At 66.0% G+C, this 114,029-nt stretch carries 106 protein-coding genes, 1 tRNA gene, 1 pseudogene and 1 riboswitch (2 of these 109 running past the window's edge); of the genes and pseudogenes, 46 read left to right on the top strand and 62 right to left on the bottom strand.

Going from position 1 to position 114,029, the window contains the following annotated elements:
• The 5 genes in view from F466_RS0103230 to F466_RS0103210 are tightly spaced (at most 31 nt apart) and all read left to right on the top strand, a layout consistent with a single transcriptional unit that may run on beyond the window.
• Positions 1-38, top strand: partial view of a PilW family protein gene (locus F466_RS0103230; RefSeq protein ID WP_018862866.1) — the final stretch only. Its footprint begins 997 nt before the window's first position; 38 of the gene's 1,035 nt are visible here — the last part of the coding sequence; its start codon lies off the left edge, out of view; its stop codon occupies positions 36-38.
• Positions 39-40: 2 nt separating this feature from the next.
• Entirely contained in the window at positions 41-538 is a 498-nt protein-coding gene (locus tag F466_RS0103225; protein ID WP_018649173.1) for a PilX N-terminal domain-containing pilus assembly protein, read from the top strand.
• Positions 539-569: 31 nt separating this feature from the next.
• Positions 570-4,094 carry a pilus assembly protein gene (locus F466_RS0103220; protein ID WP_231363209.1) on the top strand — a complete coding sequence of 1,175 codons (3,525 nt, stop codon included), beginning with the start codon at positions 570-572 and terminating at the stop codon, positions 4,092-4,094.
• A gap of 13 nt (positions 4,095-4,107) precedes the next feature.
• Positions 4,108-4,419, top strand: a complete 312-nt coding sequence (locus F466_RS0103215; RefSeq protein ID WP_018649171.1) for a hypothetical protein — start codon at positions 4,108-4,110, stop codon at positions 4,417-4,419.
• Positions 4,416-4,829, top strand: a complete 414-nt coding sequence (locus F466_RS0103210) for a type IV pilin protein (RefSeq protein ID WP_018649170.1) — start codon at positions 4,416-4,418, stop codon at positions 4,827-4,829. Before F466_RS0103215 ends, F466_RS0103210 begins: the two co-directional genes overlap by 4 nt.
• Positions 4,830-4,952: 123 nt before the next feature.
• Here F466_RS0103210 and typA read toward each other — a convergent pair whose 3' ends face one another.
• The 3 genes from typA to speA all read right to left on the bottom strand — a co-directional run bounded on the left by typA (position 4,953) and on the right by speA (position 9,348).
• Positions 4,953-6,773 carry a translational GTPase TypA gene (gene typA, locus F466_RS0103205; RefSeq protein WP_018175170.1) on the bottom strand — a complete coding sequence of 607 codons (1,821 nt, stop codon included), beginning with the start codon at positions 6,771-6,773 and terminating at the stop codon, positions 4,953-4,955.
• Positions 6,774-7,190: 417 nt separating this feature from the next.
• On the bottom strand, positions 7,191-7,439 hold the full coding sequence (locus F466_RS0103200; protein ID WP_018138978.1) for a YcgL domain-containing protein: 249 nt from the start codon (positions 7,437-7,439) through the stop codon (positions 7,191-7,193).
• A gap of 4 nt (positions 7,440-7,443) precedes the next feature.
• Complete coding sequence (gene speA, locus F466_RS0103195) at positions 7,444-9,348, bottom strand: biosynthetic arginine decarboxylase (protein WP_018175169.1); 1,905 nt, start codon at positions 9,346-9,348, stop codon at positions 7,444-7,446.
• 314 nt (positions 9,349-9,662) lie between these two features.
• Here speA and speE point away from each other — a divergent pair, with 314 nt between their 5' ends.
• From speE to F466_RS0103180, 3 genes are all read left to right on the top strand, one after another.
• Positions 9,663-10,514 carry a polyamine aminopropyltransferase gene (gene speE, locus F466_RS0103190; protein ID WP_018175168.1) on the top strand — a complete coding sequence of 284 codons (852 nt, stop codon included), beginning with the start codon at positions 9,663-9,665 and terminating at the stop codon, positions 10,512-10,514.
• A 318-nt stretch (positions 10,515-10,832) separates the two neighbouring features.
• Positions 10,833-11,060 (top strand): ParD-like family protein, encoded by a 228-nt coding sequence (locus F466_RS0103185; protein WP_012981615.1) that lies wholly within the window; start codon positions 10,833-10,835, stop codon positions 11,058-11,060.
• Complete coding sequence (locus tag F466_RS0103180; RefSeq protein WP_018175167.1) at positions 11,060-11,344, top strand: type II toxin-antitoxin system RelE/ParE family toxin; 285 nt, start codon at positions 11,060-11,062, stop codon at positions 11,342-11,344. Before F466_RS0103185 ends, F466_RS0103180 begins: the two co-directional genes overlap by 1 nt.
• Positions 11,345-11,632: 288 nt before the next feature.
• On the opposite strand, the gene fetB is transcribed toward F466_RS0103180, so the two are convergent.
• From fetB to folB, 6 genes are all read right to left on the bottom strand, one after another.
• A complete protein-coding gene (fetB, locus tag F466_RS0103175; protein WP_012981613.1) occupies positions 11,633-12,439 on the bottom strand; it encodes an iron export ABC transporter permease subunit FetB in 807 nt (268 codons plus the stop codon).
• Complete coding sequence (locus F466_RS0103170; protein WP_018175166.1) at positions 12,430-13,050, bottom strand: ATP-binding cassette domain-containing protein; 621 nt, start codon at positions 13,048-13,050, stop codon at positions 12,430-12,432. The genes fetB and F466_RS0103170 overlap by 10 nt, the downstream gene beginning before the upstream one ends.
• A gap of 202 nt (positions 13,051-13,252) precedes the next feature.
• Positions 13,253-14,506, bottom strand: coding sequence for an ammonium transporter (locus F466_RS0103165; protein WP_018138249.1), 1,254 nt, complete (start codon positions 14,504-14,506; stop codon positions 13,253-13,255).
• A gap of 37 nt (positions 14,507-14,543) precedes the next feature.
• A complete protein-coding gene (locus F466_RS0103160; protein WP_012981610.1) occupies positions 14,544-14,882 on the bottom strand; it encodes a P-II family nitrogen regulator in 339 nt (112 codons plus the stop codon).
• A 65-nt stretch (positions 14,883-14,947) separates the two neighbouring features.
• The gene (locus F466_RS0103155; RefSeq protein ID WP_018175165.1) at positions 14,948-15,661 is read right to left on the bottom strand and encodes a TorF family putative porin; all 714 of its coding nucleotides are present in this window, start codon (positions 15,659-15,661) and stop codon (positions 14,948-14,950) included.
• Positions 15,662-15,915: 254 nt separating this feature from the next.
• Positions 15,916-16,281: a dihydroneopterin aldolase gene (gene folB / locus F466_RS0103150; RefSeq protein ID WP_018138247.1), complete on the bottom strand. Its 366-nt coding sequence runs from the start codon at positions 16,279-16,281 to the stop codon at positions 15,916-15,918.
• Positions 16,282-16,392: 111 nt separating this feature from the next.
• Here folB and F466_RS0103145 point away from each other — a divergent pair, with 111 nt between their 5' ends.
• Both F466_RS0103145 and F466_RS0103140 read left to right on the top strand, forming a co-directional pair.
• Positions 16,393-17,385, top strand: a complete 993-nt coding sequence (locus F466_RS0103145) for an amidoligase family protein (RefSeq protein WP_018138246.1) — start codon at positions 16,393-16,395, stop codon at positions 17,383-17,385.
• A 10-nt stretch (positions 17,386-17,395) separates the two neighbouring features.
• Positions 17,396-18,205, top strand: coding sequence for a gamma-glutamyl-gamma-aminobutyrate hydrolase family protein (locus F466_RS0103140; protein WP_018175163.1), 810 nt, complete (start codon positions 17,396-17,398; stop codon positions 18,203-18,205).
• Here the strand turns inward: F466_RS0103140 and F466_RS0103135 are convergent.
• The 4 genes from F466_RS0103135 to F466_RS0103120 are packed head-to-tail and all read right to left on the bottom strand — an operon-like array spanning position 18,145 to position 21,369.
• Positions 18,145-18,792: a hypothetical protein gene (locus F466_RS0103135; protein ID WP_018993426.1), complete on the bottom strand. Its 648-nt coding sequence runs from the start codon at positions 18,790-18,792 to the stop codon at positions 18,145-18,147. The two genes, F466_RS0103140 and F466_RS0103135, sit on opposite strands and share 61 nt — an antisense overlap.
• Positions 18,792-19,403, bottom strand: coding sequence for an SCO family protein (locus F466_RS0103130; protein ID WP_018175161.1), 612 nt, complete (start codon positions 19,401-19,403; stop codon positions 18,792-18,794). The genes F466_RS0103135 and F466_RS0103130 overlap by 1 nt, the downstream gene beginning before the upstream one ends.
• Positions 19,393-20,844 carry a cbb3-type cytochrome c oxidase subunit I gene (locus F466_RS0103125; RefSeq protein WP_018175160.1) on the bottom strand — a complete coding sequence of 484 codons (1,452 nt, stop codon included), beginning with the start codon at positions 20,842-20,844 and terminating at the stop codon, positions 19,393-19,395. Before F466_RS0103125 ends, F466_RS0103130 begins: the two co-directional genes overlap by 11 nt.
• 6 nt (positions 20,845-20,850) lie before the next feature.
• Positions 20,851-21,369: a hypothetical protein gene (locus F466_RS0103120; RefSeq protein WP_018175159.1), complete on the bottom strand. Its 519-nt coding sequence runs from the start codon at positions 21,367-21,369 to the stop codon at positions 20,851-20,853.
• Positions 21,370-21,529: 160 nt separating this feature from the next.
• On the opposite strand from F466_RS0103120, the gene argB reads away from it, so the two are divergent.
• Entirely contained in the window at positions 21,530-22,408 is an 879-nt protein-coding gene (gene argB, locus F466_RS0103115; protein WP_018175158.1) for an acetylglutamate kinase, read from the top strand.
• A gap of 24 nt (positions 22,409-22,432) precedes the next feature.
• On the opposite strand, the gene F466_RS0103110 is transcribed toward argB, so the two are convergent.
• Positions 22,433-23,089 carry a DUF4124 domain-containing protein gene (locus F466_RS0103110; protein ID WP_038038475.1) on the bottom strand — a complete coding sequence of 219 codons (657 nt, stop codon included), beginning with the start codon at positions 23,087-23,089 and terminating at the stop codon, positions 22,433-22,435.
• On the opposite strand from F466_RS0103110, the gene F466_RS0103105 reads away from it, so the two are divergent.
• Complete coding sequence (locus F466_RS0103105; RefSeq protein WP_018138241.1) at positions 23,082-23,843, top strand: sulfite exporter TauE/SafE family protein; 762 nt, start codon at positions 23,082-23,084, stop codon at positions 23,841-23,843. The genes F466_RS0103110 and F466_RS0103105 overlap by 8 nt on opposite strands.
• 75 nt (positions 23,844-23,918) lie before the next feature.
• Here F466_RS0103105 and metH read toward each other — a convergent pair whose 3' ends face one another.
• Positions 23,919-27,710, bottom strand: a complete 3,792-nt coding sequence (gene metH / locus F466_RS0103100) for a methionine synthase (RefSeq protein ID WP_018993425.1) — start codon at positions 27,708-27,710, stop codon at positions 23,919-23,921.
• A gap of 151 nt (positions 27,711-27,861) precedes the next feature.
• Between metH and F466_RS0103095 the strand changes: the two genes are divergently transcribed.
• Positions 27,862-28,602: an arginyltransferase gene (locus F466_RS0103095; RefSeq protein WP_018175155.1), complete on the top strand. Its 741-nt coding sequence runs from the start codon at positions 27,862-27,864 to the stop codon at positions 28,600-28,602.
• Positions 28,603-28,627: 25 nt separating this feature from the next.
• Here F466_RS0103095 and F466_RS0103090 read toward each other — a convergent pair whose 3' ends face one another.
• Complete coding sequence (locus tag F466_RS0103090; RefSeq protein ID WP_018175154.1) at positions 28,628-29,476, bottom strand: methyltransferase domain-containing protein; 849 nt, start codon at positions 29,474-29,476, stop codon at positions 28,628-28,630.
• The gene (locus tag F466_RS0103085; RefSeq protein ID WP_018175153.1) at positions 29,473-30,291 is read right to left on the bottom strand and encodes a class I SAM-dependent methyltransferase; all 819 of its coding nucleotides are present in this window, start codon (positions 30,289-30,291) and stop codon (positions 29,473-29,475) included. Before F466_RS0103085 ends, F466_RS0103090 begins: the two co-directional genes overlap by 4 nt.
• Positions 30,292-30,787: 496 nt before the next feature.
• Between F466_RS0103085 and purH the strand changes: the two genes are divergently transcribed.
• From purH to F466_RS0103070, 3 genes are all read left to right on the top strand, one after another.
• A complete protein-coding gene (gene purH / locus F466_RS0103080; RefSeq protein ID WP_018993424.1) occupies positions 30,788-32,353 on the top strand; it encodes a bifunctional phosphoribosylaminoimidazolecarboxamide formyltransferase/IMP cyclohydrolase in 1,566 nt (521 codons plus the stop codon).
• An 8-nt stretch (positions 32,354-32,361) separates the two neighbouring features.
• A complete protein-coding gene (gene purD / locus F466_RS0103075; protein ID WP_018993423.1) occupies positions 32,362-33,651 on the top strand; it encodes a phosphoribosylamine--glycine ligase in 1,290 nt (429 codons plus the stop codon).
• 326 nt (positions 33,652-33,977) lie between these two features.
• Entirely contained in the window at positions 33,978-36,464 is a 2,487-nt protein-coding gene (locus tag F466_RS0103070) for a glycogen/starch/alpha-glucan phosphorylase (RefSeq protein ID WP_018649169.1), read from the top strand.
• Positions 36,465-36,468: 4 nt separating this feature from the next.
• Here the strand turns inward: F466_RS0103070 and F466_RS0103065 are convergent, their stop codons facing one another.
• From F466_RS0103065 to F466_RS0103045, 5 genes are all read right to left on the bottom strand, one after another.
• Positions 36,469-37,350 (bottom strand): NAD(P)-dependent oxidoreductase, encoded by an 882-nt coding sequence (locus F466_RS0103065; protein WP_018993422.1) that lies wholly within the window; start codon positions 37,348-37,350, stop codon positions 36,469-36,471.
• Positions 37,351-37,359: 9 nt separating this feature from the next.
• Complete coding sequence (locus tag F466_RS0103060; protein WP_018138232.1) at positions 37,360-38,985, bottom strand: BCCT family transporter; 1,626 nt, start codon at positions 38,983-38,985, stop codon at positions 37,360-37,362.
• 183 nt (positions 38,986-39,168) lie between these two features.
• On the bottom strand, positions 39,169-39,735 hold the full coding sequence (gene rsmD / locus F466_RS0103055; RefSeq protein ID WP_255349442.1) for a 16S rRNA (guanine(966)-N(2))-methyltransferase RsmD: 567 nt from the start codon (positions 39,733-39,735) through the stop codon (positions 39,169-39,171).
• Positions 39,736-39,763: 28 nt separating this feature from the next.
• Positions 39,764-41,098 carry a pitrilysin family protein gene (locus F466_RS0103050; protein ID WP_018993420.1) on the bottom strand — a complete coding sequence of 445 codons (1,335 nt, stop codon included), beginning with the start codon at positions 41,096-41,098 and terminating at the stop codon, positions 39,764-39,766.
• Entirely contained in the window at positions 41,098-42,486 is a 1,389-nt protein-coding gene (locus F466_RS0103045; protein ID WP_018993419.1) for a pitrilysin family protein, read from the bottom strand. Before F466_RS0103045 ends, F466_RS0103050 begins: the two co-directional genes overlap by 1 nt.
• A gap of 89 nt (positions 42,487-42,575) precedes the next feature.
• On the opposite strand from F466_RS0103045, the gene ftsY reads away from it, so the two are divergent.
• The 4 genes from ftsY to rpoH all read left to right on the top strand — a co-directional run bounded on the left by ftsY (position 42,576) and on the right by rpoH (position 46,195).
• The gene (gene ftsY, locus F466_RS0103040; RefSeq protein ID WP_018993418.1) at positions 42,576-43,619 is read left to right on the top strand and encodes a signal recognition particle-docking protein FtsY; all 1,044 of its coding nucleotides are present in this window, start codon (positions 42,576-42,578) and stop codon (positions 43,617-43,619) included.
• Between the two features lie 5 nt (positions 43,620-43,624).
• Complete coding sequence (gene ftsE, locus F466_RS0103035) at positions 43,625-44,296, top strand: cell division ATP-binding protein FtsE (protein ID WP_018138227.1); 672 nt, start codon at positions 43,625-43,627, stop codon at positions 44,294-44,296.
• On the top strand, positions 44,293-45,222 hold the full coding sequence (locus F466_RS0103030) for an ABC transporter permease (RefSeq protein ID WP_018993417.1): 930 nt from the start codon (positions 44,293-44,295) through the stop codon (positions 45,220-45,222). Before ftsE ends, F466_RS0103030 begins: the two co-directional genes overlap by 4 nt.
• A 103-nt stretch (positions 45,223-45,325) precedes the next feature.
• Positions 45,326-46,195 (top strand): RNA polymerase sigma factor RpoH, encoded by an 870-nt coding sequence (gene rpoH / locus F466_RS0103025; RefSeq protein ID WP_018993416.1) that lies wholly within the window; start codon positions 45,326-45,328, stop codon positions 46,193-46,195.
• 291 nt (positions 46,196-46,486) lie between these two features.
• Here rpoH and ccoS read toward each other — a convergent pair whose 3' ends face one another.
• From ccoS to F466_RS0102970, 10 genes are all read right to left on the bottom strand, one after another.
• Positions 46,487-46,708, bottom strand: coding sequence for a cbb3-type cytochrome oxidase assembly protein CcoS (ccoS, locus tag F466_RS0103015; protein WP_018138224.1), 222 nt, complete (start codon positions 46,706-46,708; stop codon positions 46,487-46,489).
• Between the two features lie 31 nt (positions 46,709-46,739).
• The gene (locus F466_RS0103010; RefSeq protein ID WP_018993415.1) at positions 46,740-49,301 is read right to left on the bottom strand and encodes a heavy metal translocating P-type ATPase; all 2,562 of its coding nucleotides are present in this window, start codon (positions 49,299-49,301) and stop codon (positions 46,740-46,742) included.
• 15 nt (positions 49,302-49,316) lie between these two features.
• Entirely contained in the window at positions 49,317-50,144 is an 828-nt protein-coding gene (locus F466_RS0103005; protein ID WP_018138222.1) for a FixH family protein, read from the bottom strand.
• A gap of 276 nt (positions 50,145-50,420) precedes the next feature.
• A complete protein-coding gene (ccoG, locus tag F466_RS0103000; protein WP_018993414.1) occupies positions 50,421-51,821 on the bottom strand; it encodes a cytochrome c oxidase accessory protein CcoG in 1,401 nt (466 codons plus the stop codon).
• Positions 51,822-51,981: 160 nt separating this feature from the next.
• A complete protein-coding gene (gene ccoP / locus F466_RS0102995; RefSeq protein WP_018138220.1) occupies positions 51,982-52,905 on the bottom strand; it encodes a cytochrome-c oxidase, cbb3-type subunit III in 924 nt (307 codons plus the stop codon).
• Positions 52,902-53,120 carry a cbb3-type cytochrome c oxidase subunit 3 gene (locus F466_RS0102990; RefSeq protein WP_018138219.1) on the bottom strand — a complete coding sequence of 73 codons (219 nt, stop codon included), beginning with the start codon at positions 53,118-53,120 and terminating at the stop codon, positions 52,902-52,904. Before F466_RS0102990 ends, ccoP begins: the two co-directional genes overlap by 4 nt.
• Positions 53,121-53,149: 29 nt before the next feature.
• The gene (ccoO, locus tag F466_RS0102985; protein ID WP_018138218.1) at positions 53,150-53,884 is read right to left on the bottom strand and encodes a cytochrome-c oxidase, cbb3-type subunit II; all 735 of its coding nucleotides are present in this window, start codon (positions 53,882-53,884) and stop codon (positions 53,150-53,152) included.
• An 18-nt stretch (positions 53,885-53,902) separates the two neighbouring features.
• A complete protein-coding gene (ccoN, locus tag F466_RS0102980) occupies positions 53,903-55,390 on the bottom strand; it encodes a cytochrome-c oxidase, cbb3-type subunit I (protein WP_018138217.1) in 1,488 nt (495 codons plus the stop codon).
• Positions 55,391-55,596: 206 nt separating this feature from the next.
• A complete protein-coding gene (bioC, locus tag F466_RS0102975) occupies positions 55,597-56,469 on the bottom strand; it encodes a malonyl-ACP O-methyltransferase BioC (RefSeq protein ID WP_018993413.1) in 873 nt (290 codons plus the stop codon).
• 10 nt (positions 56,470-56,479) lie between these two features.
• Entirely contained in the window at positions 56,480-57,226 is a 747-nt protein-coding gene (locus F466_RS0102970; RefSeq protein ID WP_018993412.1) for an alpha/beta fold hydrolase, read from the bottom strand.
• Positions 57,227-57,331: 105 nt separating this feature from the next.
• Here F466_RS0102970 and plsY point away from each other — a divergent pair, with 105 nt between their 5' ends.
• Positions 57,332-57,952, top strand: coding sequence for a glycerol-3-phosphate 1-O-acyltransferase PlsY (gene plsY, locus F466_RS0102965; protein WP_018993411.1), 621 nt, complete (start codon positions 57,332-57,334; stop codon positions 57,950-57,952).
• Between the two features lie 9 nt (positions 57,953-57,961).
• Here plsY and tsaD read toward each other — a convergent pair whose 3' ends face one another.
• Positions 57,962-58,972: a tRNA (adenosine(37)-N6)-threonylcarbamoyltransferase complex transferase subunit TsaD gene (gene tsaD / locus F466_RS0102960; protein ID WP_018138213.1), complete on the bottom strand. Its 1,011-nt coding sequence runs from the start codon at positions 58,970-58,972 to the stop codon at positions 57,962-57,964.
• Between the two features lie 70 nt (positions 58,973-59,042).
• A complete protein-coding gene (locus F466_RS0102955) occupies positions 59,043-60,176 on the bottom strand; it encodes a class I SAM-dependent methyltransferase (RefSeq protein ID WP_018993410.1) in 1,134 nt (377 codons plus the stop codon).
• A gap of 133 nt (positions 60,177-60,309) precedes the next feature.
• On the opposite strand from F466_RS0102955, the gene F466_RS0102950 reads away from it, so the two are divergent.
• From F466_RS0102950 to F466_RS0102940, 3 genes are read left to right on the top strand one after another with little or no spacing between them, the layout of a single operon-like run.
• Positions 60,310-61,032 (top strand): pteridine reductase, encoded by a 723-nt coding sequence (locus F466_RS0102950; RefSeq protein ID WP_018138211.1) that lies wholly within the window; start codon positions 60,310-60,312, stop codon positions 61,030-61,032.
• 58 nt (positions 61,033-61,090) lie between these two features.
• The gene (locus tag F466_RS0102945) at positions 61,091-61,345 is read left to right on the top strand and encodes an accessory factor UbiK family protein (protein ID WP_012981566.1); all 255 of its coding nucleotides are present in this window, start codon (positions 61,091-61,093) and stop codon (positions 61,343-61,345) included.
• 59 nt (positions 61,346-61,404) lie between these two features.
• Entirely contained in the window at positions 61,405-62,910 is a 1,506-nt protein-coding gene (locus F466_RS0102940) for a YifB family Mg chelatase-like AAA ATPase (RefSeq protein WP_012981565.1), read from the top strand.
• A 64-nt stretch (positions 62,911-62,974) separates the two neighbouring features.
• Here F466_RS0102940 and F466_RS0102935 read toward each other — a convergent pair whose 3' ends face one another.
• Complete coding sequence (locus F466_RS0102935) at positions 62,975-63,838, bottom strand: c-type cytochrome (RefSeq protein ID WP_018993409.1); 864 nt, start codon at positions 63,836-63,838, stop codon at positions 62,975-62,977.
• Positions 63,839-64,028: 190 nt separating this feature from the next.
• Between F466_RS0102935 and F466_RS0102930 the strand changes: the two genes are divergently transcribed.
• Together F466_RS0102930 and F466_RS13825 are read left to right on the top strand one after the other, a co-directional pair.
• A tRNA-Arg gene (locus F466_RS0102930) sits at positions 64,029-64,105 on the top strand.
• Between the two features lie 487 nt (positions 64,106-64,592).
• On the top strand, positions 64,593-64,727 hold the full coding sequence (locus tag F466_RS13825; protein WP_012981562.1) for a hypothetical protein: 135 nt from the start codon (positions 64,593-64,595) through the stop codon (positions 64,725-64,727).
• A 133-nt stretch (positions 64,728-64,860) separates the two neighbouring features.
• Here F466_RS13825 and F466_RS0102920 read toward each other — a convergent pair whose 3' ends face one another.
• The 3 genes from F466_RS0102920 to F466_RS0102910 all read right to left on the bottom strand — a co-directional run bounded on the left by F466_RS0102920 (position 64,861) and on the right by F466_RS0102910 (position 69,605).
• Entirely contained in the window at positions 64,861-65,910 is a 1,050-nt protein-coding gene (locus F466_RS0102920) for a DmsC/YnfH family molybdoenzyme membrane anchor subunit (protein WP_012981561.1), read from the bottom strand.
• A gap of 25 nt (positions 65,911-65,935) precedes the next feature.
• A complete protein-coding gene (locus tag F466_RS0102915) occupies positions 65,936-66,631 on the bottom strand; it encodes a 4Fe-4S dicluster domain-containing protein (protein ID WP_018175142.1) in 696 nt (231 codons plus the stop codon).
• Between the two features lie 67 nt (positions 66,632-66,698).
• Positions 66,699-69,605, bottom strand: coding sequence for a molybdopterin oxidoreductase family protein (locus F466_RS0102910; RefSeq protein WP_012981559.1), 2,907 nt, complete (start codon positions 69,603-69,605; stop codon positions 66,699-66,701).
• Between the two features lie 229 nt (positions 69,606-69,834).
• On the opposite strand from F466_RS0102910, the gene moaA reads away from it, so the two are divergent.
• The gene (gene moaA / locus F466_RS0102905; protein ID WP_012981558.1) at positions 69,835-70,839 is read left to right on the top strand and encodes a GTP 3',8-cyclase MoaA; all 1,005 of its coding nucleotides are present in this window, start codon (positions 69,835-69,837) and stop codon (positions 70,837-70,839) included.
• Between the two features lie 102 nt (positions 70,840-70,941).
• Here moaA and F466_RS0102900 read toward each other — a convergent pair whose 3' ends face one another.
• Positions 70,942-72,198, bottom strand: coding sequence for an inorganic phosphate transporter (locus tag F466_RS0102900; RefSeq protein WP_012981557.1), 1,257 nt, complete (start codon positions 72,196-72,198; stop codon positions 70,942-70,944).
• Between the two features lie 27 nt (positions 72,199-72,225).
• Positions 72,226-72,906, bottom strand: a complete 681-nt coding sequence (locus tag F466_RS0102895; protein WP_012981556.1) for a TIGR00153 family protein — start codon at positions 72,904-72,906, stop codon at positions 72,226-72,228.
• A gap of 100 nt (positions 72,907-73,006) precedes the next feature.
• Positions 73,007-73,105: riboswitch (TPP riboswitch) on the top strand.
• 77 nt (positions 73,106-73,182) lie between these two features.
• On the opposite strand from F466_RS0102895, the gene thiC reads away from it, so the two are divergent.
• Together thiC and F466_RS0102880 are read left to right on the top strand one after the other, a co-directional pair.
• Positions 73,183-75,072: a phosphomethylpyrimidine synthase ThiC gene (gene thiC, locus F466_RS0102890; RefSeq protein WP_018993408.1), complete on the top strand. Its 1,890-nt coding sequence runs from the start codon at positions 73,183-73,185 to the stop codon at positions 75,070-75,072.
• Positions 75,073-75,225: 153 nt separating this feature from the next.
• Complete coding sequence (locus tag F466_RS0102880) at positions 75,226-75,885, top strand: hypothetical protein (RefSeq protein ID WP_018993407.1); 660 nt, start codon at positions 75,226-75,228, stop codon at positions 75,883-75,885.
• 59 nt (positions 75,886-75,944) lie between these two features.
• Here F466_RS0102880 and F466_RS0102875 read toward each other — a convergent pair whose 3' ends face one another.
• Both F466_RS0102875 and F466_RS13765 read right to left on the bottom strand, forming a co-directional pair.
• Entirely contained in the window at positions 75,945-77,012 is a 1,068-nt protein-coding gene (locus tag F466_RS0102875) for a diguanylate cyclase (RefSeq protein ID WP_012981553.1), read from the bottom strand.
• Positions 77,013-77,123: 111 nt separating this feature from the next.
• Positions 77,124-77,411 (bottom strand): annotated as a pseudogene (locus tag F466_RS13765) (DUF5362 family protein); the annotation flags it as partial.
• A 268-nt stretch (positions 77,412-77,679) separates the two neighbouring features.
• On the opposite strand from F466_RS13765, the gene F466_RS0102860 reads away from it, so the two are divergent.
• Positions 77,680-81,729, top strand: coding sequence for an autotransporter outer membrane beta-barrel domain-containing protein (locus tag F466_RS0102860; protein WP_026296401.1), 4,050 nt, complete (start codon positions 77,680-77,682; stop codon positions 81,727-81,729).
• A 34-nt stretch (positions 81,730-81,763) separates the two neighbouring features.
• Here F466_RS0102860 and F466_RS0102855 read toward each other — a convergent pair whose 3' ends face one another.
• The gene (locus tag F466_RS0102855) at positions 81,764-82,141 is read right to left on the bottom strand and encodes a DUF5362 family protein (protein ID WP_018139869.1); all 378 of its coding nucleotides are present in this window, start codon (positions 82,139-82,141) and stop codon (positions 81,764-81,766) included.
• 131 nt (positions 82,142-82,272) lie between these two features.
• Here F466_RS0102855 and F466_RS0102850 point away from each other — a divergent pair, with 131 nt between their 5' ends.
• Entirely contained in the window at positions 82,273-82,806 is a 534-nt protein-coding gene (locus tag F466_RS0102850; RefSeq protein WP_012981551.1) for an FHA domain-containing protein, read from the top strand.
• 14 nt (positions 82,807-82,820) lie between these two features.
• Entirely contained in the window at positions 82,821-84,509 is a 1,689-nt protein-coding gene (locus tag F466_RS0102845) for a serine/threonine-protein kinase (RefSeq protein WP_012981550.1), read from the top strand.
• 16 nt (positions 84,510-84,525) lie between these two features.
• Here F466_RS0102845 and F466_RS0102840 read toward each other — a convergent pair whose 3' ends face one another.
• From F466_RS0102840 to soxY, 12 genes are all read right to left on the bottom strand, one after another.
• Complete coding sequence (locus F466_RS0102840) at positions 84,526-84,882, bottom strand: cupin domain-containing protein (RefSeq protein ID WP_012981549.1); 357 nt, start codon at positions 84,880-84,882, stop codon at positions 84,526-84,528.
• Between the two features lie 8 nt (positions 84,883-84,890).
• The gene (gene gpmI, locus F466_RS0102835; RefSeq protein WP_018993405.1) at positions 84,891-86,441 is read right to left on the bottom strand and encodes a 2,3-bisphosphoglycerate-independent phosphoglycerate mutase; all 1,551 of its coding nucleotides are present in this window, start codon (positions 86,439-86,441) and stop codon (positions 84,891-84,893) included.
• A gap of 138 nt (positions 86,442-86,579) precedes the next feature.
• On the bottom strand, positions 86,580-87,776 hold the full coding sequence (tatC, locus tag F466_RS0102830; RefSeq protein WP_012981547.1) for a twin-arginine translocase subunit TatC: 1,197 nt from the start codon (positions 87,774-87,776) through the stop codon (positions 86,580-86,582).
• A complete protein-coding gene (gene tatB, locus F466_RS0102825) occupies positions 87,773-88,477 on the bottom strand; it encodes a Sec-independent protein translocase protein TatB (RefSeq protein WP_018993404.1) in 705 nt (234 codons plus the stop codon). Before tatB ends, tatC begins: the two co-directional genes overlap by 4 nt.
• A 44-nt stretch (positions 88,478-88,521) precedes the next feature.
• The gene (tatA, locus tag F466_RS0102820) at positions 88,522-88,824 is read right to left on the bottom strand and encodes a twin-arginine translocase TatA/TatE family subunit (protein ID WP_012981545.1); all 303 of its coding nucleotides are present in this window, start codon (positions 88,822-88,824) and stop codon (positions 88,522-88,524) included.
• A 73-nt stretch (positions 88,825-88,897) separates the two neighbouring features.
• Positions 88,898-89,275: a phosphoribosyl-ATP diphosphatase gene (locus F466_RS0102815; protein WP_012981544.1), complete on the bottom strand. Its 378-nt coding sequence runs from the start codon at positions 89,273-89,275 to the stop codon at positions 88,898-88,900.
• A complete protein-coding gene (hisF, locus tag F466_RS0102810) occupies positions 89,275-90,066 on the bottom strand; it encodes an imidazole glycerol phosphate synthase subunit HisF (RefSeq protein ID WP_012981543.1) in 792 nt (263 codons plus the stop codon). Before hisF ends, F466_RS0102815 begins: the two co-directional genes overlap by 1 nt.
• 1 nt (position 90,067) lies before the next feature.
• Positions 90,068-90,799 carry a 1-(5-phosphoribosyl)-5-[(5-phosphoribosylamino)methylideneamino]imidazole-4-carboxamide isomerase gene (gene hisA / locus F466_RS0102805; RefSeq protein ID WP_012981542.1) on the bottom strand — a complete coding sequence of 244 codons (732 nt, stop codon included), beginning with the start codon at positions 90,797-90,799 and terminating at the stop codon, positions 90,068-90,070.
• Positions 90,800-90,809: 10 nt separating this feature from the next.
• Positions 90,810-91,466 (bottom strand): imidazole glycerol phosphate synthase subunit HisH, encoded by a 657-nt coding sequence (gene hisH, locus F466_RS0102800; RefSeq protein ID WP_018993403.1) that lies wholly within the window; start codon positions 91,464-91,466, stop codon positions 90,810-90,812.
• Positions 91,467-91,481: 15 nt separating this feature from the next.
• Positions 91,482-92,075 carry an imidazoleglycerol-phosphate dehydratase HisB gene (gene hisB / locus F466_RS0102795; RefSeq protein WP_018139861.1) on the bottom strand — a complete coding sequence of 198 codons (594 nt, stop codon included), beginning with the start codon at positions 92,073-92,075 and terminating at the stop codon, positions 91,482-91,484.
• A 150-nt stretch (positions 92,076-92,225) separates the two neighbouring features.
• On the bottom strand, positions 92,226-92,510 hold the full coding sequence (gene soxZ / locus F466_RS13095) for a thiosulfate oxidation carrier complex protein SoxZ (RefSeq protein ID WP_012981539.1): 285 nt from the start codon (positions 92,508-92,510) through the stop codon (positions 92,226-92,228).
• A gap of 46 nt (positions 92,511-92,556) precedes the next feature.
• The gene (soxY, locus tag F466_RS0102785) at positions 92,557-93,030 is read right to left on the bottom strand and encodes a thiosulfate oxidation carrier protein SoxY (protein ID WP_012981538.1); all 474 of its coding nucleotides are present in this window, start codon (positions 93,028-93,030) and stop codon (positions 92,557-92,559) included.
• Positions 93,031-93,342: 312 nt separating this feature from the next.
• Between soxY and F466_RS13280 the strand changes: the two genes are divergently transcribed.
• From F466_RS13280 to hslU, 8 genes are all read left to right on the top strand, one after another.
• Positions 93,343-93,477 (top strand): lipoprotein, encoded by a 135-nt coding sequence (locus F466_RS13280; RefSeq protein WP_012981537.1) that lies wholly within the window; start codon positions 93,343-93,345, stop codon positions 93,475-93,477.
• Positions 93,478-94,767, top strand: a complete 1,290-nt coding sequence (lysA, locus tag F466_RS0102775; protein ID WP_018993401.1) for a diaminopimelate decarboxylase — start codon at positions 93,478-93,480, stop codon at positions 94,765-94,767.
• Entirely contained in the window at positions 94,764-95,438 is a 675-nt protein-coding gene (locus F466_RS0102770) for a trans-aconitate 2-methyltransferase (protein WP_018175130.1), read from the top strand. The genes lysA and F466_RS0102770 overlap by 4 nt, the downstream gene beginning before the upstream one ends.
• Positions 95,438-96,274 (top strand): diaminopimelate epimerase, encoded by an 837-nt coding sequence (dapF, locus tag F466_RS0102765; protein ID WP_018175129.1) that lies wholly within the window; start codon positions 95,438-95,440, stop codon positions 96,272-96,274. The genes F466_RS0102770 and dapF overlap by 1 nt, the downstream gene beginning before the upstream one ends.
• On the top strand, positions 96,271-97,008 hold the full coding sequence (locus F466_RS0102760; protein ID WP_018139856.1) for a DUF484 family protein: 738 nt from the start codon (positions 96,271-96,273) through the stop codon (positions 97,006-97,008). The genes dapF and F466_RS0102760 overlap by 4 nt, the downstream gene beginning before the upstream one ends.
• A complete protein-coding gene (gene xerC, locus F466_RS0102755; protein WP_018993400.1) occupies positions 96,980-97,933 on the top strand; it encodes a tyrosine recombinase XerC in 954 nt (317 codons plus the stop codon). Before F466_RS0102760 ends, xerC begins: the two co-directional genes overlap by 29 nt.
• Positions 97,934-98,113: 180 nt before the next feature.
• A complete protein-coding gene (gene hslV, locus F466_RS0102750; protein ID WP_018139854.1) occupies positions 98,114-98,656 on the top strand; it encodes an ATP-dependent protease subunit HslV in 543 nt (180 codons plus the stop codon).
• Positions 98,657-98,701: 45 nt separating this feature from the next.
• Positions 98,702-100,036: an ATP-dependent protease ATPase subunit HslU gene (hslU, locus tag F466_RS0102745; protein WP_018993399.1), complete on the top strand. Its 1,335-nt coding sequence runs from the start codon at positions 98,702-98,704 to the stop codon at positions 100,034-100,036.
• Between the two features lie 103 nt (positions 100,037-100,139).
• Here the strand turns inward: hslU and F466_RS13820 are convergent, their stop codons facing one another.
• Positions 100,140-100,274 carry a hypothetical protein gene (locus tag F466_RS13820; protein ID WP_019592270.1) on the bottom strand — a complete coding sequence of 45 codons (135 nt, stop codon included), beginning with the start codon at positions 100,272-100,274 and terminating at the stop codon, positions 100,140-100,142.
• A 397-nt stretch (positions 100,275-100,671) separates the two neighbouring features.
• Between F466_RS13820 and F466_RS0102735 the strand changes: the two genes are divergently transcribed.
• Genes F466_RS0102735 through ubiB form a run of 4 tightly spaced genes read left to right on the top strand, consistent with a single transcriptional unit; the run spans position 100,672 to position 104,116 of the window.
• Complete coding sequence (locus tag F466_RS0102735) at positions 100,672-101,037, top strand: gamma-butyrobetaine hydroxylase-like domain-containing protein (protein WP_018139842.1); 366 nt, start codon at positions 100,672-100,674, stop codon at positions 101,035-101,037.
• A 2-nt stretch (positions 101,038-101,039) separates the two neighbouring features.
• Positions 101,040-101,789: a bifunctional demethylmenaquinone methyltransferase/2-methoxy-6-polyprenyl-1,4-benzoquinol methylase UbiE gene (gene ubiE / locus F466_RS0102730; protein ID WP_018139841.1), complete on the top strand. Its 750-nt coding sequence runs from the start codon at positions 101,040-101,042 to the stop codon at positions 101,787-101,789.
• A gap of 18 nt (positions 101,790-101,807) precedes the next feature.
• Positions 101,808-102,431 carry an SCP2 domain-containing protein gene (locus F466_RS0102725; RefSeq protein WP_018993397.1) on the top strand — a complete coding sequence of 208 codons (624 nt, stop codon included), beginning with the start codon at positions 101,808-101,810 and terminating at the stop codon, positions 102,429-102,431.
• Positions 102,431-104,116 (top strand): ubiquinone biosynthesis regulatory protein kinase UbiB, encoded by a 1,686-nt coding sequence (ubiB, locus tag F466_RS0102720; RefSeq protein WP_018139839.1) that lies wholly within the window; start codon positions 102,431-102,433, stop codon positions 104,114-104,116. Before F466_RS0102725 ends, ubiB begins: the two co-directional genes overlap by 1 nt.
• Positions 104,117-104,266: 150 nt before the next feature.
• Here the strand turns inward: ubiB and odhB are convergent, their stop codons facing one another.
• Together odhB and F466_RS0102710 are read right to left on the bottom strand one after the other, a co-directional pair.
• A complete protein-coding gene (gene odhB / locus F466_RS0102715; RefSeq protein ID WP_018993396.1) occupies positions 104,267-105,586 on the bottom strand; it encodes a 2-oxoglutarate dehydrogenase complex dihydrolipoyllysine-residue succinyltransferase in 1,320 nt (439 codons plus the stop codon).
• A gap of 28 nt (positions 105,587-105,614) precedes the next feature.
• Entirely contained in the window at positions 105,615-108,413 is a 2,799-nt protein-coding gene (locus tag F466_RS0102710) for a 2-oxoglutarate dehydrogenase E1 component (RefSeq protein ID WP_018139837.1), read from the bottom strand.
• Positions 108,414-108,590: 177 nt separating this feature from the next.
• Between F466_RS0102710 and uvrD the strand changes: the two genes are divergently transcribed.
• Positions 108,591-110,804 (top strand): DNA helicase II, encoded by a 2,214-nt coding sequence (uvrD, locus tag F466_RS0102705; protein WP_018139836.1) that lies wholly within the window; start codon positions 108,591-108,593, stop codon positions 110,802-110,804.
• 46 nt (positions 110,805-110,850) lie between these two features.
• On the opposite strand, the gene F466_RS0102700 is transcribed toward uvrD, so the two are convergent.
• Positions 110,851-111,381: a DsrE family protein gene (locus F466_RS0102700; protein WP_038048854.1), complete on the bottom strand. Its 531-nt coding sequence runs from the start codon at positions 111,379-111,381 to the stop codon at positions 110,851-110,853.
• A 160-nt stretch (positions 111,382-111,541) separates the two neighbouring features.
• Between F466_RS0102700 and rpsT the strand changes: the two genes are divergently transcribed.
• Positions 111,542-111,811 carry a 30S ribosomal protein S20 gene (gene rpsT / locus F466_RS0102695; protein ID WP_018863226.1) on the top strand — a complete coding sequence of 90 codons (270 nt, stop codon included), beginning with the start codon at positions 111,542-111,544 and terminating at the stop codon, positions 111,809-111,811.
• A 141-nt stretch (positions 111,812-111,952) separates the two neighbouring features.
• On the opposite strand, the gene ggt is transcribed toward rpsT, so the two are convergent.
• The 3 genes in view from ggt to coaD are tightly spaced (at most 33 nt apart) and all read right to left on the bottom strand, a layout consistent with a single transcriptional unit that may run on beyond the window.
• Complete coding sequence (gene ggt / locus F466_RS0102690) at positions 111,953-113,656, bottom strand: gamma-glutamyltransferase (protein WP_018993395.1); 1,704 nt, start codon at positions 113,654-113,656, stop codon at positions 111,953-111,955.
• A gap of 2 nt (positions 113,657-113,658) precedes the next feature.
• Positions 113,659-113,907 carry a YfhL family 4Fe-4S dicluster ferredoxin gene (locus F466_RS0102685; protein ID WP_012981508.1) on the bottom strand — a complete coding sequence of 83 codons (249 nt, stop codon included), beginning with the start codon at positions 113,905-113,907 and terminating at the stop codon, positions 113,659-113,661.
• Between the two features lie 33 nt (positions 113,908-113,940).
• A protein-coding gene (gene coaD / locus F466_RS0102680; protein WP_018139832.1) for a pantetheine-phosphate adenylyltransferase crosses the window boundary here: on the bottom strand, positions 113,941-114,029 show its end. 403 nt of this gene lie beyond the right edge of the window; the window shows 89 of its 492 coding nt (coding positions 404-492); the start codon falls outside the window, past its right edge — the gene reads right to left on this strand; it ends in the stop codon at positions 113,941-113,943.

Here is a 114,029-nt window from a genome sequence, read left to right as displayed (position 1 = left end):
TCACTACCACCGTCGCCACGCGCAACCGGCTGGAATGACCATGAACGTGACACCTCGAAGCGCTTCCCGTCGGCATCGGCAGCAGGGCTCGGCCCTGATCGTCGGTCTGGTACTGCTGCTGGTGATCACGCTGGTCGCCGTCACCGGCATGCGCAACACCATTCTGCAGGAGCGGATGACCGGCAACATGCTGGACCGCAACCTGGCGTTTCAGGCCGCCGAGGCTGCCCTGCGGCATGGCCAGATGAATCTTGATCCGGGTGCAGCGGCGGAGCCCGTGGACGCACCAGCCGATCCTCTCGCCTGGGAAGAACGACTCGCCAACGGCGGCGGAACAGCCTATGCCCCGCCGGACGCAGAGGGCTTCGGGCTGTACGCGATGCCGCGCTACTACATCGAGGCCGTGCCAGTTCCCCCGGTGGATGCACTCGCCGCAGACGAAGCCCTGCCCAACCAGGATCTCTACCGGATCACGGTGCGCGCGCAGGGCGGATCACCCGAGGCTGTCGTGATCCTGCAGGCCACCTTCCGCCACTAACCCTCGGCCACCGCATGACGCAAGGATGCCCATGACGCCAGGAATCTCCACGCCGCGAGCCGCGACCCGCCACACCCTGGTTACAGCTGCGCTGGGCGTCGCGCTAGCCAGTATGCCGGCGATCGTGACGGCACAGGTCGCCAACAAGCCGCTGTTCCTCACCGGGCCAGGCCTGCCGCCCAACGTACTGCTGATTCTCGACAACTCGGACAGCATGCAGGAGGGCCTGAGCCAGGGCCGGGTCGCGATGGACTGGGATCAGTGTGCCCCGGGCGAGGACCTGGAACCCGACACGTGCCCGGCCGGTGCCCGCTACGAAGACAGCAAGGGCAGCATCGTCAAACGTGTAGGACAAAACCTGATCAACGAGTATCGAGGGCGCATCAACCTGGGACTGATGGCCTATCAGCAACATCCGCCCAGCAACGCCCGCAACGACGTCTTCATCAGCGCGGTAGACGACCCAGCCGATCTGGGCACCGTGCTCTGGCGTCTGGTCCACCGCCCGCATGACGTGCGCTACGCCCCCACGCCGAATCCCGATTTCTACGATCCGGACCACGAGGGCCCATGGGATTCGGATACCAAGCGCTTCCGCGAGCCCCACCCCACGCGCGACGATGTCTGGGTCTTTTATAACGTGGCCGTGCCCGGCTATCAGTGGATCACGGCGGAGGATGGGGCGACCGGCTTTCCCGAACACGACGAGACCTGGTTCTGCGAATACACCGGAAACTTCGCCGAGGACGACCTATTTCCGTTCGACTGCTACCGCGATGTCGCCACGGGTTTCGGCGGGCAGCCCGTTTATTCGAACCAGATCCCGCTGAACCTGCTCGGCACCCTGACCGACAGCATGCGCCAGCGCGGTGTTACGCACTGGGGCGAACACATGATCTTTTCCCAGCTCAATCAACCGGAATGGCGCGCCAACCATTCACCGGGCCTCGGCTATCTGCATGTACCCATCGGCGGGTTCGACGCCGACGGCAACGTGGACCCCGACCACTGGGAAGCGATCGAGCGCAAGCTGGAGCCTCAACGCCACGACTGGTCACCCGGCGATGGCAATGTGCTGGTGGACCCGGACTGGCCACTGATTGCCGCCGGGCTCACGCCACTCGAGGGGACGATGCGCACCGCGCGTGACTACTTCCTCGGACAAACCGAGCACTTCGGCAGTGATCAGGGGAATCTCGATACGCCCGAGATCCCGCGCAGTTGCGATGTCAACGCCGCGGTCTGGGTCACCGACGGCCTCCCTTCGGTGCAGGCCGACGGTACCGAACTGGGCGACGACCCGGCCACCGCAATCCGCCAGGCGTCCGACGCGATCGAGGACTTCCACGCCACAACCGACGTGGACACCTACATCGTGGGCTTCGCGCTGCCGCCCGGAATCGAGGAACTGGACGACGACATGCCGGAGAACCCGCTGAACCTTCTGGCCGAATCCGGGGGCACCGGCTCCGCCTTTGACGCGGCCAGCGAGGACGGCCTGCAGGACGCCATGTCGCGGATCTTCGAGGGCGTAATCGCGGAGGCGACCGGCAGCTCCGCTGCCGTGGCGGCCAACTCCACCAGCCTGCAGGCCGGGTCCGCGATCTTCCAGGCCGGTTTTGACTCCAGCGACTGGTCGGGAGAGTTGCGGGCCTTTCGGCTGACCAGCCCCGCCCTGGATGGCGGCGAACTGATCGAATCGAGCCCAGCCTGGGATGGCGAGGCCCAGCTGCCATCACCTGCGGGGCGCGACCTGCTGACCTGGGCACCCAGCGAAGAACCGGATGATTTCTCGCCGACCTGGAGCCAGGGCGAAACCGTCGCCTTCGAATTCTCGGCACTCACTGATACCCAGCAGGAAGCCCTGGGCGGAGACGGGACCGGCCCGCAGCTTCTCGACTGGCTGCGTGGCGTGTCAGATAACGAGGGTTTTGGCGCAGACCAGTTCCGCCCCCGGCAGCGCCTTCTGGGCGATATCGTGAACTCACGCCCGCTGTTTGTGCATGCGCAGGACTTCGGGTATGGGCACCTTGAGGGCATCGGCGAATCCTACAGTGACGCGCTCGATTCCTGGAGGGCCCAGGCCCCGCTGGTGGCCGTCAACGCGAACGACGGCAAGTTCCATGCGTTCGACGGCCGACTCCCCTGTCAGGACAACCTCCCCGAACCCATTGGTGGCTGCTCCTCGGAAGGCGGACACGAGGTCTTCGCGCTCGTCCCCAACGCCGTCTATGGCGACTTCCAGGACCTCTCCAGACCCGATTACGACCGGCGCTATGTGCTGGATGGCTCACCCCGGCTCGGTCACGTGCATGACGGAACCGGCTGGCGGCGCATCGTGGTGGCCTCGCAGGGGGCGGGTGGAACCGCCGTGTTCGCGCTGGATATCGACCGGCAGGAAGTTCTGTGGGAGATCGACCACCGTCACGAGGCATTCGAGTCCTCTCTCGGCCGGGTCATCGGCGACCCCGTGCTCGGGCGCGCCGCCAGCGGGCAATGGATCACCGCGATTCCGAACGGCTACGGCAGCGAGAACGGCCAGGCTTCAATCCTGATTCTCGACACCCTGAGCGGCGAACAGCTGTCCGAATGGATACCGAACCACCCGGACAACACCGCAGACAACGGCATGTTCAGCCCCGTACCCGTCGACACCAGCGGCGACCGCAAGATCGACCGCATCTACGCCGGGGATCTGAATGGCAACCTCTGGCGTCTGGATCTGGGTGGAAACGGTCCCGCGCAGTGGGGTGCCCCGGGGTTCCTCACTACCGGCAACCAGACTACACCGCTATTCCAGGCCCGTGATGCGAGCGGCACCCGTCAACCGATCACGGCGCGTCCAGCGGTCGCGCGCGACGACAGTGGGCACGTGAACCTGTTCTTTGGCACCGGCCAGTATTTCGAGGTCGACGACAACAACCCCGACAACAGCTCCACGCAGAGCCTGTACGGGGTACGAGATCGCGACGAGGGCATCGTCGAGCGCGCCGATCTGCTGGTCCAGGCGATCCGGCACGAGGTCCAGGCATTCGGCTTTGATCTGCGCGTTACCAGCGATCACACCATGGAGGACAGCCACGCCGGCTGGGTGATGGATCTTGTCTCGCCGCTGTTCGGTTTTCAGGGCGAACGGGTGGTGGAAGATGCCCTGATCCGGCACGGCGACCGCGTCGTCTTTGCCACCCTGATCCCCGAGCCCAGCAGCGATCCCTGCGACCCCGGTGGCGGGACCGGCTGGATCATGGAGTTCGATGCCTTCAGCGGCGGCCGGCTGGAGCGATCGCCCTGGGACCTCAGCGGCGAAGGCTTTGGCGAAGAAAGCTTCGTGGAAGTCCCGGTCGAGAACGAGGATGGCACCGTGGAATCGATCGCCCTGCCCGCCCACGGAATCCGCTCGCCAGTCGGCATTCCCTCGCGGCCAACGGTGGTCGAGGACCAGCAACGGCGGGATCGCGAATACAAACTGCCCGTCGGCTCCGGAGGAGAGGTCTGGCAGATGCCGGACGAGGAACGCCCGGGCTTCACCTGGCGCAGCTGGCGTCAGCTCCGCTAACAGGAGATACAGGATGAACAAACCGGGAACAACCTTCCCCGCGATGGGCCGCCGACGGGCGATCGGCGTGCTGGTTGCGTTGGGTCTGACCCCGACCTTCGCGATGGCCTACGTCGAGCAGGAACGCACGGTTGAAGGCGTGCTGGAACGCAGCCTTCCGGAACAGAAGCAGGTCGTCATCAATGGCGAACGACTGCGCCTGCATTCGCGTCTACCGCATCCGAAGCATCGTCGCACTCATGGCGACACGAGTCCGGCGGTCGGCGACCGGGTACGGGCCACAATCGCTAACGGCCGAGTCGTGCAGCTGGAGCGAAAGCCATGACCCCCAAAGTACCTCGGGGCGGTCTCGGGTTCACCCTCATCGAGGTAATGGTGGTGGTCGCCGTCGTGGGCATCCTCGCAGCGATTGCCTACCCCTCCTACCAGAACCATGTGACCAACACCTGGCGGGGCAATGCCGCCGGCTGCCTGACCGAGGCCGCACAGTCGATGGAGCGGCGCTACACCCGTGAAATGAGCTACGAGGGCGACCTGCCCAGTCGCGGCTGCATGACCGAAAGCGGCATGCCGGATCGGTACAGTTTCCGTCTGGCCGAGGTCGACCGGGCCTCGTTCCGGCTCGAGGCCGTACCCCAGGGGGTCCAGGCCAGCCGTGACACCCGGTGCGGCACCCTTACCCTGAACGAGCGCGGCGAACGCGGTGCCAACGGTACCGCGTCCGATTGCTGGTGAAATCGACGGGCCAGCCCGAACAAGCCCCGGCGATCCGATGCCCAAACAAAAGCGCCCGGCGGGTAAACCCGGCCGGGCGCCTGTTATTGCCTTGCCCCTTGTAGGAGGCGCTGGCGTTGACCGTTACGCCGAGGCGGCGCGGGCGGCCTTCTTGCGTTCGTGCTCGAGCAGGAACTTCTTGCGGATGCGGATGTTTTCCGGCGTGACCTCGACGAGTTCGTCGTCGTCGATGAACTCGATGGCCTGCTCCAGCGTCATGCGGATCGGCGGGGTCAGCTGGATGTTCTCGTCCGTGCCGGCAGCGCGGATGTTGGTCAGCTGCTTGGCCTTGAGCGCATTCACGACCAGGTCGTTCTCGCGCGAGTGCAGGCCGATCACCATGCCCTCGTAGACCTCGTCGCCGGGGCCGATGAACAGCTTGCCGCGATCCTGCAGGTTGAACAGGGCAAAGCCGAGCGCCTTGCCGGCGGCGTTGGCGATCAGCACGCCGTTCTGGCGCGAGGCGACCGCACCCGGCTGATAGGGGCCGTAGTGGTCAAAGATGTGGTGCAGGATGCCAGTGCCGGAGGTCGCGGTCATGAACTCGGTCTGGAAGCCGATCAGCCCGCGCGACGGGATGATGAAGTCCAGGCGCACGCGGCCCTTGCCGTCGGGCACCATGTTGGTCATGTCGCCGCGGCGTTCGCCGAGCTTTTCCATGATCGTGCCCTGGTGCTGCTCCTCGACGTCAACGGTGACGGCCTCGTAGGGCTCCTGCTTCACGCCGTCCACTTCCTTGATGACCACTTCCGGGCGCGAGACGCCCAGCTCGTAGCCCTCGCGGCGCATGTTCTCGATCAGGATGCCCAGGTGCAGTTCGCCGCGCCCGGAGACCTTGAACTTGTCGGCGTCGTCAGTCTCTTCCACGCGCAGGGCAACGTTGTGCTTGAGCTCTTCCAGCAGGCGGTCGCGCAGCACGCGCGAGGTCACGTACTTGCCTTCGCGCCCGGCGAACGGCGAGGTGTTGACCTGGAAGGTCATGGTCACCGTCGGCTCGTCCACGGTCAGCGGTTCCATCGCCTCGACGTTATTCGGATCGCACAGGGTGTCGGAGATGTACAGCTCGTCCATGCCGGTGAAGGTGATGATGTCACCGGCGCGGGCCTCCGCGACCTCGACACGCTCCAGGCCATGGAAGCCCATGATCTGCAACATGCGGCCGTTACGTACCTTGCCCTCGCGGTCCACCACCTTGACCGGGGTGTTCGGCTTGATGCGCCCGCGCTTCACGCGACCGATGCCGATCAGGCCCTGGTAGGAGTTGTAGTCCAGCGAGGAGACCTGCATCTGGAAGGGGCCGTCGGCGTCGACGTTCGGCGGGGACACATGCTCGACGATCGTCTCCAGCAGGCAGGTCATGTCGCCTTCGGTGACACTGGAATCCATGCCGGCGAAGCCGTTCAGGGCGGAGGCGAACACGATGGGGAAGTCCAACTGTTCGTCGGTCGCGCCGAGGCGATCGAACAGGTCGAACACCTGGTCCACGGCCCAGTCCGGGCGCGCGCCGGGGCGGTCGACCTTGTTGACCACCACGATCGGCTTGAAGCCCATCGCGAAGGCCTTCTGGGTCACGAAGCGGGTCTGCGGCATCGGGCCGTCGACCGCGTCCACCAGCAGCAGCACGGAGTCGACCATGGACAACACCCGCTCGACCTCGCCACCGAAATCGGCGTGTCCGGGGGTGTCGACGATGTTGATGCGGTAGTCCTGCCATTCGATGGCCGTGTTCTTGGCCAGGATGGTGATCCCGCGTTCTTTCTCGATCGCGTTCGAATCCATGATCCGCTCGCCGTGGTCGCCGCGCGCATCAAGCGTGCCGGACTGGCGCAGGAGCTGGTCGACCAGCGTGGTCTTGCCATGATCAACGTGGGCGATGATGGCGATGTTGCGAAGCTTCTCGGTCATGGAATACGAACTCTGGATACTGGCAAAAGGGCCGACACTATACAGACTTATTCGTGACCGCGCTGCGACTTCCCTGTTTTGTGCGCAGGCTCCTTCGCCTTCACGCGCCGCCAGCGCAGCACATCGACCACCTGCCCTGCATCGGTAACCGGCGCCCTCGGCCGCAACCGATTCACCTCGTTACCCCGCCCACAGTCACCCTGCCCTGGTCATCCCGGCCGCAGCGCAGCGAAGAGCCGGGATCTCCCGCGCCGGATCGGCCTCAAGGGTTGGGAATACCCCGACGCATGAGATCCCGGATAACCGCTTGGCGGTTTCCGGGATGACCGTGTGGAGGCTTCGAGGGTCCGGGATAGCCCGAGCAAGGGTCGGTTCGAGGGGGTTGGCGGCGCCATGTGCGGGCGACCGCGCGGGAGATCAGGTGCTGGGTTCGTCTTCCGGGGGCGGGAGCTGGAGGTGAAAGCCCTGCTCCTTGAGGTTGGCCAGGACCTTTTGCGGGTCTTCCTGGGCCAGGCTGCGCTCCGGGGTCAGTTCGAACTCCAGGGCGAACTCGAGGCGCCCGAGTGCACGGGTCAGGCCATCGGGGAGTTCGGAGAAGTCGTCTTTCTGCGGCAGGTAGACGTAGGTATCGGCGCGCCGGGTCGCGCGGTAGACATAGCACTGCATGGGTTCAGTCCTCGAGATAGGTGTAGCCGGTCAGGCCCTGTTCCAGCTCCGCCAGCAGCCGGCCCGCGGCCTCGCCACGCAGGCCGGCGGCGTCGATCTTGGCGCGGAAGGTGCGGCGCAGGTCATCCGGGGCAAAGTGCACATAGGAGAGCAGTTCGTCGACGGTGTCGCCCCGTTCCGGGTCGACCAGACGGTAGCCGCCCTCCGGCAGCAGCTCCACGTTTACGGTGTCGGTGTCCCCGAACAGGTTGTGCAGATCGCCCAGGATCTCCTGGTAGGCACCGACCAGGAAGATGCCGAGGTAGTACGGCTCGCGGTCGTTCCACGGGTGCAGGGCGAGCGTGGTGTGCGTGCCCTCGCGCTCCACATAGTGCTCGATGTGGCCGTCGGAGTCGCAGGTCAGGTCCTGCAGCACCGCGCGCCGGGTGGGCCGCTCGGCCAGCCGGTGCAGCGGCATGATCGGGAAGATCTGGTTGATCGCCCAGGTGTCCGGAATCGACTGGAACACGGAGAAGTTGCAGAAGACCTTGTCCGCCAGCTTGTCGGTCAGTTCCGCGTGGATCTCCGCCGGCAGGGCCTCGGGCCGCGCCAGCAGGCGCTGGCACAGGGCGAAGTAGATCGCCTCGGCGCGGGCACGGTCCGCCAGCGACAGCATCCCGCGGGCAAAGCGTGCCTGCACCTCGGACAGGCCGTAGGCGGCATCGTGGTAGATCTCGGAGGCCGGGCGCTCGCCGTCCTCCAGCAGGGCGCGCATGGCGGCGATCTCGGGCAGCTCGCCATTCTCGGCGGGCGGGACGTCGCCATCACCCGGGGCCGGCTCGCAGTCGATCACGTTGGTGATCAGCACCGCGTGGTGCGCGGTCAGGGCGCGGCCGGACTCGCTGAAGACCTCGGGCATGACCAGGCCCTGCTCCTCGCAGATGCGCTTGAGCGGGCGCAGGATGTTCAGCGCGTACTCCTCCACCGAATAGTTGATGGAGCACTCGTTGCGCGAACGCGAGCCCTCGTAGTCGATTCCGAGACCGCCGCCGACATCCACCACCCGCAGGGCCGCACCGGCCTCGGTCAGCGCGGCGAAGTAGCTGGCCGCCTCGCCCATGCCATTCTGGATGTCGCGGATGTTCGCGATCTGCGAGCCCATGTGGAAGTGCAGCAGTTGCAGCCGGTCCAGCCGGCCAAGACCCCGCAGGCGCTCCAGGATGCCCAGCACATCCGCCGCGGACAGGCCGAACTTGGCCTTCTCGCCACCGGTGTTCTGCCACTTGCCCTTGCCGATTGAGGCCAGGCGCACGCGCAGGCCCAGCAGCGGCTCGACCTGCATGGCCTCGGCCTGGCGGATCACCTCCTCCAGCTCGGAGGGCTTTTCGATCACGATATACACGCGATGCCCGAGCTGCCGGCCGATCAGCGCCAGGCGCACGTATTCGCGGTCCTTGTAGCCATTGCAGATGATCGCCGCACCCGGGCGCGACTGCGCCAGCACGGCCATCAGCTCCGGCTTGCTGCCGGCCTCCAGCCCCACGCGTGGGGTCAGCCCCTCGGCATCCGGCTGATCGCCGGCCGCCAGGATCTGATCCACCACGCTGCGCTGCTGGTTGACCTTGATCGGGTAGATGGCGGTGAACGTACCTTCGTACTCCAGCTCGCGCGCGGCGGTGTCGAAGGCCCGCGCCAGGCGGCGCACCCGGCCGTCCAGCACATCCTGGAATCGCACCAGCACCGGCGGACCCACATGCTCCTCGCGCAGACGACCCGCCAGCTCGTACAGATCCACGCCGGGGTGATCCGGCCAGTCCGCACGGCGCATCGCCACGTGGCCCGCGGCGTTCACCTCGAAGAAGCCACCGTTCCAGTGATCGATACCGTAGGTGGCGCGGGCCTCATCCAGATTCCAGGGCGTGACGGTCATGGTATTCCCGGATTTTAAAAGCTAGGAAAGCCCCGTCATTGCGAGGAGCGAAGCGACGTGGCAATCGCCTTCATCATCCACCCGAACACCAGGGGCGATCAGGGCAACCAAGCGCACTGCCCTCATTCAGGAGATTACTCGCTACGCTCGCCCTTCGGGCCGGCCGGCGGCCGTTCAACGCAGCTTCGCTGCTTTTGTACGTCGTCGCCTACGGTTCCTCGCAATGACGAGAAGAGCGGAGTTGCCCGCAGGATACAGGGCACTATCATAGCGGCGCATCATACCGTCCACCGCACCGGCAAGGGGAGCCGCCAATGGCACTCGACAACAACTGGTTCAGCGAACCGCACGAAGACATGGCGCTGTCCCTGCGCATCAAGCAGAAGCTGCACGAGGAACAGACCCCGTACCAGAAGATCGAGATCTACGAGACCGAGGCCTTCGGCAACCTGATGGTGATCGACGACTGCGTGATGCTCACCGGCCGCGACAACTTTATCTACCACGAGATGATGTCGCACCCGGTGCTGTACTCGCACAGCGCCCCGAAGAACGTGGTCATCATCGGCGGCGGCGACTGCGGCACCCTGCGCGAGGTGCTCAAGCACGACGAGGTCGAGCGCGCCGTGCAGGTGGATATCGACGAGCGCGTCACCCGCCTGTCCGAACAGTACTTCCCGGAGCTGTGCGACGCCAACGACGACCCGCGCGCCGAGCTGCTGTTCGATGACGGTGTGCAGTACCTGAAGGACGCCGCCCCCGGCTCCATCGACGTGATCATTGTCGACTCCACCGACCCGGTCGGCCCGGCCGAAGGCCTGTTCTCCACCGCGTTCTACAAGGACTGCGTGAAGGCCCTGGGCGCGGATGGCCTGCTGGTGCAGCAGAGCGAATCGCCGCTGCTGCACACCGACAGCATCATCCGCCCGATGCACGACAGCCTGCGCGCGGCGAATTTCATCGACGCCCTGACGATGCACTTCCCGCAGGCCACCTACCCCTCCGGCTGGTGGACCTGCACCATCGCCGCGAAGGACTGCCCGGTGTCATTCCTGCGCGAAGAGGCGGCCGAGGAACTGCCGTTTGTCACGCACTACTACAACGCCGCGATCCACCGCGCCGCCGGTGCTACTCCGGAGTTCTTCCGTCGCAAGCTGTTCGCCTGATCGCGCGCCAGGCCCCTGGCGGGGCCCTTCAATAACCCGTCATTGCGAGGCCCCGCAGGGGCCGTGGCACAAAAGCGCGAAGCGCGTTGAACGGCCGCAGGCCGGCCCGAAGGGCGAGCGCAGCGAGTAATCTCCCAACGAACCCCCCGACGCCTTCCCCGGCCGGCGTCAGGGCCGCCCACGGAGATCGCCACGGCGCTGCGCGCCTCGCGATGACGGGCACCACAAACGCCGCAGGGTGCACCAATCCGGGCGTTTTCTTGCTGGCAATTCGGGCGCGCGCTACCATTGCTACATTTGTAGCAAAAGGAGCAGGCCATGAGTTTGCCCGTCCGCATTGATGAAACGCTCTACCAGCAGGCCCGCGCCCACGCGAAGGCCGAGCACCGGACCATCGCCGGCCAGATCGAGTTCTGGGCCGAGGTCGGGCGTACCGCCATGGACAATCCCGACCTGCCCATCGACTTCATCTGTGAACTCCTGATCGCCCGTGCCGAGGGCCGGGAACTGGCCACGCCGTTCACCCCCGAAGGCCAGCGCGACTGATGACCACGGACCTGGAGGTGCTGCAAAGCACCCGATTCCGACGGGCTTACAAGCGCCTGCACCCTGCCCAGAAGGCGGACGTGGACGACGCGGTCGCCGACATCATCCGCGACCCCGAGCTGGGTACCAGCAAGAAAGGGGATCTGGCGGGGGTCATGGTTTACAAGTTCAAATCACGCGGGCAACTGATGCTGCTCGCCTATGAGTACGATCCTCGCACGCGCCACCTGCTCCTGCTGGGGACACACGAGAACTTCTACCGGGACCTGAAACGCGATTCTTAATGCCGCCCGGACGTGTATCTGACCGATGCGGTTCGCTGCGCTCAGCGCATCCTACGGGGCTTCAATAACCCGTCATTGCGAGGCCCCGCAGGGGCCGTGGCACAAAAGCGCGAAGCGCGTTGAACGGCCGCCGGCCGGCCCGAAGGGCGAGCGCAGCGAGTAATCTCCCAACGAACCCCCCGACGCCTTCCCCGGCCGGCGTCAGGGCCGCCCACGGAGATCGCCACGGCGCTGCGCGCCTCGCGATGACGGGCACCACAAACGCCGCAGGGTGCATTGAGCTCGTGACTAGGCGTGGCGGCCGGCCTTGAGGCGGTCGAGGCGCAGGCGCTCGCGGGTGTCGAACAGGCGGCGGGAGGCGAACCAGACAGCGCCCAGGGTGCCGAAGCCGGTACCGGCGGTGATCAGGAACATGATCAGGATCTGGTACTTCACGGCCTCCACTGGCGGGGCGCCGGCCAGGATCTGGCCGGTCATCATGCCCGGCAGGCTGACGATGCCGGCGGCGGCCATGGCGTTGATGGTCGGCATCAGGCCGGAGCGCGCGGCCTCGCGGCGCATGGTCGTGACCGCCTCGCTCCAGGAGGCCCCCATCGCTAGCCGGCCCTCGATGGTGCGGCGCTCGCGCCAGACGGTCTGGGTTAGTCGGTCCAGCCCCAGCGCGATGCCGGTCATGGTGTTGCCGAGCAGCATGCCCAGTAGCGGGATCGCGTACTGCGGCTCCCACCAGGGGGTCGGGCCGACCATGGTGGTCAGCGCCAGCACCGTGACCGCGAACGCCGAGATGAACATGGTCACGGTGCCGATCCCGTAGCCCCACAGCCCGGCGAAGCGGCGCTGCTGGCGCGCCATCACCTCGTAGCCGGCCACCGCCAGCATGACCACGGCCATCAGCGCCACCCAGCCAAGCTGGGCGTGGTCGAACAGCGTCTGCAGGATCAGCCCGACCAGCAGCAGCTGGATCACGGTGCGCGCTCCGGCGATCAACAGGCTGCGCCCCAGCCCCATACGCGCCCAGACGGTCACCCCGGCCAGCGCGACGACCAGCAGCGCCGCCAGACTCAGATCGAATGGGGAAAGCGAGATCAGCTCCATGCGGGGGCCTCCAGCTTGCCGTTGCTGATGGTCAGGATGCGTCCACCGAGGCGCTGGCGTTGCAGCGTGTCATGGCTGACCCAAAGGGCCGCCGCCTCTTCCTCCGCTAGATATGTGCGTACCGCGCGTTCGATGCGCCTAGTGTTTTCCAGATCAAGGTTGGCGGTGGGCTCGTCCAGCAGGAGGACACGCGGCTGGTTCAGCAATGCGCGCAACAGGCCCAGGCGCTGCTTCTCGCCGCTGGAGAGGCGTTCGACCTCCCAGTGCAGGGACTCTTCCGGAAGGGCAACCTGCTCCAGCAGGTGCAGCGCCGTCTCGCGCGAGAAATCGGCGGGTAGGTGCTCGTCCACGCGCTCGCTCCACCAGGCGGTCTCGGCCGGCACATAGGCGACCTGCCGGCGCCACTGCACCGGGGGCATCGAGTCGCGGGGTGCACCAGCCAGACGGACCTCGCCAGTGTTCGGGTCCAGATCGGCCAGCGCGCGCAACAGCAGGGACTTGCCGGAGCCCGAGTCACCGGTAAGTTGCACCAGTTCGCCGGGCTGGAGTTGCAGTTCCAGCGGGCCCAAGTGGGCCGTTTTCAGCTCGTGTGCTTCGAACAGGCGATCCATGCTGGCGGTTCCGGTCAGGCGAAAGCGGAATCGTAACCGAACCCGCGGGGCTTCGCGGGGGCAAAAAAAGAGGGCGCCGGGGAGGCGCCCTGAAAGCCAACATCCTTGAGTCCTGGGAGACTGTTGTTGTCGGCGTCGGAGGAGACACTTTTGGGGTTCGGCCCGGCCCTCCGGGCCGAACCCCTACGCGCGTTTCGAGTGTTTACTGCTTCCCGGTGAATTCCGGGTAGGCCTCGAGGCCACACTCGGTGATGTCGGCACCGATGTCCTCGTCCTCTTCGCTCAGGCGAATGCCCATCACCGCCTTCAGGATGGCCCAGACGATCAGGGAAGCCGTGAAGACGAAGGCGAAGATGGCGAGCAGGCCCGCGATCTGGCCGAAGAACGTCGCGTCCGGGTTGGACAGCAGCACTGCCATCACACCCCAGATACCGGCGGTACCGTGCGCGGAGATCGCCCCGACCGGGTCGTCGATCTTCAGCTTGTCCAGCGCGACGATCGAGAAGACCACGATCACGCCACCAATGGCACCGATGATCATCGCCAGGAACGGGCTGGGCATCAGCGGCTCGGCGGTGATGGACACCAGGCCCGCGACCGCGCCGTTCAGCGCCATGGTCAGATCGGCCTTGCCGAACACCAGACGAGTGGTGATCAGGGCAGCGATCACACCCCCGGCCGCGGCCAGGTTGGTGTTGGCGAACACGGCGGCCACGGCGTTGGCGGATTCGATGTCCGAGACCTTCAGCTCGGAGCCGCCATTGAAGCCGAACCAGCCCAACCACAGGATCAGCACGCCCAGAGTGGCCAACGGCATGTTGGAGCCCGGGATCGCGTTGATCTGGCCGTCCTTGCCGTACTTGCCCTTGCGCGCCCCAAGGAGCAGCACACCGGCCAGCGCCGCAGCGGCACCCGTGAAGTGGACGATGCCGGAACCGGCGTAGTCGAGGTAGCCGATCTGATCGAGGAAGCCTTCGCCCCAGCTCCAGAAGCCCTGGATCGGGTAGATGAAGCCGGTCAGCACGACCGCAAAGGCGAGGAAGGCCCACAGCTTCATCCGTTCGGCTACGGCACCCGAGACGATGGACATCGCGGTCGCCACGAACACGACCTGGAAGAAGAAGTCGGCACGATCGGAGTAGTAGATGTCGCCATCACTACCCAGCACGTCACCCACGGCGTTGTCGCCCGTGATCAGGAAGCCCAGGCTCGGGATCACGGAGCTCAGGCCATCGCCGTACATAATGTTGTAGCCGATCAGCATGTACATGATGCTGGCGATCGAATACAGGGCGATATTCTTGGTCGCGATTTCGGCGACACTCTTGGTGCGCACCATCCCGGCCTCGAGCATGGTAAAGCCCGCGGCCATCCACATCACCAGTGCACCGGCCACCAGAAAATAAAAGGTGTCCATCGCATAGGCGAGTTCGACAACTTGTTGTTCAATTTCCATGATTGAAATTCCTCATTCGATGGAAGAGGGAAAACCCTTAAAGGGCTTCCGGGCCGGTCTCGCCCGTGCGAATACGCACGACCTGCTCCACCGGGGTGATAAAGATCTTGCCGTCGCCGATCTTGCCCGTACTGGCAGACTTGGAAATGGCCTCGACCACCTGATCGACCAGGTTTTCGTCGACAGCCACTTCCAGTTTCACCTTGGGCAGAAAATCGACCACGTACTCGGCGCCGCGATAGAGCTCGGTATGGCCGCGCTGACGACCAAAACCCTTTACTTCGGTCATGGTCATTCCTTGCACGCCGATCTCCGAGATCGCCTCGCGGACATCATCAAGCTTGAACGGCTTGATCACGGCGGTAATCATCTTCATGTCGGACTCCTTGAGCGGGGCCGCCTGAGGGCGGACCCGCAGTTACTTGAGTGGAAAAGCCGGGTTTAGAACGTCTTGGTCCAGCCCACCCAGGCGCCAACGTCCTCGTCGGACTCGTCGACGTATTCAAGGTTGAAGCTGAACTCGCCCCAGTCGCCCGCATCGCGGGTGAGGCTCGCGGTGTAGTGGGTGTAGTTGTCGAGATCGGAGTCATCGAAGTTGGTGCGGCCCACGAGGAAGCCAGCGCTATAGACATCCATGAACGGGATATCCAAGCCGGCGTAGTAGTACATATCCTTTTTCTCGAGCGCGGAATCACTGCTGTCGTTCACGACATAGGCCATACCGGCGTACAAACCAACGGGCCCGGTATCGAACGAAACTTCACCGTAGACTTCGCCGAAGTCGGCGCTCAGGGAACCGCTGTCATCGCGCGCATCGGGGTAGGCGTAATACAGATACCCAACATCGTAGCCAAAGCCATTGTCGAACTCGTCGGCAAAGCCGAGATAAAGATCCATTTCGTAGCTGGTGTCGTCGCCAAAGTCGACGTTGGAGAGCCAGGTGCCGACGTAGAAGCCGGATTCGTGCTCATAGTCGATACCGCCCTGAATTGCGGCGCCATCATCGGTTTCGGAAAAGCCGCGGAAGTAGTAGTTGGAAACCGCCCCAATGTTCACGGAAAGCTCCGCGGTGGCAGCAGAGGTAAAGGCCACACCACCGGTGGAGCCGACAGTGACGATGGCGGCGGCCAGCGCGGAACGAGTGAACTTCTTCATATTGTGTTCTCCCAGTTGTGCAATCGAGTGTCGCGTAGTCGACACCCGGTCCTTGCACAGGCCGTGCCATATCGGGAAAACGGAGCCAGATCGGCTTTTCACAACACCTGTTGCAGGTGAACGACGCCAGCACGCACAAAAGCGGTGCGCACTAAAAGTGCACACGCACCATATTGGGTCAAGGAATGATAAATCTGTGACCGGCCGCACGGCCGGGGTCGAGGCGAACTAGGACAGGAACCGACGCAAAGGGATCAGGTGGAGGCTGGCAGGGTGCCGCGTTCGACCACGATGCCGACCTCGGCCACACCGGCGACCGCGCCGGGCTTGCCCAGCTCGATGCGCACCCACGGGGTGCGAAACTCGGCCATCAGGGCCTCCGCGATCTCCTCGGCCAGGGATTCCAGCAGCGCGTGGGGTTCGCGCGTGACGATCGCGCGCACGGCATTGGCCACCGCCTCGTAATCGACCGTGTCCGTGATCTCGCCCGAGTGCGCGGCGATGCGCGTGTCGGTAGCTAGCTGGATATCAAAGCGCAGGGGGCGCTGGATGCGCTGCTCCCAATCATAGACGCCGACGACGGCATCAATGCGCAGATCCTTGAGGTAGATTCGATCCATCCCGTACCTTTGCGGTCCGGCCCTGGCGGCCGGCGCCTATCGTACTGGCTTGCCCACAGCAGGTACACCGAACCGGTATCATGGCGCGGCAGCTTCCCAAGGACATTCCTGATGCCCGAGCGCTTTCACGATCTGCCCTGGCCAGACAATCCGGAAGGGTCACCCCGAAAGGTCGGCGTGGAGATCGAGATGGCCGGCGTCTCGCTCGAACGCATGGCCGAGGCCATCCGCGCCGAGTTCGGCGGGCAGGTCCGCTGTGAAAGCCCGTTCGTCGCCCGGGTCTGCGATACGGACCAGGGTGATTTCCAGGTGGAGCTGGATGCCCGGGTACTGAAGGACCGGGCGTATCGCAGCCACCTGCGGCGGCTGGGCATAGAGCTCGACGACACCGACGAGGCGGCGCTCGACCGCTGGCTGGCCGATGCCGCCGGGCGCCTGGTACCGCACGAGATCGTCGCACCACCGATACCGGCCTCGGCGCTTCCCCGGCTGGATCGCGTTCGGGCCGCACTGCAGGAAGACGGTGCCCTTGGGACCGAGCGTTCGCTGCTCTACGCGTTCGGGCTGCAGCTCAATATCGAGGTCCACAGCACCGATGCCGCCTGGATCCTCGATGTCCTGCGGGCCTTCCTGCTGCTGTACGAGATGCTGACGAACGCGGGCGAGATCGACCTGGCCAGACGCCTGTCGCCCTACATCCGCGCATTCCCCGGCACCTTCGTCCGCGAGACCCTGAACCCGGACTTCCAGCCGGACCAGGGGGAACTGATCGACCATTACCTCGCGCACAACACCACGCGTAATCGGCCGCTGGACATGCTGCCGCTGTTTGCCGAACTGGATCAGGAGCGGATCGACGCGGCCCCGGTCGAACATGAGCTGGTCAAGGCCCGGCCCGCGTTCCACTATCGTCTGCCCAACTGCGAGATCGACGATCCCGAATGGAGCCTGGCCCACCCCTTTAACGGCTGGGTCGAAGTGGAACGGCTCGCCGCGGACCGGGAACGCCTGCAGCGGATGAGCCGTGAATACCTGGAACGCCCCACCCAGGCACTGGGTCGCTGGGCCGACGACTGGGCCAGGAAGCTGCGTGGCTGGTTCTGAGTACGACACCATGAGCAACGCCGGACCGGCGCGGCGTCCGGTGGTCGCGATCACCGGACCCGACCAGGGCGGAGGCCCCGCCTGGCTGTTCACCGCGCTGGCCGTCTGGCGCGCCGGCGGTCGACCCCTGCGCGTACGCCCCGGCAAGCCGCGCCCCCATCAATCGTTCGACGCACTGGTGGTCGGGGGCGGTGCGGATGTCGATCCCGAACTGTACGGGGAGTCGCTGCCTCAGGGCCCGAACCCCGAGGCCATTCGCGGCGCGGAACGGCGCCTGTCGCAGCGGCTGATCGGGTACCTTTTCTATCCCGCGCTCTGGCTGCTGCGGCGGCTGTTCCAGTCGCATGGCGGCGTGCTGGATGTGGAACGTGACCGGCTGGAGAAGGCGCTGATCCATCGCGCGCTGGACGAGCACCGTCCTGTACTGGGGATCTGTCGCGGGATGCAGCTGGTCAACGTGGTGCGCGGCGGGACGCTACAGCAGGATCTGGCCGAGTTCTATGTCGAGACCCCGCAAGCGCGCAGTCTGCTGCCGGTCAAGCCGGTCTTGCTCGATGGCCGCAGCCATCTGGCCGAGATACTGGGCGCGGGCACGATCCATGTGAACGCGCTGCACAATCAGGCGGTGGACCAACTGGGCCAGGGGATGCGCATCGTCGGACGCGAGGAGACAGGTGTCGTCCAGGCGATCGAGGCCGAACACGGCTGGTGTATCGGCGTACAGTGGCACCCCGAATACCTGCCGCAAAAACGCCGCCATCAGCGCCTGTTCCGGGCGCTGGTGGCGGCAGCGAAGGAAATCGCCACCTCGCGACGCTGACCGACACCCTCAGCGGCCACCCGCCGGTGCCGCTCTGGCGGCCCCAGCAACAGCAGCGCCAGGATCGCGATGAGGCTGATCGCCCCCAGCCCCAGCATGATGTTGCCCAGCATCAACTGCTCGCCCAGGAGATACGCATTGCACAGCCTGTCCGGGGCCTCGCGGTAGAGCCAGCCCATCACGAAGAACATGGCCGTACCCTTGACCCACAGCACGCCCCGCACCAGTAATGGGAGCCGGTGTGCCGTCAACCCCAGCGGTATCCCGGCCAGCAGCACGAGTGTCACGATCTTCATCCAGCCCGCCCCGGCCTCGAGTACGGCCGCATCCAGGTTGCGGGGCAACAGCCAGTAGACAACAACGAAGAGCGCCAGAAGCAGTCCCAGCACCCCGTACGCATCCAGGCGCGCAGCCCGGATGCGCCAGGCCTCCGGCAGCGACCGGGCGATCAGCGCACCCGCCAGCACCAGCAGCGGGATCTGCACCAGCATGTGTCCGATCAGGCTGGCCTCCAGCCAGGGCCGCAGCGGCGTCAGGACGAGTACTGCCAGGAATGCCGGCCCCGCCCAGACGGTGGACGGCCGCATCACCAACGCGGCTCCAGGTAGGCCAGCACGTCGTCCACCGCATCGATGTCGTGAATCCCGGCCACGCGTGCGTCTGGCTCCACCACGTAAATGGCACCGTTGTGCACGAAGTCCTCGCCGTCCGGGATCACCACCACCTGGAAGTGGCGCAGTAGGCGATCCAGGTCCTCTCGGGTTTTCGGGCGTGCGAGATGCCAGGCCTCGGGGTTAGCCGAGAAGCGCTCGCCATACTCGAGCAGGCGCGCGGCATCGTCGTTCTCGAGATCGAAGGTGATGCTGAGCAAGGCTACGCGCTCGCCCAACACATCCTCCGGCAGCGCCTCCTGGATGCGGTGGAAGCTTGCCCCCAGCGTGGTGCAGGCGTGGTGGCAGCCGGTGTAGATGAAGTCCAGTACCACATACCGATCGCCCAGCTCGGCCAGGTCCAACTCCCCACCCCGCGCATCCTCCAGCGTCATCGCAGGCACCGGCGCCGGATTCTCGCGGGCGGCGAGGCGGCGCGCCTCCTCCGCAGTAAAGGCACGAAAGCCGTCGGTGGCCAGGGACAGGGTGGTAAAACCACCCAGCCCGAGGGCGATGATGGTCAGCCCGTAGATCGCATTACGCCACATTCTTCGCCACCCGCTTCAGTCCGAGGAAGAAACGCAACGCCAGCAACAGCGTTCCAAGGATCACCAGAGCCGCGGCAACCGAACCCAGCTGGGCATAGGCCGCCCATTCGGGCAGGTGCTCGGCGAAACGTCGCGGCACACTGGACGCGCCGCTGTAGAGGAACACGGCCACCAGGGCCAGGCCGCCACCGGTAAAGGTCCAGAACCCCAACCGGTCGAAGAAGCCATCGCCCTCCGCCTGCGAACGGGTCAGCCACGCCATGAAGCCGAACATCATCGCGACCACACCCAGCAGCAGATAGAAGTGGAAGTGGCCCGGGACCCAGAGGGTGTTGTGCATCACCGTGTTGACCACGATGGTCGCGTCGATGATGGCCGGGATCACGCCGGCCGCCCAGCCGAACACACCGAGGAAGACGAAGCCGGAGGCGATATCCCAGCGGATGCCCGAGCGGTAGACGTTGGTCAGCGCGCCCCAGGCCGTCACCAGCAGTACCGGCAGACCACTCGTGTAGGAGATCACCTGCCCCAGCACGTGCAGCGAGGTCGGCTGCGAGAAGTCCATCAGCAGGTGGTGCGGGTAGACCAGCAGCACCATCACGGTAGAAGCCGCCCATGCCGCCAGGAACACCCGCGACACCTTCCAGGGACGCCCGGTGTAACGGGGCAGGATTTCGTAGACCCCGATGACCGCCATGTAGATCGTGGCGTTGATGAACACGTGGCCGAAGAAGTAGGTCAGGTTCTTCGCCCACAACGAATCAATCTCGAACCCCGGCTGGTAGAGGTTGATCAGGCTCATGCTCAGAATCGCCGCGCCTGCCACGATGCCGAGGGTGTTCACGATCAGCACCATGGTGCTGGCCACCACTGCGGGCGGCGGCGGATCACCCGCCCGACCGAACAGCTGCGGAAGACCGAGCGAGCGGCCCAGCCCGCCATAGTTCGTGATCAGCGACCGCGCGATATCGATGTACAGCAGCAAGAAGCCGACGCCGATTGCCAGCAGCCCGAGGAAGAACGACGCCGCGGCGGCCTGCGTCCACAGGCCCATCGGGGTCTGCGGCAGCGGGTAGAGGAAGGTCCAGGCGCCGGCAAAGCCGCCAATGAAGATGCCGCCCAGGATCAGGACGGCACCCAGCAGGAACAGCGCCAGATTGAGCAGGAACACGCCGGTGGACAACTCCACATGACGACGCAGGAAATACCACATCACCGCGCTCGAACCGAGGGCCACCGCCCCGACCATGCCGGCGCCATGCGCCGTCAGCACCTGGTAGAAGCCGGCGGCTCCCATCAGGTCCATGCCCGCCTGTTCCAGACGCATCAGCAGCCCAAAGACCATCATCAGCAGCAGCACGACCACCGTGGTCGCCAGGTAGGTAATCACCGCGTTGCGTGCGCCGCGCGGCACGGCCGGTTCCATCGTCGTATCACTCATGACCGTTTACTCCGTGACGGTGAGTTCGGCGACCATCGCATGATGCGCGACGCCGCAGTATTCAAGGCACAGGACCTGGTACGTACCCGGCTGCTCGAAGGTGTACTCGAGGATGTTCGTGTAGCCCGGCATCGCCTGAGTCTGGGTCAGCAGGGTCATGTCCTCGTCGTAGATGGCGAACCCGTGGTTCACGTCCTGGCTGGTGACGCGGAACTGCACCGGCTCACCGACGCGAAATTCGTCCTGCGACAGCTCCCAGCGCCACATGTGGCCGGTCACGTTGACCGTCTGAACCCCTTCGGCCTCCGCGTCGGCGGCGTAGGGCATCAAGGTCAGGGTGTAGAGAAACACCGGCGTGACCACGGCCAGCAGAACCCAGAAGCTCCAGTCACGCAGGCGATAGGAACGGGCCGCCAGCTCACCGGCATCGACCGGGGTCGGCCGCGAAAAGGCGGCCCAGAGGAAGACGGCCGTAACCGGGACAACCAGCAGGATCGTCAGCAACAACGAGACGGATTGCAGCATCGCAAGCTCCCTTTTGTTATAGATACAATGCAGCTTTATACCGGGGCGCCACTGAATCGTCAAACGATGTATATGCTATACATGTTCATGGCGGTGGCCGCACGAAAGGCGATTGGCAGTGGTAAACTGCGCCCCCTATTGCGCGGACCACCGAAACGCCATGGATACCCAGACGGCCCATTCCGTAGCCCATGTCCTGATCGAGGCGCTGCCCTATATCCAGCGCTTCGCGGGCAAGACGATCGTGATCAAGTACGGCGGCAACGCCATGACCGAGGACCACCTGAAGGCCTCGTTCGCGCGCGACATCGTGCTGCTCAAGCAGGTGGGTGTGAATCCGGTGGTGGTGCATGGCGGGGGGCCGCAGATCGGCCAGCTACTGGAACGGCTGGGCAAGCAGACAGAGTTCGTCAACGGCCTGCGCGTGACCGACCGCGAGACCATGGACGTGGTGCAGATGGTGCTCGGCGGGATCGTGAATCAGGAGATCGTCTCGCTGATCAACCGCTTCGGCGGGCGCGCGGTGGGCCTGACCGGCAAGGACGGCCAGATGATCCGCGCAAACCCGCTGCGCGACTACGGCGCGTCCGAGGGTCAGCCGACCGTGGACCTGGGGCACGTGGGCGAGGTCGAGGGCGTGGACCCGGCGATCGTGCATACACTGGATGACAGCGACTTCATCCCGGTGATCGCGCCAATCGGCTTCGATCGAGAGGGCAAGGCCTACAACATCAATGCCGACACGGCGGCCGAGAAGCTCGCAGTGGTGCTGGACGCGGAAAAGCTGTTCCTGCTGACCAACACCCCGGGGGTACTGGACGGCAACGGGGAACTACTGCCCAAGCTGTCGGCCCCGCAGGTGGACGAGATGATCCGCGACGGGACGATCCACGGCGGGATGATCCCGAAGATCCGCTGCGCGCTGGATGCGGTGCGCAGCGGCGTCAATGCCACGCATATCGTCGATGGCCGCGTGGAACACGCGGTGCTGCTGGAGCTTCTGACCGACGAGGGCGTGGGCACCCTGATCAGTCGCTAGACCGACGGACGTTTACGGGCGTTTCTAGCCTTCGCCGTTGCCGACCAGGCGCTGATAGTCCTCACGGTCCAGATCCAGCCTCTGCTGGATGGCGGCAAGGCGGTCTTCCTGCCCCCGGCGGTACGCGCGCTCGCGGTCAATACGCGCCTCCAGATCCTCCAGCTGCACCTCGAACCGTGCGCGCGCCGAAGCCGACTCGCTGGATTCATACTGACGACGAATACGTTCGCGCTCGCGCAAGAGCGTGATCTCCTGCGCCTCGGAGCGCGCGATATCCCCGCCAATGGCCGCCACACGGCGCGCGCGCAGCTCTTCGATCTCGTCCAGATTCTCGTAGGCCTGACGCAGCTGACGCTCGCGCGCCGCCTGGTCGGCCCGCGCCTGGCGCGCGGCCTCCAACTCCTGCTGCGCACGTTCCTGTTCGGCCCGGGCCTCCTCACGCTCCTCGGCGGTAGGGGGAGCGGGTATGATCTCCCGCATCAGGCCACGGGAATCAAACACGCGGCGCTCGCGCTGGCTGGCCTCGGGCTGTGGGGTGTTCGAGTAATGCACGGTGCCGTCATCATCGACCCAACGATAAATATCCGCGTGCGCCGGCAGCGCCAGCACCAGTGCCAGCACCCCCCAAAAAACGCCGCGCCACCACACGGAACCGCGCTTTCTGCCCCCTGACATGACCATACTCGAACACCTCGGCCTGCTCTTCATCGCCATCCTGGCGAATGGATTCTCCGCCCTTGCGGGCGGCGGGGCCGGCCTGTTGCAGTTGCCGGTCCTCATTTTTCTGGGACTCCCCTATCCCGTTGCCCTGGCCACACACAAGATCGCCACCGTCGCGCTGGGCGCCGGGGCCAGTCTGCGGCACCTCAAGCAAAGCACATTCGAACCGGCGCGCCTAGCCGTCATTCTCGCGGCCGGTCTTCCCGGGGTGCTGATCGGTGCCTGGCTGGTATTGGGAATCCCTCCACGGGCCGGCGAGATCGCCCTGGGCCTGCTGACAATTGCCCTGGGCTGGTACTCCTGGCGCCGGCCGCAACTAGGGCAGGCCGTGCGCGAGACCGACAAGACCCTGCAGCACGCCGTGATCGGCGCACTGGGGCTGTTCATCATCGGCATCCTGAACGGCTCGCTGGCCTCCGGCACCGGGCTGATGGTGACGCTCTGGCTGGTGAGCTGGTACGGGATGAGCTACACCCAAGCGGTTGGATACACCATGGTGCTGGTGGGACTGGTCTGGAATGGCGCCGGGGCCCTGTTGCTCGGCTCCTTCGGCACCGTCCAGTGGGATTGGCTGCCGGCGCTGCTGGTCGGCAGTTTCATTGGCGGCTATCTGGGGGCGGCCCTGGCCCACCGCTACGGCAATCGACTGGTCAAGCGGACGTTCGAGGTGGTGACCGTGCTGACCGGGATCGCGCTACTGGCCCCGGTGCCCTGATCACGGGCGAACACGCAGACAAAAAGAAGCCCCGCACGAGGCGGGGCTTCCGTTAGCGGCACATCTTGCAGCCGATCAGGCGGACCGGGCCTCGCGCTCGGCCTTGGCTTCCGCCTTGGCCTCGTCGCTGTCGTCGTAGCCGATGTTCGGCGCGAGCCAGCGCTCGGCATCTTCGAACGACATGCCCTTGCGCTTGGCGTAGTCCTCGACCTGGTCGCGGTTGACCTTGCCCAGACCGAAGTAGCGCGACTCCGGATGGGCGAAGTACCAACCGGACACGGCCGAGACCGGCAGCATCGCGTAGCTCTCGGTGAGCGTCATGTCCGCGTGCTCTTCGGGCTGCAGAAGCTCCCAGAGCGTGCCCTTCTCAGTGTGCTCGGGGCAAGCCGGGTAGCCCGGGGCCGGGCGAATGCCCTGGTACTTCTCGTCGATCAGGTCCTCGTTCGGCAGCGCCTCGTCCGGGACATAGCCCCAGTAGTGCTTGCGCACGTACTGGTGCATGCACTCGGCAAAGGCCTCGGCCAGGCGGTCCGCCAGGCTCTTCACGAGAATCGCGTGATAGTCGTCGTTGGCCTTCTCGTATTCTTCGGCCTTCGCGTCGACATCGCCACCGGCGCTGACCGCAAACGCACCCAGGTAGTCCGGGCCACCGGCCTCCTTCGGCATCAGGAAGTCGGCCAGCGAGTGGCTCGGCTGACCGCGGCGCTTCTCGGTCTGCTGACGCAGGTGGTGCAGCTTCTTCAGCACCTTCGAGCGGCTTTCGTCGGTATAGACCTCGATGTCGTCGTCATTAACGGTGTTCGCCGGGAAGAAGCCGACCACACCACGCAGGGTGACCCACTTCTCCTCGATCATGCGATCGAGCATCTCCTGGCCATCCTTGAACAGCTTGCGCGCCTCTTCGCCCACCTTCTCGTCATCGAGGATGCGCGGGTAGGCGGCGTGCAGCTGCCAGGAGTGGAAGAACGGCGTCCAGTCGATGAAGTTCTTCACCTCGTTCAGGTCGAAGTCATCGAAGCGCAGCAGCACGGAGCCGTCGCCATGCGGGTGCAGCAGCTTCGGCTCGCCCGGCAGCTTGTCGGTCTCCAGCGCCTTCGGCTTGGTCGGGGTGTAGCTCGACCAGTCGATCTGCGGCTTGTTGGAACGCGCCTTCTCCAGGGTGACCCACTGGGTCTTCTTCTTGCGCCCGGCGTTCTGCACGCGCAGTTTTTCGTATTCCTCGCGAATCTCGGCGGCGTAGTTCTCGCGCAGTTCGGGGCTGATCAGGCTCTGGGCCACGCCCACGGCACGCGAGGCGTCCTTCACCCAGACCACCGGGCCGGAGTAGTTCGGCTCGATCTTGACCGCGGTATGGGCGCGCGAGGTGGTCGCGCCCCCGATCATCAGCGGCGTCGTCATGCCTTCGCGCTCGAGATCGGCGGCGAAGTTGGCCATCTCCTCCAGCGACGGGGTGATCAGGCCGGACAGGCCGATGACGTCCACATCGTGTTCCTTGGCGGCCTTCAGGATCTCGGCACCCGGCTGCATCACGCCGATGTCGATGACCTCGAAGTTGTTGCACTGCAGCACGACGCCGACGATGTTCTTGCCGATGTCGTGGACGTCGCCCTTCACCGTGGCCATCAGGATCTTGCCGTTGTTCTCGGTGCCGGTCTTCTCGGCCTCGATGTACGGGATCAGGTGGGCCACGGCCTTCTTCATCACGCGCGCGGACTTGACCACCTGCGGCAGGAACATCTTGCCCTCGCCAAACAGGTCGCCGACCACGTTCATGCCGTCCATCAGCGGGCCCTCGATCACCTGGATCGGGCGGTCGTACTGCTGGCGTGCCTCTTCGGTATCCTCGACCACGTAGGTGTCGATGCCCTTGACCAGGGAGTGCTCGAGGCGCTTGGTGACTTCCCATTCACGCCACTCGAGGTTCTCTTCCTTCTTGCCGCCGCCCTGGCCCTTGTACTCCTCGGACAGGTCAAGCAGCCGCTCGGTCGCGTCATCGCGACGGTTCAGGACCACGTCCTCGACCGCTTCCTTCAGCTTCTCATCGATGTCGTCGTAGACCGCCAGCTGGCCGGCGTTGACGATCCCCATGTCCATACCCGCCTTGATGGCGTGGTACAGGAACACCGCGTGGATCGCCTCGCGCACCGGCTCGTTGCCGCGGAAGGAGAACGACACGTTGGACACGCCGCCGGAGACCAGCGCGTGCGGCAGGTCCTGCTTGATGCGACGGGTGGCCTCGATGAAGTCCACGCCGTAGTTGTTGTGCTCCTCGATCCCGGTCGCGACCGCGAAGATGTTGGGGTCGAAGATGATGTCCTCGGCCGGGAAGCCGACCTTCTCGGTCAGCAGCTTGTAGGCGCGGGTGCAGATCTCGACACGGCGGTCCTCGTTATCGGCCTGGCCGTCCTCGTCGAAGGCCATGACCACGATCGCGGCGCCGTAGCGACGGCACAGCTGGGCCTGCTTGATGAAGTTTTCCTCGCCCTCCTTCATGGAGATCGAGTTGACCACCGGCTTGCCCTGAACACACTTCAGGCCGGCCTCGATGATCTCGAACTTGGAGGAGTCGATCATCACCGGCACGCGGGCGATGTCCGGCTCGCCGGCCAGGAGGTTCAGGAAGCGCACCATCGCGTCCTGAGACTCCAGCATCCCCTCGTCCATGTTGATGTCGATGATCTGGGCGCCGCCCTCGACCTGGTTCAGCGCGACTTCCAGCGCGACGTCGAATTCCTCGTTCTGGATCAGACGCAGGAACTTGCGCGAGCCGGTCACGTTGGTGCGCTCGCCGACGTTCACGAACAGCGAGTCGTCGGTGATGTTGCACGGCTCGAGACCCGACAGGCGGCAGGCCGGGGCAATCTCCGGCACCTTGCGCGGGGCGTGCTTCTCGACCGCCTCGCGCATCGCGCGGATGTGCTCCGGCAGCGTGCCGCAGCAGCCGCCGATGATGTTCAGCATGCCCTGCTCGGCCCAGGGGCCGACGTCCTCGGCCATCTGCTCCGGGGACTCGTCGTAGTCACCGAACTCGTTCGGCAGACCGGCGTTGGGGTGCGCGGACACGTGGGTGTCGGCGATGCGCGACAGCTCTTCCACGTACTGGCGCATTTCCTTCGCGCCCAGCGCGCAGTTCAGGCCGATGGAGACCGGGTTCGCGTGACGCACCGAGTTCCAGAAGGCCTCGGTGGTCTGCCCGGACAGAGTACGGCCGGAGGCGTCGGTGATCGTCCCGGAGATCATGATCGGGAGTTCCTTCCCGAGCTCGTCTTCCAGGGTCTTCACCGCAAAGATCGCGGCCTTGGCGTTCAGGGTGTCGAACACCGTCTCGATCAGCAGCAGGTCCACGCCGCCCTCGACCAGGGCCTCGGCAGCCTCCTTGTAGGAATCGACCAGGGTGTCGAAGTCGACGTTACGCGCACCCGGGTCGTTCACGTCCGGCGAGATCGACGCGGTGCGGTTGGTCGGCCCGAGGATGCCGGCGACAAAGCGCGGCTTGTCCGGGGTCTTCTCCGTCCAGGCATCAGCGGCCTTGCGCGCGAGCTTCGCGGATTCGCGGTTCAGCTCGGGGACCAGGTCCTCCATGTGGTAGTCCGCCATCGCGATGCGGGTACCGTTGAAGGTGTTGGCCTCGATGATGTCGGCGCCGGCCTCGAGATAGTCGTTGTGGATCTGCTCGATGATGTCCGGACGGGTCAGCGACAGCAGGTCGTTGTTGCCCTTCAGATCGGACTCCCAGTCCTTGAAGCGCTCGCCGCGGTAGTCGGCCTCCTCCAGCTTGTACAGCTGGATGGTCGTGCCCATCCCGCCGTCCAGAATCAGGATGCGCTCTTTCAGCGCTTTCTCGATGTCGTTTCGCGTTGCCGTCATGTGCGGTACACCATTGTGTTGAATGGATTCATGGTCATGGCCGGGCGTCCCGGCCCGGCGGGAACCCGCCTTTGGGGCGGTGTTCCGGATATTGATGTACGGGCCCGGTCTCCTCTTTTGCGCCCGTCGCGAGTCGTGTCACGATAGCCGTATGCAGGAGCACCCGATCCGTTGGTTTGTTACGGCCCCACAGGCCTGTCCCTATCTGGACGACCGCGAGATGCAGAGCCTGCTGGTCGACCCCGCGGTCAGCCTGGGCGGGGCGCGCTATGGGCAACTGCTCGCCGAGGGCTTTCGCCGCAGCGGCCAGTTCGTCTATCGCCACCACTGCCCGACGTGCTCGGCCTGCGTTCCGGTGCGGATCCCGGTTGCGGATTTCGCACCCAGCCGCAGTCAGCGCCGCTGCCTGAAACGCAATCATGATCTCGCGGTCACAATTACGCGCCCTCCGGACCAGCCCGGGCATACGCCCTGCGCGGATCTCGACGAGCACATGCCGCTGTTCTCACGCTATCTCGCCCACCGCCATACCGGCGGCGGCATGGAACGCATGGGGCGCGACGATTACGCGGGCATGCTTAGCCACCGCAACGGTCCGGTGGATATCCTCGAATTCCGCCGGGACCACAACCTGGTGGCCGTTGCGCTCACCGACCGCACCCCACAGGGGCTGTCGGCCATGTACAGCTTTTTCGATCCGGAGACCCCGGATCGCGGCCTGGGCACCCTCGCCGTGCTTACGCAGATCGCGCATGCCCGGCGGCTGCGCCTGCCGCATGTGTATCTCGGGTACTGGATCGACCAGGCCCCGAAGATGGCCTACAAGACCCGCTTCCGGCCCATCGAGGGCCGGGTGAACGGGGTCTGGAAGCGGCTGACGACCCACCCGTAGCGGCCGCCAGCCCTCCCCGGTCGACTTACTCGGCCGGCTTGCGGAAGCGGAAGATGCCCCAGGTCAGATAACCCGACTGGCCGCCATCCACCCAGTGCTGCAGACCCTGCTTCATGCGGTCGATGTAGTCCTGGGAGATATAGCCACGCAGCTCCTCTTCGCGCGACTCCAGTTCCTGCTTCACACGACCATAATGCGTCGCGATCTGGTTGGAGTGCTCCTCGAAGCTGACCTCGTAGAGCCCCGCTTCCTTGGCCGCCTCGCGATAAAGCGAGGGGCTGGCCAGCGAGTCGAGGTGGATGCGGGCCAGGATCGGATCGAGCACGCCATCCGGGCAGTTGTCGGTCTGCATCGGATCGGTGAAGATCAGCCAGCCACCCGGCTTCAACACGCGCGCGGCCTCCTTGATCACTTCCTTTTTCTTGTCGTTCTGGCTGTGCAGGAACGAGTCCTCCGACCAGACGACATCGTAGGAGGCATCCGGCTCGTCGACCTTCTCGAAGGAGCCGTCGACCACGGTGATCTTGTGGTCGAGATGACGCGCCTTGTTGATCTCGCGATCACGCTCGTTCTCCTTCTCGGAGAGATTGAGCGCGGTCACGTCACAGCCGTAGTTCTCGACCAGGTAGCGGGCCACGCCGCCATACCCGGCACCCATGTCGAGCACGCGCCATTCCGGCTGCGGCTCGCCGAGCAGGTCGGACATATGGGCGACGGTGCGCCGGCTGGCGTCACCGATCGGCTCACCCTGGTACTCGTACATGCCGATGTGCAGGTCTTCGCCACCCCACACCAGCTTGTAGAAGGTATCGGCGTCTTCGCTGTTGTAGTAGTCGCGCGCCGTCTCGACGACGTCGGAATACTGGTTGCTCATCGGTTCTCGTCCTCGATGTAACGCTTGTCGGCGACGTGAATGAAGAAGTCCGGATCCGTCTCGCGGTAGGTTTCCTGGAAATCGCCGTAGGTCTCGATCTGCTGGAAGCCGACCTCGCGCATCAGGCGACGCACATAGGCCTTGCGCAGCGGGAACATGTTCAGGAAGTACTCGGAGCCATCCGGGAAGCGGTACTGGAAGCGGGCCAGCCCCTCATCCACATGCGCCGGCTGCACCTGGACGTCGTCGCCGCAGTAGTAGTACGTATGCTTGGACGAGTAGCCGTGATCCATGATGGTGTCGTAGTTGCGCTGATCGAGGATCAGCACGCCATCGTGGTTCAGGGCGGAGTAGAACTCGGCCAGGGCCTTGCGGCGGTCGTGTTCGTTGAACAGGTGGGTAAAGGAGTTACCCAGGCAGACCACCGCGTCGTAGCGGCCGTAGATGTCGCGGTTCAGCATGCGCCAGTCGGCCTGCACGGTGCGCAGGATGTGACCCCGCTTGCGACCGTTTTCGAAGGCCTTGGCCAGCATCTCCGGGGCACCATCGGCGGTCACCACATCGAAACCGGCCTCACGCAGCTGCACAGAATGGAAGCCAGTCCCGGCCGCCACATCCAGCACGCGTTTGGCTCCACGCTTTTTCAGCTCTTCGATGAAGAAGGTGCCTTCGCTCTTGGCACGGTTATCCCAATCGATCAGGTCGTCCCACTTGTCGACAAAACCGGTGGTGTATTCGTTGAGATAGTTCTCGGTATCGCGACGTTCGGTCGGCTTCTCGCCGAAATCCTGATCATTCTTGATGTTCGCGGACATGCTGATTCCTCTTGGCTGTACTGCGTTATTCACGCGGTCCAGCCGACCTTCGGCCGGACCGCCGGAACCAAGCCCACCGGACGCCGTCGCGCACCTCGCTCGGGCGGCACATCGACGATGATCCGGACCGGGCTGACTGCGCCCGGCGATCAGGCGTCCTCTCCCGCAAGCGCGTTGTCGGGCAGCGCCTGCGGCCGGCCTAGGCCGGTTTTCCCTCGCATCCGGAAGGGCAATCGGGCCCGGATGCCGAACCGTGGTCTGGCGGGCCCACCCGCCTGGTTCGGGGAAACGGTAACGGCGCCTCGCAACGCGTCGGGTCGCGGGCGATTTGGTTCCGAAATCGTTTTAATACCCTGAAGGTTTTGCACAAAAATTACAAGTTGTTTTGCGCAAAAGTACGAGCGAACGGCCGCCACGGGGGCCTCGAACACGGACCACCCCTCCCGACGAGCTTCGCTATAATGGGGGCTTTTGATCCTTTCCCAGAGGCCCCCGAATGACCGCCAGCCGCCCCGTCCGCCGCGCCCTGTTATCCGTATCCGAAAAGACCGGCGTAGCCGAGCTCGCGCGCGCCCTGCACGAACGGGGCGTCGAACTCCTGTCCACCGGCGGCACCGCCCGCCTGCTGGCCGAGGAAGGCCTGCCGGTTACCGAAGTCTCGCAGCACACAGGCTTCCCCGAAATCATGGATGGCCGGGTGAAGACCCTGCACCCGCGCATCCACGGCGGGCTGCTCGGGCGGCGCGATATCGACGCCGACGTGATGGTCGAGCAGGACATCCCGCCGATCGACCTGCTGGTCGTGAACCTCTATCCGTTCGAGGCGACGGTCGCGCGGCCCGGCTGCACGCTGGAGGAGGCGATCGAAAACATCGACATCGGCGGGCCGGCGATGCTGCGCGCGGCGGCCAAGAACTATCGCGACGTGGCCGTCGCCACCAGCCCGGACCAGTACGGCGCCATCGTCGATACCCTGACCGAGCACGGCGAGGTCCCGGCGCCCCTGCGCTTTCGCCTGTCGGTGGCGGCCTTCGACCATGTCGCCCGCTATGACGCGGCGATCAGCAACTACCTCTCGGCGCTGGACGAGGACGGCGAGGCGGAACCCTTCCCGGGCCAGCTTAATGCCACCTTCGAGCGTGTCGAGGCGCTGCGCTACGGCGAGAACCCGCACCAGCGCGCCGCGTTCTATCGCGATCCCGCACCGGCACCCGGCTCGCTGGCCAGCTACCGCCAGCACCAGGGCAAGTCCCTGTCCTACAACAACCTGGCCGATGCCGACGCGGCCTGGGAATGCGTGCGCCAGTTCGAGGCCGGGGCCTGCGTGATCGTGAAACACGCGAACCCCTGCGGCGTGGCCGTCGCCCCGACCCAGCTGATGGCCTACGAACGCGCCTTCCAGACCGACCCCACCTCGGCCTTCGGCGGCATCATCGCCTTCAACCGCCCGCTGGACGGCGACACCGCGCATGCGATCGTCAGCCGCCAGTTCGTGGAGGTCGTGATCGCCCCGGAGATCACCCCGGGTGCACTGCGCGCCCTCGCTACCAAGAAAAACGTCCGGGTACTGGAGATCCCGCCCGCGGCGGCCGCCCCGGGCCTCGACTTCAAGCGCATCGGCGGCGGCCTGCTGGTACAGGATGCCGACCGCGGCTCGCTCGCGGATGTGGAGCTGAAGACCGTGACCGCGCGGGCCCCCTCCGAGCAGGAGACCCGGGACCTGTGCTTTGCCTGGCAGGTCGCGAAGTACGTGAAGTCGAATGCCATCGTCTATGCGCGTGACGAACAGACCATCGGGGTGGGCGCCGGCCAGATGAGCCGGGTGTATTCCGCGCGCATCGCCGGCATCAAGGCGGCCGACGAGGGCCTGCAGGTGGCCGGCTCGGTGATGGCCTCGGACGCCTTCTTCCCGTTCCGCGACGGCATCGATGCGGCCGCCGAGGCCGGCATCACCGCCGTGATCCAGCCGGGCGGCTCGATGCGCGACGACGAGGTGATCGCCGCCGCCAACGAACACGACATCGCGATGCTGTTCACCGGCATGCGCCACTTCCGCCACTGAGGTCCGTGATGAACGTACTCGTTATTGGCAACGGCGGCCGCGAGCATGCCCTGGCCTGGAAACTGGCCCAGTCCCCGCGCGTGCAGCGCGTGCTGGTCGCCCCCGGCAATGCCGGCACCGCGCGCACGGACAAGTGCGAGAACCACGCGGTGGACGTCACCGACATCGACGGCCTGCTGGCCCTGGCCGAGCGCGAAGACATCGCCTTTACCGTGGTCGGCCCGGAGGCGCCCCTGGTTGCCGGGGTGGTAGACGCCTTCCGCTCCGCCGGACGGCGCTGCTTCGGTCCCTCGGCAAAGGCCGCGCAGCTCGAGGGCTCCAAGAGCTTCGCCAAGGACTTCATGCAACGCCACGGCATCCCCACCGCCGCCTACGGCAGCTTCGAGGACGAGGCGGCCGCGCTGGATTTCATCAAGTCCCACGGGGCCCCGATCGTGGTCAAGGCCGACGGCCTGGCCGCCGGCAAGGGCGTGATCCTGGCGCAGACCGAGGACGAGGCCAGCGCCGCGGTACGCGACATGCTGGCCGGCAACGCCTTTGGCGAGGCGGGCCATCGTGTGGTGATCGAGGAGTTCCTGCGCGGCGAGGAGGCGAGCTTCATCTGTATGGTGGACGGCGAGCATGTACTGCCGCTGGCCTCCTCGCAGGACCACAAGGCGCGCGACGACGGCGACCAGGGCCCGAACACCGGCGGCATGGGCGCCTACTCCCCGGCCCCGGTGGTCACGGACGAACTGCACGCGCGCATCCTGCGCGAGGTCATCGAACCGACCGTGCGCGGCATGGCCGAAGACGGCGAACGCTATACCGGCTTCCTGTATGCCGGCGTGATGATCGACGCCGAGGGCAACCCGAAGGTGCTGGAGTTCAACTGCCGTTTCGGTGACCCGGAGACCCAGCCGATCCTGAGTCGCCTGGAGTCGGACCTAACCGATCTGGTCGAGGCCGCGCTGGACGGGCGCCTGGACCAGATCGAAGCACACTGGGATGCCCGCGTCGCCCTCGGCGTGGTACTGGCCGCCGGAGGATACCCGAGCGCCTACCGCAAGGGCGACGCGATCACCGGGCTCGAAGCGGTGGAGAATGACCCCGAGGCCTACGTATTTCATGCCGGGACCGCAACGCGCGAAGATGGCGCGGTCGTGACCGCCGGGGGCCGCGTGCTTTGCGTCGTGGGCCTTGGAAGGGACGTGAGATCCGCCCAAAAAAAGGCCTACGAGGCCGTGCACCGGATCCACTTCGAGGATATATACTGCCGGACAGATATCGGCTATCGCGCCGTCGCCCGCGAGGGGTAACCCAAGGCGGCGGCCCACACCCCAGGGAAACACTGATTAATGTACACGCTCGCGTTGGTACCCCAGGTTTTCCGAGGCCAGGCGCGTCGTGCAGCGGGTAGGGGTTCTACCCGCAAGCGGCGCAACGCAGGATCGGGGAACCTGGGGTGCCAACCCCGAAGGGGCCCGGCCGCCCGTTGTTATCAGAAACGGGCGCGCGCACGGCGTTGCGGCTCCCTTGTGCAGAATGACTGCACGGCAGTCACCGCGCCTTGTTCGCACGCAAAAGCGACTCGAGCGCGAGCGTGTACATTGATCCGTGTTTCCCTAGTTCTGGAGACCATCTGATGGCCGCCCCCGAAGTAACGCACCTGCCTCACCTCCCCAATGACGTGGAGGGCCTGCGGCAATCGATTCGCGATGCCATCGTCCGCGTGGTGGGTGAAGACCCGCGCAAAGCCACCCACCGCGACTGGCTCGAGGCCCTGGCCTTCGCCATCCGCGAGCGCATGGTGGAACGCCGCCTGCTGACCCGCCGCCAGTTCGCCGAAGAAGACGTCAAGCGCGTCTACTACCTGTCGATGGAGTACCTGATCGGGCGCATGCTCGAGGCGAATCTGCGCAATATGGGCATCCTCGACGAGGCGCGCCAGGCAATGAGTGACCTCGGCGTGGATCTCGACCAGATCGTGGATCTCGAGGACGACGCGGCCCTGGGCAACGGCGGCCTCGGTCGACTCGCGGCCTGCATCCTGGAGTCACTGGCCACCCAGGGCTATCCCGGCTATGGCTATGGCATCCGCTACGAGTACGGCATGTTCCGCCAGGAGTTCGAGCCCCACCGCCAGGTCGAACACCCGGACAACTGGCTGCGTTACGGCAACCCCTGGGAGTTCCCGCGCTCGGATCGCAAGTACTCGATCCACTTCTACGGCTACGTGGTCGAGCACCATCATCCGAACGGCGAGACCCGTTACACCTGGGAAGATGGCGAGGAAGTCCTGGCCATGGCCTACGACTATCCGACCGCGGGCTACGGGCGGCGCAACGTGAACAACCTGCGCCTGTGGGCCGCCAAGGCGACCCGCGACTTCGACCTGCGCTACTTCAACGAAGGGGATTACATCCGGGCGGTCGCGGACAAGAACGAGTCCGAGACCATCTCCATGGTGCTGTACCCGAACGACGCCACCGCGATCGGCAAGGAACTGCGCCTGAAGCAGGAGTACTTCTTTGTTTCTGCCTCGCTACAGGACGCCCTCGAACGCCACCTGGGGCTGGGCTACCCGCTGGATGCCCTGCCGGACAAGGCGGCGATCCAGCTGAACGACACCCACCCCGCGATCGCCGTGGCCGAACTGATGCGGCTGCTGGTCGACCACCACGAAGTGCCCTGGGATCGCGCCTGGGATCTGACCCGGCGGACCTTTGCCTATACCAACCACACCCTAATGCCCGAGGCGCTGGAAACCTGGTCGGTCCCGCTGATGCAGCACGTGCTGCCGCGCCACATGGGCATCATCTACCAGATCAACCACGAGTTCCTGGAAGAGGTCCGGCATCGCTACCCGGGGGACAACGACCGCCTGGCGCGCCTGTCGATCATCGACGAGGAAGGCGAGCGCCGGGTCCGCATGGCGCACCTGGCGGTGGTCGGCTCGCACCACATCAATGGCGTCGCCGCACTGCATACGCGCCTGCTGCAGGAGACCCTGTTCGAGGAGTTCTTTGAGCTCTGGCCGGAACGCTTCGTCAACGTAACCAACGGCGTGACGCCACGGCTGTGGATGATCCAGTCCAACCCGGCCCTGACCGAGCTCCTGGGCCGACGTATCGGCAACGACTGGCAATACGACCTGGAGCGCCTGCGCGCACTGGAACCCTACGCCACCGATCCGGAATTGCAGCGCGAATTCATGGCGGTGAAGCGCGCCAACAAGGCCCGGCTCGCGGACCTTGTGCGCGAACGCACCGGCGTGGAGCTGAACCCGGACGTGCTGTTTGACGTTCAGGTGAAGCGCATCCACGAGTACAAGCGCCAGCTGCTGAAGCTGCTGCACGTAGTGGACCTCTACCGTCGCATCCGCGCCGGCGAAGACATCCCGCCGCGCGTGGTGCTGTTCGGCGGCAAGGCCGCACCGGGCTACGCCCGCGCCAAGGCGATCATCCAGGTGATCAACGAGGTGGCCGACATCGTGAACCACGACCCGGCCGTTGGCGATCGCCTGAAGTGCGTGTTCTTCCCGAACTACGAGGTCAGCTCCGCCAGCATCATCATCCCGGCCGCGGACATCTCCGAGCAGATCTCCACCGCCGGCTTCGAGGCCTCCGGCACCGGCAACATGAAACTGGCGCTGAACGGGGCCCTGACCATCGGCACGCTGGATGGCGCCAACATCGAGATCCGCGATGCGGTTGGCGACGAGAACGTCTTCATCTTCGGGATGACCGCCGAAGAAGTGGTCGAGCACCGCGCCCGTGGCGAACAACCATCCGCCATCCTGAAGCGCACACCCGACCTGGCAGCCGCGGTGGACATGATCGAGTCGGGGTTCTTTACCTGCAACGACGCGGATACCCACCGCGAACTGGGGCGCTACCTGCGCGAAGACGATCCGTTCTTCGTACTGGCCGACTACTCGGCCTACGCGGAGGCCTGTGATCGGGCCGATGCCCTGTACGCGGACCCGGCCGCCTGGGCCGAGGCGGCGATCCACAATGTCGCTCGCATGGGCTTTTTCTCCATCGACCGCACGGTGCGCGACTACGCCAACCAGATCTGGGACGTCACCCCGGAGCCGGTTGCCCCCTCCAAGACCAACGGGGCCGCTTGACGGGTCAGTGTGCCGAGGGCTCGGGGGCGATCGCGCTGTAGATCGCGGAGTAGTCGGCGTTCGCCAGCCCGCGATCCTGCGCCTGCTCCAGTAGCTCCGCCAGCAGTGGGAGCCACGGGCCGATCAGTTGCGCGTCCTCTGCGGCGCGCTCGGCCAGGCGCACGTCCTTCAGCAGGTGCTTGACCGGGAAGTTCGCCGTACCGAAGTCACCGGAGAGCATCTTGTCGAGCTTCTTGTCGAAGGTCGGCGCATACAGCGCCGACTCGCGCAGGATATCCATGAAGGTATCAACGTTCGCCCCTTCACGGCGGACCAGCCCCAGGCTCAGGGAAAAGGCGGCGGTCAGACTGGCGATCAGCTGGTTGAATGCGAGCTTCAGGGCCGCGCCCTGCCCCACCGGACCGACATGCCGCGGGTTCTCGCCCAGCGCCGCGAGGACCGGACGCGCGCGATCGAAATCCGCCTCCGTATCGGCGCCGGCCATGACCAGCAAGCGGCCCTCGCGCGCTTCCGGGATCGACCCCAGTACTGGCGCCTCGACATAACAGGCCGCAGAGCGGCGCAGGTGCTCGGCCAGCTGGCGGCTCTCGGCCGGCAGGATCGTCGCCATCTGGATCACGCAACGCCCGTTCAGCGCGCCTTCCGGCAACGCCCTCAGCACCGCCTGGATCGCGGCGGCATCCGAGAGCATCAGCACCAGGGTATCGGCTCCGGCGACGGCCGCCGCCGGCTCGGTGTGTACCGTTACCCCCTCGCTGGCCAGGTCGCTGGCACGCTCCGGGGTGCGGTTGTAGGCCTCGACGGAAAAACCGGCGCGCAAAAGACGCAGGCCCATGGGTTGCCCCATGAGCCCGCAGCCCAGCAGCGCCACGCGGGACGCAGCCATAGTGACCTCCTACTTGATCTTGTCGTCCAGGTCCTCCGTATACCCCAGCAGGGTATGCGGCGGTGGCGCCTCTTTCTGGTACTTGGTGGGCGTCACGGCCTCGGTGGAATGCAGGCTCTTCCACAGCCCGACCACCATCACGAGCATCACCACCGAGAACGGCAGGCCGACGCTGATCGCCGCTGCCTGCAGGGCGGCAAGCCCCCCCGCCAGCAACAGGATCGACGCCACGATCCCCTCAAGGATCGCCCAGTAGACCCGCTGGGTCACGGTCGGGTTGCGCACATCACCCGAGGCCAGGGTGTCGATTACCAGCGAGCCGGAGTCCGAGGAGGTGACGAAGAAGGTCACGATCAGCACCGTGGCCGCGGCCATGGCCAGCACCGCCAGCCAGTCCCACAGCGGCATCGCCTCGATCGTCGCGAACAACGCGGTGGACACGCTCTCCTCGACCGCGCCGGAGATATTGGCCACGCCACCCACCTCGTAGCCCATCGCGGTACCGCCGAACACCGAAAGCCAGACGAAGGCGGCGGCCGTCGGCGCCAGCAGCACGCCGGCCACGAATTCACGGATCGTGCGCCCGCGCGAGACACGGGCGATGAACATGCCGACATACGGGGCCCAGGAGATCCACCAGCCCCAATAGAAGATGGTCCAGGCGGTGGCCCAGCCAGTCTCGTCGATGGTATCGGCCCACAGACTCATCTCGGGCAGGTGCTGCACGTAAACACCGGTCGACTCCACCAGCAAGCGCAGGATGAACAGTGTCGGCCCCATGATCAGCAACAGCGCGAGCAGGATCACCGCCAGCCCGATATTGAAATTGGAAAGCCGTTTGATGCCGCGATCTACCCCGAGGGCGACCGAGCCCACTGCGATCAGAGTAATGATCGCGACCAGGATGATCTGCATGGCCGTGGATTCCTCGATCCCGAACACGTAGTTCAGACCCGAGTTGATCTGCATGACCCCGAGGCCCAGCGAGGTGGCCACCCCGAACATGGTCCCGAACAGGGCCACGATGTCGATCAGGTGCCCCCAGGGGCCATAGATGCGGTCCCCGATGAACGGATAAAGCGAGGAGCGAATCAGCAGGGGCAGGTTATGCCGGTAGGCATAGTAGGCCAGCGACAGCCCAACGACGATGTAGATCGCCCAGGCATGCAGCCCCCAGTGGAAGAAGGTGTAACGCATCGCTTCGGCCGCGGCCGCGCTGGTCTCGCCATCGGCATGCGGCGGATCCAGGTAGTGGTACATCGGCTCGGCAATGCTCCAGAACAGCAGCCCGATCCCCATGCCTGCGGAGAAGAGCATCGCGAACCACGCGGCGTAGCTGAAACGCGGCGCCTCGAACTGGTCTCCGAGCCGTATGCCCCCGTAGCGCGAGAACATCAGGTACACGGAAAAGACCAGGAAGACCGTCACGACCAGCACGTAGTACCAGCCGAGATACTCGGAGATACCGGTCTGCAGCTTCTCGAAGATGCGCTCCGCCGTGTCCGGGAAGATCGCCCCGAACAGGACGAATGCCGCGATCACGGCACTGGAGATCCAGAACACCGGGCTGCAAATGATGCCGAAGCCGGCGATCCGGGTCTGGTTCAGCCCCGGGCTTGAAGACGGTTCTTCCATGCTTGGCTCCCCTATTCTTGTGTTGCGTTCAAACGCCGCACCGGCGTGTTGGTGCACATCTCGGGACCTTGCATCCCGAGCCTTCCCGTGCGCCTGACGTTCGGGGACGCGCTCAGCCGGCGAAACAGGGCCGGCGGACGACGTTCCTACCGTAGCCAATGCCCCGGCAAACTGCAAAACACTTCACGGGTCGTCCTCGCCGCCGCTGCGTGTGAGCAGGAGGCCGCGCGCCTGCCCGCACACGCGTTCGCGCTCGATCGCCCACCCCCCCTCCTCCACGAAGCCCGGGTCGACCTCCGACTCCAGTTCCGCGTAGACGCGTGCACCGGGGCTCAACCAGCCCTGGGCGGCCAGCGCGGCGAGCGTCGGGGCCACCCGGCCCTGACCAAAAGGAGGGTCGAGAAACACGACATCGAAGGGGCCGCCCTCCGGGGGCTGGCCCAGCAAACGGGCCACATCATCGCACCGGATATGCACCTGGGTGGCCCCCAGGCGTTCACGGTTGGCCTCGAGCTGGGCCGCCGCCCGCGCGTCGCGCTCGACCAGCCAGACTTGGCGCGCGCCCCGCGAGGCGGCCTCGAACCCCAGGGCACCCGTGCCGGCGTACAGGTCCAGCACTCGCGCCCCCGGCAGCTGCGGCTGCAGCCAGTTGAACAGGGTCTCGCGCTGGGCATCCGCGGTCGGACGCAGCCCCCCGACGGACGGCACCGGCAACCACTGGCGGCGCCAGGCACCCCCAATGATGCGGATACGCGCGCTGCGCCCTGGCGGGCCGCGCCTAGTCTTCCTGGCCACCGACAATGACCGTGACCAGGGCCTCAGGGTTGAGACGGTCGGCCAGCTGGTTGTTCATAGTCTCCAGCTCCACCGCTTGCATGCGCTCGACATAGCGCTCCAGATAGTCATCGGAGAGTCCGTAGAAACCGATCATGCCGAGCAGGCTGACGATGTCGCTGTTGGAGGCCAGCGACAAGGGGAACGAGTTGATCACGTTCTCGCGCGAGGCCTCCATCTCTTCAGGGTCCACCCCCTCGGCGTGCCAGCGCAGGACCTGCTCGCGCAGGACCTCCACGGCCTCGTCCGTCTGGTCCACGCCCGTCTGCATATTGATCACGAACGGGCCTTCGACCGCCATCGGCTGGAAGCGGCTGTGCACCGAGTAGGCCAGCCCGCGGGCGCTGCGCACCTCCTGGAACAGGCGCGAGGTAAATCCGCCCCCGCCCAGGGCATGATTGGCCAGCGTCAGAGCGAAGTGCGCCTCGTCGCCGCGGCGCAGGGCCGGGGCCCCCATGAAGATGTGCGCCTGCTCCGACGGGAACGCGATGCGCTCCTCCACCGGCTCCTCGCGCATTGGCACCGGCGGCAACGGGTCAACTGCATCGCCACGGGGCAGCGCGGCCGAGATCCGGGCGGCCAGCTCCTCGGCCTGCTCGCGGCTTACCCCGCCGGTGATCGCCAGCGAGCCGTTCCCCGCCGCGTAGTGACGCTCGAAGAAGGCCCGGGCATCATCGCGCGTCATCGCCTCCAGCGTATCGACCTCGCCGCCCGGCCAGCTGCCATAGGGGTGGTCTTCATACATCAGTTCGTAGAATCGCCGGCTGGCCACCACGGCCGGTTCCTGGCGCTCGCGCTGCAGGGACTGCAGGGCCTGTCGGCGACTGCGCTCGAAATCGCCCTCGGGGAAGGCAGGGGCGGACAGCACGTCGGCCAGGGTGCCGACCGACGTCTCCATCCAGTCCGGCTCGGTCAGGGTGCGCAGGCTGACGATCGCCATATCCCGCAGGGAGCTGGTACCGAAGCGGGCGCCGACCGACTCGAAGCGTTCGGCCAGTTCGGAGGCATCCATGTCCTCGGTGCCGTGGCGCAGACCACGGGAGGTCATCATCGCCAGCCCGGGTAGATCACCGTCGCGCGCCGCGCCACCATCGAAGGTCAGGCGCAGATCCACCATCGGCAGGTCCGGCGCCTCGACATACAGGACGCGCAGACCCTCGTCGGTTTCCCAGCGATCAATCTCCACCGCCTGCACCGGCATCACCAGCAGGGTCAGCGGGACCAGGGCCAGCGCCGCCAACCGGGAACGACGCGAGAGTTTCTTGAGTGCGTGCAGCATTAGTGATCCCCCTCCGGATAGCCGCCATCGAGATCCGGGGCGCCGTAAGGCCCGGGTGCCGGGGCCTCTTCGTCATCCATCGGCTGCGGGTCGAGGATCCCGACCGTGCGCCGCTCGGGCACCAGGTACTCGCGCACCACGCGCTGGACATCCTCGGCCGTCACCTCGCGTACCCGCTCCAGGAAACGATCGTTCTCCCGCCAGCCAACGCCAACGGTCTCGAGCATGCCCAGCTGGAAGGCCTGGGCACGCACGGAATCGCGTTCAAAGACCTCCGAGGCGATCACCCGCGCCTGCACGCGTTCCAGCTCTCGGTCATCCACGGGTTCCTCGGCCAGGCGATCGATCTCGTCCAGCAGGGCCTGCTCCAGGGTCTCGACATCCGTGTCCGAGGTCGGCACGGCGGCGACCATGAACAGATCGTCCAGCCTCGCGAACGGGCTGTAGCGCGCCGAGGTGGCGCTCGCCAGCTCCTGCCCCCGGACCAGCTCGCGCGCGAAGCGCGAGGCCTCGCCCGAATCCAGGATCCCGGCGGCCACCAGCAGGGCGTAGGCGTCCTCGTGCGAGTCCAGTGTATTCAGCACCGGGGTCTTCCAGCCCATCATCAGAAACGGGACCTGGGCCGGGGCCTGCACCGTAATCCGGCGTTCCCCGGCCTGCGGGGTCTCCCGGCGCGGCTTGGCCTCGGGCACATTGCCGCTGGGGATGGCACCGAAGTGCTTCTCGGCAGCCGCGATGACCTCGTCGGCATCGACATCGCCGACGACGACGACCACTACGTTGCTGGGGTGGTAGTAGCGGTCATACCAGTCCTGCAGATCTTCCAGGGTGTAGGCCTCGATGTCGGTCATCCAGCCGATCACGGGCTGGCCGTACGGGTGGTTGAAGAAGGCCGTCGCCATCAACTGCTCGCGCAGCAGAGAATTCGGCTGATCCTCCACACGCAGGCGCCGCTCCTCCTGCACGACCCGCAGCTCCGGACGGAACTCGTCTTCCTGCAGCTTCAGGTGCCGCATGCGCTCGGCCTCCATGGCCATCACGGTCTCCCAGTGGTCGGAGCCGATCACCTGGTGGTAGCCGGTATAGTCGCGCCCGGTAAAGGCGTTCTCGCGCCCGCCCAGGCGCGCAACGATCCGCGAGAACTCGCCCGGCTCGTACTTCTCCGAACCGCGGAACATCATGTGTTCCAGCATGTGCGAGATACCGGTGATGCCGCTGTGTTCATCGGCGGAGCCGACGCGATACCAGACCATGTTGGCCACCACCGGTGCGCGCCGGTCCTCCAGGACCAGCACGGTCAGACCGTTGTCGAGCGTGGCCTCCACCACATCCGATTCGATCTCCAGTTCCCCGGCCACGACACTGGCACTGATCAGCCAGACGGCCATCCATCCAACGAGACTTCCGAGCACTGCTCTACGCATTGCAATACGATCCCCGTGCTAGCATGAACACTTTCTACTGGACCACCTGAAACATGTTCGGTTTCCGCAAGAAGAAATCCGAAGAATCCGCCACGCCCAGCCCGGATACCACGCCGGAGGCCCCGCCGGAAACCGCGGCGGCGCCCGAGCCGGAACCCGACGCGCAACCGGCCCGTGGCGGCTGGTTCCAGCGCCTGCGCCAGGGCCTGGCCAAGACCGGCCAGGCCCTCGGCGGCGACCTCAAGAGCCTGTTCCGGCGCAAGATCGACGACGAGCTGTTCGAGGAACTGGAAGAGCGCCTGCTCCTGGCCGATGTCGGCCTGGATGCGACCCAGCGGATCATGGATCGTATCACCCGCGAGGTAAAACGGCGCGAGCTGGACAACGCCGACGCGCTGATGGACGCGCTCGAGACCGCGATGGTGGAGATCCTGGAACCGGTCTCGCGGCCGCTGGATATCCCGCAGGCCGAGCGGCCGTTTTCGATCCTGGTGGTCGGCATCAACGGTGCTGGCAAGACCACCACGATCGGCAAACTGGCGCATCGCTTCAAGGACGAGGGCCGCTCGGTGCTGCTGGCCGCAGGCGACACCTTCCGCGCGGCCGCGGTGGAACAGCTGCAGACCTGGGGGGAACGCAATGGCGTCCCGGTAATCGCCCAGGGGACCGGGGCCGACTCGGCCTCCGTGGTCTACGACGGCCTCCAGGCCGCCCAAGCGCGCAAGACCGATATCCTGATCGCCGATACCGCCGGACGCCTGCACACCCAGACCAACCTGATGGACGAAGTGCGCAAGGTGAAGCGCGTGATGGGCCGGCTGGACGAAAGCGCCCCGGACGAGGTGCTGCTGGTGGTCGACGGCGGCACCGGCCAGAACGCGCTGAGCCAGGCACGGCAGTTCCACGAGGCCCTGGGGCTGACCGGGATCGTGGTCACCAAGCTGGACGGTACCGCCAAGGGCGGCGTTCTGTTCGCGCTGGCCGAGCAACTGGGGGTACCGGTGCGCTTTATCGGCGTGGGCGAGAAGGCCGAAGACCTGCAGCGCTTTGATGCCCGCGCGTTCGTCCGGGCACTGCTGGGTCGCGAGGAAAACTAGCCGGCATGATCCAGTTGCAGCGCGTAACCAAGCGCTTTGGCAGCGCGGCCGATGCGCTGTCCAATGTCAGCCTGCGCGTGGATGCCGGCGCGATGGCCTTTGTCACCGGCCCGTCCGGGGCCGGCAAGAGTACGCTGCTGCGCCTGATCGCCGGTCTGGAACGCCCGACCCGCGGCCGCATCCGCGTGAACGGGCACGAACTGGACCGCCTGTCGGCTCGGGCCATCCCGCGCTTTCGCCGCAGCATCGGCCTGGTCTTCCAGGACCATCGCCTGCTGTTCGACCGCCCCGTGTTCGACAACGTCGCCCTGCCGCTGGAGATCCTGGCCTACCGTCGCCCGGAGATGCGCAAGCGGGTGCGCGCGGCGCTGGACAAGGTCGGGTTGCTGCACAAGGAGACGGTCAACCCGCGCACCCTGTCCGCAGGGGAGCAGCAACGCGTCGGCATCGCCCGGGCCATCGTGCACCGGCCGGTACTGCTGCTTGCGGACGAGCCGACCGGCAACCTGGACCCGGCCCTTTCGGAGGAGATCCTCGCGCTGTTCGACGACTTCAACCGCGTCGGCATGACCGCCCTGATCGCGAGCCATGACCAGGAACTGATCGGCCGCATGGGCAAACCGGTGCTGCACCTGGAAAATGGCCGCATCGAGGCTCGCGGCGGGGCGAGCGCATGAGACCCGGGCGCCGCCTGATTGATGCCCTACCGGCCTGGCTGGACAGCCACCGCGATGCCGCCCGGCGCAGTCTTGGCCGGCGACTGCAGGCCCCGGTCCTGAGCCTGATCACCATCGCGGTACTGGGCTTCATCCTCGCGCTCCCTGCCTATCTCTGGGTCCTGCTGGACAACGCGCGCGCCCTGTCGGCGCATGTCGACCACGACCCGCGCATCGCGCTCTATCTCGATCATGTCGACGAAGAGACGGCCGGGCGGCTCGAGGATGCGCTGGACGATGACGAACGTGTCGCTCGCTGGGAGCGCATCGACGCCGACACCGCACTGGGTGCCTACCGCGACAGCCTGCCGGACCCGGAACTGCTCGACTGGCTGGAGGACAACCCGTTACCGGACGTGATTGACGTCGTTCCCGCCAGCACCCAGCCGGATACGGTGGCGGCGTTGCGTGACGACCTGCGGGCGTTGGCGCCCGAGGCCGGGGTAGTCGCCGACGACGAGTGGGTGCGCCAACTCAACAGCCTGCACGAGCTGGGCCTGCGCATCCTGTCCGTGGTTGCCGCGCTGCTGGGGCTCGGCGCCGTACTGATCCTGGCGCTCGCCACCGCCTCGGAACTGCGCGAGCGCCAGGAAGAAATCGCGATCTCGCGCATCAGTGGCGCCACCCACCGGTTTCTGCGCCGCCCGTCGCTCTACGGGGGTGTGCTGACCGGGTTCGGTGGGGGTGTCTTCAGCGTTATCCTGCTGCTGGTGGGGGTCGCGCTGAGTCGCGAACCGCTGACCGAGGCGGCTGCCGCATTCGACCTGGAGTTCACCCTGCGCCTGCCGCATGCCGGGGATCTGCTGGGCCTGATCGTGGCGGGCCTGATACTGGGCTGGCTGGGCGCCCGACTGGGCAGCGGCCACGCGCTGCGCGACGCGCCTTGAGCGCATGCGAAACAACAATAACTCCCGGAACTTTCAGCGGGTTTAGCACTCTACTGACACGAGTGCTAATCTCTATCTTTATTCTCAGGAGGCATCCATCACGATGAGCAGCAAGGCCCTGGCAACCGTGCATGCAGACCTGCCCGTTCCCGTCGGGAACCTGGACCATTACATGCAGGCGGTCAGCCGGATCGAGGTTCTGGACCCGGAACACGAGCGCGAACTCGCCCGGTCGCTGCAAGAACGCAGCGACCTGGATGCGGCGCGCCAGCTGATCCTGCACAACCTGCGCTTCGTCGTGCATGTGGCCCGCGGCTACCAGGGCTACGGCCTGCCCCTGGGCGACCTGATCCAGGAAGGTAATGTCGGCCTGATGAAGGCCGTGCGGCGCTTCGACCCGAACCAGGGGGTGCGCCTGGTCTCGTTCGCGGTGCACTGGATCCGCGCCGAGATCCACGAGTTCATCCTGCGCAACTGGCGCATTGTGAAGGTGGCGACGACCAAGGCGCAGCGCAAGCTGTTCTTCAACCTGCGCAGCGCCAAGCAGCGCCTCGGCTGGATGTCGAACGACGAGGTCTCGGCGGTCGCCAGGGACCTCGGGGTATCCGAGAATGACGTCTGGGAGATGGAACGGCGCCTGTCCAGTCAGGACGCGAGCTTTGATCCCGCGCCCGATAGCGACGACGAGCACAGCTACCTGGCCCCGGCCCAGCGGCTGAGCCTCGAGGACATGAGCGACGACCCGGCGCAGGTGGCCGAGGACGAGGACTGGGACCGCCATTACCAGGAGCGGCTGGCAAGCACTCTGGGCGAGCTGGACGAACGCTCCCGCGACATCCTGGCGCGCCGCTACATGAGCGAGCCCAAAGCGACGTTGCATGAACTGGCGGCCGAGTATGGCGTCTCCGCCGAGCGCATCCGACAGATCGAGAACAACGCGATCAAGCGCATCCGCACCGCGTTCGCCGACTGATTCGCTACCTAGGCAACCCCCCAACGAAAAAGGCCCCGACCGCTTATGCGATCGGGGCCTTTTTGATGGCTTCCGGCGCCGCTCACGCGGCGCACGGGAATCCCTGGCTCAGCCGCCGAACAGGATCACCGAGAAGAAGCTGATCCAGGACCAGATGATCAGGGCGGCAGTGAACGTCAACGGGAAGTTCGCAAAGGTAAACCACTCACGCATAGCCAAAGCCCTCAACACACATCGATTTAAGAATGGGTAAAGGTTAAGCGGCAGGAGGCCCCGGCGCAAGTTTCCGGATCAGCGCGGTCGGTCTTCCGGTCGCTGCGTCTCCCTGGAAGTCTGGTCCTTCTCGTCGTCTTCGGTAGTCGGGATCCGCGGATCATCGTCATCCATCAGGATACGGTGCGCCGGACCCTCGAGGTCATCGTACTGACCCGACCGTATCGCCCACAGCAGGACCATCCCCACGACCAGGGCAAACAGCATCGCCAGCGGGATCAACAGGTAAAGAATCGACATGGCGACCAGTCTACTCGTCCTGCGCCGAGCCTCAACCCGGGGGCGAGGCAGACGCCTCGGCAGGCGCACGACTGGCGTGCTCGCGCGGAGCGGCCACACGGTCGCGCCCCGGACGCAGACGCAGGGCATTGCCCACCACCAGCAGGGAACTCATCGACATCCCCAACGCGGCCAGCCAGGGCGTGAGCAGGCCGGCAGCGGCAAACGGCAGGGCGACTGCATTGTAGCCGATGGCCCAGGCAATGTTCTGGCGCACGATTCGCGTCGTGCGGCGGGCCTGATCCAATGCTTCCGGCAACCGATCCAGGCGGTCGGAAGTTAGCACGAGATCGGCCTGGGTCTGCGCCAGACGGGTACCACCACCCATGGCCAGGGAGACATCCGCCCCCGCGAGCACCGGCGCGTCGTTGATTCCCTCCCCGGCCATCAGCACGGTGCGGCCCTCAGCCTGGAGGTCGCGTACATGGCGCAGCTTGTCCTCCGGCGTCAGGCCGCCATGGAACCGGTCGATACCCAGGTGCTCAGCGAAGCGCTGCCCCGCCTCCGGACGGTCGCCGGTCAGGAGTATCACCTCGAGCCCGCGCGCGCGCAGCGTCGCGACCGTCTCGGCCGCCTCGGGTCGTGGCGTGTCGGCGAGCCAGAAGGTCGCAACCGGCTGACCATCCACCACCAGCCAGACCGGCGAGGCGAACGGACTATCCGCCGGGGCCTCGGCGGCCGGAGGGTCCGCTTGCGACAGCATTCCGCGCCCCCCGATCGCCACCTCGCGCCCGTCAATCTGGCCGACCAGTCCACTGCCCGGCTCGTTATGGACGGCCCGGGCAGCCACGCCGGGGGCGGGCACGGCCTCACGGAAGGCCCGCGATAGAGGGTGTTCCGAATGGGCCTCCAGCGCCGCGGCCCACGTGCGCCAGTCCTGCCCTGGTGGCGGCGCCACATGATCCTGCTGTGCCACGAGGCGCGGGCGGCCCTCGGTCAGGGTGCCCGTCTTGTCCAGGCAGACGGTATCGACACGCGCCAGGGCCTCCAGGGTGCGGCCGCGCGTTACCAGGAGCCCCAGGCGTGACAGCGTGCCCGTGGTCGCGGTGAGCGCGACGGGTGTTGCCAGCGCCAATGCGCAGGGACAGGTGGCGACCAGCATCGCCACCATCACCCACAGCGCCCGGCTGGGGTCGATCCAGGCATACCAGACGAGGCCTGCGAGGGCGGTCAGGAGCAGGACCGCCCCGACAAACCAGCCGGTCCCGGTCTCGGCGAGACGGGCGATCCGGGGTTTCTCGCTCTGCGCGCGATCGAGCAGGCGCTGGATCGCGGCCAGCGTGGTCTCGGCGCCGACGCGGCGGACCTCCACGACCAGCGGCCCATCGACATTGACGGTGCCGCCCACGACTGCGTCGCCCGCGGCAACCGGCTCGGGATCCGGTTCGCCAGTCAGCAAGGCACGGTTAATGGTGGAACGCCCTTGGGCGACCACGCCATCGGCCGGGACCGACTCTCCGGGCCGGACGCGTACACGGTCGCCGGGGCTCAGGTCGCCAAGGGCCACGGGCTCCTCCTGGCCGCCGGCATCCAGTCGATGGGCCAGGGCCGGCACCAGTCGATCCAGGCGATCGATGGCCTGGCTCGCATGCTGTCGCGCGATCAACTCGAGGTAGCGACTGGTCAGCAGGAAGAAGACAAACATGACGACCGACTCGAAGTAGACATGCTCGCCGGTCCCGAGCAGGACCGCGTAAAGACTGGCCACGTAGGTCACGATGATCGCCAGGCTCACCGGAACATCCATGCCGAGCCTTCGCTGGCGCAGATCGCGCCATGCGCTCTGGTAGAACGGGATAGCCGAGTAGAAGACCACAGGGGTAGTCAGGGCCGCTGCCACCCAGCGCATGAACTGCATCAGGTCGGCGTGCTGGGCGTCGTCCTCGCCCAGCCAGATGGCCAGGGCCAGCATCATCACCTGCATCATGCCGAGCGCGGCCACCCCGATCCGGCGCAGCGCCACACCGCGTTCGCGGGCGATCGCCTTCTCGCGGGTGCCCGGATCGTACGGGTGGGCGTGGTAACCGATATCGCGGATCGCCTTGAGGATCGCGGACAGGGCGATGCGCTCCGGGTCCCAGACCAGGCGGGCGCGATGGGTCGAGTAGTTGATGCTGAAGGCGATCACGCCCGGCAGGGACTGCACATGGCGCTCGTTCAACCAGACGCAGGCGGCGCAGGTGATCCCCTCGAGGATCAGTGCGGCCTCGAGCCGGGGGCCGCCGCTGGTGGCGGCGTCTGATGCCGGTGTCACGAACGAGCGCTGGACGGCCTCGGTATCGAAGAGTTCGAGCTCCCGCAGCTCGTCGGGGACCAGGGGTTCGCCGGCCTGCCCGGGCGGCGCCGGACGATGGTGATAGTAAGCGCCCAGGCCGCGCTCGATGATCGCGCCGGCGACGGCCTGGCAGCCGGGACAGCAGGTTGACTGCTCGCGTCCCTCGAACAGGACCGGGTAATGCGCACCGCCCGGAATCGGCAGACCACAGTGAAAACAGCCACCACCCGTGTCAGCGGGCGTGGCCGTGGAATCGGGCTCGGGGCGTGATCCGCTCACCGGCGGTCGGCGAGATTAGCTGGACTGGCCGCGAACGCGGGTGCGCGCCTGCTGTTCGACCAGCTGGCCGTCGTGTTCGATATGGAAGCGCAGGTCCCAGCGCCCCGGCGATGGCAGTGACAGCTCGACCTGATAGAGCCCTTCACCGATCGACTGCATCTCGAAGGCCTGGTCGCGGCGTTCGTCGGCGACCCACATGAACAGGCCACTGATATCGGCATCGGAGATCGGACGCCCCTCGGCATCCAGGACTTCCACCTGGAAGGTGGCGCTCTCCCCTTCGACCGGGGTTTCCACCCAGCCCTGGCGCACCTGCCAGCCCAGTTCGCGCTGTTCCTGGAGCCGCGTCATGCGGTGCACGGCGAGGGCCTCGTCGCGCTCCTGGATGCCGCCGACCGTCCCGGGGAAGGCCGAGGTCACGCGCTCGGCCGGCGTCTCGGGCTCGGGCAGCAGGGTGCCGATAAAGCGCTCCGGCATGCCGTTGTGGGCGAGCGTGATCAGGACCGCCTGGACCGACGCGATGATCGTAAAAAAGCCGACAATCACCAGCGGCGCCCAGTGCAGGCTGAACGATCCCTTCTGTCCGTCCTCGGCTTCCGCCTCCTTCTGGGTGAGGATGATGCCCAGCCCGTAGGGTACGATGATGTACAGCGCGAGATGGATCGCGAACACATCCGCGCCCTGCCAGGTGAGGATGGAGGTCGGGATGAACACGAACAGCATGATCGCCACCACCACGGCGGCCGTGTTGTAGGCGCGCAGACGGGTGAACTTGTAGATCAGCGCAAACAGCAGCGCGAGCGCGGCGCTGCCCAGTCCAAGGGAGATGACGAGATTGCTCATGATGTCTTCATCGTGTCGTTCCGGCGCAGCAGGGTATCACTCGGTTGGCGGCGCGCCAGTTTCGCCAGCCGGATTGTCGTATCTTATAAAAGCGCTCAATAAAGCCGTCCTGGCTTTCAGAGCCGCACGCGGCGCTTCACCGTCTTTCGGCCTTTGCACGAGCAAAGGGATTTGCAGCTTGCTTCGGAATCAACCACCTGCGGTGGTCGATTTCCGGCGGCCCGTCCATGTGCCGCAGGGAAACGCCGATAATTCAGCGTTTCCCTGGCCGCGCGGTCAGCGGTGGCTGAAGCGGGCATCGGCCTCGACCGGGTCGATCCGTCCCTCGCGATCGCGGATCACGAAATAGAAGCGGAGCGGCGAATCCGCCCCGGCCTCCACGTCGTGGCGTATGCGGGCCAGTACGGTCAGCCGCTGGCCGGGTTCAAGCCGGATCTGCTCGACCTGGCCCAGGTCGAGCGTCGCGCCCTCGAGCCCATCGATATCGAGCGTGAAATCGAGCTCCTGGTCGGAGACGTTGTTCAGGCGCAATTCGTAGCTGTTCTGCACCCGACCGTCGGACATCTGCACGAATAGCGGCTGTCGCACCTGGTTGACGTTCACATCGACCGGCGGGCGTTCGAGGATACTGAAGACCAACGCACCGACGACCACTAGCACCGCCGCCCCGTATCCAAGCGTCTTGCCCTTCAGCCAGCGGGTCTTGCCGCCTTCGAGCTCACGCTCCGACGAATAGCCGATCAAGCCGCGGGGCCAGCCCTGTTTGTCCATGATGGTGTCGCAGGCATCAATGCACAGGGCACAGTGGATACACGAGACCTGCAGCCCATCGCGGATGTCGATCCCTGTAGGACACACCTGGACGCAGTACCCGCAATCGATGCAGTCACCGACCCCGGCCGCCTGTCGCTCCTCTCGGGTCTTCAGGCCCGCTTTCACCTTCGCGCGACCCGCTGAGCCCTCGCCGCGGTTCTGGTCATAGGAAACGATCAGGGTATCGCGATCGAACATCACGCTCTGGAATCGGGCGTACGGACAGATGAAGGTACAGACCTGTTCGCGCGCCAGCCCGGCAAAGGTATAGGTGGTGGCAGTCAGCAAGCCCGCAGTCACGTACGCGGCGAACCGGGCATCACCGCTGAAGAAGTCGCGTGCCAGAGTCGGGGCATCAGCCCAGTACAGGACGAAGCCGAGCCCCGTGGCAAAGGCGACGAGGAGCCAGGAGAGGTGCGTCGCGCCCAGTTTCCAGAGCTTCTCGACATTCCAGGGCTGCTTGGACAGGCGGAGACGGGCGGGCCGCTCGCCCTGGATCTTGCGCTCCAGGTACATGAACACGTCGGTCCAAAGCGTCTGGAAGCAGAAATAGCCACAGAAGACCCGACCCAGCACGCCGGTGACGAAGAACAGCAATAGCGCCGCGACGACCAGGAAGCCCGCCAGCCAGAAGATGTCCTGGGCGTAGACGACCAGATCAAACAGGAAGAACTGTCGGTTGGGGATATCGAACAGCACCGCCTGGCTCGGACCGTAGTCTCGGTCCCAGCGCAGCCAGGGGAGGCCAAAGAACACCCCGTAGGCCAGGAGAAGGATCCCGGTCTTGAGGTTGCGAAAACGGCCCTTGACCGATCGCGGGTGGATCGGAATGCGAGCCTCGTAGATTGGCTGGCCTTGCGCCATGAATCCTCCCGGGAATGAACCCGGCGTGCGCACACCACCATGTGCGAGGGAGTGTCTCCCCAACGGAAGCAGGGGCCCGGACGGCCGTCAAGAAACCCGTGCGGAACCCCTGTAGTGCGAACCGGGATTCACCCGCTGGTGAACCCCGGGAGCAATGCGTTTACTGACCGCCGCCCAGCGAATGGACGTACGCCGTCAGCATCTTGATCTCGTCGTCCGACAGGCGGTCGGCAAATCCCGGCATCTCGCGCTGGATGCCATCACGGACGAAGTTGGCCACCAGGCGCAGGCGCTCGGAGTCACTCTCCGCACCCTGCACGTCGATAAGGCCCCAGATGTTGTTGGTCAGATTCGGCGCGCCCTGTGACGCCAGGCCCTGGCCATCCTCACCGTGGCACTGGAAGCAGCCGCCTTCCATGCCGGCGAAAATCCGCTCGCCGGCATCGGACATGTCGGAGTCAACGTCGTAATCATTCAGCGACAGGACGTAGGCCGCCACTTCGTTCATCTGATCGCGGGTCAGCGTGTCGCGATACCCCGGCATGTAGCCCAGACGACCTTCACGGATGGTGTGCTCGATCTGCTCGACCGTGCCGCCCCACTTCCAGTGGTCGTTGCGCAGGTTCGGATACTGCCCGATCACACCCGCGCCGCCGACCTGGTGACAGGCCGCACACCAGGTCCCGAAGGAACCCTGGGCGTACGCGTTGACGAAGCTCATGGAGTCGGCATCGGCCAGGATCGTCTCGTAGTCCTGGCTGGCGACCTGCTCCAGCATCTCGCGCTGGCGCACCGCGTACTCGCCGGTCTGCATGTCGCGCGCCAGCAGGGCACGGGTGTTCCAGTGCGTGGTGCGCTCTTCGCCGTTCACCTCGTAGGTGATGGTGGCAAAGCCCTTGGTGAAGCTGTCGCCGATGGGCCAGGCCGGATAGATCAGCCAGTAGACCAGCGCGAACACGACCGTGGCGTAGAAGCCCCACAGCCACCAGCGCGGGAGCGGGTTGTTGTATTCCTGAAGGTCCCCGTCCCAGACGTGCCCGGTGGTCTCGACCTGGTTCTTATCGCGGTTGTCCTGTGTGCTCATTGCTTTTCGCTCTCGGTTTTGTCGCGCCGGGCCGTGGGCTCCAGGTGCGAATCATCTTCTTCCAGAGGAATGTAGCGATACGTCTCGAACTTCTTGGCCCGGCTCGGCTTGGCGAACAGGTAAATCACGATCCCGATGAACGTGCTCATGAACAGCACCAGCGCAAACATCTTGCTGTTGCCGAGATCCGTAATCCATTCCCAGGCTGCTGCCATGTCTCCCAACCTTGGCCGGGCCGAATTCCCTAACGGAATTCGGCGAAGTGGCCGTCGTCGTATTCGCTGAAGTCCACCATGGTGCCGAGCACCTGCAGGTAGGCCACCATGGCATCCATCTCGGAGATGAACGAGGAGTCGCCGTCAAAGTTCTCGGCCTGCGCCTGCTCGATCAGCATCTCTTCGGCGTTGTTGATGTCGAACATCCGGGCGTGTTGTTCGCCGAACTTCTCGACATTGGCCTCGTACTCTTCCTCGGTAATCGAGTACGGCACGCCGACGCGCTTCAGGGCACGCATGCGCGCCGCGACATCGGAGTAGTCCAGCGGCGTGGTCGCCAGCCAAGGATAACCGGGCATGATCGACTCGGGCACCAGCGACTGCGGGTCAATCAGATGCTGGACCTGCCATTCGTTGGAGTACTTGCCACCGACGCGCGCCAGGTCCGGCCCCGTACGCTTGGAGCCCCACTGGAACGGATGGTCGTACTTGGACTCCGCCGCCAGCGAGTAGTGGCCGTAGCGCAGCATCTCGTCACGGAACGGGCGCACCATCTGCGAATGGCAGGTGTAGCAACCCTCGCGGACAAAGATGTCACGCCCGCGTTGCTCCAGCGGGGTGTACGGGCGCACGCCGTCTACTTCTTCGATCGTGTCGTCGATGTAGAACAGCGGGACAATCTCGACCAGGCCGCCCACACTGATCACCGCGAGCGTCAGGATGATCAGCAGGCCGGCATTGGTTTCAACGCTTTCGTGCTTCATGGATCTAGTCTCTCCCTATCAGGCCGTGCGGGCTTCGGCCGCGCGGGCTTCTTCACGCTCGCGAGCTTCGGACTTGATGCCCATGCGGACAGTCATGGCGACGTTCCAGGCCATGATCAGCATGCCGGCGAGGAAGAACCCGCCACCAATGGCACGCACCACATACGGACGATGCAGGAACACCACCGACTCGGTGAAGGTGTAGGCAAGGTTCCCGTACTGGTCGAAGGCACGCAGCATCAGGCCCTGACCGATACCGGCCACCCACATCGCGGTGATGTACAGCACGATCCCGATGGTCGCCAGGAAGAAGTGCACGTACACAAGCTTGAGGCTGTACAGGTTGACGCCCCACAGACGCGGGATCAGGTGGTACAGCGAACCGAAGGTGATCATCGCCACCCAGCCCAGCGCACCGGAGTGCACGTGGCCGACGGTCCAGTCGGTGTAGTGCGACAACGCGTTCACGCTCTTCAGCGACATCATCGGACCTTCGAAGGTCGACATGCCGTAGAACGACAGCGCGGTGATCAGGAACAGCATGATCGGGTCGGTGCGCAGCTTATCCCAGGCCCCCGACAGGGTCATGATGCCGTTGATCATGCCACCCCAGGAGGGCAGCAGCAGCAGGATGGAGAAGGTCGCCGCCAGGGTGGAGACCCAGTCCGGCAGGGCGGTCCAGTGCAGGTGGTGCGCGCCCACCCACATGTACAGGAACACCAGCGCCCAGAAGTGGATGATCGACAGCTTGTACGAGTAGATCGGTCGACCGGCCTGCTTGGGCACGAAGTAGTACATCATCCCGAGGAAGGCCGCGGTCAGGAAGAAGCCCACCGCGTTATGGCCGTACCACCACTGACGCATCGCATCCTGCACGCCGGAGAACAGCGGGTAGGAGTGCGAGTGGAAGATGCCGACCGGCACTTCCAGGTTATTGAAGATGTGCAGCAGGGCTGTCGCCAGGATGAACGACATGAAGAACCAGTTCGCCACATAGATGTGCGGCTGGGTCCGGCGCAGCAGGGTCTGCAGGTAGATCCAGAAGTAGACCACCCAAACGACCAGGATGATCAGGTCGATCTGCCAGTTGAACTCGGCGTATTCGCGACCCTGGGTGATCCCCATGGTGTAGGTGATCACGCCGAGGATCAGCGCCAGGTTCCACCCGTAGAAGGTGAAGCTCGCCAGCGAATCACCGTACAGCCGTGTCTGACAGGTGCGCTGGACGACATAGTACGACGTCGCAAACAGGGCATTACCACCAAAACCAAAGATGACCGCCGTGGTATGCACCGGACGGAATCGGCCAAAGGTGATCTGGGCGATATCGAAGTTCAGGAACGGGAACGCGAGCTGCGAGGCAATCCAGACCCCGGCCGCCATGCCAAACACGCCCCAGAGGACGGCGGCAATCGCGAAACGCTTGACGATCGCGTAGTTGTACTGCTCGGTTGAAGCGACTGACGTTGCGGGTACGGAACCCGCCGTAGTGGCTGCTTGCGACATGACTTTTTCCACCTTGCTGCGGGGAACACGGATGTCCCGATGGTTTCGGGGGGCGTGAACTTTACCCCATTCCAGACGCACAAAAAACCAATACCGCCTGTAACACTCGGAATTAGCCCCAAGTCAGGCGGAACTTTCAGCGCCAGAGAGAATACATCTTTATGGCCTTGCTCCGCGAGGGGCCAATCGCCCCGGATTGATCTGGATCAAGAGACCGGCCGAACGGGAATCACCCGGCCTTGCGGCTTCGAGGGCGGCGGAGCCTCCGGCACCCAGGCATGGCCGTACACAATCTCCCAGGTCGCCGGCAGTCGACCCTCGACCGCAAACGCCCGCGCATAGGCCTCGGCCACGGCCTGCAGCCGACGCGGACCCAGCAGCCCGCGCCCACGCCCAGCCAGCGCATTGCGCACCCCCACCCCACGCAGATCACGCAATAGAGTCTCGAAATCGCCATAGGTGAGCGTCAGGCTCTCCTGATCCATCACCGGGTCCGCGAACCCCGCACGCACCAGGGCATCACCGATGTCGTGCATATCGACAAAGGCATTCACGTGTTGCGCGTCCCCGCCGTCGACCTCGGCAAAGGCCGCGCGCAGCTCACGCAGGGTATCCGGGCCGAAGGTGGAAAAGGTCCACAGCGCCCCCGGGGCCAGCACACGCCGCACCTCGGCAAAGGTCTGATCGAGGCTGGCACACCACTGCAACGCCGCACTGGAGATCGCCAGATCGTAGTGCGCCTCCGGCAGGGGCAGTGCCTCGATGTCCGCACACACGGCCAGCGGCCGTCGCCACCAGCGGCCCCGGCGCTGCGCCGCCGCGACCATACCCGGGGCAAAATCAACACCGGTCAGCTCGGCCTTGCGGTAGCGCCGCGCCAGGAGATCCAGCGCCTCCCCGGTGCCGCAGCCCAGATCCAGCACGCGGACCGGTTGGAGCTTGACCAGATCGAGTCGCTCGAGCAGCCGCCCCTGGACCTCGCGCTGCAGCACCGCATGGGCCTCGTAGCCCGCGGCCGCCCGCCCGAAGGCCTCGCGTACGCGCGCCTTGTCCAGTGCGTATTCATCTGCCCCCGTCATGGATCGCCGATCACTCCAGTGCCGCTACAAACTCGTTTATGAAGGCCGCCACGGGCGCCGGGTCCCGCCACCACTGCGCATGCCCCCCGAGCCGCACGGCCAGTCGGGCGTCCGGGCGCAGGCCGCGCAGGCCGTCCGCCACGGTGGACGGCACCAGCGCGTCCCCCTCGGCGAGGCAGGCCGCGACCGGCACCGGACTGGATTGCCAGCAGGCGCGCTGGTCACGGCCCATCAGGCAGGCCAGCCCGGCCGCAAGGCCCTGATCGGTCGCCGGGGTACCCTCCAGCTCGCTCGTCAGGTCGGCGGCCAGCGAGGCCGCTTCCGGCGAGCCCCTGGCGCAGAGCATGGCCAGTCGCCGGTGCAGCCGCCGCCGGGGCCCCTCGAGGGCCAACTGAAAGTCCGCAAGCTCCGCGGCCGGCAGCGCATGGCCCCAGTCCGGGGCCGCTGCAAAACGCGGCGTGGAATTGAGCAGCATGAGCCCCCGGGTATCCGGCATCTGGCGCGCCAGCTCCAGCGCAACCAGCCCGCCGAGCGACCAGCCCAGCCAGATGGGGCGCGACAGCGGGCGCGGCAGCTGAGCCCGGATGGCCTCGCAGGTAGCCACAGGATCGCCCAGGGCCTCTCCACCAGCGAGTTCCCCGTGCCCCGGCAGGGCCGGCGCGTAGATCTCGAACCCGGGCAGCGCGGCACGCAAAGGCGCCCAGACGGCCGGGGAGAACCCCCAGCCGTGCAGCAGCACAAGGGTCGGGCGCGTCATCGCGGGCCAACCCGCCGCCACCCTGAACGCAGCGCCCCGGCTTGCGTATCATGGGCGCCGTTTCGCGCCACACCCCACCCAACCGAATCTTCAGGTCGAGTTTGCATGGACATCGTACTGGGCATTGTCATCGCGTATCTGCTGGGATCGCTTTCCACGGCCATCGTCGTGAGCAAGTTGCTGCGGCTGCCGGACCCACGTCACACAGGCTCGGGCAACCCCGGTGCGACCAACGTACTGCGCTACGGAGGCAAGAAGGCGGCCATCATCACGTTGATCGGGGATGTCGGCAAGGGCTGGCTGCCGGTGTTCGTCGCCGCCCAGCTCAGCATCTTTCCGACCTGGGCCCTCGGCCTGATCGGCCTGGCCGCCTTCCTCGGACATGTGTTTCCCGTGTACTACGGCTTTCGCGGCGGCAAGGGCGTGGCCACCGCGCTGGGCGTGCTTCTGGCACTCAACCCGCTGGTCGGCGGGCTCACGCTGCTGACCTGGCTCGTGGTCGCCGCGATCTGGCGCTACTCCTCGCTGTCGGCCCTGGTCGCGGCGACGCTGGCACCCGTTTACTTCGTGTTCCTGGAACCGGATTTCTGGCTCGCGCTGATCGTGGCGGCCATGGCGGTGGTGCTGTTCATCCGCCACGACACCAACATCCGCCGCCTGATGCGCGGGGAGGAAGGGAAGATCGGCTACAAGAAGGACGAGGCGGCAGAACCGCCGCGAGACTAGCGATCTGCCTCAGGCGGAGAGCTCCGCCAGCGGCCAGCGGGCACGCGCCGTGATCGCCGGGGCCTGGTCGTCGGGCGCCCAGCCCGCCTGCAGGCGGCGCAGCCCGGCGAGCGCGATCATCGCCCCGTTGTCCGTGCAGAACTCGATCCGCGGGAAATACACCGGCACCCCCTGTTGCGCGGCCATCGCCTGCAGTCCCGCGCGCAGCCGGGTGTTCGCGGCCACCCCGCCGGCGACCACCAGCGCCGGGGCCTGACTCTGCTCCAGCGCCCTCCGGGTCTTCTCCACCAGGGTCTCGCTGACCGCCTCCTCGAATGCGCGCGCGACATCCTGCGGGCGGTATTCCTGCTTGTTCAGGGCCGTCAGCACGGCCGTCTTCAGGCCGGAAAAGCTCATGTCCAGCCCCGGCCGGTCGAGCATCGGGCGCGGCAGACGCAGGGCATCGCTCACCCCCTGCTCGGCCAGGCGCGACAGGGCGGGACCGCCAGGATAGCCCAGCCCCAGCAGCTTGGCGGTCTTGTCGAAGGCCTCTCCAGCGGCGTCGTCGATACTCTCGCCCAGCAGCTCGTAGTCACCCAGAGACCGGGCATGGATCAGCTGCGTGTGCCCGCCGGAGACCAGCAGCACCAGGAACGGGAAATCCAGCCCGGCGTCCTCCAGGAACGGGGCCAGCAGATGGCCTTCGAGGTGGTGCACCGGCATCGCCGGCACGCCCCAGCCCCAGGCGAGCGAGCGTGCGACCGAGGCCCCCGTCAGCAGGGCCCCCAGCAGTCCCGGCCCGCCGGTATAGGCGATTGCATCCAGCTCGGGCCCCTTCACGCCCGCCTCGTCCAGCACCGCCCGCAGCAGCGGCAGCAGGCGCCGGATGTGATCGCGCGAAGCGAGCTCCGGCACCACGCCGCCGTAGACCGCATGCAGGTCGGTCTGGCTGTACAGCCGGTGCGCGAGCAGGCCGCGCTGATCATCGATCAGCGCCACGCCCGTCTCGTCGCAGGAGGTCTCGATACCCAGGACTTTCATAGGAGCAGCATGCCTCGGGGCGCGGGTACGGGGAAGGATTCCGGGCGAACCGGACGGGATTGCGAGTCCCTCACAGGCGGCCGCGCCGATCGGGGATCGCGGAGAAGTCGAGCGCAGCACAGGCTCGACCCAGGGTCATCACCTGAAAGCGCTCGCCCATCTCTCCGGGCAGGGTCAGCATGCGCACGGCCTGGGCGGCCTGCATGGTCTTGCGGGCATCCTCGCCACTGCCGACGCGCGCCTCGAAGCGCTGCGCCAGGCCCGCACCCAGCAGGAACTCGCCCTGCGCGGCATAACCGAGCACATCGAGCCCCGCCGCATCCGCGGCCTCGGCCACCGCAGTGAAATCGACGCTGGCCGTCAGGTCCATCAGCCCGGGCTGTGCCAGGGGGTCCAGCATCATCTGCTGACGGTAATAGCCGACCAGCGTGCCCTGGTGACGCTCCGCGGCGTAATACGCGGCCCGCGGAAACCCGTAGTCGACCAGCAACGCTACACCCTGCTCCAGACAAGCGGCCACGCTCGCAACCCAGGCCGCCTGAGCCGGACGCCACTCGGAGGTGTATCCGTCGGGCCAGGGGCCATGCACCGCCTGCAGCCCGCGCACGACGTCCGCCAGTGGCTCGGGGGCCGACTGCTCCGCCAGCACCAGCCTGCCGTCGCCATCCACTGTGACACCCATCTGCCAGGGCTGGCCCTCGCGCCAGCGAAAGAGCTCCACCGGCAGTGCGTCGAGCACCTCGTTCGCCAGTACCACACCCCGGATCGGCTCCTCGGGCAGGGCATCGAGCCATTCCACCCGGGCGTACTCCTCCGGCTCCAGGCGTTCCGCCAGGTGCTCCTGCTGCACGGCCCGCAGGTCCGGGCTGACCTCGATGATCTTGTAGCACTGCCAGCCCACGCCCAGCTCGCGCAGCGTCACAAGCACATCGCCGGCCAGCCGGCCGCTGCCCGCGCCAAACTCCAGCAACTGCCCGCCGCCCGCCAGTTCGTCGCGCAGCAGCGGGGCCAGCCAGCTGGCCAGGGTCTCGCCGAAGAGCGAGGACAGCTCCGGCGCGGTCACGAAATCACCGCCCGCGCCCAACTTGCGCGCCCCGTTCACGTAATAGCCGAGCCCCGGCGCATACAGCGCCTGGTGCATGTAATCGACAAACGGGAGGAACCCGCCGTGCGCGGCGATACTCTGTTGCAGGGAGTCGTGCACCTGCCGCCCGATGGCGGCAGCCGGGTCGTCCGGCGTGGGTGTGCTAGGTTTCGGCGGCAGCATGGCGACAAATGGTACCAAGGCGAGGCATGACGTGACGGAACACACACAGGGAGAGCGATCGGAAACCGGCGTGGTGCTGGTCACCGGATCCGCGCGCCGGGTCGGCGCGACCATCGTGCGCTGGCTGCACGGCGAGGGCCTGCGCGTGCTCATTCACTATCGAGGATCGCGCGACGACGCTGCCGCCCTGGCCGACTCGCTGAATGCCCGGCGCGAGGACAGCGCGCGCATCCTGCAAGCCGACCTGCTGAACCTGAACGACATCCAGCGCCTGGCACGCGAGGCGGAAGAGGCCTGGGGGCGGCTGGATTACCTGGTCAACAATGCCTCGACCTTCTACGCGACCCCGGTCGGCGCGATCGATACGCAGGCATGGGATGACCTGGTCGGGTCCAACCTGAAGGCCCCCACATTTCTGACCCAGGCCTGTGCGCCGGCGCTCGCGCGCACCCGGGGCGCAGTGGTCAACATCGTGGACATTCATGCCCTGCGCCCGCTGAAGGGTTACCCCGTGTATTCCGCGGCGAAGGCGGGACTCTGGGCCCTGACCCAGGCCTATGCCCGCGAACTGGGCCCGGACGTGCGTGTTAACGGCGTCGCACCCGGCGCAATCCTCTCGCCCGAGGATCCGAACAATGCCGGGACGCACGAAGCGATGGTCGAGCGCACCGCCCTCAAACGCGAGGGCCACCCCGACGACATCGCCCGTACGGTACGCTTTCTGCTGCTGGATGCGCCCTACATCACCGGACAGGTGATCCCGGTGGATGGCGGGCGCTCCGCCTCGCAGTAACGATCCGCGCGACGCGCTACACTGAATACATCCTCGAATCAAAAGAAGAGAACGGCCCATGATCGACCCCAAACGCTTTGACGATCTCGCGCGCCGGATCACCGAGAGCCTGCCGGAGTCGGTGCGCCATATGCAGGAGGATGTCCAGCGTCAGGTCCGCTCGTCGCTGCAGCACGGCTTCGAGCGCATGGACCTGGTCACCCGCGAGGACTTCGACGTCCAGGTTGCGCTGCTGGAACGCACCCGCGAACGCCTGGCCGAGCTGGAAGCCCGCGTGGAGGCCCTCGAGGCCGAACGCAAGACCGCGGAGTAACACACTCCCCATAGAACCACCGGGCACGGAGGCCCGGACCCGCAACAGGGAGGGCAAGGATGCCCATTGCCATCAGCCATGCCCGTGCGGTCGCCGGGATCCAGGCACCGCTGGTCACCATCGAGACTCACCTGGCCAACGGCCTGCCGTCATTCCAGATTGTCGGCCTGCCGGAGGCGGCCGTGCGCGAGAGCCGCGACCGCGTCCGCGCGGCCATCCAGACCAGCGGCTTCGACTTTCCCCGCCGCCGCATCACCGTCAACCTGGCCCCGGCCGACCTGCCGAAGGATGGCGGGCGTTTCGACCTCGGCATCGCATTGGGCATCCTCGCCGCCAGCCAGCAGATCCCGGGCAGCGCCCTCGAAGGGCGCGAGTTTCTGGGCGAACTGGGACTGGACGGGACCCTGCGACCGGTCGGCGGGACGCTGGCCGCCGCACTGGCAGCCGCTAATGAGGCGCGCGAGCTGATCGTGAACCCCGAGGACGGGGCCGAGGCGGCACTGGCCAGCGCCGCGCGGGTGCGCACCGCCGACCACCTGATCGCGGTCTGCGCCGGGCTGCAGGGTCAAGGGGAGCTGGACGAGGGCCGACCCGTCGAAGCGGAACCGGATCGCTACCCCGACCTGGCCGATGTGCGCGGTCAGCACCAGGCACGTCGCGCACTGGAGATCGCGGCCGCGGGTGGCCACCACCTGTTAATGGTCGGCCCGCCCGGCAGCGGCAAGTCCATGCTGGCCGCACGCATACCGGGCATCCTGCCACCGATGTCCGAGGCGGAAGCACTGGAGACCGCCGCGATCCACAGTCTGCGCGACACCGGCCACCTGCAGCGCGACTGGCGCGCCCGACCGTTCCGCTCGCCCCACCACACGGCCTCGGGGGTCGCACTGGTCGGTGGTGGCTCCACACCACGCCCGGGCGAGATCTCGCTGGCGCATCACGGCGTGCTGTTTCTGGACGAGCTGACCGAATTCCAGCGCAGTGTGCTCGATGTCCTGCGCGAGCCGCTTGAGACCGGGACGATTCATATCGCCCGAGCCGCCCGGCAGGCCGAGTTTCCCGCCCGGTTCCAGCTGGTAGCGGCGATGAACCCCTGTCCACAGGGCTTCGACTGCGACCTCGGGGCGCGCTGCCAGTGCTCCCCGGAACAGATGGCGCGCCACCGGCGACGCCTGTCCGCGCCGCTACTGGACCGCATCGACCTGGCGATCGAGGTCCCGCGCATCCCGCCGCCCGAACTGGCCTCGCATGGCGAACCCGGCGAAGACTCCAGGACCGTCGCGCAACGCGTCGCCCTGGCGCAGGAACGCCAACGGCAACGCCAGGGCTCCCTCAATCGCGAACTGGCGGGCCAGATGCTGGACCAGCACGCCACCCTGGAGGCAGGCGATCGCGCCCTGCTGGACCGCGCTGCGGAGCGCTTTCGCCTGTCGGCACGCGCCTACCACCGCATCCTGCGCCTCGCGCGGACGATCGCCGACCTCGAACCCAGCGATCCGATCACGACCGGTCACCTGACCGAGGCGCTCAGCTATCGCGCGCTGGATCACTGGCGCACCCAGTAACCAGGCAAAGAAAAGGCCCGCACGGCAGCTGCCGACGCGGGCCTTGAGATCGGATCGAAACCGATCAGTCTTCGAAGGTCGCGACGTACACCGCCAGGTCGGCAATGTCCTGGTCCGACAGGCGGGCCGCATTCGGCGCCATCAGGGCCGTGCGGTCACCCACGGTCTCGCCGGCACGGTAGCGCACGAGCTTGTCGGCGGTGTACTCGGCGGTCTGGCCGGCAATCTTCGGGAACGCGGGGGAACCCTGACCCTGGGCACCATGGCAAGCGATGCAGGTGCTGTACAGGGACTCGCCACGACTCACGTCACCGGTATCCAGGGCAATCCCTTCCAGTGCGTCGTCGTCCTCGACAGCGGCATCGTCATCTTCGGTCACGGCCTCGCCGTTACCGTTTTCGTCACCATTGCCGTTCTCATCGCCGTTAGCGTCTTCGGGCTCCCAGCCGTGATCAATACCGGCTTCGTCCAGCATGTAGACCACCACCAGCTTCACTTCCTCGTCACTCAGGCTGGAATCACCGCCGCGAGCCGGCATCGCACCTATGCCGTTGATGGAGTTGTCGAACACCTCGTCCAGGCTGCGCTCGTCGAGGCGGGCGGCCCAGGCGTCGGAGTCGCCCTTGATCGGGGCATCGGAAGCCCCGGTGTCGTGACAGGCCGCACAGACATTGCTGTAGATGTCACCCGGACTCAGGTCGGCGGTCTCTTCCTCCATATCGACCGGACCGGAGGCCACGCGACCGATCGGCTGGATGCGTTCGACGATCCGATCGCGCTCGGCCTCACTGGGCTCGCCTAGCTGGAGCCCTCCCATGAAGTTCGCCAACTGGATCAACAGGTAGATCACAGTGGCGAGCAGCGCCACGGATGCGATGAACATCAACACCTTGTTACCGGTGTCCATCTTGATCGGTTGATTCGCCACTTGCTCTCCCTCCGAAAGGTGCGGGCCGCGCGCGGCCGTAATGGTTCCTAGCCCAAGTATTCCCACGCGCCAGGCGCGCAAATCGGGCGCCGAGTATAGGGCATCGTCCCTCTCGAGACCACAAACCCAGTAGGGCAGTCAAAAATGCGCTGGACGGACCCGTTCAGCGCCCCGTATCATTACTCGTCTTGCGCCCGTAGCTCAGCTGGATAGAGCGCTGCCCTCCGGAGGCAGAGGTCAGAGGTTCGAATCCTCTCGGGCGCGCCATTACGCAGAAAGGGACCCTCGAGGTCCCTTTCTGCGTAATGGGGTGCTGGAGGGCCCGATTCGAACCTCCCGTTCGAATCGAGGCCCGCACCGCGGGCCGACATCGCGGTGCAGCCAACGGCTGCACCGGTCCGAAGGACCGAGCCGCCAAAGGCGGCGAAGCCATCCTCTCGGGCGCGCCGCCTGAACACCCCCGAGCCCAACGCCGCGCCCCCGTCGAATCAAGGCCTGCGCAGCGGCACGGCATCGCAAGTCACCCCCTCGGCGACAGCCTCGGGGCGTTCGCCGGCGCGAAGCCGTGCTTCGCGAAACCCCGGCTCACCCTCTCGGGCGCAACATCAGTTCCGCTTCCAACATGCCCTGGCCCGGCCAGCGCGGCGATCCGGCATCCTGACCGGCAAATGCCGCCACTCCCTTGATCCAGATCAAATCGAAGCCCCGGCAGCAGCGCTAGCTTGAAGGTGACCACTGCAACCGGGAGTGCGTGATGTTGACTGAAATCATGTTTCAATCGCCCATCGGGATCCTGACGATCCTGACCCTGGTGGGCATCGTGGCGTTCTTCGTGTACGTCGGCTACTTCATCCTTCATGGCATGCACGAGGACGACAAGGCGAAATAACCCGCCTCGGGGAAACCAGGCACCATAAAAAAACGGGCCAGCATGCTGGCCCGTTTTAGTTGGGTATTCCCTGACGAGACCCTCGGTGGTCACCCGGCAACTGCGCCCGGCAACCGCCGAAGGCCGGCCGACATCAGGAGCCGGAGCCCCCGGGGGTATCCCCCAGCTCCCAGCGGCGCGCGTCAGTCGGGTCCGTGACCGGCGCGACCGAGGTACGGCCGCGAGCGGGCTCGGCCAGGGAGTTGGTGCAGGTCTGGGCACCGTGGTACAGGCGCACGACGTGCTTGGCCTCGGCGAAGAACAGCCACCGCTCCATGCCGATACCGATCAGGCTCGAGACAGCGGCCAGCCAGGCGATGCCGGCCGGGGCGCCCGACAGGATCGACGCGAACACCAGGACCGGGGCCACAAAGCCGAGCAGGAAGACGCCCATCTTCACGTTGTCGATGGTGTCCTTGCGCGGGTCGTAGCCGAACTCGTCGGTCAGGAAGGTGCCGGCGGTGTGGCCGGTATCCAGCAGGCGCACGGTCGCACGGTTGAAGGTGGTGGCGGTATTGATCGTCGGGCCATTCACGCGCGAGATCCAGAAGTAGTAGATCGCCTTCAGCACGGCGGCAGCAACCAGCGCGACCATCGCGACACCCGCATGCATCGCCGTGGCATTGCCGAACACGGTGGCAATGGCGGCAAACAGCGTGGTGCCGGTCGCGATGCCCAGCATGATGTAGTTGGCCGGGGTCAGCGCGGTGTTCCACTGGCGGATGGTCTTCAGACAACCGTAGATCATCCCCGTGGAGAACAGGGTGATCACGGCCAGCACGGCGGCGATCACGCCGGCCAGCGCCGGCAACGGCCCGATGGCCGCGCCCTGCAGCAGGACGCCCAGGCCATAGATCCCGGCGAAGGGATAGAACAGCACCGCGAACACGGCCTCGCGCGACAGCCAGGAGGTCTTGAAGCGCATGAACGAGCGCCAGGCGTTCTTCTTGTTCGCCAGGTGGCCGGTGGAGAGCATCAGCCCCAGGGTGATCATCCCCAGCGAGACCGCGCCGTGTGCCAGCAGCTCGCCGTGGCTCATGGCCGGACCGATGCCCGCGAGGTGGAAGGCCGCCAGCAGGATGAACAGGCCGTAGCCCGCACCGGAGATGACGGTAAACAGGATGACGGAAAATGCCGGATGCATATGAATTCTCCCGATCGGGCCGCGCCTAGCGCGCGACCATCTTGTTGACCCAGTCCTTCACCGAGCTGACCAGACGGTTGGCCCGCACGTCGTCGATGGGGATGGGACGGGTGATACGCGGGGGCAGATAGGTGTTGACTGGCTTGTAGCCCAGCTCCGGCATCTGCTTCACGCCGCCACGCTCGCGCACCAGGCGGCTGACCTCGGAGTTGTCGTCGTCGAAGTCACCGAAGAACCGGGCATGGGCCGGGCAGGTGATCACGCAGGCCGGCTGGCGTTCTTCCGGCGGCAGGGCCTCGTCGTAGATGCGGTCCACGCACAGCGTGCACTTCTTCATCACGCCGTCTTCGCGGTCCAGCTCGCGCGCACCGTAGGGGCAGGCCCAGGCACAGTAGTTACAGCCCATGCACTTGTCCTGGTCGACCAGCACGATGCCGTCTTCCGGACGCTTGTAGGAAGCGCCGGTCGGGCAGACATTCACGCAGTCAGCATGCTGGCAGTGCATGCAGGACATCGGGATGTTGACGGTCTTGTTGTTGGGGTAGTCCCCGACCTCGTAGTGGCGCACGCGGTTGAACCAGACGCCGCTCGGGTCCTCGCCGTACGGGCGATAGTCGGTCAGCGCACCGGTGGTGCCGCTGGTGTTCCACTGCTTGCAGGCCACCGCACAGGCGTGACAGCCCACGCAGGTGTCCATGTCGATTACGAGTCCAAGTCGCATACAACTACTCCTCAAATTTCCTCGGGCCGCCGGCCGGGGCCGGCGGCATGGCCCGGATCCGTGATACCTAGCGGTCTTCGTCCAGCGAGCCGCGGGTCAGCACGTCACGGATGGAACGATTCAGGTGCACCGGCTTGTGCGCGGCGTAGCGCAGCTGATCCGGGGCCTCGGACATGCCGGGGGCCGGCTTGACCGTGTCGAAGTCGGGCCAGGTGCTGGCCTCTTCCGGATCGGCCGGGGTGATCTTGACCTTCAGGTCGTACCACGCGGCCTGGCCGGTTACTGGGTCGGAGTTGGTGATGTTGTCCACCGGATCGCCCTTCTTCGGCAGCAGCTCGCTGATCAGGTGGTTCATCAGGAAGCCCTTGTTGGACTCGTTCGCGTCCGGCTTCAGGCCCCAGGCGCCCTTCTGCTTGCCGATCGCGTTCCAGGTCCAGACGGTGCTCGGCTCGCAGCCCTCGATCAGCTTGACCTGCACACGGACCTTGCCGTTGTGCGATTCCATCCACACCCAGGACAGGTCCTCGATGCCCATGGACTCGGCCTTGCCGCGGTTCATGTACAGGTAGTTCTGGGCGCAGATCTGACGCAGCCAGGCGTTCTGCGAGTCCCAGGAGTGGTACATGAACATCGGGCGCTGGTTGACCGCGTAGAACGGGTACTCGTCCTCGTCGATACGGGTCTGCTCCAGCGGCTTGTGCCAGATCGGCAGCGGATCGAAGAACTGGGTCAGGCGATCCTTGTGCTCCTGCTTGGTCGGCTGCGGGCCGTCATACAGGCCCTGACCGGCCAGCTTGAAGCGCTGCTGGGTCTCGGAGTAGAGCTCGATCGTAATCGGATCCGTCTTGCCCACCCAGCCGGCGTGCTTGGCCAGCTCCAGGTACTCCTTGTTCGCGTAGCGGTAGAACTGCTGGTTCGGCGCCAGGTGATGCACGAAGAACCCCTGGTTCTCGATGTACGCCTCCCACTGCTTCGGGTTCGGCTCGCCACGCAGATGGCTCTTGCCGTCCTTGCCGCGGTAGCCGGACAAAAAGCCGATCCCCGGCTCCTTCTCGAAGTTGACGATGAAGTCCTTGTAATCGTCGAACTTGCGGCTGCCGTCGTCGTTGGTGAACGCCGGGAACTTCAGACGACCGGCCAGCTCGACCATGACCTCCTGCCAGGGACGCACGTCGCGGTCGACCTCGAGGATCGGGTGGCGGATGGAGTCCGCCGCCGCGGCCGGCTCGGAGATCGGGCGGTCCAGCATGGAGATCGTGTCGTAACGCTCCAGATAAGTCGTGTCCGGGAGCACCAGATCGGCAAAGTTGACCGTCTCCGAGTGGAACGCGTCCGCGACCACCAGGAACGGGATCTTGTACTCGCCGCTGTCGTCCTTCGCCCGCAGCATGTCCATCACCTCGGCGGTATTCATCGAGGAGTTCCAGGACATGTTCGCCATGAAGAAGATCAGCGTGTCGATCGGGTAGGGATCGCCGTTGACCGCGTTGGTCACCACCATGTGCATCAGGCCATGGTTGGAGATCGGGGCATCCCAGGAGAAGGCCTTGTCGATGCGCAGCGGGTTGCCGTCGTCATCGATGACCAGGTCCTCCGGCGCGGTCGGGAAACCGAGCGGCGGGCTCTTCAGCGGGGTGTTCGGCGCGCATTCCTTGGCCGGCTTGATGCCCGGCGGGACGTGCTTGGGGTACGGCGGCTTGGCCAGGTGACCACCAGGGCAGTCCACCGAGCCCAGCATGATCTGCAGCAGATGGATCGCGCGGCAGGTCTGGAAGCCGTTGGAGTGCGCGGAGATGCCGCGCATCGCGTGCATGGAGACCGGACGGCCGAACACCTTGTCGTGCTTGCGGCCCCAGGAGTCGGTCCACTCGATGTCGAGCTCGATCGTCTCCTTGAACGCGACGTGCGCCATCTCCAGCGCCAGACGCTCGGTCTGGTCGGCCGGCACGCCAGTGATCTTGGCGGTATTTTCCGGGGAATACTCCTCCGACAGATAGCGCTCGGCCAGCAGCGTCATCACGGTCTTGACCGGGCGGCCATCGGGCGCGGTGTACTCGCCGAACAGCGCCGGCTTGATATCGACCTGGGTGCCGTCGACGAACGCTTCCTGCTCCAGTTCCCAGACCAGCGGGTTGCCGGCCTCGTCACGCAGGATCAGGCCATCACCCTTCTGCCCCGGGGTCTGCACCACCAGCTGGGTGGCGTTGGTGTAGCGCACCAGGAAGTCCCAGTCGAACTGGTCGTTCTTCAGCAGCACGTGCAGCATCGACAGCGCGAACAGGCCGTCGGTACCGGGCTTGATGCCCACCCACTCGTCGGCGATCGCCTGGTAGCCGGTGCGCACCGGGTTGATCGCAACGAACTTGCCGCCGCGGCGCTTGAGCTTCTCCAGCCCGATCTTGATCGGGTTGGAGGCATGGTCTTCCGCCACGCCCCAGAGCATGTGGTACTTGGTGCGGTCCCAGTCGGGGTCGCCGAATTCCCAGAACGCGAAACCGGTAGTGTACAGGCCGCCGGTGGCCATGTTGACCGAGCAGAAGCCGCCGTGGGCCGCCCAGTTGTAGGTACCGAACTGGGTCGCCCACAGGCCGGTCAGGGCCTGCATCTGGTCGCGGCCGGTAAAGAACGCCAGCTTGCGCGGGTCGGTCTCGCGGATCTTCTGCAGACGCGTGGACAGCATGTCCAGGGCCTCGTCCCAGGAGATCGGCTCGAACTCGCCGGCGCCGCGCTCGGTACCCGGCTTGCGGCGCATCGGCTGGTGCAGGCGCGCCGGGGACTGTTGCTTCATGATGCCGGCGTTGCCCTTGGCACACAGCACACCCTTGTTGATCGGGTGGTGCCGGTTGCCCTGGATATAACGGACCTTGTTGTTCTGGACCGTAACCTTGATGCCGCAGCGGCAGGCACACATGTAGCAGGTGGTGTACTTGATCTCCTGCTCGCTGTGGTTCTCGAACTCGGGTAAGGCACTCATTCAGGCGACCCCATAGATTATGGTTTGCTTATTCACGCTGGGCATATTGGCCATAAAGAAGCCTTTTGGCTAACGAAAAGTTCTTATCTAGGAATAAGCAGAAATAATCTGCGAGAGAATTTATTTATTGCCGCATCGAATCTGGGGCCTTGTTGTGGCAATCACGGAAAAGTGGTCTACGATGTGTACCATGAAACATATCGCCCCCAGCGGCAGGACGGGACACCGTATGCAACACGCCCTCAAGGACGAGAACGCCCTGGTCGACGCCTTCGGCCGCCGCATCGAATATGTCCGTCTCTCAGTTACCGACCGCTGCGATCTGCGCTGCTTCTACTGCATGCCCAAGGGCTTTCGTGACTTCGAGGAGCCGGAGCACTGGCTGAGCTTCGAGGAGATCGAGCGCGTGATGGGGGCCTTCGGGCGACTCGGCACCCGCCGCGTGCGCCTGACCGGCGGCGAGCCGCTGGTGCGCAAGAACCTCCCGGATCTGGCCGCGCGCCTGAACGCCCTGCCCGGCATCGACGACATCTCGCTGTCCACGAATGCCACGCGCATGGCGCGCCACGCCCAGGAGCTGAAGGACGCCGGCGTGGCCCGCATCAACGTCAGCCTCGACTCGCTCAAACCCGAGGTCTTCAAGGAGATCACCGGCGGCAAGCTGGAGAAGGTGCTGGACGGCCTGATGGCCTCCAAGGCCGCCGGGCTCGACCCAATCAAGATCAACATGGTGGTGATGGGCGGGATCAACGAGCCGGAGGTCGAGGACATGGTCGACTTCTGCATCGAACACGGCTTCACTCTGCGCTTCATCGAGACCATGCCGATGGGCGATACCGGCCGCGAGGCGAAAGAGGGGCACTATGTGAACCTGCAGGACGTGCGCGCCCGTCTGGAGCAGCGCTACAACCTCGTCCCCGGCGTGATGCCCGGCGGCGGCCCGGCGCGCTACATGCAGATCCCGGATACCGACGTGCGCATCGGCTTCATCACCCCGATCTCGCAGCACTTCTGCGACACCTGCAACCGTGTGCGCCTGTCGGTGGATGGCACCATCTACACCTGCCTGGGCAACGAACACAGCCTGAACCTGCGCCCCTACCTGCGCGAAGGCTGCAGCGACTCGGAGCTGGAAGACCTGGTAATCCAGGCGATCAACCTGAAACCCGAGCGTCACGAGTTCTCGGAACGCCCGGAGAAGGTCATGCGCTTCATGTCCATGACCGGCGGATGACACCACCGCAAGGCTTGCTAACAAGAAAGGCCCGTCCAGCGAGACGGGCCTTTCTTGTTAGGGGGGCCGCTTTATTAGGGCCAGGGCTTGCCGCCTCTGCAGCTAACCGAGCAACCCGCGCAGAATGAAGAAGAACACGATGGCCAGGATCGCCCCGGCCGGCAGGGTCACGATCCAGGACATGAAGATCATGCGCACCAGGCGCAGGTCGATCGCGGCGATCCCGCGCGCCATGCCGACACCCAGGATCGCCCCCACCAGCGTATGGGTGGTGGAGATCGGCAGCCCGGTACCGGAGGCCAGTACGACGGTCGCAGCCGCCGCCGCGGTGGCCGCGTAACCGCGGCTGGGCGTGAGCTGGGTGATGCCGGTGCCGACCGTGGCGATCACCTTGTGGCCATAGGTAAACAGCCCGAACACGATCCCGAAGCCGCCCAGCAGCAGGACCCACATCGGCACCACGGTCTCCGGGTCCACCTCGCCAGTCTGGATCACGTCCACCACCGCGGCCAGCGGCCCGACCGCGTTCGCGACATCGTTGGAGCCCAGCGCGAAGGCCATCGCACAACCGGTGACGACCATCATCACGCCGAAGACCTTCTCGACATCGCTGAAGTGCGAGCCGTGGGCTTGCAAGGAGGCCTCCTCGAAACGCAGGCGCCGGATCGCGAAGAGTCCGACCACCACCACCGCCACGCTGATCAGTACGGCGAAGCTGTAGGCCTGGGCGGTAGTGAGGTCCAGCCCGACGTGCGTCAGCCCCTTGAACATCGTGACCAGCGCAGTCACGAAGGCCGTCAGAAAGATATACAGCGGCGCCCAGCGCTTGGCGTTTTTCAACGGGTCGACGGTGTCGAGGATCAGCAACTGGATGCTGCGGAACAGCGCGAAGGCGATCATCCCGCCGATCATCGGGGACAGCACCCAGGAGATCGCGATGGTCCCGACGCGCTCCCAGCGCACCACTTCAAATCCGAGGCCCACCACCGCAAAGCCGATGATCGCGCCGATGATGGAGTGCGTGGTGGAGACCGGCCAGCCGAAATAGGAAGCGGTCAATAGCCAGGTGCCCGCCGCCGCCAGCGCCGCGAGCATGCCGTAGACCAGCAGCGAAGGACTGTCCGCGAGCAGTGCCGAGTCCACCATCCCGCTGCGGATGGTCTGCGTCACCTCGCCGCCCGCCAGCCACGCCCCGGCAAACACGAACACCGCGGCCACAAAGACCGCCTGGCGAATGTTGAGGGCCCGCGAGCCGACCGAGGTACCCATTGCGTTGGCGACATCGTTGGCGCCAATACCCCAGGCCATGAAGAGCCCGAAGATGACTGCAAGGCCGAGCAACAGGGTGCCGTATTCCATGCGGTCCTCGGTACGTGGTGCGAGTGGTTACTTGGCCAGCATCAGCTGCAGGCGGCTGCCCACGCGCTGGGCCAGATCGGCCAGCTCGCCTATGGAATCAATCACGCGATACATGAAGATCACGTTCACCGGGGGCAGCTCCGCCTCCTGGGCAAACAGGATCTCGCGTACCTCGCGCTGGGCCTCGTCGGATTCGTGCTCGATCTGGTCCAGCTCGGTCAGGATGTCGTTGACCACCTCGACCTCGTGTCCGCGAAAGCCCGCCTCGACCAGCTCGTCCAGCTCGTTGACCGCGCGCCCGGCCTGATTGACCGCATCCACACTGCGATCCAGAAAGCGCTGCAATGGACCCTGCATATTGGCCGGGAACTGCATCTGGCGGCCCAGCATCAGCCCCGCGATGTCCTTGGCCATGTTTGCGATGCGGTCCTGGATCAGCAGGGTGTCGAGCACGTCGCGGCGCGACATCGCCAGCATCATGCCCTTGGGCAGGTGCAGCCGCAGGTCCTTCTTCAGGCGGTCGGCTTCGTGCTCGAGCTTGACGATCTTCTTCTGCTGAACGCGCGCGGTGTCCCAGTCATCCCGGGCCATGGCCTCGATGAACGGCGGGAGCTCGGCGATGCAGGCGCGCACCTTCTCCATGTGCGCCTGCAGGGGGCGCACCGGCGAACGGCCAAACAGTTCGAAGACGAAGTTCTTGGGGCTCATGGCGGCGCGAAGAATGTCACAAAGGCGCAATGTACCGCAAAACAACCCTCGATACCCTGTCGCCTGCAGGCGAATGTGTGCCGCGTGCGCTACAATCGTGGCCCAGAGCTGGGGGTGCCCGTACCACATGTCGGGCTGAGAGAGTCCCCTTGAACCTGAACCGGTTAACACCGGCGGAGGGAAGCTCGGTCAACGGTCTGCTGTACTTGGGGTTCCTGCCCCCGCGATCGCCCTGCCCGCGCTCCCTTCGCCCCACGCGTCAGCAGAGGTCCGATCATGAGCGCCATCCCCGAGTCGTTTGCCCGCAAGACCGCCGAGGTCTCCGCGGAGGTCACCCGCCCGTTCCCGAACTCCGAGAAGCGTTACGTCGAGGGTTCGCGCGCGGACATCCGCGTGCCGTATCGCGAGGTCGCGCAGACGCCGACGATGACCTCCGGCACCCCCGACGAGAACCCGCCGATCCCGGTCTACGACACCTCCGGCCCCTACACCGACCCCGACGCAAGCATCGACCTGCACCGGGGGCTGGCGGACCTGCGCGGCCCCTGGATCGACGAACGCGCGGACACCGAGTGGCTGGACGGCCCGAGCTCCGAGTACGGCCGCGCCCGCGCCGCCGATCCGGAACTGGCCCGCCTGCGCTTCGAGCACATCCGCCCGCCGCGCCGCGCGAAGGCCGGCGCGAACGTCTCGCAGATGCACTACGCCCGGAAGGGCATCATCACCCCGGAGATGGAGTACGTCGCGATCCGCGAGAACAACCGCCTGCAGGAGCTGCGCGCCGACCCGCGCTACCGGAAGCTGCTGCGGCAACACGCCGGCGAGTCGTTCGGCGCCGCGATCCCGGACGAGATCACGCCCGAGTTCGTGCGCGAGGAGATCGCCCGCGGCCGCGCGATCATCCCCGCCAACATCAACCACCCGGAACTCGAGCCGATGATCATCGGCCGCAACTTCCGGGTGAAGGTGAACACCAACATCGGCAACTCCGCGGTCACCTCCTCGATCGAGGAGGAGGTGGAGAAGCTCGTGTGGTCCGCGCGCTGGGGCGGCGACACCCTGATGGACCTGTCCACCGGCAAGAACATCCACGAGACCCGCGAGTGGATCCTGCGCAACTCGCCGGTGCCGATCGGCACCGTGCCGATCTACCAGGCGCTGGAGAAGGTCGACGGCAAGCCCGAGGACCTGACCTGGGAGCTGTTCCGCGACACCCTGATCGAACAGGCCGAACAGGGCGTGGACTACTTCACCATCCACGCCGGCGTGCGCCTGCAGTACGTGCCGCTGACGGCCGACCGCGTGACCGGCATCGTCTCCCGCGGCGGCTCGATCATGGCCAAGTGGTGCCTGGCGCATCACCAGGAGAACTTCCTCTATACGCACTTCGACGAGATCTGCGAGATCATGAAGGCCTTCGACGTCTCCTTCTCGCTGGGCGACGGCCTGCGCCCCGGCTGCCTGGCCGATGCCAACGACGCCGCCCAGTTCGGCGAGCTGGAGACCCTGGGCGAGCTGACGCAGAAGGCCTGGGCGCACGACGTGCAGGTGATGATCGAGGGCCCCGGCCACGTCCCGCTGCAGAAGGTGAAGGAGAACGTCGACAAGGAGCTGGAGGACTGCTTCGAGGCGCCGTTCTACACCCTTGGCCCGCTGGTGACCGACATTGCCCCGGCCTACGACCACATCACCTCCGGCATCGGCGCGGCCAACATCGGCTGGTACGGCACCGCGATGCTCTGCTACGTGACACCGAAAGAGCATTTGGGCCTGCCCAACAAGCAGGACGTGCGCGACGGCATCATCACCTACAAGATCGCCGCCCACGCCGCCGACCTGGCCAAGGGCTTCCCCGGCGCGCAGCTGCAGGACAACGCCCTGTCCAAGGCACGCTTCGAGTTCCGCTGGGAGGACCAGTTCAACCTGGCACTGGACCCGGAGCGCGCGCGCGAATTCCACGACGAGACCCTGCCGAAGGAGGCGCACAAGGTCGCCCACTTCTGCTCCATGTGCGGCCCGAACTTCTGCTCCATGAAGATCACCCAGGACGTGCGCGACTATGCCGCGGCCCAGGGCATCAGCGCTGACGAGGCCCTGCAGAGGGGCATGCAGGAGAAGGCGGTGGAATTCGTCGAGAAGGGCGCGGAGATCTACCGGAAGACCTGAGGCCCCAACAACGAAACCCGGGTGGCAGCCCGGGACACGCTGATTCAATCGCAAGAGGCGATCATGGCGGCGTTATCGGCTGACGGGGAGGCGGGTTCTGTGACGAGCCACTAACCGATCGCTCGCCCCGCGCAGAATGGACGTCTACGCTTGTTGTACTGCGCCCGGCACAAGTACCGCCAGGAGGACCACGGCATCGCGACCGCCAGCCGCTATCGCAGCGCCAGCGCCCTCGCCGCGTTGCTGGCCGCCTGTCAGATTGGGGCGGCCACAGCCCGAGACGACGGAGCGGCCGTGCAGCAGCGGCCAGACATCTCGGTCTTCGCCTATGGCGCTCGCTGGACCGACACCCGCTTCGTCGAGATCCTCCAGTTCCAGACCGCGATGCAGGACTCGCACCTGGCGGCCGTGGGCATCTCTCGCCGCCTCCACCGCTTCAGTGACCATCTGCATCTCGGAGGCGAGATCAATGTCGCCCGGCACTGGGGTCAGCAGGATCACTTCGAACTAAACGCGGCCGCCAACCTGCGCTGGACCCGCTTCCCCTGGGACCACCTGGTGGACACCTCGGCCGCTTGGGGCATCGGCCCCTCGCGTGCCTTCGGCGATCCGGTCATCGAGGATCGCCGCCCCAGCCGCACCCAGGCGTTCATGATGGCCGAAGTCACCTTCGCGCCGTCCGCGTCACGAGAAAGTTCATGGGACGCCTTCCTGCGTATCCATCACCGCTCCGGCGTCTTTGGTGTGGTCAGCGATGCCAGCGGTTCCAATTTCATCGGCACCGGTGTCCGCTTTCACTTCGGCCCTCGATAACACGCTAACCGGCCACACCAGCGGCCGTCGGAAAACCACTACTGTGCCCTTGTCCGGGCTCAACGCACCTCGATGCGGTTGCGGCCGTTCTTCTTGGCCGCGTACAGGGCCTGGTCGGCCCGGTCGAAGGTATCGACCCGGCGCTCGCCCGGGCGGTATTCGGTCACACCGAAGCTCGCGGTGCGCCGCCCGACGGCGTCAAAGTCAAAGGCGTTGATCCGGGCCTGCAGGTCGCGGGCCGCCGCCTGCGCCTGCTCGGCGTCGGTCTGTGGCAGCAGCACGAAGAATTCCTCGCCGCCAATACGCCCAATGGCATCCACCTTGCGCAGGTTCTGGCGCAGAAGCTCGGCGAACTGTTTGAGGACCGTGTCACCGGTCCTGTGGCCCCAGGTATCGTTCACGGCCTTGAAGTAGTCGATGTCGATCAGGATCACAGAAAATGGCTGGCCATAGCGCTCGGTGCGCGCACACTCCTCCTCGAACAACTGCTCGATATGCGCACGATTCGACAATGAGGTCAGCTCGTCGACCTGCGCCGAATGCGCCAGCTCCCGTTGCTGCAGGAAGGTAAGTTTCAGGGCCCGTTCCAGCACGAAGGCACTCAGGCAACCAAACGAAAACGCCGCCAGCACCCACAGCAGGTGCAGCTGTAGCAAGCCGGTCTCCAGGGTCTGGAGGAGACTGGCCGCCACGACCAGCACCACGATCCCGGTAGCGGCCAGTGCGGCCTGACGCAGGGCCAGGCCCGAGATCGCAAAGGTCCACATGATGCTCAGATAGATCTCGGGGGCGAACACCAGAAACTGTGGCGAACCGGCATTCAGGTAGAGGTTGGCGGCATTCGCGACCACTGGCGCGATAATCAGCAAGGCCCACATCGGACGCTGGAGCGACGCGCGGAAAGTCATCGCCGCCACGGCCAGCAACATGCCGGGCACCAGCAAGCCATGGGCCAGCAGCCGCTGGCCCGACGCATCGACGGCTACCGTCTGCTCGATGGCGGCATACAACAGATATAGCGCAGCGGTCAGAAACGCGATGTAGCGCACCTGCGGAATGCGCGTGGCACGCAGCCAGGCCGCAAACCCTCGCCGTGTGTCCTCGCCCTCCGCGTATAGCGGATCCATCCGTCCCCGCAGTCGCCTTGCTATATCCAAGATCCTGTTCCTTGCTTGCCAGGGTCGGCCGTTATGACCCCGGCTTGCGGAAGCCGTTCCGGGCGGGAGATGGCCCTGCGGTTACTGCATGTGTTCGCCCATGGCGCCGAGGCCCATCATGCCAGCGCCAATGCCGAACAGCATGCCGACGATCATCAGGGCCAGGTAGATCAGCAGCAGCACGCCGAAGATGGTGAAGTAGATGCGCAGTCGGCTCAGCGCGTATTAAATCTCTAACGGGTCCTTGCTGTCGAATGCGCAATGCCAGACACCCGCCGCCCGCATGAGCATCACACCGGCCCAGATCGGGGTCCAGGCGATGATGATGCCGACAATGGACAGGGCGGTGAGCACGTCCGAGCGGATCAGCCTTTCGCACCGTGCTACGGCTCGCCCACGCGTACGGGGGGTACCCCAACGAGCGGTCGCTGCGAAACCTAACGCCGGACTCACGCGTCACCTTTCACTCGAATACCTATTTATGGGACTTGTAGGCTCGAGAACCCGCCTCAAGCGGGCCGGGCCGACTGTCACAAATAGGGGGACCAGCATGCGCGTCATTTCCGAACAAGGGTTCGCATGTTGTCGGACATCATTTCAGCGAGTCCTTGGCGCTTACCCGCAGCCCCGGACGCTCGTGCTTGCGGTTGCTGCCGCGCTTGGTGCCAGTATCGCAGCCCCACTGCATGCCGATGACGAGACGATCGAGATGGTCCTCCAGATTAACGATGACCGGATGGAAGCCCGGATCGTCGAACAGTCGGAGGGGTGGCTGACCCGCCGCAACAGCCTGCCTCTCACCCGTGAAGCCACAGGCATCGAGCTCGTGCACGACTGGATCGAGTCGCAGGAGGACCACGAGCCCCAGCAAGAGAACGCGGCCTTCATGGTGGGGATGGCATCCACCGTGTCCGAGGTGGATGCGACGGCGCTGGTCATTCAGGACGTGGATCAGGAAAACCACATTGAACGCGACCTGATGGTCGTGCAAAGCCAAGCCGGCTGGACGTCCCTGGAAAACACCGGGCATGCCGTAGCGGGTGACGACGGCCTGCGGCTGATCTCCCGCGCACGGACCCTGCAGACGCAGGGCGCCGGTCAGGTCAACGTTGCGGAACTCGAAGCGCAGGCCGAGGCGGGCGAGAACAGCCTCTCTGCAGGCATTCAGTCCAGCCTGCAGCGAAATACCCTGAGGCAGCACCGGGTGGTGTCGGAAAGCACGGTCGGGCGCTCCCGCCTGGTGAATAAGGGCCGTATAACGGCCGGAGGTGCCGGACTGCGCGCCGACCATTCGGCGTCTCGGGTCCAGGTCTTCGACACGGACCAGGTCAATACTTCGGGGCAGGACTTCGTGGGAACGGGCACCGAAATCACCGGGGACGGCTCGGGAGTGATCCTGGGTGATGTCTCAGTCGAGCAGGCCAACGAGCTGGGCCAGACCCATGTGGCCGCGGATTCTCGGTTGGGCGAACTTGCGATCGAGAACCACGGCGATATAACCAGCGGCGATCACGGAGTCGCAGCAATCCTGACCACCCCCGACACTCAGATCATGGATGCCATCCAGGAAAATACCTGGCAGGGCACGGCCGAACTGAGCGCGCCCTCGGGCGAGGTGGATGATTCGGGCAGCACGGGCACGCCTGGCGGTCTTGCCCTTTCCACTCGGTATGTTGAGCAATCGAGCGAGGCCAGCCAGACCGACATCGCGACCGCGACCAGCGTGGGCCATGGAAGGATCCACAATACCGGAAGCGTATCCGCAGAAGGATACGGGCTGGCCCTAGAGGTCGATGCGAGCCGGGTCCAGGTGCAACAGGTCGAACAGATCAACGACGTGACAGGCGACGCCAGCTCGGTGGCCGGGTCGGGCGGTGACGGTGGTGCCGGCGATCCAGACACGGGTGCAGACGGTGGCGCCGGGGGCAATGCGCTGGCAGAGCTGCGCCTGAATCAGTCCAACGAGCTGGCTCAAACCCTTGTACTGACTGATTCGCGTATCGGCCAGGCCGAGGTACGCAACGCGGGATCGGTCCAGGCGGGAGGGGGCGGCATCGTCGCACGCGTCTCTACCGACATCGTACAGGTGCAGGAAGGGGAGCAGGCCAATCAGGCAATGGATGCGTTTGACGCGACCGCGGGCGATGCTGGTGCCGGAGGCGCCGGGGATGTCGACGGTGGCGCCGGTGCGGATGGTGGGGATGGTGGGGATGGTGGGGACACTCTGGCAGAGCTCATCTGGTCGCAATCCAACGAGGCAGGCCAGATCGTGTTGTTGTCGCATAGCCGTCTTGCCGAAGTCGAAGTGGAGAACTCCGGTCGCGTGTTTGCCGGCGGCCGCGGCATCACCGCCGAAAGTGGGGTGTCACTGGTACAGGTACAGATTCTCGATCAGACCAACTCGGCAGAAGTCGAAACCAGACTTGTGGGCGGAGACGGAGGCGAAGGAGGCATCGGGTCGGACGGCAACGATGGTGACGGAGGAGCCGGAGGCTCCGCCGAATACCACCATCGGTTGGGTCAAGAAAACGAAAGCGAGCAGATCCTCCTGATATCCGGGGGATCGCTGGCCAGCACGAAAGTTTCGAATCACGGGGACATCCGTGCCGGGGGTGACGGCATCGTGGCGCGTGCGAACGCCGAGGTCGTCCAGAAGGAGCATGTCAATCAGGCCAATACCGATGAGATGCAGGAAGCAGGAGACGGCGCAGGCGGCGAGCCCGATGGGGAGGCCATAAACGACATATCGGTCGATCAATCCAATCACCGGGCCGGGATCATGGTGATCGATGCAGTGGAGGTCGCGCGGGTCCGGGTGGAACACCACGGCGAGATTGACGCGGACGGCCGAGGTATCGTCGCCCATTCCTCGATCAGCGGGGTGTCGGATTCCGCGACTGCCGTGTCTGTCCTGAGCTCCGGCCACATCCGGGCCGGGCAACAGGCGATCCATGCCATCAGCGACGGCGGGTCGGCGCGCGATATCGAGGTACGGATCACGGATGGGTCGGTGATCGGGGGGCCGGGATACTATGGGCTACAACTCGAGGGGTCGGGCAGCAACACGGTCTGGAACGACGGGGTGCTGACCTCGATGTCGCGGCGCGCCGTACTCGGTGGTGATGGCGACGACACGATTTACAACACGGGGTTGCTGGCAGGGGACGTGGACCTCGGAACTGGCAGTAACGCCCTGTTCAATCAGGAGGCCGGCCGGTTCGAGAGCGAGGCCATCGTCGACCTAAACGGCGGCACGCTGGAGAACCGCGGTTGGCTCAACCCGGGTGGCACAAATCGGATCGTGACCACCCAGGTCGCCGGTGACTGGACCAACACCGCTACTGGGCGCTATCAGGTTTCCCTGGACATGGTTTCCGGCGATTCCGATTTCCTGGATATCTCCGGAACCGCCTCCCTGAATGGCGAGGTCGTCCCCCGAATCCTGGTTCCGGACGATTCCGGAAGCTTCACCATCGCCGCGGCAACGGGCGGGGTCACGGACGAGGGGATGAATGTTCAAGATACGCTCTTCGTGGACTACAAACTGGACTTCTCCTCGGCCAGCGAGCTGGGCCTGAGCGCGGAAATCGACATCCCCGAAACGGTAACCGGACTGAACTCCAACCAGCAGTCCGTGCACGGGGTTATCGAAGGGCTGTGGGCGACGGGGTCAACAGGAGACCTCGACACCGTGTTCGGCGCCCTGCTCTCTGCCTCGGATGTTGCCGAATTGGCACAGGCCTACGAACAGCTCAGCCCCGAGCCCCATATGAACAGCGCCGCCAGCGCGACCCACGCGGCCGGCGTGTTCGCCAGTGACCTGCTTAGCTGCAGCGTGGACTCCGGCGCACATGTCCATGTGCGCCAGGGCGAGTGCGCCTGGGTACGGCTCGGACGGCGGAATCTGGACCAGGATTCCACCTCGCGCCAGGCTGGATTCGAGGAAAACAGTATCTCGGTATCCACCGGCGTGCAACGCGCACTTGCCAACGACTGGCATCTCGGAGGCGGAGTGGGATTCGAACGCGGCGATGTACAGTCGGATTCCGGCGCGCAGACAGAAGTGGACCGCATGCATGCCGGCGCTGTACTCAAATATGCTCCAGGGCCGTGGATGGTTTCTGGGTCAGTGTCGGGCGGTTACGGCTGGCATGACAGCACGCGCGTCGTCGACTTCACCGGCGAACCATCCGAACTCACTGCCGACTATCGCGTACGCCACCTGGGGATCGACCTCCATGCGCAGTACGAGATCGATCTAGGTGGGTCCTACCTCAAGCCCTATGCCGGGCTTGGCTACCGGCAGGTCCGCCTGGGTGGATTCTCCGAAAGCGGTGGGCCCGAGGCACTGGACGTGGACAGCGAGCGCGACCGCGCCGGCAGTATCGCGCTGGGTACACGCTGGGGTACCGAATTCGAGACCGGAAATGACACACTTGTACGCCCCTATCTCTCGGCGGGCGCCACTCGGTATACCTCGGACGAGACCCAACTTACAGCCTCGTTCCAGGGGGGCGGCGATTCGTTTCGAATCAGCCGAAGCCGTGACCGCACAGTGGCGGACATGGGCGCTGGTCTGGAAATTCTCGCTGGGGACTCCGGTTCGGTTCGTGTGGACTACCGTGGCCGCTTCTCCAACAACATGACGGATCACGCCATCGGGATGCGGGTGCAGATCCCGTTCTAGCCGCCGACCAAATGACCGGGGGCCTGCTGCGCACCTACATGTGTTCGCCCATGGCGCCGAGGCCCATCATGCCAGCGCCAATGCCGAACAGCATGCCGACGATCATCAGGGCCAGGTAGATCAGCAGCAGCACGCCGAAGATGGTGAAGTAGATGCGCAGTCGGCTTAGTGCGTACTTGATCTCCAGCGGGTCGGCGCTGTCGAAGGCGCGCTGCGAGGCGCCCGCCGCCTGCATCAGCACCACCCCGGCCCAGATCGGGATCCAGGCAATCAGGATGCCGACAATGGACAGGGCAGTGAGCACGCCCGAGATGATCAGCATGATACCGATCAGCTGCATCCAGAACTTGCCGCGCACCAGTGGTTCGATCAGTTCGCGAAGCTGCGGGTTGCCTGTCGATTCTGCTTCCATGCGAATACTCCTGTCCGTTGGGTTGGGAACGGTTCCGAGCATAGCAGCCTGACCGGGGCACCGTGCATTGTTCGCCATTGGGGCGAAAGGCATACTCGGGCGGTACACCGCAGCTGCGCAATGGAGGCCGCATGAGCGATCAGGGACGAGACAGTGAACGCGAGCGTAGTGGGCCGCAAGGGACCATGCTGTTCCAGGGCGCGACTTTGCCCGAGACGGAAGCCACCGCAGAGCAGTCGCGAACGCCCCCCGGTGGACACCCCGTCCTGGTGGGCGTCGCCGAACCCTTCCGCCAGCAACGCCTGACCCTCAAACCCGGCAAGCAGTCCGTCGGCCGACAGGGCGACAATGACATCGTGCTGCAGGAAGGCAGTGTCTCGTCGCAACACGCCTGGCTGGTCAACGACGGCGGGGCCTGCCGCGTGGTCAACCTTCTCTCGACGAACGGCACCTGGGTGAACGAGCGCAAGGTGCACGAGGCCACGCTGAATGACGGCGACCATGTCCGTTTCGGGCGCGCGGAGTTCATCTTCCGGCGCCGGGATGACGGCTCCGAGGCCGTGCCCGTCGGTGGCGTCCGGCGGTCCTCCTGGCGCTGGATCGGCGTGGCAGTGGCGATTCTGGTGCTCGCCGCGGTCGCGCGCATCCTGCTCGAAAACACCTGAACGAGCCGTCCGGCGTGCAGCGCATCGGTCGCTATGGCGTAGGCGAGGAGATCGGTCGCGGGGCGATGGCCGTAATCTATCGCGGCTTCGACCCGGAGATTCGCCGCGAACTTGCGATCAAGTGCCTGCAGGATGACTACGCACGCCGGCCCGAGTATCGCCGCCGGTTTCTGGTGGAGGCGCGCGCAGCCGGCACACTGACCCACCCGGGGATCGTGACGATCTTCGACGTCGGCGAATCCGGGGACCGCCCGTTTATCGCGATGGAACTGCTGGACGGGATTACGCTCGCCGCCTTCGCCGAGCAGTTCCGCCCGCTGCTATTGCGCAACGTACTCAAGATCGCGATCCAGCTGACCGAGGCGCTCGATTACGCCCACCGCAATGGTGTGGTGCATCGCGATATCAAGCCGGAGAACATCATCGTCACCAGCGCCACGGTGAACATCAAGGTGATGGACTTCGGCATCGCCCAGACCCTGAATGATCCTGCCTGGCGGGCCGATTCGGATGGCTACGTCGCCGGCTCGCCCCACTACATGGCTCCGGAACAGATTCGTGGCCTGTCCACCGACGCCCGAGCGGACCTCTACTCGGTGGGGGTCGTCCTGTATGAACTGCTCACCGGCTCGACACCCTTTCGCGGGCACGAGGTCGAAGGGCTGCTGACCCGAGTGGTGCGCGACCCGCCACCGCCCTTGCGCCCGATCGTCCGGGATTGCCCCCCGGAGCTGATCGAGCTGGTCGAACGGCTGCTGGAGAAACAACCGGACCAGCGCTACCAGTCAGCCGGAGAGCTGCTAGTAGAGCTGCAACGGATCGACGAAGAGCGCATGGAACGCGAACGCGCCGGCGCCGGACGGCGGATCATCCCGCTGCGGTGGCGCTGGCCGGCAATCCTCGGAGCGACCGTGGCCATCACGCTGGCAGCCGCCGGCGCCCTGGTGCAGAAAAAACAGAACGAGGTGATCACGGACCTGGCCTTCGACTACGGGTCCACGCTGGCGCAGATCATCTCGGTGGAGAGCGCGGAGGACCTGCTGCTGGAGGACACCATCGCCGTACAGGGGCGGCTGCAGGACATGCAGGACAATCGCGAGATCGCGCTATTGAGCGTGGCGGACCACCAGGGGCGCGTGGTGGCGAGCAGCGATCGCGCATCGCTTGGCAGCCCATTTGAATCGCCCCCGGAGGAGCACCTGCTGACCCGTCGCGGGGGCCAGGCGATCTGGTCTCTGGAGGACCCGGACGGGCGCGAGATGTTCCTGTTCGAGGCACCCGTGCGCTTTCAGGAGATCGAGATCGGGCGGCTGCAGGTGGGCCTCTCGACCCGCTCGCTGCGTGCCGCCAATCAGACCACACTGCTGGCCCTGACGCTGCTCGCGCTGGTGACGTTGCTGGCCGTTTCGCTGGGTGCTTACGTACTCGCACGACGGCTGCAGGCGCCACTGGACACTCTGCGCGGGGCCCTCGATCAGATCGGACAAGGCCGGCTGGACACGCGCATCCGCGCCCGGCGACGCGATGATTTCGAACGGGTATATGCCGCCTACAACGCGATGGCGGACTCGCTGGAGGCGCGCATGAAGCAGCGCCCGGCACCCCAACAGCAAGCCCCGCAAGCGGAATCCGACAGCGAGCGGACGCTGATACTGGAGGAGGATACGGAGGCGGACCGCCCGGAACGGACGCCCCCCGCCTGAGCAAGCCGAGCCCCGGCTACAAGAGCTCGGTGTCGCCGTGCGAATAGGGTGGCGCGCAACTACACAGGATATGCAGCGGCTCGGTCCCGGTATTGCGGATGTTATGCGGGGTGCCGGGGTGGATGCAGACGGTATCCCCGACCGTCACCTCGAAGGTCTCCTCCCCGAGCCGCATCTCTCCGCGTCCGCGGGTGATGTGGTAGAGCTCCTCGGTCTGCGCATGGCGATGCAGGTGCGTGGTCGCACCCGGGGCGACCACTGCCTCGGCGAGGCTCTGGGCCGCATTGCCATGGGAATCCGGGTGCATCAGCTCGCGGATTTCGGAGCCGTCCTTGGTGTCATAGGCCGGGATGTCGTCGTAGCGCGTATACATGATCGGCCTCATGCCGGCTCGGGGACTTCCTCGAGCAACAGGCTGCAGCCACCCATTGCGGCGGGCTTGGGTACCCCCATCAATTCCAGCACCGTCGGGGCCACATCGGCCAGACCGCCGCCGGTACGCAGACGCCAGCGCTGCGAGTCGGTAATCATGCACATCACCGGGTAGATCGTGTGCTGGGTGTGCGGGTCGCCGGTCACCGGGTCGATGTACTCGTCGCAGTTGCCGTGGTCAGCGGTCACGATCACGGAATAACCCGCATCCTTCGCGGCATCCAGCACGCGTCCGACCTCGCGATCCAGCACCTCGACCGCCTGGAGCAGGGCCTCGCGCTTGGCCGTGTGGCCCACCATGTCGCCATTGGCAAAGTTCACCAGGATGAACCCGTAGCGCCCGCCTTCCATGGCTTTGATGGTCTCGTCGGCCACCTCAACCGCGCTCATCTCCGGCTGTTCGTCGTAGGTATCCACTGGCGGCGAGGGCACCATCACGCGCTGTTCTCCGGCGTAGGGCTCTTCCTTCCCGCCATTGAAGAAAAAGGTGACGTGGGCGTACTTCTCGGTCTCCGCGCAGTGGAACTGCGGGATACCGGCAGAGGCGATCGTGCTCCCCAGGGTGGTCGAGGGGCGCTCGGGCGGGAAGGCGATCGGCGACAGGAAGCGCGGGTCGTACTCGGTCAGACAGGTCTCGGCCACCGGGCGGAATTCACCACGGTCAAAGCCGTCGAAGTCGTCCAGCCCCAGCGCGGCCGTCAGTTGACGCGGCCGGTCGTTGCGGAAGTTGAACAGCACGCAGACCGCGTCCTGCCCGAGCGGGGCACCGCCGTTGATGATGCGGGGATTGATGAACTCGTCGTCCTCGCCGGCGGCGTAGGCGGCCTCGATGGCCTCGCGCACCGACCCTGCGGGCTCGCCCTCGGCGTAGGCAATCGCGCGGAAGGCCTTTTCGGTGCGGCTCCAGCGCTTGTCGCGATCCATGGCGTAATAACGACCGCATACCGTGGCAATGGCGCCGCCGGCGCTGGCCAGCTCCTCTTCCAGCGGGTCGAGGTAGTTGAGCGCGGAACGCGGGGCCGTGTCGCGACCGTCGGTGATCATGTGCACCATCGGCCGGGCGCCTTCGCGCTGGCAGATCTCGACCAGCGCGCGCAGGTGGCGGATATGCGAATGAACGCCACCATCGGACACCAGGCCAATCAGGTGCAGCGGCAGGTCATTATTCGCGGCCGCGCGGGCGGCACTGACCAGGGCGTCGTTCTCGTAAAAACTGCCATCGGCGATGGAGTCGTCGATGCGCACCAGATCCTGGTTGATCACGGTCCCGGCACCCAGGGTCAAATGGCCCACCTCGGAGTTGCCCATCTGGCCATCCGGCAGGCCGACGGCGCGGCCACAGGCATCCAGCGTGGTATGCGCATGGGTAGACAGGTACTCGTCAAGGCGCGGCGTGTTGGCCTCGGCGTAGGCGTTGTTCACCTTGGAGGGGTTTACTCCGACCCCGTCCATAACGATCAGCAGGACGGGGCGGCGGGGGGTCGGACGCGGGTCGGCCATCGCGGGTTCATTACCTGGGTCAATGGGTTATCCGGGCATTTTAGCAAGTTCCAATGCGCAGATGGACACCGCGGGGATCCAGTAGACGCTGGCGTGTGAAACAGTCAGCGTCTACCGGGAAACACCGATCAATGTTTCCTAGCGGAAACGCCCCTCGTCATAGTCTTCCTGCGAGGGCCCCTCGTCGGCCCGGGCATCGTCACGGGCAGGTTCCTGAGGCGTGTCATCTTGCGACAGATCGGTGCCTGGAGTTTCGTCCGTCTGCGATTCCGAGGACTTGCGCGCCTCTTTCTGGCGCTGGAGCTCGGCCTGTTCCGCCTCGATGCGGTCGAGTTCGGCATCCATCTCCTCGTCGGTCATCGGGGTGTAGCCCGCGCGCGCGGAGGCCGGGGTCTCCCGAGCCCCGGCGCTGGAGCTGGAGCTGGCCGCTCCAGCCGTGGCCGTGGCGGCTGCGGCCTTGCGGCTAGAGGTGCCAGACGCACCCTTGCCGCCACCACCAGGCCCACCGTCCGGGTCGTCGGGCCCATCGCCGGAGTCATCGCTCAGGTCATCGGGCTCATCGCCCCCTTGCGCGCGACGCTTCTCGGCCTTCTTGCGCTCCATGATGCGCGAGAGGATCAGGCCAATCTCGAACAGCAGCCACATCGGCAAGGCCAGCAGCGTCTGCGAGATGATATCCGGCGGCGTGAGCACCATGCCGATCAGGAACACCCCCACGATCACGTAGGGGCGCTTCTTGGCCAGCTTGTCGGGTGTGGTCGCCCCCAGCGAGACCAGAAGAATCGTCGCCACCGGCACCTCGAATGCGATGCCGAACGCGATGAACAGCATGATCACGAACGAGAGATAGCGCGAGATGTCGGTCATCACCGAGACCCCCTCGGGGGCGGTCGCGGTGAAGAAGGCGAAGATCAGCGGAAAAACAACGAAATACGCGAAGGCCATCCCGAGGTAGAACAGGATGGTGGACGAGGCCACCAGCGGAAGGGCCATGTTCTTTTCGTGGCTGTACAGCCCCGGCGCAACAAACGACCAGACCTGATAGAGCAGGTACGGGATGCTGATCACCACCGCCAACAGCAGGACCAGCTTGAACGGGATCAGGAACGGCGCGGCGACGTCGATCGCGATCATGCTGGTGCCTTCCGGCAGGTGCTGCATCAGCGGATCCGCCAGCCACGTGTATATCGGGTTGGCGAACGGGAACAGCACCAGGAACACCACCAGAATGGCGATGAACATCCTGAGGACACGATCACGCAGCTCGATCAGGTGCGTGAGCAGGGTTTCGGTGGCCTCCGGACTCGGTTCGACCTCCGGCTTGGTCTTGCTCATGAGTGCTTGTCGGGGGCCTGGTCGTCGTGAGTGGAGTCGCTTGACTGGTCCGGGGCGGCATCCTGGCGGTCCGCGGACTCGGGGGTATCCGACTTCGCGGTGCGACGCGGGCGCACAGCCGGCTTCTTGCGCTTGGGTCGATCCGCCTCTCCAGCGCGTGCCTTGCGTTCGGCTTCCAGCGCCGGGTCGTCGGTCATCAGGTTGCCGTCTATACCCGAGCGGGTCGGCACCCGACGCACTTCAGCCTGCTCGGGATCGGCCTCGTCCTGGGCGTCGTCCGCATCCGCCGGGCGGCGCTCACGCACGGCCGGCTTCTTCGTCTGTTTATCCGTTGCAGCGCGCTTGTCGTCCAGGGCCTTCAGGTGGTCCTGCGTCAGGCCCTTGCGGGCGGCGGCCTTCCCCTCGATGTCCTCGCGCAGATCCTTTTCGGTTTCCTCGATGTCCTCGCGGAGATCCTTCTCGGTCTCCTCCATGGTGCCCTTGAGCTGACGGATCTCGCGCTCCTGGCTCTGGAGCATCTTGCGCAGCTCGTCGGTCTGTAGTTCCTGCTCGAAATCCGAACGCACGCTGTGCACGAAACGCCGGGTCTTGCCCACCCAGCGGCCGATCTCGCGCGCAAGGCCGGGCAGCCGCTCCGGTCCGACGACCAGGAGCGCGACCAGCACGATGATGATGATCTCCCAGAAACCGATGTCGAACATGCGCTAGCGCCGCCCGAGTCCGGCCGTTCCGCGCGGGGCGCGGATCAGGATTTCTTGTCCGACTGCGAGGTCTCGGTTTCCTGCTCCGAGCTGTTCTTCACCTCGCCGTCGACCACACGCCCCTTGTCGCCGGTCTGGTCCTCGACCTCAGGGGTCTCGCCATCCTGGCCTTCCGCGTTGTCATCCTGCTTGTTCTGGCCGTCCGGGTCCTTGACCGCCTGACGGAAGTTCTTCAGCGCGGAGCCGACGTCACCGCCCATGTTGCGCAGTTTCTTCGTGCCGAACAGCAGCACGACGATGAGCAGGATAATAAGAAGTTGCCAGATGCTGATGCCACCAATACCCATGGACTCTCTCCAAGATCATTCAACTTTGGGATAAGCCTGAACGGCGCCAGGCCCATAATCAATACGCAGCGTTTTATTTATCGTTTTTATCAGAGCGCTGCCCACTGGCCCGGCGCGCGGCCTTTTCCGCGATACCGGACAACCCGAAGCGCCGAGCCAGCTCGTCGAGGACGTCGTCGGGGTGGCGGCCCCGGGCCGCGAGCACAATCAGGCTATGAAACCACAGGTCCGCCATCTCCGACACCAGCGCGTCGCTGTCGTCGTTCTTGCCGGCGATGATGGTCTCCGCCGACTCCTCGCCGAGCTTCTTCAGCATTTCGTCGAGCCCCCGGGCGTGCAGCTTCGCCACGTAGGACTGCTCCGGGTCGGCCTGGCGCCGCTGTTCGATCACCTCGGCCAGCGCGCTCAGGAGTTCGGCACCCGCCCGGGCATCTGACGCACGCCCGGCCATCAGGCGGCCACCCCAGCGTCGTTCGGCCGTACGGGCACACCTGCCGCGGCCATCGCGTCCTTGGCCTCGCCCACCGTGTGCTGACCGAAATGGAAGATGCTGGCCGCCAGCACTGCGTCGGCATGGCCTTCGGTCACGCCCTCGACCAGGTGCTGCAACTCGCCCACGCCGCCGGAGGCAATGACCGGGATACCCACCGCATCGCTGACCGCCCGGGTCAGTTCCAGATCGAACCCGATCCGGGTGCCATCACGATCCATGCTGGTCAGCAGGATCTCGCCGGCCCCGAGGGACTCCATCCGCTGCGCCCACTCGACGACTTCCAGATCGGTCTCGCGGCGCCCACCGTGGGTGAACACCTCCCAGCGAGGGGACTCGCCTTCCGCGCTGACGCGCTTGGCGTCGATCGCCACCACGATGCACTGGCTGCCGACCCAGTCGGCCGCCTCGCGCACCAGCTCCGGGCGGTGCACGGCGGCGGTATTGATCGAGACCTTGTCGGCCCCGGCATTCAGCAGGCGGCGGATGTCCTCCACCGCCCGCACGCCGCCACCCACGGTCAGCGGGATAAAGACCTCGCGCGCCACCTCCTCGACCACATGCAGGATGGTGTCGCGATCATCACTGGAGGCCGTGATATCGAGGAAGGTGATCTCGTCCGCGCCCTGCGCGTTGTAGCGCCGCGCGATCTCCACCGGGTCGCCGGCATCGCGGATGCCGACAAAGTTCACGCCCTTGACGACGCGGCCGGCATCGACATCCAGGCAGGGGATGATGCGCTTGGCCAGCATCTCAGCCCCCGGACGCCGCCTTGCGCGCCTCTTCGAGCGTGAACGCGCCCTCGTACAGCGCGCGCCCGACGATCGCGCCCGTGATGCCCTCTTCCTCGTTCTCGGCGAGCTGGCGCAGATCGTCCAGCGAGCTGATCCCGCCGGAGGCGATCACCGGCACACGCACGTTGCTCGCCAGGCGGGCGGTGGCCTCCACATTGGGCCCCTTCATCATCCCGTCGCGGGCGATATCCGTATAGACGAACGCCACCACGCCATCGGCCTCGAAATGCTGGGCCAGGTCGATTACATCGTGGTGCGACAGCTTCGACCAGCCATCCACCGCCAGCTTGCCGTCCTTCGCGTCCAGCCCGACGATAATGCGCCCGGGAAACTCCAGGCACAGGTCATTGACGAAGTGCGGCGCGCTCACCGCGCGGGTGCCGATGATCACGAACTCCACCCCGGCATCCAGATAGGCCTGCACGGTGTCCTCGTCGCGGATTCCGCCGCCGATCTGGATCGGCAGGTCGGGGAAGGCCTCGGCGATCGCATGCACGGCCTCGGCATTACGCGGATGGCCCGCGAAGGCGCCATCCAGGTCGACGATGTGCAGGCGCTCCGCCCCGGCATCCACCCAGCGCTTCGCCATCTCGACCGGGTCTTCGCCGAACACGGTGGAATCCTCCATCTTGCCCTGGCGCAGGCGCACGCATTTGCCTTCCTTCAGATCAATTGCAGGAATGACCAGCATCTTGGACTCCTCACGCAGCCCCGGGACCCTCACCGTCCCAGCGCAGAAAGTTGTGCAACAGGCGCAGCCCGCAGGCGGCGCTCTTCTCCGGGTGGCACTGCATGGTGAACAGCGAGCCGCGCGCCAGTGCCGAGGCAAAGGTCTCGCCATAATCGGTGCGCCCGGCGATATCCGCCTCATTCTCCGGCAACACGCGATAGCTGTGTACAAAATAGAACCACGGCGTCTCGGGCAGGCCGTGCCACAGGGGGTGCTCGCCGGTCGGCAGGACCCGGTTCCACCCCATGTGCGGGATCTTCAGGCGCCGGCCGTCCGGGCCATCGCATTCCGGGAAACGTGCGACCCGCCCCGGCAGTATGCCCAGAAGATCGACCCCGCCGCTCTCTTCGCTGTGCTGCATCAGGATCTGCTGCCCCAGGCACAGGCCAAGGAAGGGCCGATCCGCAGTCAGCTCGGGCAACAGGCGGTCGAGCCCCCGCGCGGCCAGCGCGCGCATCGCATCACCGGCCGCCCCCTGCCCCGGGAAGACCAGGCGATCGGCCTCACGCAGGGTGTCGGGATCGTCCGTCAGCAGGATGCGCTGGCCGGCACCGGACTCGTGTTCGAGCGCGCGAACGACCGAGTGCAGGTTACCCATGCCGTAGTCAATGACGGCAACTGTTTCCATGGCCGGGAAATCCCTTTAAAGACTGCCCTTGGTCGACGGGGTAATCCCCTGCGCGCGCGGGTCGGCCTCGGCCGCCATGCGCAGCGCGCGCCCAAAGGCCTTGAAGATGGTCTCGGCCACGTGGTGCGCGTTGTCTCCGCGAAGACTGTCGATGTGCAGGGTCATCCAGGCGTGGTTGACCAGCCCCTGGAAGAACTCGTGAAAGAGATCCACATCGAACTCGCCGATGTGCGAACGCCGAAAGTCCGCGTGCATCTCCAGCCCCGGGCGCCCGGAAAAGTCGATCACCACCCGCGCCAGGGCCTCGTCCAGCGGGACGTAGGCATGGCCGTAGCGGCGGATGCCTTTTTTGTCCCCCAGGGCCTTGGCCAGCGCCTGCCCGAGCGTGATGCCGACATCCTCGACCGTGTGATGCGCGTCGATATGCAGGTCGCCCTGCGCACGCACCGAGAGATCGACCATGCCGTGGCGGGCCACCTGGTCGAGCATGTGATCGAGGAACGGGACACCGGTCTCCAGCTGGCTTGTGCCCTTGCCATCAAGGTTGAGCTCGACGGTGATCTGGGTCTCGAGGGTGTCGCGGCGGATGCTAGCAGTACGTTCAGTCATGATTCCGATTCAAGACGACAAAGGCTCAGTGTAGCAAGGCTGGCCACGGCCCGGTACGCACACCGGATCGGGGCACTCGCCTGCCATGCAATTGGCAAAAAAAAGCCGGGACCCGAGGGCCCCGGCTGGACGTCAGGAAGCGAGGCTTCCTTAGCCGACTTCGACTTCGGTCGAATCGGATTCGCCCTTGTTGTCCGTCCAGGAGACGGACACGGTGTCGCCGGCGGAACCGTCGAACTCGACCTGCAGGAACGGGTTACGAGAGACAGTGAAGTTCCAGTAGGCGGTAATGGCGTCTTCGCCGTTACGCTTGATTTCCACAGTTTCGATGAAGTGCGGACCACCATCATCATCCGGGACCAGCATGTCGTGGCTCATCAGAGCGCGGACGTTAACAACGCCGTTGCTTTCTTGGGCGCGAACTCGAATAGACATATCTTATTCCTCCAATAGGGTTCGATCAGCGATTGGGGCGCGCGGCTTAACCGCCGCAGCCACCGACCGTGACCTTCACTTCGCGGACCGTCTTGTACCAGCTGTCGCCAGACTTCACGGCGGCCACGACGTTCGAGGACTCACCCAGACGGATGCGGCTGGACACTTTCGGCTTGGTGCCGGAGGCCAGGATGTAGTGGGCGGTCGCGGCGAAGTCGTTTTCCTCGGCGAACAGGGCGATCTCGGTGACGTCGTCCAGGCTGGTTTCGATCGAAACCGGGACCACGGCGCCGTTCTCGGCGATTTCCGGGGCGCTCAGATCGATGTCGTCGCTATCCGGGATGTCGGTGGAGCCGAGCGCAGCTTCCATCGCGGCGTCCAGGCCCTCGGCCTCGAACGTGGAGGACGGCCAGGCGGCCAGCAGCTTGCTCGGAGCCAGCAGGCCAGCCCCAACGGCCACGCCGACGGTGCCGGCGGCGAGAGTGCCTTTCAGGAAGACACGACGCTTGGTGCTAATCATGGAGATCTCCTCTCATCTTTTTGGGTCAGTTCCGGGTTATCCGGCGGCGTTTTAGCGGTTGCCCGCGTTTACGCCTGTTGCTTTGGACGGCGACCCCCGGGGATCTATTCCTTGGGGTCGGGCTCCATCGCTGACCAGCTTCAGTGGTCTTCTGCTGGTCTGGCAGGTTCATCCTCCCAAAGTTCGCTGAATCGATGATGAACAGATCACCAAGGGTTCAAAATCGGGTGAATGACAACGGATGGACCTGAAGCCAGCGCCGTATCAATGGCACACTATTGCCCTTCATTGCAACGACACCCCGGAACGAACATGCGTTCATGCAAGGCCCAGTGGCTCCTGATTGCGGTCGTGGTCGTGCTCGGCACGATGCAGATGCTCGCCTCCTGCGGACAGAAGGGTGATCTCTACCTGCCCGATGACGACGAAACCGAGGAGCGCCGCTGAATGGACTACTTCGACTACCACGGCAACACGCTGCATGCCGAAGGCGTGGCGCTGGACCACCTCGCCCAGCTGGTGGGTACGCCCGCCTACGTGTATTCGCGCGCCACCCTTGAGCGCCACTACCGCGCGTTCAGCGAGGCCCTGATCGGCACGCCGCACCAGGTCTGCTTCGCGGTGAAGGCGAACTCCGCGCTGGGGGTGCTGAACGTGCTCGCGCGCCTGGGCGCCGGCTTCGACATCGTCTCCGGCGGCGAACTGGAACGTGTACTGCGCGCCGGCGGCGACCCGGCGAAGGTCGTGTTCTCGGGCGTCGGCAAGACTGCGGCCGAGATGCGCCGGGCACTCCAGGTCGGCATCCATTGCTTCAACGTCGAGTCCGCCCCGGAGCTGGAGCGGCTGGAGTCCGTTGCGGCCGAGATAGGCGTGACCGCACCGGTCTCGATCCGCGTGAATCCGGACGTCGATGCCGAGACCCATCCCTATATCGCCACCGGCCTGCGCGAGAACAAGTTCGGCGTTGCCATCGAGGAGGCGCCGGCGCTGTATGCCCGGGTACGCGACAGCCAGCACCTGGAGGCCACCGGCGTCGATTTCCACATCGGCTCGCAGCTGACCCGGATCGACCCGTTCACCGATGCCCTGAAACGCGTGCTGACGCTGGTCGACCAGCTGGCCGCAGACGGCATCGAACTCGAACACATCGATGTCGGCGGCGGACTGGGCGTGCGCTACCGCGACGAGACGCCGCCGGAGCCGGACGCCTGGGCCAGCGCCCTGCGCGAGGTAATGGACGAGCGCCCGCTGAAGGTTCTGCTCGAACCGGGGCGCGCGATCGCGGCCAACGCCGGCGTGTTCCTGACCCGGGTGGAGTACCTCAAGCACACCGAGGCCCACGACTTCGCGATCGTCGACGGGGCGATGAACGACCTGCTACGCCCGGCCCTGTACGGCGCCTGGCAGGAGATCATCCCGGTCGTGCAGCGCAAGGACTCCGAGCCCCGCACCTACGACATCGTCGGCCCGGTCTGCGAGACCGGCGACTTCCTCGGCCGCGAGCGCGAACTGACGCTGGCCGCGGGCGACGTGCTCGCCGTGCGCTCGGCCGGGGCCTACGGCTATGTGATGGCCGGCAACTACAACTCGCGCCCGCGCCCACCGGAAATCATGGTCGACGGCGACCATTTCCAGATCATCAACCGACGCGAGCAGGTCGATCACCTGATGATGCGCGAGAGCATGCTGCCGCAAGACCCGGACGATAGCGATCCGCCCGGAAGCGTGGACCCATGATCCCGCGCCGCCCCGAACCGGAGCTTATGCTGGAGCCTGCGCAGGCCCGCGCCTATGCCGAGGCCGACTTCGCCGCGCCGCACGAGGGCTTCGTGGACGCCTTCGCCGAGGCCTTCCCCGGCCCGGTCAGCGGACCCGTGCTCGACCTCGGCTGCGGGCCGGGCGATGTCTCGCTGCGCTTCGCCGCACGCTACCCGGCCTGCGAGGTCGACGGGCTCGACGGCGCGCCCGCGATGCTGGCCGCCGGTGACGCGCTGATGGCCGGCCACCCGGCCGCGCCGCGCGTACACCTGGCCGAGGGCTGCCTGCCCGAAGCGCGCGGCCCGCGCGCCCCGTACGCCGCGATCATCAGCAATTCCCTGCTGCATCACCTGCATGAGCCCGCGGTGCTTTGGCAGGCCATCGTGCGCGATGGCGCGCCCGGCGCGGCCGTGTTCGTGATGGACCTGCGGCGCCCGGACTCGGAGCAAACGCTCAAGGCCCTGGTCGCGCAGTACGCGGCCAACGACCCGGACGTGCTGCGCCGCGACTTCGAACACTCCCTGCATGCCGCCTTCACACCCGACGAGGTGCGCGCGCAGCTGGCCGATGCCGGACTCGACGGCTTCACCGTCCGCGCCACCTCGGACCGGCACATGGTCATCTTCGGGCAGCTGCCGGAGGCCACCTGATGCGCCTGGAATTCACCAAGATGCACGGGCTGGGCAACGACTTCGTGGTCATCGACGGCACGCGCCAGACCGTCCGGCTCGACGAGGCGACGCTGCGCCATCTGGCGGATCGCCACTTCGGCATCGGCTGCGACCAGATCCTGCTGGTGGAGCCCCCGGGCGACCCGACGCAGGCCCTGTTCCGCTACCGCATCTTCAACGCCGATGGCTCCGAGGTGGAGCAGTGCGGCAACGGTGCGCGCTGCTTCGCCCGCTTCGTGCGGGAGCAGGGCCTGACCGAGGCCCGCGAGATCCCGGTCGAGACCCTGGGCGGACGCATCGTGCTGCATGTCGAGGACGACGAGCGCGTGCGGGTCAACATGGGGCGGCCGGTGTTCACGCCCGAACAGATCCCGCTGGTCGCCGAACACGAGGCCGACGCCTACACCCTGGACGTGCAGGGCCATGCGCTCACGCTGGGCGCGGTGTCCATGGGCAACCCGCATGCCGTGCTGCTGGTCGACGACGTCGCGAGTGCGCCCGTGGCCGAGGTCGGGCCGCTGATCGAGCGGCACGAGTGCTTCCCACGCCGCGTGAATGTCGGCTTTGCCGCGCTGCGCAACCGCGGCCATGTGAACCTGCGGGTCTTCGAGCGCGGGGTCGGCGAGACGCTGGCCTGTGGCAGCGGCGCGGCCGCCGCGATGGCCATTCTGCGCCGCCGCAACCTGGTCGACGACGAGGTTGAAGTCTCGCTGCCGGGCGGTACCCTTGTGCTAAGCTGGAACGCACAGGCCGAGGCCCCGGTTTGGCTAACCGGACCGGCCACCACGGTTTTCAACGGCTGGATCGATCTATGACTGGGCAATCCTCCAACGCCTCTGCTGCAAACACCCCCAAGCCGCAGGCGACGGACGACAAGAACAACAAAACGCTTACTGCGGCCGACGTCGAGGCCTATCTGCGCGATCACCCGGATTTCTTCCAGGACCACCTGCCGCTGCTGGACATCCTGCGCCTGCCACACCCGGCCGGCGGGGCGGTGTCGCTGCTGGAGCGCCAGGTCGCCCTGCTGCGCGAGAAACACCGCGCGATGGAGCAGCACATGGGCGAGCTGGTCGAACGCGCCCGCGACAACGAGCGCATGGGCCAGCACCTGCACGAACTGGCCAAGACCCTGATGCGCGCCGAAAACCTGGATGCCGTACTGGCGCTGACCCAGGACGCCCTGCGCAACGAGCTGGGTGCCGAGCGCGTCAGCATCCGCCTGGCCGACCGCGAGGTGGACGACCTGCACGCCCTGGAGTCCGGCGAGCTGAGCACGTTCGATCCGCTGTTCGCGCGCGGCAAGGCCCAGTGCGGCCGTGTGCCGGGCGAGATGCTGGACGTACTGTTCGATTCGGCCGACGACATCGGTTCCGCGATCCTGATGCCACTGGGTGACGAGTCCGACCGCATCGGGGTGCTGGGCCTGGCCAGCGACTCTCCGGACCGTTTCCAGCCCGACATGGGCATCTATTTCGTCACCCATATCGGCGACCTGCTGGCCGAATCGATCCGCTGCCATGTCGAGCGGACCCACGCCGCCGCCTGAGGCGGCGACTGATTCCAGCCCGCCGCAGGATGCGGATATCGCGGCCTTTCTCGGGCATTTAAGCGATGTTCGCGGCCATTCACCGCATACCGTCAACGCCTACCGGCGCGACCTGAACCGCCTGCGCGGCCTGCACACGGGCCCGTGGGCCGACCTCAGGGCCGCGGACATGCGGCGCATCGCGGGGCAGCTCGCCCGCCAGGGGCGCCACCCGCGCTCCATCCAGCGCTTTCTGTCCGCTGCGCGCGGCTTCTTCGCCTTTCAGGTCGAACACCGCCGCATGCCAGCCAACCCTGCCGCCGGCCTGCGCGGACCGCGCGCGGGGCGCGCCCTGCCACGCAATCTCGACGTCGACCAGACCCAGCAGGCCCTGACCCCGGCCGAGGACCTCGATCCGACCCTGGCCGCCCGCGACCAGGCCATGCTGGAGCTGCTGTACTCCTCCGGGCTGCGCCTGTCCGAGCTGACCGGGCTGGACCTGACGGATCTCGACCTCGATACCGGGCTGGTGCGGGTACTCGGCAAGGGCCGGCGCGAGCGCAGCGTCCCGGTGGGGCGGGTGGCGCGTGATGCGATCCGCAGCTGGCTTGAGCGCCGTGGCGACTGGGCCGTACCCGGCGAACGCGCCCTGTTCGTGACCCGCCGCGGCGCCCGCATCGGCAACCGCGCAGTCCAGCGCCGCGTGGCCGAGGCCGGCCGGCGCGCCGGGCTGGACGTGCGCCTGCATCCGCACCGGCTGCGCCATGCCTTCGCCAGTCACCTGCTGGAATCGAGTGGCGATTTGCGAGCCATTCAGGAACTTCTTGGTCACGCCAACCTTGAAACCACCCAGATCTATACCCATCTCGACTATCAGCACCTGGCACAGGTGTATGATGCCGCCCACCCGCGTGCCCGGAGAAACCGTTCGCCAGGCAAACGCTGAATCCAGCTTTCTCCGGGCGGGGAACCAACAGCAACGACCGGGACCCAACCGCTTCCGGACCGCAAAAACCTCGGACGTCGGCACAACCCGACCCCCTCGTGCCTGCGAGCAGCCCCTGGCGGTCTCGCAATGCAGCAAGGCGGGCGGCCGGCCCCGACCGCAGCACAAAGGAGAGCGCCCGTGGAACAGTTTCGCGGCACCACCATCGTCTGCGTCCGCAAGGACGGCGCCGTCACCCTCGGAGGCGACGGCCAGGTATCGCTTGGCAACACCGTGATGAAGGGCAACGCGCGCAAGGTGCGCCGCGTCTACCACGACCGCATCCTGGCCGGCTTTGCCGGCGGGACGGCCGATGCCTTCACCCTGTTCGAGCGCTTCGAGGGCATGCTGGAGAAACACTCCGGCAACCTCACCCGCTCCGCGGTCGAGCTGGCCAAGGACTGGCGAACCGACCGCGCCCTGCGCCGGCTGGAGGCCCTGCTGGCCGTGTCCGACCGCGAGAACTCCTTCGTGATCTCCGGCAACGGCGACGTAATCGAACCGGAAAACGCGCTGATCGCGATCGGCTCCGGCGGCCCCTATGCCCAGGCCTCCGCCCAGGCCCTGCTGCAGAACACCGACCTGTCGGCCCGCGACATCGTGGAGAAGTCGCTGAACATCGCCGCCGACATCTGCGTGTACACCAATCACAACCTCACGCTGGAGAGCCTGGACGCGGAATAACGCGCCCGGCCCCGCACGAACGATTCGACCAAGGCCCCTTTTGCCATGACCGACATGACCCCCCGCGAGATCGTCCAGGAACTGGACCGTTACATCATCGGCCAGGACGAGGCCAAGCGCTCCGTCGCCATTGCCCTGCGCAACCGCTGGCGCCGCCGCCAGCTCCCCCCGGAGCTGCAGCCGGAGGTCACCCCCAAGAACATCCTGATGATCGGCCCGACCGGCGTCGGCAAGACCGAGATCGCCCGACGCCTGGCCAAGCTCGCCCGCGCGCCGTTCATCAAAATCGAGGCGACCAAGTTCACCGAGGTCGGTTATGTCGGCCGCGATGTCGAATCGATCATCCGTGACCTCGCCGAGGCCGCGGTCAAGCAGCTGCGCGACGAGGCCATCAAGGAAAACCGCGTCAAGGCCGAAGACGCGGCGGAGGAGCGCATCCTCGATGCCCTGCTACCGCGCCCGCGCAACGCCGGCTTCACCGAATCCGCGCAAGACGACTCCAACAGCGACACCCGCCAGAAACTGCGCAAGCGCCTGCGCGAGGGCGGCCTGGACGAGCGCGAGATCGACATCGAGGTGCAGCAGAACCCGCACGGCGTAGAGATCATGACCCCGCCGGGCATGGAGGAGATGGCCAGCCAGCTGCAGTCGATGTTCCAGAACATTGGCGGCCAGAAGACCCGATCGCGCCGGCTGCAGATCGCCGAGGCACGCAAGCTGCTGATCGAAGAAGAGGCCGCGCGCCTGATCAACGAAGAAGAGCTGAAGCTGCAGGCGATCGACCGCGTCGAACAAAGCGGCATCGTCTTTCTCGACGAGATCGACAAGGTCGCCAAGGGCAGCGACAAGGGCAGCAGCGGCGAGGTCTCGCGCGAGGGCGTGCAGCGCGACCTGCTGCCGCTGATCGAGGGCACCACCGTCTCCACCAAGCTGGGCATGGTGCGCACCGACCACATCCTGTTCATCGCCTCCGGCGCCTTCCACCTGTCCAAGCCGTCCGACCTCGTGCCGGAGCTGCAGGGCCGACTCCCGATCCGCGTCGAACTGGGCCCGCTGTCGGTGGACGCCTTCGTGCGCATCCTGACCGAACCCACCGCCTCGCTGACCGAGCAGTACACCGAGTTGATGAAGACCGAAGGCGTGGAACTGCGCTTCGAGGAAGACGGCGTGCGCCGCCTCGCCGAGATCGCCCATGACGTGAACGCGCGCACCGAGAACATCGGCGCCCGCCGCCTGCACACCGTGCTGGAACGCCTGCTGCAGGACGTCGCCTACCGGGCCCCGGACGTCGACGGCGCCGTCGTAGTCGACCGCAGCTTCGTCGACGAACGCCTCGGCGACCTGGTCGAAAACGAAGACCTCTCCCGCTACATCCTCTAAAGCCGGCCCTGCCGCCTGCCACCCCGCGTACCGGTTGCAGAAGGCCTTCTTCAAGGAGCACGCGGGTGAACCGTGCGGCCGTTTGTCGGGGAATCCGGGTGCTTCAAGTGAGGCGACTGTTGGGAAATACCGTCCAGGTAACCAGATAGTCCAGGGCGAGGACGAAATACCGCGAGCCGAGCACCTCGGCAAAACGCACCTTCATCGCCTCGTAGTGATCGCGGATGGAGCGAGCCACGTGCGTGCTGCTTTGGGCCTGTTCGCTTACGGCATCCAGGAAGAAACAGGACCATCCGTCCCAAGTGCCGTTGGCGTCAACAAATCGCCCCAAATGGTGGCACTTGTGTTCAAAAAATCCCCGCAAATTAACACCAAGGTTCCTTGCATTTGTTCCGTTAACATCAACCCAGCTTGTTTCCCATTCACCCGGAACTACGGGTAACAAGCAGCGCTGGCCTCAGTGTTCGTTCAGGCTTTCGCGCGCGACCGGCCGTTCCGTCAGGCCCGCGCTGCGCGTGGGAGATGCCACGCTAGCGTGCTGGGCTGGTATCCTCGCAGTCCTTTGACGATGGCCGCCTTGGGCGGTTGCGCAAGATCTTTCCGGGCTCGCCCCGACCGAGGATTCTGGAGGCCGCATGAGCAGTAAGCACCGACCCACCGATATCCAGTTGCATCAGAAGTCGCGCATCCTGGAGCTGACCTACTCCGATGGCTCGCATTTCGAGCTGCCCTGCGAGTTTCTGCGCGTGTACTCGCCCTCCGCCGAGGTGCGCGGGCACGGGCCGGGCCAGGAGGTGCTGCAGGTGGACAAGGAGGATGTGAACATCACCGGCATCGAGCCGGTCGGTAACTATGCAGTGAAGCTGGAGTTCTCCGACGGCCACGACACCGGCATCTACGACTGGGATTACCTGCACAAGCTCGGCACGGAGCAGGAAAGTCTGTGGCAGGATTACCTGGATCGGCTGAAAGAGGCCGGCCACGAGCGCAAGACGCACTGACAATGAAAGAAGAACCCGGCAAGACCCACTTCGGCTACCAGAGCGTCCCCGAGTCCGAAAAGGCCTCACGGGTCGGCGAGGTCTTCCACTCGGTCGCCTCGCGCTACGACGTGATGAACGACCTGATGTCGATGGGCGTCCATCGCATCTGGAAGCGCTACACGCTGGAGCGCACCGGCGTGCGCCCGGGCATGAAGATCCTGGACCTGGCCGGGGGTACCGGGGACCTGGCCGGGGCCTTTGCCCCACGCGTCGGGCCGAAGGGGCAGATCGTGGTCTGCGACATCAACGCCTCGATGCTGGAGGCCGGGCGCGACCGCATGCTGGACGAGGGCCACGTGGGCAACCTCGACTTCGTGCAGGCGGACGCGGAACAGCTCCCCTATCCGGATGACTACTTCGACCGCGTGACCATCGCCTTCGGCCTGCGCAACGTGACCCGCAAGGAACGCGCGCTGGCCGAGATGCGCCGGGTGATCAAGCCCGGCGGGCGCGTGCTGGTGCTGGAGTTCTCGCAGCCGATGGCACCGCTGCGCCCGATCTACGATATCTATTCGTTCAAGATGCTGCCGCTGATGGGCAAGCTGGTCGCCAACGATGCCGACAGCTACCGCTACCTGGCGGAGTCCATCCGCATGCACCCGGATCAGGAGACCCTGGCCGGCATGATGCGCGACGCCGGTCTGGAGCGCGTCGAGTACGACAACCTGACCGGCGGAATCGTCGCCCTGCATCGCGGCACAAAACTCTAGGGAGATGCGGGCCTCACCATGACCGAACCCCTCGCCCTGCCCAGCCCGCTCACGGCCTTGATCGAGGCCACGCTCAACGAGCACCTGGCGAGCGCGCCGGAGAAGGACCGCGCACGCCTGGCCGGGCGTGCAATCGCCATCGTGATCGAGCCCCCGGGGCTGGCCTTTTCGCTGGTCGGGGCCGCCGACCGGCTGCAGGTCATCGGCGGTGTCGAGGAACCGGTGGATGTGCAGCTGGCGGGATCGCCGCTGTCGCTCGCGGCGGCCATGGGCCGGGACGACCGTTCCGGGCTGACTATCACCGGCGATGCCACCGTGCTCTCCGACCTGCAGCATGCGCTGCGCGACTCCGGGGTCGACTGGGAGGGGCTGTTCGAGCGCTTTGCCGGCGTCGGGGCCGCTGGGCCGCTGCGCCACCTGCTCGATCAGGCTCGTGGCAGTCTGCGTCACCTCGGCCGCCGCTCCGCCGAGGACACGGCCGACTATCTGCGTGACGAGCTCGAGTGGCTGCCAGCAGGCGGGGCCTTCGAGGCCTTTGCCGAGGACGTCTCCGACCTGCGCGACGGCGTCGCGCGACTGGATGCACGCCTGCACCGGCTGGAGGCCGGGGCCGCCTCCGATACCGACGACCGGCAGGCCTGATGCGCCGCGCGCTGTACCGGGGGCTGCGGCTGTGGACCATCGCGCGGGTCCTGGTGCGCTATCGCCTCGATGTCATCCTGTTTACGCTGAAGCCGCTGCGCCCGCTTAGCTTCCTGCTCTATCTCGCACCCTGGAATTGGTTTCGCCGCACCGAAGGCACACGCGGCGAGCGCATCCGCCGCGCGCTGGAAGACCTGGGGCCGATCTTCATCAAATTCGGGCAGATGCTCTCCACCCGGCGCGACCTGCTGCCGGACGACATCGCCATCGAACTGTCACGGCTGCAGGACCGGGTCCCGCCGTTCCCGAGCGACCAGGCGCGCGCACTGATCGAGTCCGAACTTGAGCGTCCGATCGAGATTGCCTTTGCCACGTTCGAGGACACCCCGATCGCCTCGGCCTCCATCGCCCAGGTGCACGCGGCCACGCTCCAGGACGGGCGCGAGGTGGTGGTCAAGGTCGTGCGCCCCGGCATCTTCAAGACCATCCGCGCGGATCTCGAGGTGATGCACCTGATCGCGGACCTGGCCGATCGCTACTGGTCCGAGGCCAAGCGCCTGCGCCCGCGCGAGGTGGTGGACGAATACGAAAAGACCGTCACCGACGAGTTGGACCTGATCCGCGAGGGCGCCAACGCCGCCGCGATCCACCGCAACTTTGAGGACAGCCACCTGCTGTACATCCCGGAGATCATCTGGGACTACACGCGCCGCAGCGTGCTGGTGATGGAGCGCATCGGCGGCATCCCGGTGGCGGATATCGCGGCACTGCGTGAACGCAACGTGGACCTGAGGCTGCTGGCCGAACGCGGAGTGGAGATCTTCTTCACCCAGGTGTTCCAGCACAACTTCTTCCACGCCGACATGCACCCGGGCAACATCTTTGTGGACGCCACCCACCCGGACAACCCGACTTATCTGGCGGTGGACTTCGGCATCGTCGGCTCGCTGCTCGACTCCGACCAGCGCTACCTGGCAGAGAATTTCCACGCCTTCTTCAACCGCGACTACCGCCGCGTGGCCGAGTTGCACGTGGAATCCGGCTGGGTGCCGAAGGACACCCGCGTGGACGAGTTCGAGGCGGCGATCCGCACTGTCTGCGAGCCGATCTTCCAGCGCCCGCTGGAGGAGATCTCCTTCGGTCAGGTCCTCCTGCGCCTGTTCCAGACGGCCCGGCGCTTCAACATGGAGGTCCAGCCGCAGCTGGTGCTGCTGCAGAAGACCCTGCTGAACATCGAGGGTCTGGGCCGCCAGCTCTATCCGCAGCTGGACCTGTGGACAACCGCCAAGCCGTTCATCGAGGACTGGATGCACGAGCGCATGGGCGTGCGCGCATTCATCCGCAATGCGCAGCAGCACCTGCCGCGTCTGCTCGCCCAGCTGCCCGAAATGCCCATGCACCTGGAAAAGGCCCTCACGGTGGAGGAACAGCGCGCCGAGCGCGACGCCGCCCTGCGCCAGCAGATCCGCGATCTGGAAGAGGGGCTGCGCCGCCAGAACCGCAGGCGGCACGAGGCCTGGGGAGGCGCGGGTCTGCTCGCCCTGGCGGGGCTGGCCACCCAGCTCGACGTGTCCACCTGGCTCGGACTGGCCTGGCCGTCCTGGCCGCTCGGCCTGGTCGGCGCCGCCATGCTGCTATTCGGGCTGCGCCCGGGCCCGTACCGCCGCCCCGTCGATCGCACCTGAACACCACAGGCAGCGTCGCCCGTTCATTCATGGGCCGTGTCGCCGCAGACAGTAGGAGGCCAGCCCTCTGGCCGATGGGGCGTTGGACAGGTCCCCATCGGCCAGAGGGCTGGCCTCCTCCAGGGGGCGGGGTTCGGGGCCGACGCGGGGTCAGACGTCGAGGAGCAGGCGTGCCGGGTCCTCGATTGCGTCCTTGATCGCGACGAGGAAGCGTACGGCATCGGCGCCGTCGACCAGGCGGTGGTCGTAGGAGAGGGCGATATACATCATCGGCCGGATCACCACCTCGCCGTCCACCGCAACGGGGCGCTCCTTGATCGCGTGCATGCCGAGGATGGCGCTTTGTGGCGGGTTCACGATCGGGGTGGAAAACAGCGAGCCGAATACACCGCCGTTGGTGATCGTGAAGGTGCCGCCGCGCAGCTCGTCGATGTCCAGCTTGCCGTCGCTGGCGCGTTCCGCGAAGTCGCGGATGCGTCGCTCGATGTCGGCGACGCTGGCGTTGCCGGTATCACGGAGCACCGGCACCACCAGCCCGCGCGGCGAGGACACGGCGATGCCGATGTCGCTGAAATGGTGATAGACGATCTCCTCGCCATCCAGCGCGGCATTGATGATCGGGAAGCGCTCCAGCGCACGACTGGCAGCGGCCACGAACAAGCCCATGAAGCCCAACTTGATCGAGTGGCGCTTCTCGAAGGTCTCCTTGTAGCGCGCGCGCAGGTCCATCGCCGCGGACATGTCGATCTCGTTGAAGGTCGTCAGCATCGCGGTGGACTGCTTGGCCTCCAGCAGCCGCTCGGCGATGCGCGCACGCAGGCGCGTCATCGGGACGCGTTCGATACTGCCGGCGGACGGCGCCCGCTCGCGCTCCGGGGCACGCCCCTGAGGCGACGCCGAAGAAGGCGCCTCGCTGCGGCGCGATCGGTCCGTCTGCACTCGCTCAACGTCCTCGCGCAGGATACGGCCGTCCTCGCCCGTGCCCTCGACGTCCTCGGCCTTGAGCCCGGCCTCCTGCAACAAGCGCCGCACGGACGGGCTGGGGGGCGGGGCGGCGCCACCGGAGCCGCCTTCGGGCACAACGTTCGCGGTGTCCCGGGCCTTGCCCCTGTCCTCGGCACGGGGTGACGAGGTCTTGTCATCGGACGATTCCCGAGCAGCCGGCTGTGAAGGTATCGAGGCCTCCTCCCCTTCCGACTCGGAGTCTTCCTCGGCCGCTTCATCGGCCGCGCCCAGGTAGGCGATCACCGCGTCGGTCTTCACGGTATCGCCCTCGCTGACCTCCAGCGCTGTCAGGGCCCCCGCAGACGGGGCGGAGACCTCGAGCACGACCTTGTCGGTCTCGAGCTCGGCGATCAGTTCATCGCGCTTGACCGTGTCGCCTGCCTTTTTGTGCAGGGCGACCACGGTCGCATCGGCAACGGACTCCGGGAGTTCGGGGACCTTGATCGGGGTGGGGTCGGGTGCCATCTCGCTTCCTTGTGCTGTGCGTCAGTGTTCAGGGCGTGGGGTGCGGGGTGTCGCGCGAGCTGATCGGGCCGAATGCCCGCTCGAGCAGATCCTTCAACTGCGCCTTGTGGACCTCCGGGTAGCCGACCGCCGGCGCGGCGGCCGGGGGTCGTGCGACCGCGTGCAGCGTCTGACCACGCACCGTCAGCAGTGGATTGATGCGCGGCGCCAGGAATCCCAGATAGCCCTGATTTTCCGGCTCGTCCTGCACCCAGACGAACTCCTCCGCGTGTGGGTAGCGCCCCAGCAGTTCGGTCAGGCGCTCCTCGGGGAACGGGTAGCTCTGCTCCAGGCGCAGGATTGCGACATCCCAGTGCTGGCCCTCGGACTGGCTTGTAGCCAGGTCATAGTAGATGCGGCCACTGGTCAGCAGCACCCGCTTGACGGCCTTGGGGTCCTCAATGCGCGCATCGTCGATCACCGTCTGGTACTGCCCGTGCGCCAGCGCCTCGAGATCGGAGACCGCATCCTGGTGCCGCAGCAGGCTCTTCGGCGTCATCACGATGAGCGGCTTGCGATAGGGGCGCACCATCTGCCGACGCAGCAGATGGAAGATCTGCGCGGGCGTGGTCGGCACACAGACCTGCATGTTCTCCTGAGCCGCCAGTTGCAGGAAGCGCTCGGGCCGGGCCGAGGAATGCTCCGGGCCCTGACCCTCGTAACCATGCGGCAGCAGCAGCGTCAGCCCGCACAAACGGCCCCATTTCTGTTCGCCGGAGGAGATGAACTGGTCGATCACCACCTGCGCGCCGTTCACGAAGTCACCGAACTGCGCCTCCCAGACCACCAGGGCCTCCGGCGCGGCCGTTGCATAGCCGTACTCGAATGCGAGCACGCCTTCCTCGGACAGCAGCGAATCGATGACCAGGAAGCGCGGATGATCCGGGTCCAGCCGACGCAGCGGCACCAGCGCCTTCCCTGTCTCCTGGTCGTGCAACACCGCGTGGCGGTGGAAGAATGTGCCGCGCCCGGAGTCCTGGCCGGACAGGCGAATACGGTAGCCATCCTGGATCAGCGTGCCGTAGGCCAGCGTCTCGGCCGCGCCCCAGTCCAGCAGCTGATCGCCCGCGGCCATCGCCCGGCGGGCGTCGAGGATCTTCTGCACGCGCGGGTGGACCTGAAAGCCCTCCGGCGGTGTCGAGAGCTGGTCGAGCATACGCGACAGGCGCGCGCTCTCCACGCCCGTCTCCACGTCCTGATCCCAGGTCTGGTTCACATAGGGCGCCCAGTTGGTTGTGGTGCCATGCCCGTCGTCGTGCAGCGACAGGGCCACGGGCTCGCCGGCATCCAGGCGGGCGCGATAGGCCTCGACCGCCTCGTCCTGGGCCTTCTCTTCGGTCAGCCCGGCCTCGATCAGTGAGCGCGCGTATAGCTCGCGGGTGGTCGGCAGGTCGCGGATACGGCGGTACATGTGCGGCTGCGTGGCGGCCGGCTCGTCGGCCTCGTTGTGTCCTTGGCGGCGGTAGCAGACCAGGTCGATCACCACGTCCTTGCCGAAGCGCATGCGGTAATCCAGCGCGACCTGGGTGACAAACACCACAGCCTCGGGATCGTCGCCGTTCACGTGCAGGATCGGCGCGTTCACCATTTTGGCGACATCGGTCGCGTAATGCGTCGAGCGGGCGTCTTTCAGGGTCGATGTGGTAAACCCGACCTGGTTGTTCACCACCACGTGCACCGTGCCCTTGGTGGAAAACCCCCGGGTCTGGGACATGTTCAGGGTTTCCATGACCACGCCCTGGCCGGCGAACGCGGCATCGCCATGGATCACCACGGGCATCACCCGGTTGCCCTTCCGATCGGCTATGCGGACCTGGCGGGCGCGCACCGAGCCCTCGACGACGGGCGTCACGATCTCCAGATGCGAGGGGTTGAACGCCAGCGCCAGATGGACCGGACCGCCGGGCGTCTCGACATTCGAGGAGAAGCCCATGTGGTACTTGACGTCCCCGGTGCCACGATCGTCGCGCGGGCGGCCCTCGAACTCGCCGGCCAGATCCGCGGGGGCCTTGCCGAACAGGTTGACCAGCACGTTCAGGCGCCCGCGATGCGCCATGCCCAGCACGACCTCCTGCAGCCCGCGCGCACCGCCGCGCTGGACCAGGGCATTCAATAGCGGAATCAGGCTCTCCGCGCCTTCCAGGGAGAAGCGCTTCTGTCCGACATAGCGCCGGTGCAGATAGCGCTCCAGCCCCTCGGCCGCCGTCAGGCGCTCGAGGATGGCCAGCCGCGTCTCGTCGCCAAAGCCGAAGTGGCCATGGGCCGACTCCAGCCGCTCCTGCAGCCAGCGTTTTTCCTCGGTCGCCGCGATGTGCATGTATTCGGCACCGATGCTCGCGCAGTAGGTCTCGCGCAGCACCCGCTCGATCGTGTCCAGCGACACCGGGCCCTCGATGAACAGGGAACCGGGATCGAACAGGATCTCCGGGCCGACCCGGTCCAGCCCGTGATACCCCCGACTCAGCTCCACCGGCGGCTCGGGGGCCTCCCGCTCCAGCGGATCCAGACGCGCCCCGAAGTGGCCCAGGTAGCGATAGGAGTTGATGAACTGAAGCACCCGGATCTGCAACTGCTCATGGGCCAGATCCGGGCGATCGGTCGAACGACGCCGTTCCAGCCGCGGCGCACCCTCCAGCGAGCGGAAGTAGTCGGCCCAGGCCGGCGGCACCGACTCCGGGTCCTCGCGGTAGCGTTCCAGCAGGGTCTCGGCGAAAAGCAGGTTGTCCGGGTGCAGCTCCTGTCCGGAGACCGGCGTATCCAGCCGGTGCAGCGAGGGCATGTCATTCATTCGCGATGTTCCGATTGCGCGTGCGCGGTGTTGTTACTTGGGACCGTTCTCGGCTGCGAGGTTCCCCGCGCGGGGCCGATGAGGACTTTGCCCGAGAGTAGCGCGTTTGCGCGGCGGAAGGCACACGCCCCGCGTGCACAACGTGCGATTCCGGCCGGGTTTCCCTACCATTCGCGCATGGATGTCTCCCCCCTGCTCGATTCCCTGAACCCGGCCCAGCGCGAGGCCGTGGCGGCCCCGCCACAACCGCTGCTGGTGCTGGCCGGCGCCGGCTCCGGCAAGACCCGCGTGCTGGTGCACCGTATCGCCTGGCTGATCGGTGTGGAGGGCGTGGCCCCGCACAGCCTGCTGGCGGTTACCTTCACCAACAAGGCGGCGGCCGAGATGCGCGGGCGCATCGAGGCGCTGCTGGGGCACCCGGCGACCGGGCTGTGGGTCGGCACCTTCCACGGGCTGGCCCACCGTCTGCTGCGCCAGCACTGGCAGGACGCGCGGCTGCCGCAGGGCTTCCAGATCCTCGACTCCGACGACCAGCTGCGCATGGTCAAGCGTGTGCTGCGCGGCCTGGAGCTGGACGAGGCGCGCTGGCCGCCGAAACAGGCGCAGTGGTACATCAATGCGCGCAAGGACGAGGGCTCGCGCCCGGAACACCTGCCGGATACCGGCGACCCGGTCGCCCGCCAGTGGGTGCGCGTCTACACCACCTACCAGCAGGCCTGCGAGCGTGCCGGGGTGGTGGATTTCGCCGAACTGATGCTGCGCTCGCTGGAGTTGCTGCGCGACAACAAGGCGCTGCTGGAGCACTACCGCACGCGCTTTCGCCATGTGCTGGTCGACGAGTTCCAGGACACCAACGACATCCAGTACGCCTGGCTGCGCCTGCTGGCCGGCGACAGCCCCGTGTTTGCGGTCGGCGACGACGACCAGTCCATCTACGGCTGGCGCGGCGCGAAGATCGAGAACATCCAGCACTTCCAGCAGGACTACCCGGGCACCCAGGTCGTGCGCCTGGAGCAGAACTACCGCTCCAGCGCCAACATCCTGAACGCCGCCAACGCACTGATCCGCCACAACTCCGGGCGTCTCGGCAAGGAGCTTTGGACCGAGGACAAGGAAGGCGCCCCGGTGCGCCTGTACACCGCGCTGAACGAGCAGGAAGAGGCGCGCTTCATCGCCGAGACCATCGCCCGCCATGTGGACCAGGGCGGGCTGCATCGCGAGTGCGCGGTGCTGTATCGCTCCAACGCCCAGTCACGTGTACTGGAGGAGACCTTCATCGGTCGGCGTATGCCCTACCGGGTCTACGGCGGCCTGCGCTTCTTCGAGCGCCAGGAGATCCGCGACGCCCTGGCCTACCTGCGCCTGGCCGGCAACGGCGATGACGACGCCGCCTTCCTGCGCGTGGTCAATCAGCCGCCGCGCGGGATCGGCGAAAAGACCCTGGAGGGCCTGCGCGGGGCGGCCCAGGCGGCGGACACCAGCCTGCTGAAGGCGGCTGTCCATGCGGTCGACGCCGACGCGCTACCCGGCCGCGCGCGCAACGCGGTCGCCGGCTTCATCCAGCTGATCCACAGCCTGCAGCAGGAGCTGCCGCGCCAGCCGCTGGCCGATCAGGTGGAACAGGCGATCGAGCGCGCGCAGCTGCGCGAGCACTACAAGAAGGAGAAGGGCGAGCGCGGCGAGGCCCGCCTGGAGAACCTGGACGAACTGGTAGGCGCGGCGCGCGCCTTCGACATGGAGCCCACCGCCGAGAGCGAGGAAGGCGAAGGCAACCGCCTGACCGAGTTCCTCGCCCACGCCGCGCTGGAGGCCGGCGAGGGCGCAGCCGACCCGCACGAGGACGCGGTGCAGATGATGACCCTGCACTCCGCCAAGGGCCTCGAGTTCCCGCTGGTCTTCCTTACCGGCCTGGAAGAGGGCCTGTTCCCCAACTCGCGCTCGCTGGAGGAGCCGGGGCGACTGGAGGAGGAGCGCCGCCTGGCCTACGTCGGCATGACCCGCGCGGAGCAGGAGCTGTACCTGATCCACGCCGAGACCCGGCGCCTGTACGGGCGCGAGTCCTACAACGTTGCCTCGCGCTTTATCAACGAGATCCCGGAAGAGGCCCTGGAGGTGCTGCGCCCGCAGGCCTCGCCGTTTGGTGCGGGGCGCTTTGCCGCCAGCCGCCAGCGCACCGCGGGCTTTGGGTCGCTGGATACCTCAGATGCCGCGGCCCGCGACAATGGTCTGTCGATCGGAGCCCGCGTGCACCATGCGAAATTCGGCGAGGGCCTGATCACCCAGTTCGAGGGCTCGGGCAACTCGGCACGGGTGCAGGTGAACTTCGCCCACGCGGGTTCCAAATGGCTGGTACTCGGATTCGCCAAGCTCGAGGTCCTGGGCCAGCACTAAAAAGCCCCGCCGAGGCGGGGCTTGAGACTGCCTTCAGCGGCGCCGGTTACTCGATCTTGATGTAGGCGAATCCCTTCTCGTTCTGCAGCTCGGCGATACGTACCACGCCCGAGGGCACCATCTCGACGTTGTCGTACACCAGGTCTTCGTCGAGATTGATCTGACTACGGGTGATCTCGCACAGCTCCAGTTTCACTCCGTGAGAACTGACCAGGCTGGACAGGCGACCACGCAGCTCATCGCGCTGCTCCTGGAGCTCCTCATCAGCCTCGAAGGGCGAGCCGTCGAGGTCGTCATCGGTCAGGAAACGGATGCCGTGTGCGACGAACACGATGCGCACATCCACGTCCATGAACTCGTCCTGGTAGTGCGTCATCATATTGTTGATGCTGGTCAGCATCGCGGAGAAACGCCGGGGATCGGCGAAATCGGCGTGATATACCACCTTGGCCTCGGGCTCCATGGCCTCGGCACGGGGCGTGAACGCCAACGCGGCGAACAGCAGACCCGTCAGCATCAGGGCCATCGCAAAACCGGGCAGGCGTGCCATTCGAGCGGCGCGGGGGAGCGGAAACATCGTGGTTCTCCTTGTGGGGTTGTCGTGTCTTATACAGTAGACGCCACGACCCCGCGACGCCATCCAGAACCCCAGCGGCACAAGGTTGACGCGAACCGGGGCCAGCGGTATGCTCTGCCGCCTTTTCCAGAACCTAGCGCATCAACGCGAGGGAAGTACTTTGGCGAATATTGCTTCTGCCCGTAAACGGGCCCGTCAGGCGGTCAAAAATCGCGCTCACAACGTGGCGCTTCGCTCCCGTTTCCGTACGGCCATGAAGGCCGTACTGAAGCCGCTGCAGCAGGGCGATGCCCAGGCAGCCAGCGAGGCCTACAAGAAGGCCGTGCCGGTCATCGACGCGACCGTGAGCAAGGGGCTGATCCACCGGAACAAGGCGGCGCGCCACAAGAGCCGCCTGAACGCCCGCATCCGCGACCTGGCCCAGGGCTAAATGCCCCGGCCGTTCGGGGCCCAGCCCCGAACGGGATTGCCTGCCAAGCCGCGCCCGGACATGAGCCGGGCGCGGCTTTTTGCGTGGCTCGCTTCAGGAAAACATGGCAGCCGCGGCAGCTGGGCGCGAACCGCGAACTGGTTACTCGGAGAACACGCGGGCGCCACCCTCGCCACGCGGGTCGGAGGCTGCCTCCAGCCGCCCTTCCCCGCGCTCCCACAGGATCGCCTGCATGTCGCCGAAGGGGCGCACCTGAGGCACCAGGCGGTGGCCGCGCGACACCAGTTGCCCGCGCGTTTCCATATCGAATGCACTGGTCTCGTGTTCCACGCGATCCGGCAGGTACTGGTGGTGATAGCGCGGCTGCTCCACGATCGCCTCCGCATCCAGGCCCTCCACCACACCCAGGATGCCGTGCAGCACCATGGTGATGATACGGCTGCCGCCCGGGGTGCCCAGGATCGCCACGCGATCATCGGTCTCGACAAAGGTCGGGCTCATGCTCGACAAGGGCCGCCGATACGGGGCAATCGCATTCGCCTCAAAACCGATCAGCCCGTAGGCATTGGGCTCGCCCGGCTTGGCCGAGAAGTCGTCCATCTCGTTGTTCAGCAGTACCCCGGTGCCGGGCACCACATAGCCGGAGCCGAACGGGTAGTTCAACGTCAGCGTGGCGGCCACGCGGTTACCGTCGGCGTCGATCACGGAGAAATGGGTCGTCTCCGGGCTCTCGGTGGCCTGCGCCGGGTCCGGGACATCCGCCTGCGGGTCCACCGATAGCGGCAGGTAGCGGCTGGGCGTGGCCTCGTCCGGGTGGATGGTCGCGCGCAACCCTGCCGCGTAGTCGCGCGACAACAACCGCTCCAGCGGCATGTCGACATGGTCCGGATCGCCCAGGTACTCGGCACGATCACGGTAGGCGCGGCGCATCGCCTCGATGGTCAGATGCGCGCGCAGGTCCGGGGCCAGCTCTTCGAGGTCGTAGAACGAGAGGATGTTCAGGATTTGCCCCAGGGCGACGCCGCCCGAGGACGGCGGCGAGGCCGTGGTAATCCGTGCACCCCGATATTCGATGTGGATCGGGTCGCGCTCGACGGCCTCGTAGCCCTCAAGGTCTTCCAGCGTCCAGATGCCGCCGGCCTCGCGCACCCCTTCGACCAGGCGCCCGGCCAGGGCGCCGGTATAGAAACCGTCGCGACCCTCTTCGGCCAAGAGACGCAGGGTGTCGGCCAGATCCGGCTGCACCAGGCGCATGCCCGCGTCGGGGACGCCGCCGTTGTCGAGGAAAATCTGCGCCGCATCGGCGCCATCCCGCAGCGCCTGGTGGCGGAAGCTAGCCATCTGGTTGTAACGGCTGCCCACCTCGACCCCGTCCTCGGCCAGGCGGATGGCCGGCTCCAGCGCATCGCCAAGCGGGAGGCTGCCGTAGTGGCGGGACAGGTGGTCGATCCCGGCGGGCATGCCGGGGATCCCGGCGGCGAGGACCCCGTCGAGCGAAAGACCCTCGACCACCTCGCCATCGTCGTCCAGGTACATGTCGCGATGCGCCTCGCCCGGAGCGGTCTCGCGGGCGTCCAGCATCACGCTGCGATCATTCGCCGCGTCGTAGAGCAGAAAGAACCCACCGCCGCCGAGGCCGGAACCATAGGGCTCGGCCACGCCCAGGGCCGCTGTTACAGCGACGGCGGCATCGAACGCGTTGCCCCCGGCGGCGAGGATACGCTCGCCCGCCGCAGTGGCCTCCGGGTGGGCGGAGGCCACTGCCCCCTGGCCGGGCCCCTCGGCCTGAACGGGTGCCGCCAGCAGGGTGGCAGCCAGGGCGGCGGGGAGCAGGCGCGCGAGCATCGTTACGCGCCCATCAGCTTCTCGTACTTCGCCTGTAGCTGCTCGCGTGTTTCCTTGCGGTCAGGGTCCAGCGGGATGCAATCGACCGGGCAGACATCCTGGCACTGCGGTTCGTCGTAATGCCCGACGCACTCGGTGCAGCGCTCCGGGTCGATCTCGTAGATCTCGTCACCGGGATAGATGGCCTCGTTCGGGCACTCGGGCTCGCAGACATCGCAGTTGATGCATTCGTCGGTGATCATCAGAGCCATGGGGTTGTCCTCGTATCCAGTCGCAGGGCCCGGCTAGCGGGTCTCGCCGTTTTGTTCGGCCAGCATGCGCGCCACGCCGGGGCTCACGAATTTTGAGACGTCACCGCCCAAACGGGCGATTT

This window comes from Thioalkalivibrio sp. ALgr1 (assembly GCF_000378285.1).
Lineage (GTDB): Bacteria > Pseudomonadota > Gammaproteobacteria > Ectothiorhodospirales > Ectothiorhodospiraceae > Thioalkalivibrio.
The sequence above is the reverse complement of the archived record's forward strand: the minus strand, read 5'-3'. Positions and strand labels throughout refer to the sequence as shown.

Bases quoted from the DNA above. Each gene is read 5' to 3' on its own strand.
- F466_RS0103050 (WP_018993420.1), bottom strand. From the start codon at position 41,098: ATGCTGCACGCACTCAAGAAACTCTCGCGTCGTTCCCGGTTGGCGGCG.
- F466_RS0102850 (WP_012981551.1), top strand. From the start codon at position 82,273: ATGAGCGATCAGGGACGAGACAGTGAACGCGAGCGTAGTGGGCCGCAA.
- uvrD (WP_018139836.1), top strand. From the start codon at position 108,591: ATGGATGTCTCCCCCCTGCTCGATTCCCTGAACCCGGCCCAGCGCGAG.
- F466_RS0103135 (WP_018993426.1), bottom strand. From the start codon at position 18,792: ATGCGGCCGTCCACCGTCTGGGCGGGGCCGGCATTCCTGGCAGTACTC.
- F466_RS13280 (WP_012981537.1), top strand. From the start codon at position 93,343: ATGCGTTCATGCAAGGCCCAGTGGCTCCTGATTGCGGTCGTGGTCGTG.
- tatA (WP_012981545.1), bottom strand. From the start codon at position 88,824: ATGGGTATTGGTGGCATCAGCATCTGGCAACTTCTTATTATCCTGCTC.
- F466_RS0103125 (WP_018175160.1), bottom strand. From the start codon at position 20,844: ATGAGTGATACGACGATGGAACCGGCCGTGCCGCGCGGCGCACGCAAC.
- hisF (WP_012981543.1), bottom strand. From the start codon at position 90,066: ATGCTGGCCAAGCGCATCATCCCCTGCCTGGATGTCGATGCCGGCCGC.
- F466_RS0103095 (WP_018175155.1), top strand. From the start codon at position 27,862: ATGCAGGAGCACCCGATCCGTTGGTTTGTTACGGCCCCACAGGCCTGT.
- F466_RS0102990 (WP_018138219.1), bottom strand. From the start codon at position 53,120: ATGGCAGCAGCCTGGGAATGGATTACGGATCTCGGCAACAGCAAGATG.
- lysA (WP_018993401.1), top strand. From the start codon at position 93,478: ATGGACTACTTCGACTACCACGGCAACACGCTGCATGCCGAAGGCGTG.
- ccoN (WP_018138217.1), bottom strand. From the start codon at position 55,390: ATGTCGCAAGCAGCCACTACGGCGGGTTCCGTACCCGCAACGTCAGTC.
- F466_RS0102840 (WP_012981549.1), bottom strand. From the start codon at position 84,882: ATGTATACGCGCTACGACGACATCCCGGCCTATGACACCAAGGACGGC.
- ccoS (WP_018138224.1), bottom strand. From the start codon at position 46,708: ATGTCGATTCTTTACCTGTTGATCCCGCTGGCGATGCTGTTTGCCCTG.
- F466_RS0102945 (WP_012981566.1), top strand. From the start codon at position 61,091: ATGATCGACCCCAAACGCTTTGACGATCTCGCGCGCCGGATCACCGAG.
- F466_RS0102685 (WP_012981508.1), bottom strand. From the start codon at position 113,907: ATGGCTCTGATGATCACCGACGAATGCATCAACTGCGATGTCTGCGAG.
- ccoG (WP_018993414.1), bottom strand. From the start codon at position 51,821: ATGGCGCAAGGCCAGCCAATCTACGAGGCTCGCATTCCGATCCACCCG.
- F466_RS0103060 (WP_018138232.1), bottom strand. From the start codon at position 38,985: ATGGAAGAACCGTCTTCAAGCCCGGGGCTGAACCAGACCCGGATCGCC.
- F466_RS0103220 (WP_231363209.1), top strand. From the start codon at position 570: ATGACGCCAGGAATCTCCACGCCGCGAGCCGCGACCCGCCACACCCTG.
- F466_RS0102770 (WP_018175130.1), top strand. From the start codon at position 94,764: ATGATCCCGCGCCGCCCCGAACCGGAGCTTATGCTGGAGCCTGCGCAG.
- F466_RS0102735 (WP_018139842.1), top strand. From the start codon at position 100,672: ATGAGCAGTAAGCACCGACCCACCGATATCCAGTTGCATCAGAAGTCG.
- F466_RS0103130 (WP_018175161.1), bottom strand. From the start codon at position 19,403: ATGTGGCGTAATGCGATCTACGGGCTGACCATCATCGCCCTCGGGCTG.
- soxZ (WP_012981539.1), bottom strand. From the start codon at position 92,510: ATGTCTATTCGAGTTCGCGCCCAAGAAAGCAACGGCGTTGTTAACGTC.
- speE (WP_018175168.1), top strand. From the start codon at position 9,663: ATGGCACTCGACAACAACTGGTTCAGCGAACCGCACGAAGACATGGCG.
- plsY (WP_018993411.1), top strand. From the start codon at position 57,332: ATGGACATCGTACTGGGCATTGTCATCGCGTATCTGCTGGGATCGCTT.
- F466_RS0103070 (WP_018649169.1), top strand. From the start codon at position 33,978: ATGGCCGCCCCCGAAGTAACGCACCTGCCTCACCTCCCCAATGACGTG.
- F466_RS0103065 (WP_018993422.1), bottom strand. From the start codon at position 37,350: ATGGCTGCGTCCCGCGTGGCGCTGCTGGGCTGCGGGCTCATGGGGCAA.
- moaA (WP_012981558.1), top strand. From the start codon at position 69,835: ATGCAACACGCCCTCAAGGACGAGAACGCCCTGGTCGACGCCTTCGGC.
- F466_RS0103145 (WP_018138246.1), top strand. From the start codon at position 16,393: ATGCCCGAGCGCTTTCACGATCTGCCCTGGCCAGACAATCCGGAAGGG.
- thiC (WP_018993408.1), top strand. From the start codon at position 73,183: ATGAGCGCCATCCCCGAGTCGTTTGCCCGCAAGACCGCCGAGGTCTCC.
- F466_RS0103090 (WP_018175154.1), bottom strand. From the start codon at position 29,476: ATGAGCAACCAGTATTCCGACGTCGTCGAGACGGCGCGCGACTACTAC.
- hisA (WP_012981542.1), bottom strand. From the start codon at position 90,799: ATGCTGGTCATTCCTGCAATTGATCTGAAGGAAGGCAAATGCGTGCGC.
- bioC (WP_018993413.1), bottom strand. From the start codon at position 56,469: ATGACGGGGGCAGATGAATACGCACTGGACAAGGCGCGCGTACGCGAG.
- odhB (WP_018993396.1), bottom strand. From the start codon at position 105,586: ATGGCACCCGACCCCACCCCGATCAAGGTCCCCGAACTCCCGGAGTCC.
- F466_RS13825 (WP_012981562.1), top strand. From the start codon at position 64,593: ATGTTGACTGAAATCATGTTTCAATCGCCCATCGGGATCCTGACGATC.
- argB (WP_018175158.1), top strand. From the start codon at position 21,530: ATGGATACCCAGACGGCCCATTCCGTAGCCCATGTCCTGATCGAGGCG.
- F466_RS0102815 (WP_012981544.1), bottom strand. From the start codon at position 89,275: ATGGCCGGGCGTGCGTCAGATGCCCGGGCGGGTGCCGAACTCCTGAGC.
- ubiE (WP_018139841.1), top strand. From the start codon at position 101,040: ATGAAAGAAGAACCCGGCAAGACCCACTTCGGCTACCAGAGCGTCCCC.
- F466_RS0102920 (WP_012981561.1), bottom strand. From the start codon at position 65,910: ATGCATCCGGCATTTTCCGTCATCCTGTTTACCGTCATCTCCGGTGCG.
- ftsY (WP_018993418.1), top strand. From the start codon at position 42,576: ATGTTCGGTTTCCGCAAGAAGAAATCCGAAGAATCCGCCACGCCCAGC.
- dapF (WP_018175129.1), top strand. From the start codon at position 95,438: ATGCGCCTGGAATTCACCAAGATGCACGGGCTGGGCAACGACTTCGTG.
- F466_RS0102915 (WP_018175142.1), bottom strand. From the start codon at position 66,631: ATGCGACTTGGACTCGTAATCGACATGGACACCTGCGTGGGCTGTCAC.
- purH (WP_018993424.1), top strand. From the start codon at position 30,788: ATGACCGCCAGCCGCCCCGTCCGCCGCGCCCTGTTATCCGTATCCGAA.
- hisB (WP_018139861.1), bottom strand. From the start codon at position 92,075: ATGACTGAACGTACTGCTAGCATCCGCCGCGACACCCTCGAGACCCAG.
- F466_RS0103155 (WP_018175165.1), bottom strand. From the start codon at position 15,661: ATGAAGAAGTTCACTCGTTCCGCGCTGGCCGCCGCCATCGTCACTGTC.
- F466_RS0102895 (WP_012981556.1), bottom strand. From the start codon at position 72,906: ATGAGCCCCAAGAACTTCGTCTTCGAACTGTTTGGCCGTTCGCCGGTG.
- F466_RS0103210 (WP_018649170.1), top strand. From the start codon at position 4,416: ATGACCCCCAAAGTACCTCGGGGCGGTCTCGGGTTCACCCTCATCGAG.
- F466_RS0103140 (WP_018175163.1), top strand. From the start codon at position 17,396: ATGAGCAACGCCGGACCGGCGCGGCGTCCGGTGGTCGCGATCACCGGA.
- F466_RS0103200 (WP_018138978.1), bottom strand. From the start codon at position 7,439: ATGCAGTGCTATGTCTACCGCGCGACCCGGCGCGCCGATACCTACGTC.
- gpmI (WP_018993405.1), bottom strand. From the start codon at position 86,441: ATGGCCGACCCGCGTCCGACCCCCCGCCGCCCCGTCCTGCTGATCGTT.
- F466_RS0103085 (WP_018175153.1), bottom strand. From the start codon at position 30,291: ATGTCCGCGAACATCAAGAATGATCAGGATTTCGGCGAGAAGCCGACC.
- ggt (WP_018993395.1), bottom strand. From the start codon at position 113,656: ATGCTCGCGCGCCTGCTCCCCGCCGCCCTGGCTGCCACCCTGCTGGCG.
- F466_RS0103215 (WP_018649171.1), top strand. From the start codon at position 4,108: ATGAACAAACCGGGAACAACCTTCCCCGCGATGGGCCGCCGACGGGCG.
- F466_RS0103185 (WP_012981615.1), top strand. From the start codon at position 10,833: ATGAGTTTGCCCGTCCGCATTGATGAAACGCTCTACCAGCAGGCCCGC.
- xerC (WP_018993400.1), top strand. From the start codon at position 96,980: ATGTCGAGCGGACCCACGCCGCCGCCTGAGGCGGCGACTGATTCCAGC.
- ftsE (WP_018138227.1), top strand. From the start codon at position 43,625: ATGATCCAGTTGCAGCGCGTAACCAAGCGCTTTGGCAGCGCGGCCGAT.
- F466_RS0102760 (WP_018139856.1), top strand. From the start codon at position 96,271: ATGACTGGGCAATCCTCCAACGCCTCTGCTGCAAACACCCCCAAGCCG.
- metH (WP_018993425.1), bottom strand. From the start codon at position 27,710: ATGACGGCAACGCGAAACGACATCGAGAAAGCGCTGAAAGAGCGCATC.
- F466_RS0103105 (WP_018138241.1), top strand. From the start codon at position 23,082: ATGACCATACTCGAACACCTCGGCCTGCTCTTCATCGCCATCCTGGCG.
- typA (WP_018175170.1), bottom strand. From the start codon at position 6,773: ATGACCGAGAAGCTTCGCAACATCGCCATCATCGCCCACGTTGATCAT.
- hisH (WP_018993403.1), bottom strand. From the start codon at position 91,466: ATGGAAACAGTTGCCGTCATTGACTACGGCATGGGTAACCTGCACTCG.
- speA (WP_018175169.1), bottom strand. From the start codon at position 9,348: ATGACCGTCACGCCCTGGAATCTGGATGAGGCCCGCGCCACCTACGGT.
- F466_RS0102910 (WP_012981559.1), bottom strand. From the start codon at position 69,605: ATGAGTGCCTTACCCGAGTTCGAGAACCACAGCGAGCAGGAGATCAAG.
- F466_RS0103170 (WP_018175166.1), bottom strand. From the start codon at position 13,050: ATGGATCGCCTGTTCGAAGCACACGAGCTGAAAACGGCCCACTTGGGC.
- tatB (WP_018993404.1), bottom strand. From the start codon at position 88,477: ATGTTCGACATCGGTTTCTGGGAGATCATCATCATCGTGCTGGTCGCG.
- F466_RS0103120 (WP_018175159.1), bottom strand. From the start codon at position 21,369: ATGCTGCAATCCGTCTCGTTGTTGCTGACGATCCTGCTGGTTGTCCCG.
- F466_RS0102875 (WP_012981553.1), bottom strand. From the start codon at position 77,012: ATGGATCCGCTATACGCGGAGGGCGAGGACACACGGCGAGGGTTTGCG.
- F466_RS0102700 (WP_038048854.1), bottom strand. From the start codon at position 111,381: ATGTTTCCGCTCCCCCGCGCCGCTCGAATGGCACGCCTGCCCGGTTTT.
- ubiB (WP_018139839.1), top strand. From the start codon at position 102,431: ATGCGCCGCGCGCTGTACCGGGGGCTGCGGCTGTGGACCATCGCGCGG.
- soxY (WP_012981538.1), bottom strand. From the start codon at position 93,030: ATGATTAGCACCAAGCGTCGTGTCTTCCTGAAAGGCACTCTCGCCGCC.
- purD (WP_018993423.1), top strand. From the start codon at position 32,362: ATGAACGTACTCGTTATTGGCAACGGCGGCCGCGAGCATGCCCTGGCC.
- F466_RS0102855 (WP_018139869.1), bottom strand. From the start codon at position 82,141: ATGGAAGCAGAATCGACAGGCAACCCGCAGCTTCGCGAACTGATCGAA.
- folB (WP_018138247.1), bottom strand. From the start codon at position 16,281: ATGGATCGAATCTACCTCAAGGATCTGCGCATTGATGCCGTCGTCGGC.
- F466_RS0103180 (WP_018175167.1), top strand. From the start codon at position 11,060: ATGACCACGGACCTGGAGGTGCTGCAAAGCACCCGATTCCGACGGGCT.
- F466_RS0102725 (WP_018993397.1), top strand. From the start codon at position 101,808: ATGACCGAACCCCTCGCCCTGCCCAGCCCGCTCACGGCCTTGATCGAG.
- ccoO (WP_018138218.1), bottom strand. From the start codon at position 53,884: ATGAAGCACGAAAGCGTTGAAACCAATGCCGGCCTGCTGATCATCCTG.
- F466_RS0103110 (WP_038038475.1), bottom strand. From the start codon at position 23,089: ATGGTCATGTCAGGGGGCAGAAAGCGCGGTTCCGTGTGGTGGCGCGGC.
- F466_RS0103165 (WP_018138249.1), bottom strand. From the start codon at position 14,506: ATGGAAATTGAACAACAAGTTGTCGAACTCGCCTATGCGATGGACACC.
- tatC (WP_012981547.1), bottom strand. From the start codon at position 87,776: ATGAGCAAGACCAAGCCGGAGGTCGAACCGAGTCCGGAGGCCACCGAA.
- F466_RS0103225 (WP_018649173.1), top strand. From the start codon at position 41: ATGAACGTGACACCTCGAAGCGCTTCCCGTCGGCATCGGCAGCAGGGC.
- F466_RS0102970 (WP_018993412.1), bottom strand. From the start codon at position 57,226: ATGACGCGCCCGACCCTTGTGCTGCTGCACGGCTGGGGGTTCTCCCCG.
- ccoP (WP_018138220.1), bottom strand. From the start codon at position 52,905: ATGAGCACACAGGACAACCGCGATAAGAACCAGGTCGAGACCACCGGG.
- tsaD (WP_018138213.1), bottom strand. From the start codon at position 58,972: ATGAAAGTCCTGGGTATCGAGACCTCCTGCGACGAGACGGGCGTGGCG.
- F466_RS0103005 (WP_018138222.1), bottom strand. From the start codon at position 50,144: ATGAGCAATCTCGTCATCTCCCTTGGACTGGGCAGCGCCGCGCTCGCG.
- F466_RS0103160 (WP_012981610.1), bottom strand. From the start codon at position 14,882: ATGAAGATGATTACCGCCGTGATCAAGCCGTTCAAGCTTGATGATGTC.
- F466_RS0102900 (WP_012981557.1), bottom strand. From the start codon at position 72,198: ATGGAATACGGCACCCTGTTGCTCGGCCTTGCAGTCATCTTCGGGCTC.
- hslU (WP_018993399.1), top strand. From the start codon at position 98,702: ATGACCGACATGACCCCCCGCGAGATCGTCCAGGAACTGGACCGTTAC.
- F466_RS0103045 (WP_018993419.1), bottom strand. From the start codon at position 42,486: ATGGCCGTCTGGCTGATCAGTGCCAGTGTCGTGGCCGGGGAACTGGAG.
- F466_RS0102710 (WP_018139837.1), bottom strand. From the start codon at position 108,413: ATGAATGACATGCCCTCGCTGCACCGGCTGGATACGCCGGTCTCCGGA.
- rpoH (WP_018993416.1), top strand. From the start codon at position 45,326: ATGAGCAGCAAGGCCCTGGCAACCGTGCATGCAGACCTGCCCGTTCCC.
- F466_RS0103030 (WP_018993417.1), top strand. From the start codon at position 44,293: ATGAGACCCGGGCGCCGCCTGATTGATGCCCTACCGGCCTGGCTGGAC.
- fetB (WP_012981613.1), bottom strand. From the start codon at position 12,439: ATGGAGCTGATCTCGCTTTCCCCATTCGATCTGAGTCTGGCGGCGCTG.
- F466_RS0102940 (WP_012981565.1), top strand. From the start codon at position 61,405: ATGCCCATTGCCATCAGCCATGCCCGTGCGGTCGCCGGGATCCAGGCA.